The 114309-nt window shown below is 65.8% G+C and carries 99 protein-coding genes, 3 tRNA genes and 1 riboswitch (2 of these 103 only partly in view); of the genes, 27 read left to right on the top strand and 75 right to left on the bottom strand.

The window, feature by feature from the left end; genetic code table 11:
• The 3 genes in view from ACZY0Q_RS13005 to ACZY0Q_RS12995 are tightly spaced (at most 48 nt apart) and all read right to left on the bottom strand, a layout consistent with a single transcriptional unit that may run on beyond the window.
• Positions 1-1271: the 5' portion of a pyridoxal phosphate-dependent decarboxylase family protein gene (locus ACZY0Q_RS13005; protein ID WP_463917403.1), read on the bottom strand. 127 nt of this gene lie to the left of the window's left edge; the window shows 1271 of its 1398 coding nt (coding positions 1-1271); its start codon is at positions 1269-1271; its stop codon lies off the left edge, out of view.
• Positions 1272-1319: 48 nt separating this feature from the next.
• Positions 1320-2114 carry a sulfite exporter TauE/SafE family protein gene (locus tag ACZY0Q_RS13000; protein WP_463917402.1) on the bottom strand — a complete coding sequence of 265 codons (795 nt, stop codon included), beginning with the start codon at positions 2112-2114 and terminating at the stop codon, positions 1320-1322.
• A gap of 19 nt (positions 2115-2133) precedes the next feature.
• Positions 2134-3942 carry a proline--tRNA ligase gene (locus ACZY0Q_RS12995; protein WP_463917400.1) on the bottom strand — a complete coding sequence of 603 codons (1809 nt, stop codon included), beginning with the start codon at positions 3940-3942 and terminating at the stop codon, positions 2134-2136.
• 461 nt (positions 3943-4403) lie between these two features.
• Between ACZY0Q_RS12995 and ACZY0Q_RS12990 the strand changes: the two genes are divergently transcribed.
• The 3 genes from ACZY0Q_RS12990 (at position 4404) to ACZY0Q_RS12980 (ending at position 6627) form a co-directional block, all read left to right on the top strand.
• Positions 4404-5186: an ABC transporter ATP-binding protein gene (locus ACZY0Q_RS12990; protein ID WP_463917398.1), complete on the top strand. Its 783-nt coding sequence runs from the start codon at positions 4404-4406 to the stop codon at positions 5184-5186.
• An 8-nt stretch (positions 5187-5194) separates the two neighbouring features.
• Entirely contained in the window at positions 5195-5938 is a 744-nt protein-coding gene (locus tag ACZY0Q_RS12985; protein ID WP_463917576.1) for an ABC transporter permease, read from the top strand.
• Positions 5939-6075: 137 nt separating this feature from the next.
• Entirely contained in the window at positions 6076-6627 is a 552-nt protein-coding gene (locus ACZY0Q_RS12980) for a TetR/AcrR family transcriptional regulator (protein ID WP_463917574.1), read from the top strand.
• Between the two features lie 55 nt (positions 6628-6682).
• On the opposite strand, the gene ACZY0Q_RS12975 is transcribed toward ACZY0Q_RS12980, so the two are convergent.
• The 8 genes from ACZY0Q_RS12975 to ACZY0Q_RS12940 all read right to left on the bottom strand — a co-directional run bounded on the left by ACZY0Q_RS12975 (position 6683) and on the right by ACZY0Q_RS12940 (position 13815).
• Positions 6683-7573, bottom strand: a complete 891-nt coding sequence (locus tag ACZY0Q_RS12975; RefSeq protein ID WP_463917573.1) for a GNAT family N-acetyltransferase — start codon at positions 7571-7573, stop codon at positions 6683-6685.
• Positions 7536-8702 (bottom strand): flavodoxin-dependent (E)-4-hydroxy-3-methylbut-2-enyl-diphosphate synthase, encoded by a 1167-nt coding sequence (gene ispG / locus ACZY0Q_RS12970; RefSeq protein WP_463917396.1) that lies wholly within the window; start codon positions 8700-8702, stop codon positions 7536-7538. Before ispG ends, ACZY0Q_RS12975 begins: the two co-directional genes overlap by 38 nt.
• Positions 8703-8748: 46 nt before the next feature.
• Positions 8749-9042, bottom strand: a complete 294-nt coding sequence (locus ACZY0Q_RS12965) for a YciI family protein (protein WP_463917395.1) — start codon at positions 9040-9042, stop codon at positions 8749-8751.
• Positions 9043-9097: 55 nt separating this feature from the next.
• A complete protein-coding gene (locus tag ACZY0Q_RS12960) occupies positions 9098-9637 on the bottom strand; it encodes a hypothetical protein (protein ID WP_463917393.1) in 540 nt (179 codons plus the stop codon).
• Complete coding sequence (locus ACZY0Q_RS12955; RefSeq protein WP_463917392.1) at positions 9634-10299, bottom strand: MarR family transcriptional regulator; 666 nt, start codon at positions 10297-10299, stop codon at positions 9634-9636. Before ACZY0Q_RS12955 ends, ACZY0Q_RS12960 begins: the two co-directional genes overlap by 4 nt.
• Positions 10300-10490: 191 nt before the next feature.
• Complete coding sequence (locus ACZY0Q_RS12950; protein WP_463917391.1) at positions 10491-11822, bottom strand: M50 family metallopeptidase; 1332 nt, start codon at positions 11820-11822, stop codon at positions 10491-10493.
• Between the two features lie 18 nt (positions 11823-11840).
• A complete protein-coding gene (gene dxr / locus ACZY0Q_RS12945) occupies positions 11841-13022 on the bottom strand; it encodes a 1-deoxy-D-xylulose-5-phosphate reductoisomerase (protein ID WP_463917389.1) in 1182 nt (393 codons plus the stop codon).
• 46 nt (positions 13023-13068) lie between these two features.
• On the bottom strand, positions 13069-13815 hold the full coding sequence (locus tag ACZY0Q_RS12940; protein ID WP_463917387.1) for a TSUP family transporter: 747 nt from the start codon (positions 13813-13815) through the stop codon (positions 13069-13071).
• Between the two features lie 46 nt (positions 13816-13861).
• On the opposite strand from ACZY0Q_RS12940, the gene ACZY0Q_RS12935 reads away from it, so the two are divergent.
• Positions 13862-15334, top strand: a complete 1473-nt coding sequence (locus tag ACZY0Q_RS12935; protein ID WP_463917385.1) for a lipase maturation factor family protein — start codon at positions 13862-13864, stop codon at positions 15332-15334.
• Between the two features lie 31 nt (positions 15335-15365).
• Here the strand turns inward: ACZY0Q_RS12935 and ACZY0Q_RS12930 are convergent, their stop codons facing one another.
• The 7 genes from ACZY0Q_RS12930 to ACZY0Q_RS12900 all read right to left on the bottom strand — a co-directional run bounded on the left by ACZY0Q_RS12930 (position 15366) and on the right by ACZY0Q_RS12900 (position 23460).
• Entirely contained in the window at positions 15366-16205 is an 840-nt protein-coding gene (locus tag ACZY0Q_RS12930) for an HpcH/HpaI aldolase/citrate lyase family protein (protein ID WP_463917383.1), read from the bottom strand.
• Positions 16202-16807 carry a MaoC family dehydratase gene (locus ACZY0Q_RS12925; protein ID WP_463917381.1) on the bottom strand — a complete coding sequence of 202 codons (606 nt, stop codon included), beginning with the start codon at positions 16805-16807 and terminating at the stop codon, positions 16202-16204. Before ACZY0Q_RS12925 ends, ACZY0Q_RS12930 begins: the two co-directional genes overlap by 4 nt.
• The gene (locus ACZY0Q_RS12920; protein WP_463917380.1) at positions 16804-17571 is read right to left on the bottom strand and encodes a CoA transferase subunit B; all 768 of its coding nucleotides are present in this window, start codon (positions 17569-17571) and stop codon (positions 16804-16806) included. The genes ACZY0Q_RS12925 and ACZY0Q_RS12920 overlap by 4 nt, the downstream gene beginning before the upstream one ends.
• Before the next feature lie 2 nt (positions 17572-17573).
• Entirely contained in the window at positions 17574-18380 is an 807-nt protein-coding gene (locus tag ACZY0Q_RS12915; protein ID WP_463917379.1) for a CoA transferase subunit A, read from the bottom strand.
• 85 nt (positions 18381-18465) lie between these two features.
• Entirely contained in the window at positions 18466-19629 is a 1164-nt protein-coding gene (locus tag ACZY0Q_RS12910; RefSeq protein ID WP_463917377.1) for an acyl-CoA dehydrogenase family protein, read from the bottom strand.
• A gap of 2 nt (positions 19630-19631) precedes the next feature.
• Positions 19632-21845, bottom strand: coding sequence for an ATP-binding protein (locus tag ACZY0Q_RS12905; protein WP_463917375.1), 2214 nt, complete (start codon positions 21843-21845; stop codon positions 19632-19634).
• A 7-nt stretch (positions 21846-21852) separates the two neighbouring features.
• Positions 21853-23460 carry a carboxyl transferase domain-containing protein gene (locus ACZY0Q_RS12900; protein ID WP_463917373.1) on the bottom strand — a complete coding sequence of 536 codons (1608 nt, stop codon included), beginning with the start codon at positions 23458-23460 and terminating at the stop codon, positions 21853-21855.
• A gap of 209 nt (positions 23461-23669) precedes the next feature.
• Here ACZY0Q_RS12900 and ACZY0Q_RS12895 point away from each other — a divergent pair, with 209 nt between their 5' ends.
• Positions 23670-24311 (top strand): SACE_7040 family transcriptional regulator, encoded by a 642-nt coding sequence (locus tag ACZY0Q_RS12895; RefSeq protein ID WP_463917571.1) that lies wholly within the window; start codon positions 23670-23672, stop codon positions 24309-24311.
• Positions 24312-24424: 113 nt separating this feature from the next.
• On the opposite strand, the gene ACZY0Q_RS12890 is transcribed toward ACZY0Q_RS12895, so the two are convergent.
• Genes ACZY0Q_RS12890 through pdhA form a run of 3 tightly spaced genes read right to left on the bottom strand, consistent with a single transcriptional unit; the run spans position 24425 to position 27980 of the window.
• Positions 24425-25852: a dihydrolipoamide acetyltransferase family protein gene (locus ACZY0Q_RS12890; protein ID WP_463917371.1), complete on the bottom strand. Its 1428-nt coding sequence runs from the start codon at positions 25850-25852 to the stop codon at positions 24425-24427.
• Positions 25853-25860: 8 nt separating this feature from the next.
• Positions 25861-26871, bottom strand: coding sequence for an alpha-ketoacid dehydrogenase subunit beta (locus tag ACZY0Q_RS12885; RefSeq protein WP_463917370.1), 1011 nt, complete (start codon positions 26869-26871; stop codon positions 25861-25863).
• Complete coding sequence (pdhA, locus tag ACZY0Q_RS12880) at positions 26871-27980, bottom strand: pyruvate dehydrogenase (acetyl-transferring) E1 component subunit alpha (protein ID WP_463917368.1); 1110 nt, start codon at positions 27978-27980, stop codon at positions 26871-26873. The genes ACZY0Q_RS12885 and pdhA overlap by 1 nt, the downstream gene beginning before the upstream one ends.
• A 195-nt stretch (positions 27981-28175) precedes the next feature.
• Between pdhA and ACZY0Q_RS12875 the strand changes: the two genes are divergently transcribed.
• Entirely contained in the window at positions 28176-28649 is a 474-nt protein-coding gene (locus ACZY0Q_RS12875) for an Lrp/AsnC family transcriptional regulator (protein WP_111906416.1), read from the top strand.
• Positions 28650-28789: 140 nt separating this feature from the next.
• Positions 28790-29479, top strand: coding sequence for a hypothetical protein (locus ACZY0Q_RS12870; protein WP_463917365.1), 690 nt, complete (start codon positions 28790-28792; stop codon positions 29477-29479).
• A gap of 112 nt (positions 29480-29591) precedes the next feature.
• On the opposite strand, the gene ACZY0Q_RS12865 is transcribed toward ACZY0Q_RS12870, so the two are convergent.
• Together ACZY0Q_RS12865 and ACZY0Q_RS12860 are read right to left on the bottom strand one after the other, a co-directional pair.
• Positions 29592-31208, bottom strand: coding sequence for a solute symporter family protein (locus tag ACZY0Q_RS12865; RefSeq protein ID WP_463917364.1), 1617 nt, complete (start codon positions 31206-31208; stop codon positions 29592-29594).
• Positions 31205-31585, bottom strand: a complete 381-nt coding sequence (locus ACZY0Q_RS12860; RefSeq protein WP_463917363.1) for a DUF485 domain-containing protein — start codon at positions 31583-31585, stop codon at positions 31205-31207. Before ACZY0Q_RS12860 ends, ACZY0Q_RS12865 begins: the two co-directional genes overlap by 4 nt.
• Positions 31586-31763: 178 nt before the next feature.
• Here ACZY0Q_RS12860 and ACZY0Q_RS12855 point away from each other — a divergent pair, with 178 nt between their 5' ends.
• The 5 genes from ACZY0Q_RS12855 to ACZY0Q_RS12835 all read left to right on the top strand — a co-directional run bounded on the left by ACZY0Q_RS12855 (position 31764) and on the right by ACZY0Q_RS12835 (position 36325).
• Positions 31764-32954 (top strand): sensor histidine kinase, encoded by a 1191-nt coding sequence (locus tag ACZY0Q_RS12855; protein WP_463917362.1) that lies wholly within the window; start codon positions 31764-31766, stop codon positions 32952-32954.
• Positions 32955-33028: 74 nt separating this feature from the next.
• Positions 33029-33751 (top strand): LytR/AlgR family response regulator transcription factor, encoded by a 723-nt coding sequence (locus ACZY0Q_RS12850; protein WP_252564887.1) that lies wholly within the window; start codon positions 33029-33031, stop codon positions 33749-33751.
• On the top strand, positions 33748-34098 hold the full coding sequence (locus ACZY0Q_RS12845; RefSeq protein WP_463917359.1) for a DUF485 domain-containing protein: 351 nt from the start codon (positions 33748-33750) through the stop codon (positions 34096-34098). The genes ACZY0Q_RS12850 and ACZY0Q_RS12845 overlap by 4 nt, the downstream gene beginning before the upstream one ends.
• A 7-nt stretch (positions 34099-34105) precedes the next feature.
• Positions 34106-35572: a sodium/solute symporter gene (locus ACZY0Q_RS12840; protein ID WP_463917357.1), complete on the top strand. Its 1467-nt coding sequence runs from the start codon at positions 34106-34108 to the stop codon at positions 35570-35572.
• 63 nt (positions 35573-35635) lie between these two features.
• Complete coding sequence (locus ACZY0Q_RS12835) at positions 35636-36325, top strand: hypothetical protein (RefSeq protein WP_463917355.1); 690 nt, start codon at positions 35636-35638, stop codon at positions 36323-36325.
• A gap of 30 nt (positions 36326-36355) precedes the next feature.
• On the opposite strand, the gene ACZY0Q_RS12830 is transcribed toward ACZY0Q_RS12835, so the two are convergent.
• From ACZY0Q_RS12830 to rpsB, 6 genes are all read right to left on the bottom strand, one after another.
• A complete protein-coding gene (locus ACZY0Q_RS12830) occupies positions 36356-36940 on the bottom strand; it encodes a DivIVA domain-containing protein (RefSeq protein WP_463917354.1) in 585 nt (194 codons plus the stop codon).
• 94 nt (positions 36941-37034) lie between these two features.
• Positions 37035-37958 carry a phosphatidate cytidylyltransferase gene (locus tag ACZY0Q_RS12825; RefSeq protein WP_463917352.1) on the bottom strand — a complete coding sequence of 308 codons (924 nt, stop codon included), beginning with the start codon at positions 37956-37958 and terminating at the stop codon, positions 37035-37037.
• Positions 37958-38515: a ribosome recycling factor gene (gene frr / locus ACZY0Q_RS12820; protein ID WP_056348274.1), complete on the bottom strand. Its 558-nt coding sequence runs from the start codon at positions 38513-38515 to the stop codon at positions 37958-37960. The genes ACZY0Q_RS12825 and frr overlap by 1 nt, the downstream gene beginning before the upstream one ends.
• 125 nt (positions 38516-38640) lie before the next feature.
• A complete protein-coding gene (gene pyrH / locus ACZY0Q_RS12815) occupies positions 38641-39378 on the bottom strand; it encodes a UMP kinase (RefSeq protein WP_463917350.1) in 738 nt (245 codons plus the stop codon).
• 127 nt (positions 39379-39505) lie between these two features.
• A complete protein-coding gene (tsf, locus tag ACZY0Q_RS12810) occupies positions 39506-40342 on the bottom strand; it encodes a translation elongation factor Ts (RefSeq protein WP_463917348.1) in 837 nt (278 codons plus the stop codon).
• Positions 40343-40471: 129 nt separating this feature from the next.
• Complete coding sequence (rpsB, locus tag ACZY0Q_RS12805; protein ID WP_056348267.1) at positions 40472-41374, bottom strand: 30S ribosomal protein S2; 903 nt, start codon at positions 41372-41374, stop codon at positions 40472-40474.
• Positions 41375-41779: 405 nt separating this feature from the next.
• Here rpsB and ACZY0Q_RS12800 point away from each other — a divergent pair, with 405 nt between their 5' ends.
• Positions 41780-42277, top strand: coding sequence for a M23 family metallopeptidase (locus tag ACZY0Q_RS12800; protein WP_463917346.1), 498 nt, complete (start codon positions 41780-41782; stop codon positions 42275-42277).
• Positions 42278-42317: 40 nt separating this feature from the next.
• Here ACZY0Q_RS12800 and ACZY0Q_RS12795 read toward each other — a convergent pair whose 3' ends face one another.
• The 6 genes from ACZY0Q_RS12795 to ACZY0Q_RS12770 all read right to left on the bottom strand — a co-directional run bounded on the left by ACZY0Q_RS12795 (position 42318) and on the right by ACZY0Q_RS12770 (position 47666).
• Positions 42318-43508, bottom strand: coding sequence for an acyl-CoA dehydrogenase family protein (locus ACZY0Q_RS12795; RefSeq protein ID WP_463917344.1), 1191 nt, complete (start codon positions 43506-43508; stop codon positions 42318-42320).
• 190 nt (positions 43509-43698) lie between these two features.
• Positions 43699-43772, bottom strand: a tRNA-Ile gene (locus ACZY0Q_RS12790).
• A gap of 141 nt (positions 43773-43913) precedes the next feature.
• Positions 43914-45110, bottom strand: coding sequence for a glycosyltransferase (locus tag ACZY0Q_RS12785; protein ID WP_463917342.1), 1197 nt, complete (start codon positions 45108-45110; stop codon positions 43914-43916).
• Between the two features lie 130 nt (positions 45111-45240).
• Positions 45241-46149, bottom strand: a complete 909-nt coding sequence (locus tag ACZY0Q_RS12780) for a DMT family transporter (RefSeq protein ID WP_463917341.1) — start codon at positions 46147-46149, stop codon at positions 45241-45243.
• Positions 46149-46772 carry a CDP-alcohol phosphatidyltransferase family protein gene (locus ACZY0Q_RS12775; RefSeq protein WP_463917339.1) on the bottom strand — a complete coding sequence of 208 codons (624 nt, stop codon included), beginning with the start codon at positions 46770-46772 and terminating at the stop codon, positions 46149-46151. The genes ACZY0Q_RS12780 and ACZY0Q_RS12775 overlap by 1 nt, the downstream gene beginning before the upstream one ends.
• A 39-nt stretch (positions 46773-46811) precedes the next feature.
• Positions 46812-47666, bottom strand: a complete 855-nt coding sequence (locus ACZY0Q_RS12770; RefSeq protein ID WP_463917337.1) for a phage holin family protein — start codon at positions 47664-47666, stop codon at positions 46812-46814.
• Between the two features lie 188 nt (positions 47667-47854).
• Between ACZY0Q_RS12770 and ACZY0Q_RS12765 the strand changes: the two genes are divergently transcribed.
• The 3 genes from ACZY0Q_RS12765 (at position 47855) to ACZY0Q_RS12755 (ending at position 49783) form a co-directional block, all read left to right on the top strand.
• Positions 47855-49078, top strand: coding sequence for a multidrug effflux MFS transporter (locus tag ACZY0Q_RS12765; protein ID WP_463917335.1), 1224 nt, complete (start codon positions 47855-47857; stop codon positions 49076-49078).
• Positions 49079-49103: 25 nt separating this feature from the next.
• Entirely contained in the window at positions 49104-49283 is a 180-nt protein-coding gene (locus ACZY0Q_RS12760) for a hypothetical protein (RefSeq protein WP_463917333.1), read from the top strand.
• 92 nt (positions 49284-49375) lie between these two features.
• Complete coding sequence (locus ACZY0Q_RS12755; RefSeq protein WP_463917331.1) at positions 49376-49783, top strand: hypothetical protein; 408 nt, start codon at positions 49376-49378, stop codon at positions 49781-49783.
• 52 nt (positions 49784-49835) lie between these two features.
• On the opposite strand, the gene ACZY0Q_RS12750 is transcribed toward ACZY0Q_RS12755, so the two are convergent.
• The 6 genes from ACZY0Q_RS12750 to ACZY0Q_RS12725 form a co-directional block, all read right to left on the bottom strand.
• Positions 49836-49908 (bottom strand) — tRNA-Asn (locus ACZY0Q_RS12750).
• Positions 49909-50033: 125 nt separating this feature from the next.
• Positions 50034-50106 (bottom strand) — tRNA-Asn (locus ACZY0Q_RS12745).
• A gap of 77 nt (positions 50107-50183) precedes the next feature.
• Positions 50184-52130: a DNA primase gene (dnaG, locus tag ACZY0Q_RS12740; protein ID WP_463917329.1), complete on the bottom strand. Its 1947-nt coding sequence runs from the start codon at positions 52128-52130 to the stop codon at positions 50184-50186.
• 52 nt (positions 52131-52182) lie between these two features.
• Positions 52183-53481, bottom strand: a complete 1299-nt coding sequence (locus ACZY0Q_RS12735; RefSeq protein ID WP_463917327.1) for a deoxyguanosinetriphosphate triphosphohydrolase — start codon at positions 53479-53481, stop codon at positions 52183-52185.
• Entirely contained in the window at positions 53465-54643 is a 1179-nt protein-coding gene (gene dusB / locus ACZY0Q_RS12730) for a tRNA dihydrouridine synthase DusB (protein WP_463917325.1), read from the bottom strand. The genes ACZY0Q_RS12735 and dusB overlap by 17 nt, the downstream gene beginning before the upstream one ends.
• 76 nt (positions 54644-54719) lie before the next feature.
• Positions 54720-56198: a YibE/F family protein gene (locus ACZY0Q_RS12725; RefSeq protein WP_463917323.1), complete on the bottom strand. Its 1479-nt coding sequence runs from the start codon at positions 56196-56198 to the stop codon at positions 54720-54722.
• An 80-nt stretch (positions 56199-56278) separates the two neighbouring features.
• Between ACZY0Q_RS12725 and ACZY0Q_RS12720 the strand changes: the two genes are divergently transcribed.
• Positions 56279-57019, top strand: coding sequence for an alpha/beta hydrolase (locus tag ACZY0Q_RS12720; RefSeq protein ID WP_463917321.1), 741 nt, complete (start codon positions 56279-56281; stop codon positions 57017-57019).
• The gene (locus tag ACZY0Q_RS12715; protein ID WP_463917319.1) at positions 57016-57816 is read left to right on the top strand and encodes a DUF1295 domain-containing protein; all 801 of its coding nucleotides are present in this window, start codon (positions 57016-57018) and stop codon (positions 57814-57816) included. Before ACZY0Q_RS12720 ends, ACZY0Q_RS12715 begins: the two co-directional genes overlap by 4 nt.
• A gap of 79 nt (positions 57817-57895) precedes the next feature.
• Here the strand turns inward: ACZY0Q_RS12715 and ACZY0Q_RS12710 are convergent, their stop codons facing one another.
• From ACZY0Q_RS12710 to ACZY0Q_RS12700, 3 genes are all read right to left on the bottom strand, one after another.
• Positions 57896-58924: a GNAT family N-acetyltransferase gene (locus tag ACZY0Q_RS12710; RefSeq protein ID WP_463917317.1), complete on the bottom strand. Its 1029-nt coding sequence runs from the start codon at positions 58922-58924 to the stop codon at positions 57896-57898.
• A 2-nt stretch (positions 58925-58926) separates the two neighbouring features.
• Positions 58927-60312 carry a glycine--tRNA ligase gene (locus ACZY0Q_RS12705; protein WP_463917316.1) on the bottom strand — a complete coding sequence of 462 codons (1386 nt, stop codon included), beginning with the start codon at positions 60310-60312 and terminating at the stop codon, positions 58927-58929.
• 173 nt (positions 60313-60485) lie between these two features.
• On the bottom strand, positions 60486-61484 hold the full coding sequence (locus ACZY0Q_RS12700; protein ID WP_463917314.1) for a DMT family transporter: 999 nt from the start codon (positions 61482-61484) through the stop codon (positions 60486-60488).
• A 33-nt stretch (positions 61485-61517) separates the two neighbouring features.
• Between ACZY0Q_RS12700 and ACZY0Q_RS12695 the strand changes: the two genes are divergently transcribed.
• On the top strand, positions 61518-61751 hold the full coding sequence (locus ACZY0Q_RS12695) for an RNA-binding S4 domain-containing protein (RefSeq protein WP_463917313.1): 234 nt from the start codon (positions 61518-61520) through the stop codon (positions 61749-61751).
• A gap of 71 nt (positions 61752-61822) precedes the next feature.
• Here the strand turns inward: ACZY0Q_RS12695 and ACZY0Q_RS12690 are convergent, their stop codons facing one another.
• Entirely contained in the window at positions 61823-62473 is a 651-nt protein-coding gene (locus ACZY0Q_RS12690) for an alpha/beta hydrolase (RefSeq protein WP_463917312.1), read from the bottom strand.
• Between the two features lie 95 nt (positions 62474-62568).
• Between ACZY0Q_RS12690 and ACZY0Q_RS12685 the strand changes: the two genes are divergently transcribed.
• From ACZY0Q_RS12685 to ACZY0Q_RS12675, 3 genes are read left to right on the top strand one after another with little or no spacing between them, the layout of a single operon-like run.
• Positions 62569-63417 carry an SGNH/GDSL hydrolase family protein gene (locus ACZY0Q_RS12685; RefSeq protein ID WP_463917569.1) on the top strand — a complete coding sequence of 283 codons (849 nt, stop codon included), beginning with the start codon at positions 62569-62571 and terminating at the stop codon, positions 63415-63417.
• Between the two features lie 51 nt (positions 63418-63468).
• Entirely contained in the window at positions 63469-64695 is a 1227-nt protein-coding gene (locus ACZY0Q_RS12680) for a winged helix DNA-binding domain-containing protein (protein WP_463917310.1), read from the top strand.
• Between the two features lie 13 nt (positions 64696-64708).
• Positions 64709-65239, top strand: coding sequence for a hypothetical protein (locus tag ACZY0Q_RS12675; RefSeq protein ID WP_463917309.1), 531 nt, complete (start codon positions 64709-64711; stop codon positions 65237-65239).
• An 83-nt stretch (positions 65240-65322) separates the two neighbouring features.
• Here ACZY0Q_RS12675 and metX read toward each other — a convergent pair whose 3' ends face one another.
• Together metX and ACZY0Q_RS12665 are read right to left on the bottom strand one after the other, a co-directional pair.
• A complete protein-coding gene (gene metX, locus ACZY0Q_RS12670) occupies positions 65323-66438 on the bottom strand; it encodes a homoserine O-acetyltransferase MetX (RefSeq protein ID WP_463917308.1) in 1116 nt (371 codons plus the stop codon).
• A 12-nt stretch (positions 66439-66450) separates the two neighbouring features.
• Positions 66451-66565: riboswitch (SAM riboswitch) on the bottom strand.
• Positions 66566-66632: 67 nt separating this feature from the next.
• Positions 66633-67985, bottom strand: coding sequence for a bifunctional o-acetylhomoserine/o-acetylserine sulfhydrylase (locus ACZY0Q_RS12665; protein WP_463917306.1), 1353 nt, complete (start codon positions 67983-67985; stop codon positions 66633-66635).
• Between the two features lie 205 nt (positions 67986-68190).
• Here ACZY0Q_RS12665 and ACZY0Q_RS12660 point away from each other — a divergent pair, with 205 nt between their 5' ends.
• A complete protein-coding gene (locus ACZY0Q_RS12660; protein WP_463917305.1) occupies positions 68191-68829 on the top strand; it encodes a VOC family protein in 639 nt (212 codons plus the stop codon).
• A gap of 137 nt (positions 68830-68966) precedes the next feature.
• On the opposite strand, the gene ACZY0Q_RS12655 is transcribed toward ACZY0Q_RS12660, so the two are convergent.
• Positions 68967-69746 carry a CPBP family intramembrane glutamic endopeptidase gene (locus ACZY0Q_RS12655; RefSeq protein ID WP_463917304.1) on the bottom strand — a complete coding sequence of 260 codons (780 nt, stop codon included), beginning with the start codon at positions 69744-69746 and terminating at the stop codon, positions 68967-68969.
• A gap of 144 nt (positions 69747-69890) precedes the next feature.
• Here ACZY0Q_RS12655 and ACZY0Q_RS12650 point away from each other — a divergent pair, with 144 nt between their 5' ends.
• Positions 69891-70571 (top strand): histidine phosphatase family protein, encoded by a 681-nt coding sequence (locus ACZY0Q_RS12650; protein WP_463917303.1) that lies wholly within the window; start codon positions 69891-69893, stop codon positions 70569-70571.
• Positions 70572-70597: 26 nt separating this feature from the next.
• On the opposite strand, the gene ACZY0Q_RS12645 is transcribed toward ACZY0Q_RS12650, so the two are convergent.
• The 5 genes from ACZY0Q_RS12645 to tdh all read right to left on the bottom strand — a co-directional run bounded on the left by ACZY0Q_RS12645 (position 70598) and on the right by tdh (position 76223).
• Positions 70598-71386: a DeoR/GlpR family DNA-binding transcription regulator gene (locus ACZY0Q_RS12645; protein WP_463917302.1), complete on the bottom strand. Its 789-nt coding sequence runs from the start codon at positions 71384-71386 to the stop codon at positions 70598-70600.
• A gap of 112 nt (positions 71387-71498) precedes the next feature.
• A complete protein-coding gene (hutI, locus tag ACZY0Q_RS12640; protein ID WP_463917301.1) occupies positions 71499-72710 on the bottom strand; it encodes an imidazolonepropionase in 1212 nt (403 codons plus the stop codon).
• 12 nt (positions 72711-72722) lie between these two features.
• Positions 72723-73865, bottom strand: coding sequence for an NAD(P)/FAD-dependent oxidoreductase (locus ACZY0Q_RS12635; RefSeq protein WP_463917300.1), 1143 nt, complete (start codon positions 73863-73865; stop codon positions 72723-72725).
• Between the two features lie 94 nt (positions 73866-73959).
• Positions 73960-75168 carry a glycine C-acetyltransferase gene (locus ACZY0Q_RS12630; RefSeq protein WP_463917298.1) on the bottom strand — a complete coding sequence of 403 codons (1209 nt, stop codon included), beginning with the start codon at positions 75166-75168 and terminating at the stop codon, positions 73960-73962.
• A gap of 8 nt (positions 75169-75176) precedes the next feature.
• Positions 75177-76223 carry an L-threonine 3-dehydrogenase gene (tdh, locus tag ACZY0Q_RS12625; protein ID WP_463917297.1) on the bottom strand — a complete coding sequence of 349 codons (1047 nt, stop codon included), beginning with the start codon at positions 76221-76223 and terminating at the stop codon, positions 75177-75179.
• Positions 76224-76358: 135 nt separating this feature from the next.
• On the opposite strand from tdh, the gene ACZY0Q_RS12620 reads away from it, so the two are divergent.
• Positions 76359-77270, top strand: a complete 912-nt coding sequence (locus ACZY0Q_RS12620) for a LysR family transcriptional regulator (protein ID WP_463917296.1) — start codon at positions 76359-76361, stop codon at positions 77268-77270.
• A gap of 110 nt (positions 77271-77380) precedes the next feature.
• On the opposite strand, the gene ACZY0Q_RS12615 is transcribed toward ACZY0Q_RS12620, so the two are convergent.
• The 5 genes from ACZY0Q_RS12615 to ACZY0Q_RS12595 all read right to left on the bottom strand — a co-directional run bounded on the left by ACZY0Q_RS12615 (position 77381) and on the right by ACZY0Q_RS12595 (position 83209).
• Positions 77381-78001, bottom strand: coding sequence for a hypothetical protein (locus ACZY0Q_RS12615; RefSeq protein ID WP_463917295.1), 621 nt, complete (start codon positions 77999-78001; stop codon positions 77381-77383).
• A 193-nt stretch (positions 78002-78194) separates the two neighbouring features.
• Positions 78195-79703 carry an Asp-tRNA(Asn)/Glu-tRNA(Gln) amidotransferase subunit GatB gene (gene gatB, locus ACZY0Q_RS12610; protein WP_463917293.1) on the bottom strand — a complete coding sequence of 503 codons (1509 nt, stop codon included), beginning with the start codon at positions 79701-79703 and terminating at the stop codon, positions 78195-78197.
• Entirely contained in the window at positions 79703-81262 is a 1560-nt protein-coding gene (gene gatA, locus ACZY0Q_RS12605; protein ID WP_463917292.1) for an Asp-tRNA(Asn)/Glu-tRNA(Gln) amidotransferase subunit GatA, read from the bottom strand. Before gatA ends, gatB begins: the two co-directional genes overlap by 1 nt.
• Before the next feature lie 2 nt (positions 81263-81264).
• On the bottom strand, positions 81265-81561 hold the full coding sequence (gene gatC, locus ACZY0Q_RS12600) for an Asp-tRNA(Asn)/Glu-tRNA(Gln) amidotransferase subunit GatC (protein ID WP_056348187.1): 297 nt from the start codon (positions 81559-81561) through the stop codon (positions 81265-81267).
• A gap of 145 nt (positions 81562-81706) precedes the next feature.
• Positions 81707-83209: a CitMHS family transporter gene (locus tag ACZY0Q_RS12595; protein WP_463917291.1), complete on the bottom strand. Its 1503-nt coding sequence runs from the start codon at positions 83207-83209 to the stop codon at positions 81707-81709.
• Between the two features lie 164 nt (positions 83210-83373).
• On the opposite strand from ACZY0Q_RS12595, the gene ACZY0Q_RS12590 reads away from it, so the two are divergent.
• On the top strand, positions 83374-85161 hold the full coding sequence (locus ACZY0Q_RS12590) for a sensor histidine kinase (protein ID WP_463917290.1): 1788 nt from the start codon (positions 83374-83376) through the stop codon (positions 85159-85161).
• On the top strand, positions 85154-85816 hold the full coding sequence (locus ACZY0Q_RS12585) for a response regulator (RefSeq protein ID WP_463917289.1): 663 nt from the start codon (positions 85154-85156) through the stop codon (positions 85814-85816). The genes ACZY0Q_RS12590 and ACZY0Q_RS12585 overlap by 8 nt, the downstream gene beginning before the upstream one ends.
• Before the next feature lie 92 nt (positions 85817-85908).
• Here ACZY0Q_RS12585 and ACZY0Q_RS12580 read toward each other — a convergent pair whose 3' ends face one another.
• The 17 genes from ACZY0Q_RS12580 to ACZY0Q_RS12500 all read right to left on the bottom strand — a co-directional run.
• A complete protein-coding gene (locus ACZY0Q_RS12580) occupies positions 85909-86292 on the bottom strand; it encodes a RidA family protein (RefSeq protein WP_463917288.1) in 384 nt (127 codons plus the stop codon).
• A 38-nt stretch (positions 86293-86330) separates the two neighbouring features.
• Positions 86331-86843: a GNAT family N-acetyltransferase gene (locus ACZY0Q_RS12575; RefSeq protein WP_463917287.1), complete on the bottom strand. Its 513-nt coding sequence runs from the start codon at positions 86841-86843 to the stop codon at positions 86331-86333.
• A gap of 26 nt (positions 86844-86869) precedes the next feature.
• Positions 86870-87688 (bottom strand): inositol monophosphatase family protein, encoded by an 819-nt coding sequence (locus tag ACZY0Q_RS12570; RefSeq protein WP_463917286.1) that lies wholly within the window; start codon positions 87686-87688, stop codon positions 86870-86872.
• Positions 87685-89955, bottom strand: a complete 2271-nt coding sequence (gene ligA / locus ACZY0Q_RS12565) for an NAD-dependent DNA ligase LigA (RefSeq protein WP_463917284.1) — start codon at positions 89953-89955, stop codon at positions 87685-87687. The genes ACZY0Q_RS12570 and ligA overlap by 4 nt, the downstream gene beginning before the upstream one ends.
• A 130-nt stretch (positions 89956-90085) precedes the next feature.
• The gene (locus ACZY0Q_RS12560; RefSeq protein ID WP_111908407.1) at positions 90086-90349 is read right to left on the bottom strand and encodes a WXG100 family type VII secretion target; all 264 of its coding nucleotides are present in this window, start codon (positions 90347-90349) and stop codon (positions 90086-90088) included.
• A gap of 158 nt (positions 90350-90507) precedes the next feature.
• Positions 90508-91074, bottom strand: coding sequence for a hypothetical protein (locus tag ACZY0Q_RS12555; protein ID WP_463917283.1), 567 nt, complete (start codon positions 91072-91074; stop codon positions 90508-90510).
• Positions 91075-91199: 125 nt separating this feature from the next.
• Entirely contained in the window at positions 91200-95645 is a 4446-nt protein-coding gene (locus ACZY0Q_RS12550) for an FtsK/SpoIIIE domain-containing protein (RefSeq protein ID WP_463917282.1), read from the bottom strand.
• Positions 95642-96346 (bottom strand): hypothetical protein, encoded by a 705-nt coding sequence (locus tag ACZY0Q_RS12545; protein WP_104061062.1) that lies wholly within the window; start codon positions 96344-96346, stop codon positions 95642-95644. The genes ACZY0Q_RS12550 and ACZY0Q_RS12545 overlap by 4 nt, the downstream gene beginning before the upstream one ends.
• Before the next feature lie 61 nt (positions 96347-96407).
• A complete protein-coding gene (locus tag ACZY0Q_RS12540; protein ID WP_463917280.1) occupies positions 96408-98225 on the bottom strand; it encodes a serine/threonine-protein kinase in 1818 nt (605 codons plus the stop codon).
• The gene (locus ACZY0Q_RS12535; RefSeq protein WP_463917278.1) at positions 98222-100069 is read right to left on the bottom strand and encodes an FHA domain-containing protein; all 1848 of its coding nucleotides are present in this window, start codon (positions 100067-100069) and stop codon (positions 98222-98224) included. Before ACZY0Q_RS12535 ends, ACZY0Q_RS12540 begins: the two co-directional genes overlap by 4 nt.
• A 1-nt stretch (position 100070) precedes the next feature.
• The gene (locus tag ACZY0Q_RS12530; protein ID WP_463917277.1) at positions 100071-100973 is read right to left on the bottom strand and encodes a PP2C family protein-serine/threonine phosphatase; all 903 of its coding nucleotides are present in this window, start codon (positions 100971-100973) and stop codon (positions 100071-100073) included.
• A complete protein-coding gene (locus ACZY0Q_RS12525; RefSeq protein WP_463917276.1) occupies positions 100970-102553 on the bottom strand; it encodes an RDD family protein in 1584 nt (527 codons plus the stop codon). Before ACZY0Q_RS12525 ends, ACZY0Q_RS12530 begins: the two co-directional genes overlap by 4 nt.
• A complete protein-coding gene (locus ACZY0Q_RS12520) occupies positions 102550-105150 on the bottom strand; it encodes a transglutaminase-like domain-containing protein (RefSeq protein ID WP_463917274.1) in 2601 nt (866 codons plus the stop codon). The genes ACZY0Q_RS12525 and ACZY0Q_RS12520 overlap by 4 nt, the downstream gene beginning before the upstream one ends.
• On the bottom strand, positions 105147-106478 hold the full coding sequence (locus tag ACZY0Q_RS12515) for a DUF58 domain-containing protein (protein WP_463917272.1): 1332 nt from the start codon (positions 106476-106478) through the stop codon (positions 105147-105149). Before ACZY0Q_RS12515 ends, ACZY0Q_RS12520 begins: the two co-directional genes overlap by 4 nt.
• A gap of 53 nt (positions 106479-106531) precedes the next feature.
• Positions 106532-107503: an AAA family ATPase gene (locus tag ACZY0Q_RS12510; protein WP_463917271.1), complete on the bottom strand. Its 972-nt coding sequence runs from the start codon at positions 107501-107503 to the stop codon at positions 106532-106534.
• Positions 107504-107580: 77 nt separating this feature from the next.
• Positions 107581-113706: an Ig-like domain-containing protein gene (locus tag ACZY0Q_RS12505; protein WP_463917270.1), complete on the bottom strand. Its 6126-nt coding sequence runs from the start codon at positions 113704-113706 to the stop codon at positions 107581-107583.
• A gap of 157 nt (positions 113707-113863) precedes the next feature.
• Positions 113864-114309: the 3' portion of an Ig-like domain-containing protein gene (locus ACZY0Q_RS12500; RefSeq protein ID WP_463917268.1), read on the bottom strand. Its footprint extends 5755 nt past the window's final position; the window shows 446 of its 6201 coding nt (coding positions 5756-6201); its start codon lies beyond the right edge, outside the window; it ends in the stop codon at positions 113864-113866.

The raw sequence follows: 114309 nt of genomic DNA, 5'->3' as shown, positions 1-114309 counted from the left end.
CCGGACATCCAGACCTTGCCGTCCTCGATCACCCGGGCTGTCACGGCGCGCGTGGTGGCGTCGTCCCCGAAGGCGAGCGACACCTGCGTGTAATCCACCGAGTTGAGCACCTCGACACCGTCCACGTCGGCGAGGCGGCTGCCGATCTTCGACGCGGCTTCGGCGAGCCCGCGGACCTGGGCCGCCACGCCGTCCCGCCCCAGGGAGCGGAGGGCGGCCCACACAGGCACGCCGCGGCCGCGGCGGGACAGTTCCGGCGCTTTTTCGAACGGGTCGCCCGGGCCTTCGACGTCGTGGATCAGGTAGCTGGTGTGCTGCAGTCCCATGGCGCTGCGCAGCGCTGCTGAATCCTTGACGATGGCAATACCGCAGTCGTACGGGACGTTGAGGGTCTTGTGGGCGTCGGTCCCCCACGAATCGGCCAGGGCCATGCCGCGGGTGAGGTCCGCGAATTCCGGCACGGCCGCGGCCCACAGCCCGAAAGCGCCGTCCACGTGCACCCAGGCGCCGTGCCGCCGGGCAACCTCGATCGCGGCGTCGAAGGGGTCGAAGGCTCCGGAGTGGAGATTGCCGGCCTGCAGGCAGACCAGGGCGTGCCCGGACCCTTCCGACAGCAGCCGGTCCAGCTCTGTGGCGATGAGCCTGCCCTGGGCATCTGCGGGAACCGCGATGGGCCGGCCGAGCCCGAGGTACCGCAGGCCCAGGTCAATGGTCTCGTGGCGCTCCTGGCCCACAAAGCACCGGATCCGCGGGGCTCCTGCCAGGCCATCGCCGTCGAGGTCCCAGCCGGCATCAGCCAGCAACCGCCACCGGGCAGCGGCCAGTCCGGTGAAGTTGGCCATGGTGGCACCCGTGGTGAAGCCGACGTCGGCATCCTCGGGCAGGTGCAGGAGCTGCAGGAGCCAGTGCCCGGCCGACTCCTCGATCGCCGCGATGGCGGGAGTGGCGTGGCGCATGCCCGAGTTCTGGTCCCACGCGCTGACCAGCCAGTCGGCTGCCATTGCGGCTGGCAGGGTCCCGCCCATCACCCAGCCAAAGAAGCGACCGGACGGAATGGCCATCAGTCCCGGCTCCGCGTGGAGCGCCAGGTAGTCCACCACCTCGGCCGCGGGCATGCCTTTCCGGGGCAGCGGTCCGCCGAAGACGTCGCCAAGTTCCTGGACCGACGCCCGCGGACCTACGTGCCTGTCAGGCAGGCTCGCCAGCCATTCCCCTGCGTGGCGGGCTGCGGCTGATAAGGCCTCGGAGTACTGTCCAGCGCCTGCTGACATAGCAGCATGGTACGCCTCAGCGGTCCCTGCCACGAGGGCCGGAAGCTCCTAGGCGAAGTTTTCCAGCCAGACGTCGTAGCCAAGTTTGATGATCAGGGCGCCCACCACCAGCAGGAATACAACGCGGATGAAGCGGCTGCCCTGCTTCACGGCGGTCCGCGCGCCCAGGTAGCCGCCAGCCATGTTGGCCAGGCCCAGCAGCAGGCCAACACCCCACAGGATTGACCCGTGGGGCAGGAAGAACAGCAGGGCGCCGGCATTGGTGGCCATGTTCACAATTTTGGCTTTGGCGCTTGCCTCCAGGAAGGCGTAGCCCATCGCCGAAACGAGCGCGATGATGAGGAAGGAACCGGTGCCCGGACCGATCAGGCCGTCATAGAAGCCGATAACGGCCCCGATCAGGCAGGCCACCACGTAGTGCGTGCGGCCATCGTGCCGCAGCACGGTGATCTCACCGACATTGGGCTTCAGTGCCGTAAAAAGGGCGACGGCGACCAGCGCGGCCACGATGATGGGCTTGAACACGCTGGCAGGGAGGTTGGCCGCCAGCACGGCGCCGCCAAAGCTCCCGGCCAAGGCAATCACCGCCATGGGCACGGCGGTCCGAAGGTCTGGTTTCACCCGCCCGTAGTACGTCACCGCACTCGTGGTGGTGCCGAAAATAGACCCCATCTTGTTGGTGGCCAAGGCCTGGACCGGCGTGATCCCCGGTACCAGCAGCATGGCCGGCAGCTGGAGCAGACCCCCGCCGCCCACCACGGCGTCCACCCAGCCGGCAGCAAATCCAGCCACCACAATCAGGATGATCGTGGTGAGCTGGATCGACTCAAACCCGGAAATCATGACCTAGAAAGGCGCAGCATCAGCTGCGGACAGCGGTGACCACATAGTCAACAGCCTTGTCCACGGCCACGTTCTCCGCTTCGCCAGTGCGACGGTCCTTGATTTCCACAACGCCATCCACCAGGCCGCGGCCGACGGCCAGGATGGTGGGGACGCCGACGAGTTCCGCGTCGCCGAACTTTACGCCCGGGGAGACCTTGGGCCGGTCGTCGTAGATGACGTCCAGGCCTGCGGCCTCAAGTTCCAGGGCCAGCTGCTCGGCTGCGGCAAAGATTTCCTCGCCGCGGCCGACGGCCACCACGTGGACATCCGCCGGGGCGACGGCGCGCGGCCAGATCAGGCCTTTGGCATCGTGGTTGGATTCGGCCAAGGCCGCGACAGCGCGCGTGACTCCGACGCCGTAGGAGCCCATGGTCACCACGACCTGCTTGCCGTTCTGGTCCAGGACCTTCAGGTCCAGGGCCGCGGCGTACTTGCGGCCCAGCTGGAAGATGTGGCCCATTTCGATGCCGCGGGCGGTCTCGAGCGGACCCGAGCCATCCGGGGCCTCGTCGCCGGCGCGCACGTCGGTGCACTCGATGACGCCGTCCCACCCGAAGTCGCGTCCGGCGACGAGGCCGAAGACGTGCTTGCCGGCCTCGTTGGCACCGGTGACCCAGGCGGAGCCGCTGACAACGCGGGGATCCACCAGGTAGAGGAGCTTGGACGCGCCCTCAGTGCCCAGCAGCGGCGCGTCCAGGGACATGCCGGGGCCGAGATAGCCCTTCACAATCAGGGGCTGTTTCTTGAGGTCGTCGTCGTTGGCCGCTTCGAGTGTGATCTCGCCGGCAATCGGCAGGAAGGACCCGATGTTCGCTTCGACGCGCTTGAGGTCAACGCCGCGGTCGCCGGGGAGACCGATGACGACGAGCTGGCGCTCGCCGGTGGGCAGCGTCACGGCAAGGACGACGTTCTTGAGTGTGTCACCGGCAGTCCAGGCGCCGCCGTCGGCCTCTGTCCGCGGAGCGAGCTGGTTGGCAGCCTCCACGAGCGTATCGATGGTGGGGGTGTCCGGGGTGTCGCGGACCTCCGCGGCAGGGGCGTCGGTGAAGTCGATGTCCGCGGGAACCACTGTGGTGACAGCTTCAACGTTGGCTGCGTATCCTCCCGCGGAGCGCACAAAAGTGTCCTCACCGATCTCGGTGGGGTGCAGGAATTCCTCGCTCTTGGACCCGCCCATCGCACCGGCGGTGGCTGCAACGGGAACAACTTCCAGGCCCAGGCGCTCGAAAATCCTGAGGTAGGCGACGCGGTGGGCGGCGTAGCTGGCGTCCAGGCCGGCGTCGTCCACGTCGAAGGAGTAGGAGTCCTTCATGATGAATTCGCGGCCGCGGATCAAGCCTGCCCGGGGGCGTGCCTCGTCACGGTATTTGTTCTGGATCTGGTAGATGCTCAGCGGCAGGTCCTTGTAGGACGAGTACAGGTCCTTGACCAGCAGCGCGAACATTTCCTCATGCGTGGGTGCCAGCAGGTAGTCGTTGCCCTTGCGGTCCTTGAGCCTGAAGATGCCCTCGCCATATTCCGTCCAGCGGTTGGTGGCCTCGTAGGGTTCCTTGGGCAGGAGGGCCGGGAAGTGGACTTCCTGGGCGCCGATGGCCGCCATTTCCTCGCGGATGACCTGCTCCACTTTGCGCAGCACGCTGAGCCCCAGTGGCAGCCAGGTGTAGATACCCGGCGCGGCCCTGCGGATGTAGCCTGCCCGGATCAGGAGCCGGTGGCTGGCCACCTCGGCATCGGCGGGATCTTCACGCAAGGTGCGCAGGAAAAGCTGGGACATTCTTGTGACCAAGGGTGGGTATCCGTTTCTGGGACTAGCTGCTGGAAATGCAGGACAGGGCAATTCTTCTGGGTACTAATCTACCGGCAATCCACGCCCCACCCGGCGGCGGAACCTGAGACGGGCCAGAGCCAGGGGCCAGCGACAGGCGCGGAGCCGGATGCGGGGTTCTGCTGAGGTCCGGACGGGGCAGAACGCAATAGAGCCACGCCCGGCGTGCAAAGCCCCTGGCCGTAAACGGCTGGTCATTACATGCGGACGTGGCTCCATGGCCGTTGACGCCTAGGTACTGGTGAGGACTGGTGAGACCGCCCACCCACTCCAGCGCAGCTAGATTGAACCTATGTGATAGCCGACACATCCACAAGGGTTTTTTCCATTCGCAGTTGTTGACGGTCACCTGCGGCAGGTCTAGGTTGAATTCATCAACTGGTGAATTCAAACGAGAACTCCCAGGATTTCGGAGGGCACATATGTCCCATTCAGCAGCAACGGCCCCGGCCGGCCCCGGCGCTGAAGTTGCCGTCGCCGCCAGCTCCCTGCACGTCACCAGGGGAAAGCTTCCCGTTCTTCGCGGGTTGGACTTTTCCATCCAGGCGGGCCAGATCACCGGGCTGTTGGGCCCGTCCGGCAGCGGCAAGACCACCCTGATGCGGGCCATCATGGGCGTCCAGCTGCTCACCTCCGGCTCCGTCCAAGTACTGGGGCTGCCCGCCGGACACCCCGACCTGCGGCACCGGGTGGGCTACGTGACCCAGTCCCCCAGTGTGTATCCGGACCTCACCGTCGAAGCAAACGTCCGCTACTTCGGCGCCATGCACCGCAAGGGCCGCGCCGAAGCCGCGGAGGCGATCGCCGCCGTCGGGCTTGAACCGCAGGCCAGGCAGAAAACCGGCGACCTCTCGGGCGGTCAGCTGAGCCGGGTGTCGCTGGCCTGCGCCCTGGTGGCGCGTCCCAGCCTGCTGGTCCTGGACGAGCCCACCGTGGGCCTTGACCCGCTGCTCCGGGCTGACCTGTGGGACCGGTTCCGGTCCATGGCCGAGTCCGGGACCACGCTGCTGGTTTCAAGCCATGTGATGGAGGAAGCCAGCCATTGCGGATCGCTTCTCCTGCTGCGGGATGGGAAGCTCCTGGCGCAGCTGACACCGGCCGAATTGAGTCAGCGCGGGCACAGCGCCGATCTGGAGAAGGCCTTCCTGCACATCATCCAGGACGCCGCCCAAACGCAGTCCACCGAAAGGACGGTACGGTCATGAACCTGATGATGCTGTTGGCCACCACCCGCCGCGTCCTGGATCAGCTCCGGCACGACCACCGCAGCATCGCGCTCATCCTGGTGGTCCCTGCCCTGCTGCTCACCGCCGTGTACTTTCTCTATGAGAATGAAACCCTGCCGCCAGGCGTGCCCAGGACTTTCGACCGCGTTGGCCTGATGATGCTGGCAATCTTCCCGTTTGTGGTGATGTTCCTGGTTACATCCATCACGATGCTGCGCGAACGCACCTCCGGGACCCTGGAACGGCTGCTGACCACTCCCATCCACAAGGCGGACCTGCTGTTCGGCTACGGGCTCGCATTTTCCATCATGGCCGCACTGCAGTCGCTGGTAGCTACCGCCGTGGCCTACTGGATTTTCGGGCTCGACATCCAAGGCAGCCCGGGTCTGGTGGTCATGATTGCCGTGATCAATGCGGTTCTTGGCGTCGCGCTGGGGCTGCTCTGTTCGGCCTTCGCCCGGACGGAATTCCAGGCCGTGCAGTTTATGCCGGTAGTGGTGGTCCCGCAGATCCTGCTCTGTGGCCTTTTTGTGGCCCGCGAGAGGATGAACGAGGCCCTGGAGGCTGTGTCGAATGTCCTACCCCTGACCTTTTCGGTGGATGCGCTCCAGGAGATCGCCACCAACACCGATGCCACAGACCAGCTGTGGATGGACGCCGGCGTCATGGTGGCCATTGTCCTGGCGGTCCTGGTCCTCGCGTCGCTGACCCTGCGGCGGCGGACTGCGTGAACGGACAGCATGATCCTGCGGGCGCTGGTGATCCGGCAGGCGCGAATGATCCCGCTGTCGCTGGTGATCCGGCGGGCACCGCGGCCGGTCCGGGCCGCCGGGGCAGACGCGGCGGGGCAAGCGAGTCGAGGGACCAGATCCTGGACACAGCCCGGAGACTGTTCGCCGAACACGGTTTCGAGGGGACCAGCCTGCGCCAGATCGCCCGGGAGACCGGAGTGGACCCCGCGATGGTGCACCACTTCTTCAAAGGCAAGGACGAGCTCTTTGCGCTGAGCGTGGCACTCCCGGCCGACCCGGAGAACGTCCTGGCGGGCGTCAACGGCTACTCGCCGGAGGATCGGGCTGAGGCGATTGTGCGGGCCGTCCTGCGCTTGTGGGAGAGCCCGGCCCAGCACAGCCTGGTGGCCTTCCTCAGGGGAACCATCGGGTCGACGGCGAAGACCCTACTGCTGAGGGAACTCGTACAGCGGACCATCCTCAGCCGGATCATGGCAGGAGTCCCCGGACCACCCGCAGAAGTGGCCATGCGCGGAAATCTTGTGGCCACGCAAATGGTGGGCGTGATGCTGGTCAGGTATGTGATCCGGCTCGAACCTCTCGCGTCCGCCTCCGCCGACGACGTTGTGCGGCTCGTGGCGCCTAACGTCCAGCATTACCTGACGGGTGACCTGAAAGCTGACGGGTGACCTAAGGCGACGTCCTGGAGGCTAGAACAACACGGTGGCTAGAACAGCCTGGAGGCTAGAACAGCACAGTGGCGAAGGTGCCCACCTGGCGGAAGCCCACGCGCTCGTACGTGGACCGTGCCCGCAGGTTAAAGCCGTTGACGTAGAGGCTGGTGACAGGGGCAAGCGTGCGTGCCTTCTCCACTACGGCAGCCATGTAGCCTGCGCTCAGACCCTGTCCGCGGTAGCCGGGGTTCATCCATACACCCTGGATCTGCGTGACGTCCGCTGTTACAGCTCCCAGCTCGGCCTTGAACACAACATCGCCGGATTCGTTCACGTGCGCCAATGAATGGCCTTGCCGGATGAGGCCTTCCACGCGACGGCTGTAGAACTCCTTGCCCCCGAGGAACGGCGAATAGCCCACTTCCTCTTCGAACATGGCCGCGCAGGCGGGAAGGATCCGGTCAAAATCGGCCAGCCGGCCAAGCCCCAGGTCCGCGTTCGGCTCCACCAACGGCGGCCCGCACAGCGTCATGAGCGGCTGTTCATCCCGTACCTCATGGGCCGCATGCCCCAGTTCGGCCAGCTCAGCATGAAGGGCAAGGACGGCATCTGCGGGGCCAAAGGCGGAAGCGAAGCGGCGGCCGGAGGTGCTTGCTGCGGCCGCGACAACCCCGGCGAATTCGGGGTCAAGCTGGATCGGGACCAGGTTGGCGCCAGCCCAGCACGCGCCCGCCAGGATGCCGTCGTCGAAAACTCCCAGGACGCCGGCTCCGCCAGTGGTGGGCGCGGCAGAACCAGCCGCCCGAAGGTGCGCCAGGATAAAGACATTGGCCACCGGGTCCTGCGACGCGAGGCGCCGCAGGACAGCGGTGTCAGCGCCGGCGAGGGTCCTGACGGATATCCCCGCCGGCGCGGCGTCCTCTTTATGAGACGCTAACCACGGGGCTACCCTTGACAGCATCTTCGCCATCGGCCTCCCCCATCTCTTCAGCTATGCGCATGGCCTCTTCGATCAGTGTCTCAACAATCTCGCTCTCAGGCACAGTCTTGATGATTTGGCCCTTCACAAAGATCTGACCCTTGCCATTGCCCGACGCGACACCAAGATCGGCTTCGCGGGCTTCGCCCGGCCCGTTCACAACACAGCCCATCACTGCCACGCGGAGCGGAATTTCCATGCCTTCCAGCCCTGCGGTGACCTGCTCGGCCAGGGTGTAAACGTCCACCTGGGCGCGGCCGCATGAGGGGCAGGAGACGATTTCCAGTTTGCGCGGGCGCAGATTCAGTGACTGGAGGATCTGGTTGCCCACCTTGATTTCCTCCACGGGAGGCGCCGAGAGGGACACCCGGATGGTGTCGCCGATGCCCTTGGCCAGCAGCGCCCCGAAGGCCGTGGCGGACTTGATGGTGCCCTGGAAGGCGGGCCCGGCTTCGGTCACGCCCAGGTGCAGGGGCCAGTCACCCTGCTCGGCCAGCATTTCGTAGGCAGCAACCATGATGACCGGGTCGTTGTGCTTGACCGAAATCTTGAAGTCGTTGAAACCGTGCTCTTCGAACAGCGAGGCTTCCCAGACGGCCGATTCCACAAGGGCCTCGGGGGTGGCTTTGCCATACTTCTTGAGGATTCCGGGCTCCAGCGATCCGGCGTTGATGCCGATCCGGATGGAGGTCCCGTGGTCCTTCGCGGCGCGGGCGATTTCCTTGACCTGGTCATCGAACTTGCGGATATTGCCCGGGTTCACGCGCACTGCCGCACAGCCGGCCTCAATCGCCGCGAAGACGTATTTGGGCTGGAAGTGGATGTCCGCAATGACGGGGATCTGGGACTTGCGCGCGATGATGGGCAGGGCCTCCGCATCATCGGCCGACGGGCAGGCAACGCGTACGATGTCGCAGCCGGAGGCGGTGAGTTCGGCGATCTGCTGCAGGGTGGCGTTAATGTCCGTGGTGGGCGTGGTGGTCATGGACTGCACGCTGATGGGCGAGTCCGAGCCGACCCCGACGGAACCCACTTTGATCTGCCGCGTCTTGCGGCGGGGGGCGAGGACGGGCGGCGGTGCTGACGGCATTCCCAGACTGACCGAGGTCACGTGGACTCCTTGGGTAGGTGTTTCAGTAGTGAAATAGGTCCGGGAATCAGGATGCGTGTGCGGCCAGGAGGCCGATCACGGGAGTCCACTCAGTGGTCCGGATCCCGGCAATGGCGCCACCGGCGGCGAACGGGTCCTGCTTGAGGATTTCGTTCAGCTCGGTTTCATCCTGGACCTTGAAGATCAGCAGGGCACCAGCCCCGTCATCGTAGGGTCCGCTGGTCAGCAGTTGGCCCTGGTCGGCCAGACCCGCCAGCCAGGCGCGGTGCGCGGGGCGGTGCTCATCACGGACGGCGGAGGAATCGGCGGCGTACACATACTCAACGGCAAAAACAGTCATAAGGACACCCTATCCCCAGGGGTGGGCTGGCGCCGATCCGGGCAGTCAGCAAGACTCACTGCAGGAACACGACCTTGATGACTGCCGCCGTTCCCGCGGCCCACAGCATGGATGTGAGCGTTCCGATGATGAACCGCTCCGCAGCCACGGGGGTCTCCTTCAATTCTGCGAACCTGCCCAGGCCTTTGATGGCCACGATGTAGGCAATGGCCACTGGCTGTCCGGTCAGGATAGCCACGCAGACGCCCAGGCGTTCCAGGACTCCGATGATTGCCCCGCCGCGCAGGATCCGCTGGGCCGGCAGCGCGGTTGACGGCTGAGGAGCGTCCGACGCCGGCTGGCCGCCACTCGCTGTCAGCTCGCCGTCGACGGTTTGGCCGCCTTTGTGATGATCCGTACCGGCCCGTGGGGCTTCCGAAACGGTGTCCACCGTGACATCGGCTGAGGGATCCTGGACTGATGCGTCCTGGTCCGACTTGGTCGCCGCATCCGCTTTGTCGTCGATGGTCCTGGCGAGCCGGAACACCAGTGCGGTCACGGGCCATCCTGCGAATCCGGCCACCAGCAGGGCAACTGCGATCCATAGTGCGTTCACCGGTCTCCTTCACTCTGGGAATGCGCGTACTCGAGGAGCATGGCAGCAGCGGGCCTGGCGGCCCATTCTTCCTGCCAGCCGGACCTGAGCACAGCACGGCTCACCGACTGCTCCGTGATTCCCAGTTCCTGGGCTACGTGTTTCTGGCTGCCGTGCTTTCCATCGCCGCCCTGGAGCGCGCGCAACCGGTCCACCACCCGCCACTGGGCTGGTGTGCGTTGCTGCACCAACCGTCCGATCAGGCGTAGCACCGCCTGGGCATTTGCGCTGGTCATGGCTCCTTCCTTGGCATGGGGAGGCATCTCCCGTCCACGGCCAATACTGCCGGACACCACCGACAATGGCACCTGACCAGCCGCGCCCTTGGCGAGTTCCACGGCCTTTCGCGCTGCCACAAAGCCACTGCCTGAACCTTCCCGGGGACTACCGCCCGGGGCGAGGTGCACGGCACCGATCCCGACCCCGACGTACCAATGCCCGCTCCGGAGTGCGTACAAGGCGACGTCCACCACGTCCTCAGCACGTTCCACCACGCCCTGGAGTTCATCACCCACCGAGCGCTCAAAGGAGGCCGGCGTGAGGCTGCGCAGGGCGGCGATCAGGTCGGGAACGCGGTCGACGTCGGCGGTGCTGCCTCGTTGATCGATGGTCAAAACGTACATGCCTCAACCGTACGCAGATGATTACGCATAATCAATCAAAAATAGCTGATTATTAAATATCAGCCAATAAAGGCTGATTTAACAGAATCACCCGGTTCGGTCAGGTACTGCTGCAGCAGGCCGGGAGCCGCTCCAGGCGATCCATCCACCGGCGGCTGCCATCAGCAGGGCACCGGCGGTCTGGGTCGGAGTCAGCCGAACAGGTTCACCGGCTTGACGATGTCGGCATAGATCAGCAGCGCGCTCATGCCCATCAGCAACGCTGCCACCACATAGGTCACGGGGAGCAGTTTGGCGATGTCGAAAGCGCCGGGATCCGGTTTGCCGAACAGTTTGGCCACCCGTCGCCGCGCCCCCTCATACAGTGCTCCGGCCACATGGCCGCCATCGAGCGGAAGCAGTGGGATCAGGTTGAAAACCGCGAGCGCGAAGTTCAGGCCGGCGAGCAGCCCTACTAGGGCGCCAATCCTGGACTGGAGCGGCACTTCCTCCATGGCCGCCACTTCGCCGGCCACGCGCCCAACGCCCACCACGCTGATGGGGCCGTTGGGGTCGCGCTCTTCCTCGCTGAAGGCCGCCTTGGCAACGCCCACCACCCTCGCGGGCAGGTTGAAGACGACGCCGGCCACTTGTTTGATGTTTTCGCCCGCCATGGGCAGAACGGACGACGCCGGCTGGGGAACCAGTTCGGTCTGCGCGCCGATGCCTAGGAAGCCGACGTCCTGATAGAGAAGGTTGCCGGCATCGTCCTTTGCCTGGCGTCCGTCCACGCCTACGACGGGGCGGGCGGACAGCACCGGTGTCACCGTGGTGGTGACGGGCGCACCGTCGCGCTGCACGGTAATGCTGACTTCCCGGCCGGCGGAGGCACGGATCCATTCGGTCATCTGGTCCCAGCCGGTGACAGCTTTCCCGTCAAAGGAGGTGACCACGTCGTTGGGTAGGAGACCGGCAGCGGCCGCGGGCGTCAGCTGGCAGTCCGGGGAATCGGGATCAACCGTTTGGCCGGCCGCCACCTGGCATTTGGAGACGTCCGCGATGGTGGTGGTGGCCGTGGCCATGCCGAAACCCATCAGCAAGACAGCCGTCAGGACCACGCCAATCAGCAGGTTCATGGCCGGACCGCCCAGCATCACGATGATTTTCTTCCACACCGGCAGCCGGTAGAACACGCGGTTCGCGTCCTCCGGGCCCACTTCCTCGTGTGCCATGGACCGGGCTTCCGTGGCCAGGGTCTGGAACATCCCGGTGCTGGAGGGACGGACGGTTCCGTCGTCCTTGTTGGGTGGATACATGCCGATCATGGACACGTAGCCACCCAGCGGGATCGCCTTCACACCGTATTCAGTTTCGCCCTTCCGCTTGGACCACAGGGTGGGGCCGAAGCCGATCATGTACTTGGTGACGCGCACCTTGAACAGCTTGGCGGGCAACAGGTGCCCCACTTCATGCAGCGCAATGGACACGGCAATGCCGAGCGCCACAAAGACGACGCCGAGGATAAAAAGGAGGACGGGGCTCATGCGTGGATCTGCTGCTTCCTAGAGACTGCTGACTGCTAAACGTTCGTGGGCGCGCGTACGTGCCCAGGCTTCAGCATCCAGTACCGACTCCAGCGTCAGCCCGGAGGATCCTGAATGTTCGCTGAGGACAGCATCGATGGTGTCCACGATTTCGGTGAAGCGGATGCGTCCAGCGTGGAAGGCCATGACCGCTTCCTCGTTGGCCGCATTAAAGACGGCAGGAAAAGTACTCCCCTGCTTGGCGGCGTCCTTGGCCAGGTCCACCGCAGGGAAGGCTACAGTGTCCAGCGGTTCGAACGTCCAGCTGGTGGCCTTGGTCCAGACGCATGGGGAAGCCGCCTTGGGGACTCTGTTGGGCCAGCCCATCCCCAAGGCAATGGGGAGGCGCATGTCCGGCGGGGACGCCTGGGCGATGATGGACCCGTCAATGAACTGGACCATGGAATGGACCACCGACTGCGGGTGGACCACAACGTCAATCCGGTCCAGCGGCACATCGAACAGCAGATGGGCTTCGATGAGCTCCAGGCCCTTGTTGACCAGCGTGGCCGAGTTGGTGGTGACCATCAGGCCCATGTCCCAGGTGGGGTGGTCCAGGGCCTCTTTTGGCGTTACGTTGTGGAGCTGCTCCCGCGTCCGGCCGCGGAACGGCCCCCCGGACGCCGTCAGGATGAGCTTGTCGACCTCGGCCGCGGTGCCTGAGCGCAGGCACTGCGCTATCGCTGAGTGCTCGGAGTCCACCGGCACGATCTGCCCCTCACGGGCGGCCGCCTTCACGAGCGCTCCGCCCACGATGAGCGATTCCTTGTTGGCCAGTGCCAGTGTTGCACCCGACTTCAGGGCGGCGAGGGTTGGGGCGAGCCCGATGGACCCGGTAATGCCGTTAAGCACCACGTCCGCCTCTACTGCGGCGATGCGGGACGAGGCGTCCGGGCCGGCGATGATTTCGGGGCGGTAGTCCTGCCGTCCGGCGAGGCGGGCGGCCTCGGAGATCAGGTCCCGCAGCTGCCGTGGATCCCCCGTTGCGATGCCCACGGCGGCGGCACCGGTGTGGACAGCCTGCCGGGCAAGGAGCTCCAGGTTTCCTCCGCCGGCACTGAGCGCCACCACCTCAAAGAGGTGGGGAGCGCCGTCGACGACGTCGATCGCCTGGGTGCCGATGGAACCGGTGGATCCGAGGAGGACGATTCTGCGCTGCATTGGTTAAGTATCCCGCACCTGGTCCGCGGTCCGGTCAGGCATTAGGTCAGGCCGCTGCCAGCTCGATGAAACCCTTGGCCAGCGTGGACACGGCTCCGATGTAGGCGATGGCCACAACGATCCGGCGGACAGCGGCCGGTTTGACCTTGCCGGAGAGCAGATCGCCCGCGATGATTCCGGTCACCATGGCGGCCAGGATGCTGAGCCATTGCCAGCCGTCCAGGCCGGGAACATGTCCACCGGAGAGTATGTACTTGCTCACCAGCGATGAGAGTCCGGTGGTGACGAAATAGGGCTGGAGTGTGGCGCTGAAGCTCTTCTGCTCCCAGCGGGTGGCGATGGCGTAGGCAGTGATGGCCGGTCCGCCGACGCCTGCAGCCGCGTTCATCAGTCCGCTGGTGAAGCCGAGGGAGACCATGGGGACGGGGCCACTGGCACGCCATGAGCTGCGGGTCAGCCGCTGCGAAGCCAGCAGTGCGACGATGAGGAGGATGCCGATGCAGATTTCCAGCGGGGCTTCGGGCACGTTGCTGGCCAGCCAGGCGCCCGGCAGCACCCCCGCGAGGGCAGCGAGCGCCAATCCGAAGTAGCGCTTCCAGTCCACATGCCGCCAGACCCTGGAAAGGATCAGAAGGGATGAGGCTGCGCCGCACAGGTTGATGATCATGACGCCGTCGAAGGGGCCGAGCAGCACCACCAGGACGGGAGAGACGAGGAGGCCGAATCCGAGGCCGGCCAGCCGCTGGGCCAGTGCCCCTGCAACCACGACAATGAGCACCAGTGCAAACACCATCCGATCCTAGTGGGCGGACTGCGACGCCGGGCGTAACGTGGATTGCGTGGACTGGGTTTCCTGGTTCGATGCGCCGGAGTACGGATTAGCCCGGCAGGTGCTGCAGCGAGGTGTGGCGGCACTGTTCTTTGTTGCGTTCCTGTCCTCCCTGAACCAGTTCCCTGCGCTGCTGGGCGAACGCGGCCTGTTACCGGTTCCGGACTACCTGGAAGGGTTCAGCGCGCGCCGACGGCCCACCCTGTTCCGTTGGCGCTATTCGGACCGGCTGCTGCGTGGTGTCTGCGCCACCGGGCTGGTATTTTCAGCCCTGCTGGTGGCCGGCATCCCCCAACTCGGGCCACCGTGGGTTCCGCTGATCGCGTTTCTTGCCCTGTGGCTGCTGTACATGTCGATCGTCAACGTGGGGCAGACGTTCTATGGCTTCGGATGGGAAATGCTGCTGCTGGAGGCCGGGTTCACGGTGGCGTTCCTTGGCTCGGACCAGACGGAGCCTCCCCGCACCATCCTGATTCTGCTGGCGTGGCTTGTGTTCCGGCTGGAGTTCGGCGCCGGGATGATCAAGATCCGCGGTGGCCGGGAATGGCGAGACCTGACCGCCCTCTACTACCACCACGAGACCCAGCCCATGCCGGGGCCGGTGAGCCGCCAGGCGCACCTGCTGCCCAAACCCTTCCACCGGCTGGAGGTCCTGGGGAACCACTTCGCGCAGTTGGTGGTGCCGTTCTTCCTCTTCGCACCCCAACCCCTGGCAAGCGCCGCGGCCGGCATCATCATCTTCACGCAACTGTGGCTGGTGGCCAGCGGCAATTTTGCGTGGCTTAACTGGATGGCCATTGTGCTTGCCTTCGCCGCGGTCAGCGACCCCGTGGCCCAGGCCGTACTGCCGTTACTGCCGTTCCTGCCGTTGGCGGTGGTTCCCGTGGAAGACATCCCCGGCAATCCCCCGTACTGGCTCGCCATCACCCTGGTGGCCACGTTCCTGCTGCTGGTCCTCAGCTACTGGCCGGTGCGCAACCTGCTTTCCAGGGGGCAGCTGATGAACGCCAGCTTCAACCGCTGGCAACTGGTCAACACGTACGGCGCATTCGGCACGGTAACGAAGCACCGAGTCGAGATCGTGGTGGAGGGCACCCTGGACGAGGAACCTGGGGACACGGCGGACTGGCGTGAATATGGGTTTAAGGGCAAACCCGGAGACGTGCGACGGCTGCCGCGGCAGTGGGCGCCGTACCACCTGCGGCTGGATTGGCTGATGTGGTTCCTGCCGTTGCGCACGGTCCACGAGGAGTGGTTTTACGCGTTCCTCACGAAGCTCCTGGAGGCGGACCAGCAGACGCTGCGGCTTCTCCGTGCGGACCCGTTCGACGGCGGTCCGCCGCGTTGGGTGCGTGCCAACAGTTACCTGTACCGTTTCGCCACCAGGGCTGAGTTCCGGGAGACCGGCGAGCGCTGGGTCCGGACGCCGCTCTACGTGGCCGTCCCGCCACGGTCCCTGCGTGGTTCGCGCGGGCGGCGGTGATTCTGCCCCAGGTGGTCCCGGGCCGGTTGCCCTAGGAGGGGATGCCGGCCCGGCGGATGGTGGCTTCCGCGTGTTTGAGGATGGGTCCGTCGATCATTTTGCCCCCGTGCTGGAACACCCCGGATCCGGCGGCAGCTGCGACCCGCAGCAGTTCCGTGGCGGCGGCGACGTCGGCCTCGGACGGGGCGTAGGCTCCCCTGACAATGGCCGCCTGCGTGGGGTGGATGCAGGCTTTAGAGCCGAATCCTGACGCTGCGGCATCGGCTGCCTCCAGCGCCAGTCCGTCAAGGTCCGGGATGTTGACGTATACAGCGTCCACGGCTTCCTTTCCGAACGCCCGTGCGGCGAGCAGCACCGCTGACCGGGCGTGCAGGGCCACGGCGCGGTAGCCGCCGTCGTCCGTTCTGCTGGACGTGCCGCTCAGGGAAGCCAGGAGGTCCTCGGCGCCCCACATCAGGGCCACCACGTTGGGGGCTGCCGCGATGGCGGGTGCGTTGAGGACCCCGGCGGCCGTCTCGCACAGGGCGATGACACGATAATCCGCCAGGGCTTCGAGCTGGGCCGCGCTCTCCGCCTTGGCCAGCATCACCGTGCGGTACGGCGTGTGGGCCAGGCAGTGCAGGTCCTTCTCGAATTCGTCGGTTCCGGCCGGGTTGATCCTGATGATGGTGCGGCTGGGATCAAGTTCGGGCCCTTCCCCGGCAGCGCCCAACTGGGCCAGGATCGCGCCGCGCGCCCGCTGCTTGTCCGCGGGTGCCACGGCGTCCTCGAGGTCCACGATGACAGCGTCGGCTCGTTGGGCGGCCTTGGGGAAGCGCTCCGGACGGTCGGCAGGGCAGAAGAGCAGGGCGGGACCCATCACAAATGTCATAGGGACATTGTCCCCTTTTCGGCGCCCTGACGGCTCCCCTTTTCGGCTCCTGCAGGCCGCACCTGTTGTCCCGCCGACTGCGCCACATGGGCGTCCCGGGTCCACATCAGGCAGCTCCGCGTGGCCAGCGCCACCACGGTGCCGTCCTGGTTCCGGCCCGTGTGCTGCATGGTCACGATCCCCTGCCCGGGACGCGATCCCGAGAGCCGTTTCGCGGTGATCACCGTCTCGGTGTAGAGCGTGTCCCCGTGGTACAGCGGGTGCGGGAAAGAGACGTCCGTGAGCCCCAGCTGGGCGATGATGGTGCCCTGGGTGAGCTGCGATACGGACTGCCCCACCAGGGTGGACAGCGTGAACATGGAGTTGACCAGCCGCTGGCCGAACGGCTGCCCTGCGCTCCAGGCGGCGTCCAGGTGCAGGGCCTGGGTGTTCATGGTGAGGGTGGTGAACAGGACGTTGTCCGCCTCGGTCACGGTGCGGCCGGGCCGGTGCGCGTAGACGACACCTTCTTCGAGTTCGTCAAAGTACAGGCCACGCTGTTCTATGACCCTGGGGGCGTTGGCGGTTGGGCCAGGGGCATCGGGGATTGGAACCCCGCTCATACGGTGAGCTCCTGGTCTTCTTCGAACAGTTCGGCCCCGGTGGCCGCCGCCACGTCCTCCACGGAGACGTTGGGGGCCAGTTCGCGGAGCACCAGCCGGGACCGCCCGCCTTCGGTGACGACGTCGATCACGGCGAGGTCGGTGATGATCCGGTCCACGCAGGCCTTGCCGGTCAGCGGCAGCGAGCAGTCCTCCACGATTTTGGGGTTGCCGTTGCGGTCCACGTGCTCCATCATCACGATCACCTTCTTGGCGCCGAAGACCAGGTCCATGGCCCCGCCCATGCCTTTGACCATCTTGCCCGGGATCATCCAGTTGGCCAGGTCGCCGTTCTGTGCCACTTCCATGGCGCCGAGCACGGCCACATCCACATGCCCACCGCGGATCATGCCGAACGACGAGGCGGAGTCGAAGAATGCGGCCCCCTTGTTAACCGTGACGGTTTCCTTGCCTGCGTTGATGAGGTCAGGATCCACTGCATCCTCGCTGGGGTATGGTCCCACGCCCAGGATTCCGTTCTCCGAGTGCAGCACCACCTCTATGCCCGCCGGGATGTAGTTGGGAATGAGCGTGGGCATGCCGATGCCGAGGTTGACGTACTGCCCGTTGCTGAGTTCCCGGGCCACGCGGGCGGCCAGTTCGTTGCGGGTCCAACCCTTGGCTTCCGGGTTGGTGCCTTCGGGATGGCCGACGGCGGCACGCCGGTATTCCGGCCGTACGGCTTCGGGGCGGGGAGGCGCTCCCTGCGTGCTGCTGGACTCCATGGCTACGCTCCTGCCTGTTCGGTGGCGCTTTCGGTTCCGGCGGCCTGGGTTGCGGCCTTTGCAAGGGCAACTGTCCGCTTTTCGATCCGCTTCTCCCCGGCGGGCACAACCACCACCCGCTGGACAAAAATGCCGGGCGTATGGACGTGCTCCGGGTCGAGTTCCCCCGGCTCCACGAGTTCCTCCACCTCGGCGATGGTGATTTTTCCCGCCATGGCGCAGAGCGGGTTGAAGTTCATGGCGGTGGCGTGGAAAACCAGGTTGCCGTGGCGGTCGCCTTTCCAGGCGTGGACCAGCCCGAAGTCGGGTGTCAGGGATTCCTCCAGGACGTAGTCCACATCGTTGAACGTCCGCACTTCCTTCGGGGCAGATGCGATGGCGATGCCGCCGTCGGCGTCGTACTTCTGCGGCAGGCCGCCGTCGGATACCTGTGTGCCGACCCCCGCCTTGGTGTAGAAGGCGGGGATCCCGGCGCCGCCGGCCCGCAGCTTCTCCGCAAGCGTTCCCTGCGGGGTCAGCACCACCTCAAGTTCACCGGACAGGTACTGGCGCGCGAATTCCTTGTTCTCGCCGACGTAGGAACTGACGGTCCGCCGGATCCTGCCATCGCGGAGCAGGACGCCCAGCCCCCAGTCGTCCACGCCGCAGTTGTTGCTCACGGTTTCCAGGTCCTTGGTACCGTGCCGATGCAGGGCATCGATCAGGGCTACCGGGATTCCGCAGAGGCCGAAGCCTCCCACGGCCAGCGACGCGCCGTCGGGAATGTCCGCAATGGCTTCCTCGGCGCTGGCAACAACCTTGTTGATCATCGTTGGTCCTTTCAAGGGTCTCGACAGGCTCGACCACCGCGCAGCAGACTCGACCACTGCGTGGCATTCCCGACCAGCGGGCTTGTTAGAGTCCGAGTTCGCGGGCGATCAGCATCAGCTGGACCTCCGTGGTGCCCTCCCCCACTTCTAGGATCTTGGAGTCGCGGTAGTGGCGTGCCACGGTGAATTCGTTGATGAAGCCATAGCCGCCGAATACCTGGGTGGCATCCCGCGCGTTGTCCATGGCCGCCTCGCCTGCGACCATCTTAGCGATGGCAGCCTGCGTCTTGAACGGCTTGCCGGCCAGCATCCTTGACGCGGCGTCGTAGTACGCCAAGCGGGCCGTGTGGGCCCGCGCCTGCATCCGGGCGATCTTGAACGAGATGGCCTGGTACTTGCCAATATGGTGGCCAAACGCGCTGCGTTCCTTGGCGTACTTCACCGACAAATCAACACAGCCCTGTGCCGCCCCCGTCGCCAGAGCCGCGATGGCAATACGGCCTTCATCCAGGATGGAAAGGAAATTCGCGTAACCCCGGCCCTCTTCGCCGAGCAGGTTCGCCTCCGGCACTCGGACGTCCTTGAGCGTCAGCGGGTGCGTGTCCGAGGCGTTCCAGCCCACCTTGTTGTACGCCTTTTCTGCCCTGAAACCCGGAGTGGTGGTGGGCACCAGGATGGTGGAGATCTCCTTCTTGAGGGTCCCGTCCTTGCGTTCCTTCTGACCCGTCACCGCGGTGACGGTGACCAGGCGGGTGATGTCCGTGCCGGAGTTGGTGATGAATTCCTTGTTTCCGTTGATCACCCACTCGCCGTTCTCACGATGGGCGTGGGTTTTGGTCCCGCCAGCGTCCGAGCCTGCTTCCGGTTCGGTGAGCCCAAAGCCTGCGAGCGCCTCGCCCGAGGCGAGCACCGGCAACCACTCCTGCTTCTGGGCTCCGGTGCCGAACCGGTACACCGGCATTGCGCCGAGGGAGACGCCGGCTTCCAGCGTGATGGCCACGGACTGGTCTACCCTGCCTAGTTGTTCGAGGGCGAGCGCGAGGGCAAAGTAGTCACCGCCCATCCCGCCGTATTCCTCCGGGAACGGCAACCCAAAGAGACCCATGTCTGCCATCTGCTTCACGATTTCGTAGGGGAAGCTGTGTTCCTCATCGTGCTTGGCGGACACCGGGGCCACCACGTTGTCCGCGAAGTCGCGGACGGTGTCGCTGAGGTCCTGGTATTCCTCGCTGAGTTCAAAATCCGTCATGGCTAGGCTCCCTTGCCTGTGGTGTTGGAATCGGTGTTGGAATCCCTGCTGGAATCCTGGAGTGAATCCGCGTCTGAGTCAGTGGTTGAAGGGTGGATGGTGGCCAGCACCTGGTCCGCTTTGACCGGCTGACCGGCCTTGATGCTGATGTGGACCGTGCCTGCCACCTCTGCCACCAGCTGGTGTTCCATCTTCATGGCTTCCACGGAGAGGAGGACCTGGCCTGCTTCCACGGTGTCGCCGTTGCTGACGGCTACGGACACCACCGTGCCCGGCATGGGCGAGCGCACCTCCGGGTCCGCGGTGCCTTCCTCACGCTCGACGGCGGCGAGCACCCGGACGAGCCGCGACTCCCGTGTCAGCACCTCCAGCCGGCAGGACCAGCCTCCGTTGCCGAGGAACAGCTCCGCGGGAACTGCGGGAGCCGGGTTGCCCGGGGCAAAGCTGACCGGGCCCGGGTCCGCCGGCGCCAGCGAGTAGTCAGTGGTTTCGCCGTCCAGGGTAAGGACCAGGCTGCCGCGGCCCGGCAGCCGGAGGGAGGCCGTACGCCAGGGCCCTTCGCCGACGCGGACCTGGACGGGACCGGCGGCCACGCGGCCGGTAACACTCACTGTTGCGATGCCGCCGTCGGGCGTTCCCAGGCTGATCCGCCGGGGCGCCGGCGCTCCGATCCGCCAGCCGTTGCTTGCCTGCCACGGACCGGAGGGTGTCACCGCGCTGCCCTGTTCCCCGCTCACGACGGCGGACAGGGCTGCCGCGACCAGTTCGGCGTCGTCGATCCGCCGGAACTCTAAGTCCGGCATCCTGCGCTCGATCAGGCCGGTGTCGAGGTGCCCGGCACGGACGTCGGGGTCGTTGATCAGCAGCCGCAGGTACTCAACATTTGTGTCGATGCCAAGTGCGGTATACCCAGCGAGCGCCGCGTCCAGGGTATCCAGGGCAACAGTGCGGTCCGGGCCCCACGCGATGACCTTGGAAATCATGGGATCGTAGCTGGACGAGATCTCCAGACCCTCCAGCAGGGCCGAGTCCACGCGGATCCGGGTCCTTGACTCCCGGGCTGGCGTTTCGTCGAGCAGGAGCACGGTCCCGGTGGACGGCATGAAGTTCCGCTCCGGGATTTCCGCGTAGACGCGGGCTTCGACGGCGTGCCCGTTAAGTTCGACGTCGGGCTGCCGGACGGTCAGTTCCTCACCGGCGGCGATGCGGACCTGCCATTCGACCAGGTCCACGCCAGTAACCATTTCGGTGACCGGGTGCTCCACCTGGAGGCGGGTGTTCATCTCCATAAAGAAGAACTCGTCCGGGGCCTCGTCGGAGACCAGGAACTCCACAGTTCCGGCGCCGCTGTAGTGGACGCTGCGGGCCGCCTGGCAGGCGGCCTCGCCGATCCGCGCCCGGGTGGCGCCGCCGTCGTTCAATGACTCAAGCAACGGCGACGGCGCTTCCTCGATGACTTTCTGGTGGCGGCGCTGCAGTGAGCACTCGCGCTCCCCCAGGTGGATCACGTTGCCGTGGTTGTCGGCCAGGACCTGGACCTCGATGTGCCGGGGCATGCGGACCAGCCGCTCCAGGAACAGCGTGTCATCGCCGAAGGCGCTCGCGGCGACGCGGCGGGCGGTTTCCAAAGTGGCGGGCAGGTCTGCGGCCCGTTCCACGATGTGCATGCCCTTGCCGCCGCCGCCTGCCGAAGGTTTGATGAGCAGTGGGAATCCGACGGCGTCCGCGGCCTGGATGAGCTGCGCGTCAGTCATGCCCGCTTCGGCGATGCCCGGAACCACCGGAACCCCGTAGCCGGAGACGTGGTTCTTGGACCGGATCTTGTCACCCATAACGTTCAGGGACTCGACGCCGGGGCCGATGAAGGTGATCCCGGCCGCTTCGAGGGCGCGGGCGAAGTCGACGTTCTCGCTGAGGAAGCCGTAGCCGGGGTGGACGGCCTCGGCGCCGGTGTCGCGGCAGGCCTGGATGATGGCCTCGATTTTGAGGTAGCTCTCTGCGGCAGCGGCAGGGCCGATCCGCACGGCAGTGTCAGCCTCGCGCACGTGCCGGGCCCCGGCGTCGGCGTCGCTGTAGACGGCAACCGAACGGATGCCCAAGGCACGCAGGGTGCGGATGACGCGGCAGGCGATCTCGCCGCGGTTGGCGACCAGCACGGTGTTAAACAGCGGTTTCGGCCGGGTTGCGGAATGTACATCGGGCAAGGAAGCGGTCATGGCTGGCTCACATCCGGAAGAGGCCGAAGGAGGTCTCCGGCAGCGGGGTACGGGAGACGACGTCGAGCGCCAGTCCCAGGACGGTGCGGGTGTCAGCGGGGTCGATCACGCCGTCGTCCCAAAGGCGGGCGGTGGAATAGTACGGGCTGCCCTGATCCTCATACTGCTGTTTGATCGGGGCCTTGAAAGCTTCCTCATCCTCGGCGGACCATTCCTGGCCGGCCGCTTCGTACTGGTCACGCTTGACGGTGGCCAGGACGCCGGAGGCCTGGTTCCCGCCCATGACGGAGATGCGGGACGCCGGCCACATCCAGAGGAAGCGCGGCGAGTAGGCCCGCCCGCACATGGAGTAGTTGCCCGCGCCGAAGGACCCGCCGATAACGACGGTCAGCTTGGGCACCCGGGCGGTGGCCACCGCGGTGACCATCTTGGCGCCGTTCTTGGCGATGCCGCCCTGTTCCGAGTCCTTGCCCACCATGAACCCGGAAATGTTCTGCAGGAAAATAAGCGGAATACCGCGCTGGTCGCAGAGTTCGATGAAGTGCGCGCCCTTGAGCGAGGACTCGCTGAAGAGCACTCCGTTGTTGGCCACGATCCCCACCGGGTGCCCGTGCAGCGTGGCGAACCCGGTCACCAGAGTGGTGCCGTACTCCTTCTTGAACTCGTGGAACCGGCTGCCGTCCACCAGCCTGGCAATGACTTCGTGCACGTCGTACTGCGCGTTGACGTCTGTGGGCACCGCCCCATACAGCTCGGCCGGGTCCGCAACAGGTTCGACGGCGGTGTCCACATCCCACGCGGGGGCAGCCGGCCTCGGCAGGGTGGCCACGATGTCGCGGACGATCTGCAGGGCGTGTTCGTCGTTCTCGGCGAGATGGTCCGTGACCCCCGAGATCCTCGAGTGCACGTCACCGCCGCCGAGCTCCTCCGCGGTCACGATTTCACCGATGGCCGCTTTCACCAGCGGCGGACCACCCAGGAAGATGGTGCCCTGGTTCCGAACGATGACCGTTTCGTCGCTCATGGCCGGCACATAAGCCCCACCTGCAGTGCAGGAACCCATGACGGAGGCAATCTGGGGGATCTTCGCGGCAGACATCTTCGCCTGGTTGAAAAAGATCCGGCCGAAGTGCTCCTTGTCCGGGAACACCTCGTCCTGCTTCGGAAGGAAGGCCCCGCCCGAATCCACCAGGTAGATGCACGGCAGCCTGTTCTCCAGGGCGATCTCCTGGGCGCGGAGGTGCTTTTTCACCGTCATCGGGTAGTAGGTGCCGCCCTTGACGGTGGCGTCATTGGAGATCACCAGCACCTGGCGGCCATGGACCATGCCGATTCCGGCAATGACCCCAGCGCCCGGCGACTCGTTGTTGTACATCCCGTTTGCCGCCAGCGGCGCGATCTCCAGGAACGGGCTGCCATCATCCAGCAGCCGGTCGATGCGCTCACGCGGCAGCAACTTGCCGCGGCCCACATGGCGCTCCCGCGACTTCTCCGGCCCGCCCAACGCGGCGCCAGCCAGCCTGGCCCTGAGCTCGGTGGCCAGCGCGAGCTGCGCAGCATTGTTTGCAGCAAACACTTCACTTGCGGCATCAAGCCGGCTGGCGAGGGTCTCCATCGACTGCGTCCGTTCATCATCTTCATGAAAGCCACCAAGGCTCCGGCGAGAGCTTCAAAAAGCCGGGCTCGGTTAATGCTTTATAACTGGAAATCAGGTTAGTCTTTATTAACTGTGATGTCCAACACAACAGGACGTTGCTAGAATTTGCTGGTCCTAGGAGGAAAAGCGTGCCCACCACCCGACCGGTCAAGCCGTCCACACCGGCCATGGCAGCCCAGCCGGATTCGGCAACGCTGCCCGTTCCCGGTACCCCCCGGAGCCAGGCGAAGGAGATCCGACGCCAAGCGTTGCTGGCTGCCGCGGCTTCGCTCTTCGCCGTCAACGGATTCAACAAGGTGTCACTGGAAGACCTGGGCGCCGCAGCAGGCGTCAGCGGCCCGGCCGTCTATCGCCACTTCCAGGGCAAGCAGGCGGTATTGGGGGACCTACTGCTCACCGTCAGCCGTGATCTGCTTGACGGCGGCCGCCGCGTTATTGCCGAGACCACCGACCCACTCGCAGCGCTCCGCAGGCTCGTGGGGTTCCAGGTGGAGTTCGCGCTGGGCAAGCCGGACGTGATCCGCGTGCAGGACCGGGACTTCAGCAACCTCAGCCAGAAGGACCAGTCCGAGGTGCGTGCGCTGCAGCGGAACTACGTGGAGATTTGGGTGGAGGTCCTGGCCCTGCTGCATCCGGGCACCGACGCCGCCGAACTGCGGATGCGGGCCCACGCCACATTCGGCCTGATCAACTCCACGCCGCACTCGGTACGGAACCACGGACGCAAGATCGCGCACAAAACGGCCCGGCCGCTTCTCGAGAGCATGGCGCTGGCGGCACTCACGGTGGACGTTCCCCAGACCTCCTGACATCGCGGTGCCACGGCGGCAACGCGGGGTCACTTCCCGCCCGATAAAGTCGAATTATCGGGCGGGAAGTGACCCCGCGTTGTTCTGGTATGACGGGCTTTGGCGACTGCTGCCTAGACCATCGTGAGCACCATGCCGGGTTCAGCCAGGATGGCACCAATATCGGCAAGGAACCGGGAGCCCTGTTCCCCGTCCACCAGGCGGTGGTCAAAGGACAGGCTCAGCGTCATGACCTGGCGTAGCGCCACCTCATCCTGGAATTCCCAGGGCATCTTCCGCACGGCCCCCATGGCCAGGATGGCGGCCTCACCGGGGTTGAGGATGGGGGTGCCAGCGTCGATGCCGAAGACCCCGATGTTCGTGATGGAGATGGTGCCACCGGAGAGGTCGGCCGGGGCAGTCTTACCCGCCCGCGCCGTCTCGGTCAGCCCGGTCAGGGCTTCCGAGAGTTCCAGCAGCGACAGGGTATCCGCGTCCTTGATGTTCGGCACGGTGAGCCCGCGCGGAGTCGCCGCGGCGATGCCCAGGTTCACGTAGTTGAACTGCACGATCTCCTGGCTTGCCTCCTCCCACCGCGAGTTCAGCGACGGGTTCCGCCGCAGCGCGATCAGCACCGCCTTTGCCACCAACGTCAATGGCGTGAGCTTGTAGCCGGAAAAGGCCCGGCTTGCCTTCAGCTTCGCCAGCAGGTCCATGGTGGGCGTGACGTCCACCGTGAGGAATTCCGTCGCATGGGGTGCCGTGAACGCACTCGCCACCATCGCGGCCGCCGTAAACTTGCGGACGCCCTTGATGGGAGTGCGGACTTCCCGGCCGCCCGGCGCCGCCACTCCGGCGCGGGACGGCGTATCCGATACTGCGGACAGGTGGCGCACCGGCGCCGACAGCCCGCCGCCAACAAAATTCTGGACATCCTCCCGCGTGATCAGTCCGCCGGCACCGGTGCCCGCCACCGCGGTCAGTTCGACGCCGAGGTCCTTGGCCAGTTTCCGGACCGGCGGCGTGGACCGTGGCCGCTCGGAGGTTTCGGCAGTCAGGGTCTCGGCAGGCAGGGTTTCGATGGGCTCAACCACCGGGGTTTCCGTCTTAACAGGCTCAACCACCGGGGTTTCCGTCCTGCCAGGCTCAGCCACCGGGGTTGTGAAGGTGCGGGCCCGGCGGGCGGGCCGGCCTGAACTTTCGACGACGGCGCCGTACCCCACCAGGTTCGGCTCGCGTTTCGCGGCACCCGCCACGGCAGTGGCCGCCCCCGCGGGCGCAACCCCAGCGGGCGCAACCCCTGAAGGTGAGGCGCCGCCGTCGTCCGCTACCTCAAAGGAGACGATGGGCTTGCCGACCTCCACGATGGTTCCGGGTTCTTCATGGAGCGCAGCGATCACGCCCGCGAAAGGTGAGGGCAACTCCACTACGGCTTTTGCGGTTTCCACCTCGGCGATGACCTGGTTCAGGGTCACAGTGTCCCCGACGGCCACTTTCCAGCTGAGGATTTCGGATTCCGTGAGGCCTTCGCCGAGGTCCGGGAGCCTGAATTCCTTGATCATGGTGGCGCTCATCCTTCCAGCCCGCTGAGGGAGTTCGGGCGTCCGAGTGCGCGGTCCACGCCGTCGAGGATCCGGTCCAGGCCGGGCAGGTGGTGCATTTCGAGTTTGGAGTACGGGTAGGGAATATCGAACCCGGTGATCCGGACGGGGGCGGCTTCGAGGTGGTAGAAGCACCGCTCCGTAATGCTGGCCGCCACTTCGGCGCCCAGGCCACCGGACTGGCCGGCTTCATGGGTGACTACCAACCTGCCCGTCTTCCGGACGGACGCTTCCACGGTGGCGTAGTCCACGGGTGCCAGCGAGCGCAGGTCGATGACCTCGATGGAGATGCCTTCGTCGGCGGCGGCGGTTGCTGCGTCTTTGGCCGTCTTCACCAACGGGCCGTAGGCCACAAGCGTCACGTCCGTGCCCTCGGTGACAACGCGGGCGGAGTCCATGGGCAGTGCGGTGCGGGGATCAGTGCCCTCGTCCACTTCACCCTTGTCGTGGTAGCGGCGCTTGGGTTCGAAGTACAGCACCGGGTCATCGGACAGGATGGCCTGCTGGATCACCGTGTAGGCATCCTGCGGGTTGGAGACACTGACCACACGAAGCCCCGACGTATGTGTGAAATACGCCTCGGGCGATTCGGAGTGATGCTCGGGCGAGCCGATGCCGCCCCCGAACGGGACTCTGATGGTGATGGGCATCTTCACGGCCCCCTGCGTGCGGTAGTGCAGCTTTGCCACCTGGCTCACGATCTGATCGAAGGCAGGATAGATGAAGCCGTCGAACTGGATCTCCACCACCGGGCGGTAGCCGCGGTACGCGAGGCCGACGGCGGTGCCCATGATGGCCGACTCGGCCAGCGGCGTGTCCACCACACGGTGGGTGCCGAAATCCTTCTGGAGGCCGTCGGTCACCCGGAAAACACCGCCGAGGGTGCCGATGTCCTCGCCCATGAGGATGACTTTGGGATCATTTTCGAGGGATTTGCGCAGGCCGGAATTGATGGCACGGGCAAAGGTCATCTGGGTCATCAGCGCGCACCTTCTTCTGAGGTGGCTCCCGCGGGATCGCCGAAGGAAGCCAGGTAACGGGCGTAGTGGTCCTGCTGCCGGTCCAGCCACGAGTTGGGCTCGCTGTAGACATGCTTGAAGATGTCCATCGGCTCCGGATCCGGCATGCCGATGCAGCCCGCACGGATGTCGCGGGCCACGGCCTCTGCCTTGTTGTGAACGTGCTGCTGGACCTGATCCGTGAGCAGGCCCTTGCGTTCCAGCAGGGCCTTGACGCGCAGGATGGGGTCCTTCGCGGCCCAGTCCTCCAGCTCGTTGGCGTCACGGTAGCGGGTGGGATCGTCCGCAGTGGTGTGCGGTCCCATCCGGTAGGTCACGGCTTCGATGAACGTGGGCCCGCCGCCATGCCGGGCCCGGTCCAATGCCACGCGGGTGGCTGCCATAACGGCCAGCACGTCATTGCCGTCCACCCGGAGGCTCGGAATGCCGAAACCAATGGCCCGGTCCGCGATCTGGATGTGGGACTGCAAGCGCACAGGCTCCGAAATGGCCCAGTGGTTATTCGAGCAGAAGAAGACCACGGGCGCCTGGAAGCTGGCGGCAAAGACCATGGCCTCGTTGACGTCGCCTTCGCTGGTGGCGCCGTCGCCGAAGTACGTCACCGCCACCGAGTCCGCGCCGTCGTTCTGGATGCCCATGGCGTAACCGGTGGCATGCAGCGTCTGCGCGCCGATAATGATCTGCGGGGTGGCCATATTCACGGTGTACGGATCCCAGCCGGATGAGGCTGTGCCACGCCATACCCGGGTGATGTCCGTCAGGTCCACGCCGCGGCAGTAGGCCACACCGTTTTCCCGGTAGCTGGAGAACACAAAGTCGTCCTCTCGCAGGGCCCTGCCGGAACCGACCTGCGACGCCTCCTGCCCCAACAGCGGGGGCCAAAGACCGAGCTCGCCCTGACGCTGGAGGGCGGTGGCCTCAACATCGATCCGCCGGATCACTGTGAGGTCCTCGTAGAGGGAGCACAACTGCTCATCTCCGATGTCCTTCACCCAGGGATCGAACTCCGGGTGGCTGATCCGCTCCCCTGCCGGGGTAATCAGCTGGATCAGGTTCCTGTCTGTAGACACGATGGCACGCAACCTTCTCACGTCGTTTGACCGGAGCCTGGGGACTTGTGGTCCCGCCCGCCGCCGGCCGCCCGGGCGCCGTTGCCCCGGATATTTGTGACCCTACTCACAATGCTCAATGGGTACAACCACCGCGCCGGATACTGCGCATAATGCCCTGTTTGGACAGCCCAGATGGTGCTAACGTTGCGCAGTATGCAAGCTTTGGATGGCACAGACACGCGGCTGCTCTCGGCCCTCGCCCGCGACCCCCGGCGGACGGTGGTGGCGTTGGCCCAGAAGCTGGGGCTGTCCCGGAACACCGTGCAGGCGCGCATGGCACAGCTGGAGAAGAAGCATGTCTTCCTGTCCTTTGAACGGCGGATCAACCCGGCGTCCCTCGGCTATCCGCTGATGGCGTTCATTTCCGTCCATGTCCAGCAGCAGAAACTGGGGCAGCTGGCCCACGACCTCGCCGGCATACCGGAAATCCTCGAAGGCTACGGCCTCACCGGCTCCGCTGACCTCCTGCTCCGCGTGGTGGCACTGGACGCCGAGGACCTCTTCCGGATCAACGGGAAAATCCTGGCGTGCGATGGAGTGGACCGGACGGACACCGCACTGGCCATGGGCGAACTCATCCCCTTCCGCATCCAGCCGTTGCTTGAGCGGGGATCCGGAGACGCCTAGAGGGCCGCAGCCCTTATTATTACTCCGATACCCAGCCCCGGCGGGGTGGGTTATAGGCTGTTCCAAGGTGAATCCATGGGTGCCGTTCAGCGGGTCCCAACAATAAGGCAGTGCCAGTGCGTTGCCGGAAAGGCTCCATCGTGAGCAATCCTCAGGAACCGTACCAGCCGGTCCAGCCGGCGGCCTGGCCCGCACAACCCTCGGGACAGCCCGGCAACCCCGGTCAGCATGGCGCCCCACCACTGCCCGGTAACCCGCCACATGGTGCGCCGGGGCAGAATGGTGCGCCGGGGCAATACGGTCCTCCGTCGCAGTTCGGACCGCCCGCACAGTACGGGACACCTGGCCAGTACTCGTCAGAGGGACCCTTCGGCCTGCCCGGACAAGAACCCCCGGCGCGAAACCGCCGGAGGTTGTGGACCATCCTCGGCATTGTGGGCGGCGTCCTCCTGCTGGCGGTCGTCGGCGTGCTCATCCTGGTCAACGTTGTCAACGGAGCCACCAACCATGCACGGGGCCTGGCTGACGGCTTCACGAAGCTGGTGATTGCTGGCGACAGCTCCAAGGCCTACGACGACTATCTTGACCCCGCCCTCCACGAACAGCTGACCAAGGAGGAATTCATCGCCGGCATCAAGACGCTGAAAATGGATAACACCTGCAAGCCGGCCTACAACGAGGTAAAGGCCAGCACCGAGAACGGCACGAAGGCGGCCGACGTGGCCGGCCTCATCACTTGTGACGGCGACAAGAAGATCGACCTCGTCTACCGCTTCGAAGGCGCCGACGAGCTGAAAATGATCAACATCAAACTCAAGCCCCAGACCTAGGACCGGGAAGCCGGCAAAGAAGAGAGTCCCCGTGCTGTGAACTGGCACGGGGACTCTCTTCTTTGCCTGACGATCAGCTGCGACGATCGACAGCAGGATCGGCCTCAGCGCGTCAGTGGTCCACAGCCTTCTCCGCACCCACGCCGGTCAGGGACCGTACTTCCATTTCCGCCTGCTTGGCGGTGTCTTCACGCTTCTTGTCCAGGACCGTGCCGAGCCAGCCCAGCAGGAACGCCAGCGGGATGGACACAATACCCGGATTGCTCAGCGGGAAAAACGCGAAGTTGGCGTCCTTGATCATGGAAGTTGCTCCGCCGGAAACAACCGGCGAGAAGATGATCAGGATGATGGCCGAGCCCAGGCCGCCGTACATGCTCCAGACCGCGCCCTGGGTGGTGAACCGCCGCCAGAACAGCGAGTAGACAATGGTGGGCAGGTTGGCTGACGCCGCCACGGCGAAGGCCAGGGCCACCAGGAAGGCCACGTTCTGGCCGTTGGCGAAGATGCCGCCCAGGATTGCCATGACGCCGATGACCACAACCGTCCGCCGCGCCACCTTGACCTCGGTGTCAGCGTCGGCCTTGCCCTTGGAGATGACGCTGGCGTAGATGTCGTGGGCGAAGGACGCTGCGGCTGTAATGGTCAGCCCGGCCACCACAGCAAGGATGGTGGCGAATGCGACTGCGGAGATGAAGCCCAGCAGCAGCGGCCCGCCGAGGTGGAAGGCGAGCAGCGGGGCCGCGGAATTAACGCCACCCGGAGCCGACTTGATGGTTTCGGCACCCACGAGGGCTGCGGCGCCGTAACCCAGTACCAGGGTGAACAGGTAGAACAGGCCGATCAGCCAGATGGACCACACCACGGACTTGCGGGCTTCCTTGGCGGTGGGCACGGTGTAGAAGCGCATCAGGACGTGCGGGAGGGCAGCGGTACCCAGGACCAGTGCCAGCCCAAGGGACATGAAGTCCAGTTTGGAGGTCCCGGTCTTGCCGTATTGCAGGCCGGGGTTCAGAACCGCCGGGTTGCCGGAAGTCTCCACCGCTGCACCGAGCAGGCTGGAGAGGTTGAAGCCGTAAATTGCCAGGACCCAGAAAGTCATCACGGCCGCGCCGGCGATCAGCAGAATTGCCTTGATGATCTGGACCCACGTGGTGCCCTTCATGCCGCCGATCAGGACATAAGTGATCATCAGGACGCCGACGACGATGATCACCAGTGCCTGTCCGCCCCAGTCGCTGATGCCCAGCAGCAACGAAATGAGGCTGCCAGCTCCAGCCATCTGTGCCAGGAGGTAGAAGAAGCAGACAGCCAGCGTGGAAATGGCCGCAGCGATGCGGACGGGGCCCTGCTTGAGCCGGAAGGAAAGGACGTCGGCCATGGTGAACTTTCCGGTATTCCGGAGCAGCTCAGCCACCAGCAGCAGGGCAACCAGCCAGGCCACGAGGAAGCCAATGGAGTACATAAAGCCGTCGTAGCCGTTGATGGCGATGGCGCCGGTGATGCCCAGGAACGATGCGGCGGACAGGTAATCCCCGGCGATGGCCGTTCCGTTCTGGGAACCGGTGAACGAGCGGCCGGCCGCGTAGTAGTCAGCAGCGGTTTTGTTGTTCCGGCTGGCCCGCAGCACAATCACCATGGTGACGGCGACAAACAGGCCGAAGATGCCCATGTTGAGCAGCGTGGTTTCTTTCAGGTCCGCAACGTCTACGGCCGTGGCAATCCCAATCATTTGGTCACTCCAGTCACGGGCTTGCCGTCCTTATCAAACTCATGGCCTTCGATTTCGTGGCGGATCTCGGCCGCGATGGGGTCCAGCTTCCGGTTGGAGTAGCTGACGTACCAGCCGGTGATGGCGAATGTGGAGACGAACTGCAGCAGGCCCAGGATCAGGCCGATGTTGATGTTGCCCCACACTTTGGTGGACATAAACTCGACGGCGTAGTCAGCCAGCAGGACATACGCGAAGTACCACAGCAGGAATACCACGGCCATGGGGAACACAAAGCTGCGGTGACGTTTTCGCAGTTCCTGGAACCGCGCTGTCGACTGGACCTGTTCGAAGTCCACGGACGCCGCTGCGTCCGGACTGTGGGCATCGTTACCCATCGTTCCTCCTCATTGAGAGTTGATGGCCACACCGGCCGGGTCCTGCAGGCAGGGTACGGACACTGTGACTGCAATCACTCTGCGCTGCGGTAGACGTCCATTCCAGAGCCATGGCCGGAACGGTCGCTCAACGGTTACGATGCTGCGACTAACGGCACCCGGCGCTACGCTGGGCACCATGCCGGACTCCCCCCTCCTGACCGCCGCCGCGGTTGCGGTAATCGCCCTGGCGATCGCCGTCGTCGTCGGCGTTGGCATCAAGCTGCTCCGGTCCTTCCGTGAGTTGGGCACCGACGCCGAGCGGGCCACGTACAAAACCCTCCACGCGGCATCGAGTGCCGGGCAGCACCTGCGTACGGGCCTCAATCCGGCAGGCGCGGCCAAAGCGAGCCGGCAGCTGAGGACCTTGCTGGGCTGCGATGCGCTGGCCATCACCGATACGGCCGGCGTGCTCGCCTGGGACGGTGCCGCCGAGGAACTGAAGCCCCGGTTAATGAACCTGGCCGCCGACGTCCTGCTCGGCGGCCGAACCGCGGTGCTCCAGGCGCGGGACCTGGGTGCGGGCCTTGCCTCCGGAAACCTCGGGGCCGTCATCGCTCCGGTCCGGGCAGGGTCACGGGTGGTGGGCGTCGTGGCGGCGTTTGCCCCGTCGGCGGGCGCAGGCCTTGTCCGGGCCACCAGCGAAGTGGCGGACTGGGTGGCCGTCCAGGTGGAGCTCGCTGAGCTGGACGCGTCCCGGACGCTGCTGATGGAAGCCGAAGTGCGGGCTCTGCGTGCCCAGATCAGCCCGCATTTCATCTACAACTCACTGAACGCCATCGCCTCGTTCATCAACACGGATCCGGAGCGGGCGCGCGAACTCGTGGTTGAGTTCGCCGATTTCACGAGGTACTCGTTCCGACGCCACGGAGACTTCACCACACTGGCGGAGGAACTGCGCTGCATCGACCGGTACCTGCTGCTGGAGCGTGCCCGATTCGGTGAGCGCGTCCAGGTCAGCCTTCGGATTGCGCCCGAAGTCCTGAGCACCGTCATCCCGTTCCTGAGCCTGCAGCCGCTCGTGGAGAACGCCGTCAGGCACGGCCTGGAGGCCAAAGAAGGGGCGGGCCACATCACCATCACCGCCAACGATTCGGGCGCCTACGCGGAAGTGACCATTGAGGATGACGGCGTGGGGATGGACCCTGCCGAGCTCCAGTCGATGCTGGCCGGGCACCACGACGGCGACCACGTGGGGCTGCGCAACGTGGACGCCCGGCTCCGGCAGGTCTACGGGGACCAGCACGGCCTGGTGATCGAGACGGCGCCGGGTGAGGGCACGTTGATTACCATGCGCGTGCCCAAGTCCCAGCCCGGCCATGACGCCTGAACGGCGCAGTGTGATCCCCTCCGCCTGATCCCGACCGCCTCATCCCATCCGCCTGCGGCGGCTAATGTAGGACCATGATTAATGTCCTCGTCGCCGACGACGAGCTACCCGCCGTGGAGGAACTGGCCTACCTGCTGGGCAAGGACGACCGGATCGGGGTCATCCACCGGGCTACCTCCGGCGCCGAAGCATTGCGGGCCCTGAACACCGAAACGATTGACGCCGTCTTCCTCGATATTCACATGCCCGCCGTGTCCGGCCTTGATGTGGCACGCGCCATCACACGCAGCAGCAAACCTCCGGCGGTGGTGTTTGTGACCGCGGACGAGGACTGTGCCCTGGAAGCCTTCGAACTCGCCGCCGTGGACTACCTGCTCAAGCCTGTCCGGGCGGAGCGGCTCTCCCGGTCGGTGGGCCGGATCAGCGAGTTGCTGCGCGACGGGGGCGGCGCCGCGCCTGAGATGATCACCGTTGACCAGGGCGGCACCACCAGGATGATCAGGCGCGACGACGTCACGTACGTCCAGGCGCAGGGCGACTACGCCCGGCTGCACACCGCGGATGCCAGCTACCTCATCCGCGTGCCACTGGCAGACCTTGAGCAGCAGTGGGCGGAAGCCGGGTTTATCCGGACGCACCGGTCCTACCTCGTGGCACTGAAGCATGTGCAGTCCATGAAGCTGGCCGCGGACAAGCCCAGCGTCTCGGTGGCCGGCGCCGGCCTGCCCATCAGCCGCCGCCACCTCCCCCTGGTCAGGGAAAAGCTGGAAGCCACCCGTATCCGGCCGCAGGCATGACCCGGGTCCGCGTCACCGCCCCGCGCTCTGCACCCCGGCCCGCCGGGGAGTCCCGCGAGGCGGCCGAGGATTCAGACGTGGGACAGGTTTTCGTTCGCTCCCTGATCCGTTCCCAGTTACGGCTGGCCCTGGTGGTGGCCATCGGGTTCCTGCTGATCCTGTCTGCGTTCCCGTTGCTGCTGGCTGCCATCCCGGGCCTTGCCGAGACCCGGATTGCCGGTGTCCCGTTCGACTGGATCCTGCTGGGTGCCGGCATCTATCCCGTCATCGGCGTCAGCGCCTGGCTTTTCATCCGGTCTGCAGCCCGGAACGAGGCCCGCTACCGCGACCTGGCCGGGGACAAGTGATGGCCTGATGAATCCCGCCGTGGGTGTGATCGCACTTGTTGTTGTTTCGCTGGCAACAGCCGCCATCGGGTTCTACGGGCTGCGGATTTCCCGGACCACCGGAGATTTCTATGTGGCCTCCCGGACGGTCAGGCCATGGTGGAACGCCTCGGCCATCGGCGGGGAGTACCTCTCTGCGGCGAGTTTCCTCGGCGTGGCCGGGCTGATCCTGCTATCCGGTACCGACGCACTGTGGTTTCCGGTGGGCTACACCGCCGGCTACCTGATGCTGTTGCTCTTCGTGGCCGCCCCGCTGCGCCGGTCCGGTGCCTACACGATCCCGGACTTCACCGAGGCCAGGCTGGATTCGCGCGCAGTCCGCCGTGTGACCAGCGTGGTGGTGGTTGTGGTGGGCTGGCTGTACATCGTGCCGCAGCTCCATGGTGCGGCCCTGACCATCCGGATCACCACGGGGCTGCCGGCCTGGGTGGGTTCCGCGGCCGTGGTGGTTGTGGTGTGCCTGACCGTTGTGGCCGGCGGCATGCGCTCCATTACCTTTGTGCAGGCCTTCCAGTTCTGGCTGAAGCTCACCGCCCTTGCCGTGCCCGTCCTGTTCATCGTGTTTACGCTCGCCGGTGACGGGACAGCCGCCGTGGCCCCCGCCGTCGTGAATCCCACAGGGCTGGCCCCGGCCGGGCCCTACCAGAACATCTCGCTGCTGGTGGCGCTGCTGTTCGGCACGCTGGGGCTCCCCCACGTCCTGGTCCGCTTCTACACGAACCCGGACGGCCATTCGGCCCGCCGGACCACCCTGATCGTGCTCGGGCTGCTCTCGGTGTTTTATCTGTTTCCCACCGCCTACGGGCTGGTGGGGCGGATGTTCGCGCCCGAACTCGCCCGGTCAGGGCAGCCGGACGCCGTGGTTCTCCTGCTGCCGGGGCAGCTGATCGGTGGAACCGCCGGCGACCTGCTCTCCGCGTTGGTGGTGGCCGGAGCGTTTGCCGCGTTCCTGTCCACCACCTCCGGCCTGGTGGTCTCCCTGGCGGGTGTGATCAGCCAGGACGTGCTGGGCGGCGGCGTGCGGGGATTCCGGCTCGCCGCCGTCGTCTCCGCCGTGGTCCCGCTGGGATTTGCCGTGATGACTGATTCCCTGGCGCTGGCCGGCAGTGTGGGCCTGGTGTTCGCGTTTACTGCCTCCACGGTATGCCCGGTGCTCCTTCTGGGCATCTGGTGGCGCGGGCTCACCGATTCCGGCGCCATCGCCGGCATGATGACCGGCGGCATCCTCTGCGGCGGCGCCATGGTGTGGGGAACGGTCCTGGGCGCCGCCGGCACGCCGTTCTGGCTGGCCCAGCCGGCGGCGTGGACGGTCCCCACCGCCTTCGCAGTGACAGTGCTTGTCTCCCGGGCGACAAAACATCGGATTCCGCGGACCATGGCGCGGGTCATGACCCGGCTGCACACGCCGGAGCGGCCGTTGGCCACCGAACGCTGATCGTACCCGCACGTGTGGTCCGGGGCTCTCGCGCCCGGCGGCTGGAGGGAGGACAATGACGGCATGTCCATGCAGGAGGGAAGCATCCCCAACGGGGCGGGAGAGGTCCCGTCGTCGGTCCGGGCGCAGTTGCTTGCCACCGAGCACTGGAGCCTGCTTGCATCCCGTAGCACCACACAAGGGGAAGTGCTGACCCGTATCAGCATGTTCCTGATGTTCACTTCCGCCAGCCTGGTGAGCCTTGCACTGGTGGGCCAGGCCACCAGGTTCTCGGACATGTTCCTGGTCCTGGCCGGAGTGGTGCTCTTTGTGGACGTGGTCATCGGCTGCCTCACGCAGGTCCGGGTTTTCAACGTTGCGTACGAGGACCTGATGTATGTGCTCGCGATGAACCGACTGCGGGCAGCCTACGTTGACCTTGACCCAGGCATCGCCCGGTACTTCATGGCCTCCGTGCACGACGACCTGCCAGGTTCGCTCCAGACGTACGACTTCCTGGGGAACCGCAGCCCACGGAGCCATGTAGCAGGAAGCAGCATGACGTTCATCAGCGCAGCGAACTCGGCGCTCATCGCCATCTTGGCGGGGCTGCTGACATCCTTATTCGGGACCGGCCTCGCTGCTACGGCCGCCGTAGGGGCAGTGTTCGGACTGGCTTTTTTCACCGGTTCGTCCGTCTACGGCTACAGGACGTATATGGCAGTTTGGAGCCAATTCACGCCAGTGTGTCCCACACCCCGGGAAAGTCCCTAGAACCTGGTACGTGGGCTGTGCCGGAGCCTGTCAGTCGATGGCCGCCATGAGTTCAACCACGCGGTCCAGGAAGGCATCAACCTGGGTCTCTTCGTAACCGTCCTTTCCGACGGCGGGACGGAAGACCACCCTGCGGACATTGTCCACGCTGAGCGGCTTGTCCTCTTCGAGGTAGCCGATCAGGTCGTAGCAAAGGTTGTCCACGTCGAGGATGTTGTAGCTGCGCGCCTTCTTTTTTAACGGGCGCCGGAAACGCTCGCCGTCAGGCCGGTGGAGGCGGCCGCGGAGGATTCCGCTGAGGCTGCCGATCTCCCGCAGCCAGGCATCCTCGCCCTTGGCAGCGATCAGTTCGTCGCGTTCGCGGCGCGCGAAGGCGTCTTCGAGCCGGTCCAGGGCTGCGTCAACTACCGCGGCAGCGTAGCCGCCCTTAACCGGATCAAAGGAGACGCCCCGAACATCGGCGCTGGTGACGGCGTGGATGGCGGCCTTCGGTGTTTCGAGTGCCACCCTGGCCCGCTGGAGGAACTGGTCCACCTGTTTGGCGTTGTACCCGAATTCGTTGCCCCGCACGCGCTCAAACGACGCGGGAATTTTCCGTTGAAAGTCCAATGCCACTGTTGTTCCTTTGTTGCAGTTCAGCTGGGTCAGGTTACGCACCAGTCTATTGGCGCTGCCGGCGCTCCGGCGGAAGTGGGCCGTAAGGGTCGAGTCAGACGCCCGCAACCAGTGCGAACAGCACAAATGCGACCGGACACGCGAAGACGATGGAATCCAACCGGTCCATGACGCCCCCATGTCCGGGCAGGATGCTGCTCATATCTTTGATCCCGAGTTCACGCTTGACCATTGACTCGGCCAGGTCTCCCGCGGTGGACGCTGCAACGACGCCCACGGCGAGGATCACACCCACCCACCAGGGTTTGTCCAGCAGGAAAATGCTCGCAAGGATTCCGATCAGCATGGCACCGGCAATGGACCCGGCGAAGCCTTCCCATGATTTTTTGGGGCTGATCTTCGGGGCCATGGGGTGTTTGCCCAGCGACGCGCCCACGAGATAGCCGAACGTGTCGTTCGAAACCACCAGCAGGAGCATTACCACCACCTGCCAGGCCCCGGGCGGCACGGTCCCGCCAGGCCAAAGACCCACGGGGGTGGCCACTCCGACAGCGTGTAGCGGCAAGGCTGCGAAACTGATGAAGAACGGCACCCAACCAAGCGTGAAAACACCGGCAAAGATGCTGTTCGCCGATCCGGCAGGGCTCTCCACTGAACGCCAGACGAGAACCGCCACACAGCTCACGAGCATGGCGAAAAGCAGGCTCTCCAGGCCGCCGAAATAGGCGGCGAACGGCATGCCGACTGTACCCACCATGACCGGGACGATGGGCATCCTGGTTCCGTTAGCCTCCAGGGCGCGGAAGATCTCCCAGACTCCGAAGATCGCGAACCCGGTGGTGACCGCCACAAACCCAAGCGGCAGGAACACGAGGCCGCCCAGCACGCCGATCAGCATGGCCAGGCCCACCACAATGGCTGCCGGAAGATTCCGGCCGGCCTTGGGTGTCGGATTACTCCGCAACTGTTTCCCCCTGGTGCGCGCCCTTTGGGTGGGGGCCTGCTCTGCCTGGCTCATCAGACTTCGAGCAGCTCTGCTTCCTTGCGCTTGAGCAGCTCGTCAATGCCGTCCACATGCGATTTGGTCAGGCCATCCAGCTCCTTTTCGGCGCGGCTGCCTTCGTCCTCGCCGGCTTCGCCGTCCTTGACCAGCTTGTCCAGCGTCTCTTTGGCCTTGCGCCGGATGTTGCGGATGGAGATCTTCGCGTCCTCGCCCTTGGTCTTGACGATCTTGACGTATTCCTTGCGGCGTTCCTGAGTCAGGTCCGGGATGGTGATCCTGATGACGTTGCCGTCGTTGGAGGGGTTGGCACCCACCTCGGAATCACTCAGGGCCCGCTCGATGTCACGCAGCGCGGTCTTATCGAACGGCGTGATGAGGATGGTGCGCGCGTCCGGAATGGCGAAGGAAGCGAGCTGCTGCAGCGGGGTAGGCGAACCGTAGTAGTCCACCAGGACTTTGTTGTACAGGCCCGGGTTTGCCCGCCCGGTGCGGATCGAGGCGAAGTCTTCCTTGGCTACCTCTACTGCCTTATCCATCTTCTCTTCGGCTTCGAGCAAGGTTTCTTCGATCACGGTCTCTCCTCAGAAATCAGTGCAGTCCGGATACCGGTTCCCTGCACAATCTTGGTTCAGTGTTCCTGGTTCCATTGATGCCCGGCCGCGGGCATGGAACCGTGCTCAGATCATCCTAGCTGCAGCTACGGGGTCACCAGGGTACCGAGCTTTTCGCCCAGGATGGCGCGGGTGACGTTACCTTCGCCTTCCATCCCGAAAACCACCATGGACAGGTTGTTGTCCTTGCACATGGTCATCGCCGTCTGGTCCATGACCCTGATGTCGCGGCGCAGGGCGTCGTCGTAGCTCAGAGTGTCCAGCTTCTCGGCACTGGGGTCCTTCTTTGGATCCGCAGTGTAGACGGCGTCCACGCCGCTCTTGGCCATCAGGACAACGTCCGCGTGGACTTCCAGGGCGCGCTGGGCAGCCACGGTGTCCGTGGAGAAGTACGGCAAGCCGGCACCGGCGCCGAAGATGACCACGCGGCCCTTTTCCATGTGGCGGATGGCCCGGCGCGGAATGTACGCCTCGGCGACCTGGCCCATGGTGATGGCGCTCTGCACGCGGGTTTCCACGCCGGCCTGCTCCAGGAAGTCCTGCAGCGCCAGGCAGTTCATGACGGTTCCGAGCATGCCCATGTAGTCCGCGCGCGAGCGGTCCATGCCGCTCTGGGACAGTTCCGCGCCACGGAAGAAGTTACCGCCGCCGACGACGATTGCGACCTCGACGTCGGGGACCGCCGCGGCGATCTGCTTGGCGACATCGCGGACGGTGTCGGGATCAACGCCCAGCTTGCCGCCGCCGAAGACCTCGCCGGACAACTTCAGGAGGACGCGGCGCCTGCTTTTCTCTGGCTGGCTTGAAGAATTGACGGCTTCCATGGGTGCCTTCCCGTTGGTGAACTCTGAAAAAGGTTATCGTGCCGGGTGGCCAAAGGTCTCATCGGACGTTTAGCCGGTGCATGCAAAAGGGGCGGCCACCGAAGTGGCCACCCCTTTGCGGATTCGACTAGGAGCCGACGCGGAAACGTGCGAAGGACGTACCCTTGACGCTGGCCTCTTCGAGGACCTGCGCCACAGACTTCTTGGCGTCCTTGGCGAAAGCCTGGTCAACCAGGACTTCACCCTTGTAGAAGCCCGTTACGCGGCCTTCAACAATCTTGGTCATTGCAGCCTCGGGCTTGCCTTCAGCCTTGGCGGTCTCTTCGGCAATGCGACGCTCGGACTCGACCAGGTCGGACGGAACGTCGTCACGGGTCAGGTAGTTCGGGGACATCGCTGCGATGTGCACTGCAATGTCGTGTGCGGCGGTGGCAGCGGCTTCGCCTTCACCGTCAACAGCGAACAGGACGCCGACCTGGGCCGGGAGATCCTTGGACGTCTTGTGCAGGTAAGCGTCAACAGTGCCGCCTTCAATGCGGGACAGCTTGCGGACAACAACCTTCTCGCCGAGGATTGCGCCTTCTTCAACGACAACCTCGGACAGCGGCTTGCCGTCAACTTCGATGGCCAGGAGGGTGTCGAGATCGGCAGCGCCGGACTCAACAGCCACGGCCAGGACCTTGTCAGCCAGCTGGATGAACTTGTCAGCCTTGGCAACGAAGTCGGTCTCGCAGTTGACCTCGATCATAACGCCGACGCCGTTGCTGACCTTGGCGGCCACCAGGCCTTCAGCGGTGGAGCGGCCTTCGCGCTTCGTAGCGCCCTTGAGGCCCTTGATGCGGATGATCTCGATGGCCTTTTCGGCGTCACCGTTGGCTTCGTCAAGAGCCTTCTTGACATCCATCATGCCGGCGCCGGTGCGCTCGCGCAGAGCCTTGATATCGGCGGCAGTGTAGTTCGCCATGGGAACCCCTCTGTCTAGAAAATGTATGTGGTGTACGGACCGACAGGACAGCGGCTCACCTGGTGAGCCGCCATCCTGTCAGGTACTACGGCGCTGCGGGCAGCGCCGGAGAATCCGGATTTACTTGTTTTACTTGTCAGCGTCGGCGGCGGGAGCCTCGGCGGCTGCCGGAGCTTCCTCGGCAACCGGGGCCGCTTCTTCGGCTGCCGGAGCGGCAGCTTCTTCAGCAGCCGGAGCAGCCTCAGCGGCGGGAGCTTCTTCAGTCTTGCTGCCTTCGAGGAGTTCGCGCTCCCACTCAGCCAGCGGCTCTTCCGGAGCTTCCGTGGTGCCCGTGGCGCGGTTGTGGCGAGCGATGAGGCCCTCCGCAACGGCGTCGGCGACAACGCGGGTCAACAGGTTGACGGAGCGGATGGCGTCGTCGTTGCCCGGGATCGGGAAGTCGACTTCGTCAGGATCGCAGTTAGTGTCCAGGATGGCCACAACCGGGATGTTCAGCTTCTTGGCTTCGTCAACGGCCAGGTGTTCCTTCTTGGTGTCCACGATCCAGAGCACGGACGGCGCCTTGGTCAGGTTGCGGATACCGCCGAGGTTGGTTTCCAGCTTGGTCAGTTCACGGCGAAGGAGCAGCAGTTCCTTCTTGGTGTACGCGGAACCGGCGACGTCATCGAAGTCGATCTCTTCCAGTTCCTTCATGCGCTGGATGCGCTTGGAAACGGTCTGGAAGTTGGTCAGCATACCGCCGAGCCAGCGCTGGTTCACGTAGGGCTGGCCAACGCGGGTAGCCTGCTCAGCGATGGATTCCTGGGCCTGCTTCTTGGTGCCGACGAAGAGTACGGTGCCGCCGTGTGCAACGGTGGCCTTGACGAACTCGTAGGCGCGGTCGATGTAGGACAGCGACTGCTGAAGGTCAATGATGTAGATGCCGTTGCGCTCCGTGAAGATGAATCGCTTCATCTTCGGGTTCCAACGGCGGGTCTGGTGTCCAAAGTGGACGCCGCTGTCAAGCAGCTGGCGCATAGTTACGACGGGCATGCCGGCGCTCCTTCCGGCAGGTCATTCATGAGAGAGCCTTTTCAGGCTCTCTTACCCTGCCAATAGTTGACGGTTATTTAGCGTGGCCCAAGGCGGGCCGTGCTCCTGGCATCCATTGCGACTCCTACCAGGACCGCGAGGACCTGACCGCAAGAGACACAATCCTCCTCATACAAAGCCGGGGCTTCAGATTTGGAGGGCTGGATACGCGTAGTCAGTTGCTGCTCCCCCGCATTCCTGAATGAGGCGTGCCGACGCAAGCGTTGAGGGCACAGCAAACTGCTCCACCAAGTGTACTACAGGAGCCAATAACCTCTGGACTACCAGGGGGCCTTCGGCGGACGTTTTCCACATGGCCAAAGCGGGGACTCCCCATCAGGGATCCTGCACGTAAAGCTGGCTTCTATGAAAGCATCACTTGTCCTGGCCGCCGCGCTTCTGCTCCCGGCCACGGCGGCCCCAGCGGACACGGCCCCGCGCGCCTCCTGGGAGTGGCCGCTCTCCCCCAGGCCCGCGGTGCTGCGCGCCTTTGACCCTCCGGACAAGCCATGGATGAGCGGGCATCGGGGCGTGGACCTGGAGGCAACGCACGACGGCGTCCCGGTCACCTCGCCGGAGTCCGGCACCGTCAGTTTTGTGGGAGTGGTAGTGGACCGCCCCGTAATCACCATCGACCACGGGGGCGGCCTCCGCAGCAGCTTTGAGCCGGTGGAAAGCCCGCTCACGGCCGGAACCGTGGTGGCGAAGGGCGAAACCGTGGGGATGCTGCAACCCGGGCACTGCGCCGCCCTTGCCTGCGTCCATTGGGGCGTCCGGCGCGGGGACGCTTACGTCAATCCGCTGGAATTCGTCACAGACCTCCGCCCGTCCATCCTGTTGCCCCTGGGGCCGGACCCGGACTGACGGCTGACGGCTGACGGCTGACGGCTGACGGCTGACGGCTTTAGACGATGGCCGAGATCCCGGTGATGGCGCGGCCGGTTACGAGGGTATTAATCTCGTGGGTTCCCTCGTACGAGTAGATGGCTTCAGCGTCTGCAAATATCTTGGCCATCTCGAAGTCCGTCACGATGCCGTTGCCGCCCAGGAGGCTGCGGCCGATTGCAACGCTCTCGCGCATCCGGGCAGTGGTGAAGGCCTTGGCCAGGGCGGACTGCTCATCCTTGGCCTCGCCGGCATCCTCCAGCTGGGAAAGCCGGACCATCATGCCCATCGAGCTGACGGCATTCCCGAGGATCTGCACCAGCTGGCTTTGGACGAGTTGGAACGACGCCAGCGGACGGCCGAACTGGTGCCGTTCCACGGCGTAGCGGCGGGCCACGTCAAAGGCCGCCAGCTGCTGGCCAACAGCCTGCCAGCCGACGGACAGCCGCGTGACCTTCAGGACCTTGTTGGTGTCGCGGAAGCTGTTGGCGCCTGCCAGCTTGAAGAAGTCCGGAACCACGACGCTCTCCAGGGTGATGTCTGCGTTCTGGACGGTCCGGAGGGAGATCTTGTTTTCGATCTTGGTGGCGCTGAAACCGGGCAGCGCCGTATCCACGAGGAAACCCTTGACCTGGTTGTCGGCGAGGTCCCGGGCGTAGATGACCACCCAATCCGAGAAGGTGGCGTTGCCGATCCAACGCTTGGCGCCGTTGAGGATCCAGGTGTCGCCGTCGCGCTGAGCCGTGGTGCGTGTGCCGCCGGCGACGTCGGAACCGCCCAGGGGTTCGGTGAGCCCGAACGCGCCGATCTTCTTCAGCGAATAGATGTCCGGGAGCCAGGCGTCCTGCTGTTCCTGCGAGGCAAGGGCTTCGATGGAGCCGGTGAACAGTCCGTCGTGCACGCCCATGAAGGTGGCGATGGAGGTGTCGGCGCGCGTGGCCTCGGCGTGAACCAGGCCCGCGAACAGGTTTGAGTAGCCCTGGCGCCGGACCGGGCTCACCAGATCGATTTCGGCCAGCTTGGGAATGAGTTCCATGGGGAACTCGCCGCGGTTCCAGCAATCCACGGCAATCGGCCGGACTTCGCGGGCCAGGAAGCCCCGGATCTCGGCCAGCCGGTCCTGCTCCTTGGCGGTGAGAAGCTGCTCGAAGGCGAAGAAGTCACCGTCGGCGTACGGAAGGTTGTTGATGTCAACAGAGGCTTTGGACATTGGTTCCCTCACAAAGATCAGCAGCGCCGGCTGGCCCGCCATGGCAGGACAGGCCGGGACTCAGCGGCAGCGGTAAGTTACTGGTGAGTAACATACCGCAGATTGCAGGAAAACGAAAGAAACCGCGGCCGACGATCTCTCGTCGGCCGCGGTTCCACGATGGTTTGATTCCTGCAGTGTCGTGCTTGGGTAGGGCTACTCGGACTTGAACCGAGGACCTTAGGATTATGAGTCCCGCGCTCTAACCAGCTGAGCTATAGCCCCCCGCCCTTGCCAGCGTGGTCCGAGGAGGACTTCAGCTTCAGCAGGGCAAAAACACTCTAGCAAACAGTGGCGGGCATCAAGACCACGCAGCCAGGACGCAGGGCCCCGGCCAAGCTGGAGCGGGCTGCTGCCAGATCGCTGTCAGACGGCCTTGTCGTCGTAGGTTGCACCCCGATAGAGGTCCTCGAAGGTCTGCAGCGTTCCCTCGATGCTGTGCGGTTCAACCATCCGCCGGCTGGCCTGGCCCATCGCCGCCCGTTCGTCGGCCGGCAACTGGAGGATCCTCGTGATCTTGGCTGCGAGGTCGTCGCTGTCGTTGGGTGTGAACAGGTAGCCGTTCTCGCCGTCACGCACCAGGTGCGGCAGTGCCATGGCATCCGCAAGCAGGACGGGGGTGGAGGCGGACATGGCTTCGAGTGTCACCAGGGACTGAAGCTCAGCGGTCCCCGGCATGCAGAACAGGTCCGCCCTGATGTAGGCCTCACGGAGGTCTTCATCGCTGGCCAGGCCCAGGAATTTCACCCGCTCCCCGAGTCCGAGCCGTTCCGCCTGCGCTTCAAGAGCCGAGCGGACTTCGCCGCCACCCACAATTTCCAGGTGGACGTTGAGCTCCGCGGGCGTCTTGGACACGGCGTTGATCAGCACATCCACGTGCTTTTCCTCGGCCAGGCGCCCCGCGAAGACCACTGTTGGATGGGCGTGCGGTTCGATAACTTCGCCGGGCTGCACCTCGTAGGCTGCGGAGTCGATGCCGTTGGAGAGGGGCAGTACCTTGTGCAGGAAAGCGTGCTGGTGCATGGCCTTGGCAGCCAGGGGTGTTGGTGTGGTGACCACGTCCGCCTGGCCCATGACCTTGCCCATGTCCTTCCAGGAGATCTTGCCGATGATGTCCTTGAACCACTGCGGGAACGGCAGGAACGGGTTGAGATTCTCCGGCATGAAGTGGTTGGTGGCCACAATTCTGATGCCCCGCTTCGCTGCTTCGTAGAGGACGTGCTCGCCGATCATGTAGTGGCTCTGGATGTGCACTACGTCAGGCTTGATCCGATCGAAAAGGAGGCCGATCTCCTTCTTGATTTCCCAGGGAAAGCAGATGCGGAAGTATTCGTGGGTGAAGACCCCGTGCGAGCGGAGCCGGTGCACGGTCGCCTCGGAGCGGAACTCGGTGAAGCTCGCGCCGTTGTCCGCGCGGCAGGCCAGCACATGCACATTGTGGCCCCGGCCTGTCATACCCTTCGCGAGCCGGTAGCTGAACTGGGCGGCCCCGTTGATGTGGGGCGGATAGGTATCCGCGGCAATCAGTACGGTCAAGGGTCGCTGGTCAGAGGGCGTTGTCACGTGGAGAGCTCCTGAAGGTCACGGTGCGGACAGCTGGCGCTGGCTTCACCGGTGGGCCGCCGGCGCGGTAGCGCGGGGCCTCTTAGTGAAAATCGGCTGGTCAAAAAGATGGTCTAGTCGGGAAAACAGGCTAGTGGGACGCCCTGCCCGCTGCCTTCCGCGCATCTTTCCTGCGCTTGGTGACCTCGGGATGGTGCCTGGAAAGGGCGATCACCCCCACGATAGCAAGCGAAGCAGCCGTAGCCATGGCAATCGCCATCACGGCGTGGACGTCCGGGCGCAACTCGCCCAGGATCACGATGCCGATGGCGATGCCCACGATCGGGTCGATGACGGTCAGCCCGGCGATGACAAGGTCCGGCGGGCCGCCCGAGTAGGCGCTCTGCACAAACCAGGAACCCAGGCCACCGGCCGCCGCGATGGCCACCACCGAATACCACTGGACATTGAGCAGGGCCAGTCCGTTCGGGTCCAGCAGGTGCTTACCGATGATGCGTGTCAGGACCGCGACGAAACCAAACAGCACCCCGGCGCCGAGGATGTAGACAAACGCGCTCATCCGGTGCCGGAACATGACCGCCAGGGTGCCGAACAATCCGACGGACAGTGCCAGCAGCAGCACAATGGTGAGTTCGTCCTCCTGGTTCACGTGGTGGTTCTCCTGAGTCACGTTGACGGCGAGGAGGACAAAGAGTGCGGAGCCTGCCACGCAGGCCGCGATGGACACCATGGTGGCCCGGTTGATGGTGATGTCCTGGTCCCGGGCGTTCACCACTGTGGTAACGACCAGGGCAATAGCGCCGATCGGCTGCACCACCGTCAGCGGCGCGGAGACCAATGCCACCGCGTTCATTCCCATTCCGACGCACAGCAGGAAAAGTCCCAGCACCCACCTCGGATTGCGAAGCAGACGGAGGAAGCCGTTTGAACTCAGTGCCAGCCCGCCGGTATCGGCTTTGACGGCACTCCCCTGCTTCTGCGCTCCGAAGGCAAGGCAGAACGCCCCAAGCACCGCCAGCAGAACGGCCACCCACACCATCAGGCGGTGCCGCCGTCGTGATGGGACTGCTGACGGCCCTTGCGCAGAATGGCCCAGAAATAGTTGTAGGCGGCAATCCAGTGGCCGGCGAGCCCGAGTCCCAGCACGATCCAGGCGGCAATGTACAGCGGCCCGGCAAACGGGGTGTCCAAACGCGAAAGGACCAGCAGTGGTGTGCCCAGAAGCAGGAGTCCGGTGCGGACCTTGCCCACACGGCTCACCGGCAGGTCCGGATGGCCGCCGAAGTAGGTGAGGGTCAGCACCAGGAGCACGGCGTCCGGCACCAGGAGTGCGGCCAGGTACAGCCAATGGACGACGCCGGCAATCACCAGGGTGATCGCCACCGCGATCAGGGCAAGCCGGTCAGCCAGCGGGTCCATGACCCGGCCCAGCTTGGACGCCTGGTCGAAGCGGCGGGCCACATAGCCGTCAATCCAATCGGTTCCCGCCATAACCACCAGAACCACAACGGCGGTCCCATATTCCTTCTGGGCCAGGACCAGCCAGACAAAAAGCGGTACGCCCATAAAGCGCAGCACCGTCAGGGCATTGGGAAGTGTGAAGACGCGGTCGTGATCAACCTGGGGGCGGCCGGGCCGCGCGCCAGCGCCGATGAACCTCAATCCGTCCCCCCTTCCATAGCGCCAGTGTGATGTGTGTTGTTAGGGGTTCCGCAGCAGCCTGCGCAGGAGCACCACAAAGATCGTCGCGGAGGCCGCAAGGGCGGCAATCGGCTTCCAGCGCGCGCCCGCGCCGTCCGGGGAGCCGGAGAAGGCAGCGAACTTCTGGCCGGCCGCGGCCGCACCGTGTTCAACGGCGGCCTTGCCTTCCTCCAGTTTTTCCTTGGCAGCGCCCAGCAGGAACATGGCCTGCGGCTTGATGTCGAGTTCTGTGTCCAGTTCGTCGCGGACCTGGGCCAGATGGCGACGGCGCTGGTCCAGGCGGCGGTGAAGCTCGGGCTCGGACGCATGCGGGAATTCCTGCTTGTGCGCCGCGGCCTTGGCTTCCTTCTCGGCCTTGGCCTTCGCGGCAGCTTCGTCCTTGGCAGCCTTGGCGGCCTTGGCCTCCGGGCTGGCCGGATCGAGCAGTGCGTCGTTGAAGTCAGAGCCTTCCTTGGCGATGCCGAGATCGTGTTTGATCCCGCGGATGGTCTCTGCAGGCAGCAGGGGCATGGCCCGCTTGAATTTGCGGAGGCCGATCAGGGCACCGATGAGGGCGATGACCAGGAAGAGGGCGCAGACCAGCAGCGCGGCCAGCCACGCCGGCATGATGGTGGCCAGACCCATAACGGCGGCCACGATCAGGCCGACCCCCAAAAATGCCACAAAAATAAGCGCGACGCCGAAGAATGCGGCGGCGACGCCTACCTGGACGCCCTTGCGCTTGAGCTCGATCTTGGCGAAGGCGATTTCGTCGTTGAGTTGGCGGGGGGCCAGGCGAAAAAGCAGTTTCAGCGTCCTGGGCAGCGCGGTGATCCGCAATCCCTGGCTGGTGCGCCCGGTGTGACGTCCGCTCATCGGTTCCCGCCTAACTTGTTGCGTAGTCTGCTGCCTGGTCGATTCGGTATTCGTGTGCTGCGGGAGCCCGCGGCAGCACGGTCCCGCCCCCAAAACTATCATTCAGGGTCCGGGCAAAGTTCCGGGTTGGCTGCACGGCGCGCCCGCAACCCGGGAAGTTGGTACCTCCGGGCCTAGGATTGGTCTCCGTGACCACTCACTCGAATCCGGGCGATGCGCTGACCCGCCGCCGGAAACTGCTGTACATCCTCCTCCTCGGTGCGCTCACCGCATTGGGCCCGTTCACGATCGACCTGTACCTGCCCGCGTTCCCGGCCCTGGAAGCGAGCCTCGGGGTCACCGAGGCCCAGGTCCAGCTGACCCTGGCCGGCACCACCGTGGGCTTTGCCCTCGGCCAGCTGGTGGTGGGGCCGTTCAGCGACAAGTTCGGCCGCCGGCTCCCGTTGATCCTGGCGACGGCCCTGCACATCGCCTCCTCCGTGGGAGCAGCCCTGTCCACAGACATCTCCACACTGGGCCTCTTCCGTGTCCTCATGGGCGTGGGCGCTGCCGGCGGCGGTGTGGTGGCCATGGCAATGGTGCGGGACTTGTTCTCCGGCTATGCCATGGTCCGGATGTTCTCGCGTATGGCCCTGGTGAACGGACTGGCGCCTATCCTTGCCCCCGTGATCGGCTCGCAGCTGCTCCTGGTGATGCCGTGGCCGGGAATCTTCGTGTTCCTGGCCGGCTACGGCACCCTGGTGATCATCGCCGCGCTCGTCCTGGTCCGCGAAACGCTCCCACCGGAGAAGCGCGGCCTGACCGGCATGACCGCCGGCCAGCGCTACAAGGTTCTGTTCACGGACCGGATCTTCGTGGGCCTGCTGGTGGTGGGCGGCATGAACTTCGCCGGCCTCTTCACGTACCTGTCCGCGTCACCGTTCCTGTTCCAGGACATCTTCGGGTTCTCGCCGCAGGAATACGGCCTGTTGTTCGGCATCAATTCCCTGGGCATCGTGGCCGGCGTCCAGATCAGCTCCAGGCTCATCCGCACTGTCCCGCCCCAGTGGATCCTTGCCTGTTCCACTGCTTGGATGTTCCTCATGGCCCTGCTGATTGTGGTCTTTGACCAGGCCGGCCTGGGTCTTTGGGGCGTGATGGTCCCGCTCTGGTTCTACATCATGGGCGCAGGCTTCACGTTCCCCTGCGTCCAGGTGCTGGCTTTGAGCAGCCACGGCGCCCAGGCCGGGACAGCTGCGTCCCTCCTGGGTGCCGCGACCTTCCTGATGGCCGGCCTGGTGTCACCGGTGGTGGGGTGGCTGGGCATCACCAGCTCCACCCCCATGGGCGCCGTGCAGGCCGCATGCATTCTGGTGGCGATTGCGGGGCTTTGGCTGGTGGTCAGGCCGCGCACCGTGCCCTCGATCCACTGAACCCCTTCGGTCACTGATGAAACGCATGCAACGCAAGCCGCACCGCAACCCCCGGGGACTGTTCCTCGGGGCGGTGCTGGGTGGCGTCGCCGGTTACTTCCTTGGGCGCGTGTTCGGCAACGGTGCCATCGGCATCATCCTCGGTGCGCTGGCGGGTGCTGCCCTGCTGTACCGGGTCAACCCGGGCCCGTGGAACCGCCCCTAGCTGCTGGCTCTGAGACCCGGCGCCAAAATCCCGAGCCACAGGGAGGGGCACTCCCCTCCCGCCCGGGAGCTTTTCCACGATAAAATAGATCCGTGCCTAGCTGGCAGTTCTCCTCGCCGCCCCCGGCCACATGGCAACGTTGCGACTCAGGCATTTTGCCCCTGTGGTGGGACCGGCTGTGCGCCCAAACCGGTCAGCAGTCTGCGGCCCTCTACGCTGCAGGACTCTTCACTGAAGACCGACGGCGGCCCATCGCACAGTGGTTCAACGCCGCCTTCAACGCTGCCCTGCTGGTGGCCCCGGAGACCTCGTCAGAATGGCCCGTGCAGCGCTTCGGCATCTTCTACGCGCCGCCGGCCTCCGGCTTCGTCCGCGTGCACTCAGCACCCCATGAGTGGCATCCGCGGGAACCACGCAAGTTCCCTACCGAACAGGACGCCTTCCGCGCGGCCATTGCCGAGGCTGAGTGCTTCCTCCAAGTGGAAATGGACTTTGTCTGAGTGCAAAAGATCCCCGCCCTCACAGAGAGGACGGGGATCTTTTGTTTGTTTGCTCCTCCTGCTGGACTTGAACCAGCAACCCTTCGATTAACAGTCGAATGCTCTGCCAATTGAGCTAAGGAGGAATGAAGCAGGTATGACCTTAGCAAAGGTTTCCCGGGAATGGGAAATCGGCGGCAGCACAGTCTCAAATACCCTCCCCGGGTATAAAAAAATCCCCGTTCCGGAGACCCGGAACGGGGATTGTGCGCTCCTCCTGCTGGACTTGAACCAGCAACCCTTCGATTAACAGTCGAATGCTCTGCCAATTGAGCTAAGGAGGAATGAAGCGGGTACCAGCCTAGCAAAGTCCCCGCAGGGAGTGAAATCGGAAACGAAATCGGAGTGAAAACTGCGCGTTTCAGGCGTCCGAGCGCAATGCCCGGCGCTCCATTTCGAGCATCATCAGTTCACGCTGCAGCTGCTGGATCCGTTCGTGTTCGGAGCCTGGGTCAAGGCGCTGAAGCTGGCTCATCTTGTCCGCCTTCACGCGCGTGATCTGGAGTTCAAACAACGCCGTGAGAATGCCTTTGCCGTACTTCTGGACTCCCTCGGCGGTGCTCGCGGGCAACGGCACCACGGACAGTTCGGACACCAGCGGCCGCAGGGGTTCCGGGACTTCCTCCATCACCTGGCTCACCCAGCGAGCGGGATCGCCGATCAGCTCGGGCCCGGAGGCGCGCATCGCATCGTGTATGGCCAGGAAGGCGGGCGTGATGAACCGGGCCCCGGAGAAGCGCTCCCAGATGCCGCCGCCCAGGAGGGCGGGCTCCTGCAGCGCCACTTCCAGTGCCTGCCGCTCCATAGAGGCCACCGGGTCCCGGGGGTCGGGCCGCTGGTAGGAAGGTACAGCCCCCGACGTCGGGCCGGCAGCCACGCCGGGACCGCCCGCCTGCGCGGACCCCGGCTGGGAGGACCCCAGCTGAGCCGCCGTACCGGCTCCCGAGGGCGTCCCAGGTGCAGCCGGCCCGCCCGCGGCGGCACGCTTCATGGCGACGCCAACGGCCCGGCTGACGTCTTCAACCGAGATGCCCAGCCAGCCGGCCAGTTCCCGGGCATATTCGGGCCTGATGGCTGCGTCGCGGATCTGGGCCACCACCGGAGCCGATTCCCGCAGCGCGGCCACCCTGCCCTCCACGGTGTCCAGGTTGTGGCGCCTGAGCGTGGCCTTGATGGCAAACTCGAACAGCGGCCGGCGCGTGGCGATCAGGTCCCGCACGGCGGCGTCGCCCCTGCTTTGGCGAAGGTCGCAGGGGTCGACCCCGGTGGGCTCCACTGCCACGTACGTCTGCGCGGTGAAGCGCTGGTCCTCCTCGAAGGCCCGCAGGGCCGCCTTCTGGCCGGCGGCGTCCCCGTCAAAGGTGAAGATGACCTCTCCCCCACTGCCGTCGTCGGAGAGCAGGCGCCGGGCGATCTTAATATGCTCGGTGCCGAACGCCGTCCCGCAGGTGGCCACCGCCGTCGGGATTCCCGCCAGGTGGCAGGCCATCACGTCCGTGTACCCCTCCACCACCACAAGTTGGCGGTCTTTGGCGATACTGCGCTTGGCGAGGTCGATCCCGTAAAGCACCTGGGACTTCTTGTAGAGCGTGGTTTCGGGCGTGTTGAGGTACTTGGGGCCTTGGTCGTCCTCATAGAGCTTGCGGGCGCCGAAGCCGATGGTGTCGCCGGCGATGTCGCGGATGGGCCAGATCAGGCGGCCGCGGAACCGGTCATAGATGCCCCGGTTTCCTTCCGAAAACATCCCCGTCAGTTTCAGCTCCTGGTCCGTGAAGCCACGGCCGCGCAGGTGCTTCAGCAGCGCGTCCCAGCCCTGCGGCGCGTAACCGACGCCGAACTGCTCCGAGGCGGCGCGGTCAAAGCCGCGGCCGAACAGGAAGTTCCGGCCTTCGGCGGCGCCGGGCGTCAGCAGCTGGGCGCGGAAAAATTCATCGGCGATTTTATGGGCGTCCAGGAGGCGCTGGCGCTTGCCGACTTCCTCGCGATTGGGTCCGGTGCCGCCATCTTCATAGCGCAGCTCGTAGCCGATGCGGGCAGCCAGCTTTTCCACGGCCTCATGAAATGAGGTGTGGTCCTGTTTCTGCACAAAGGCAATGACGTCGCCGTCTTCGCCGCACCCGAAGCAGTGGTACCTGCCCACCTGGGGGCGCACGGTGAACGACGGCGACCGCTCATCGTGGAAGGGGCACAGGCCCTTGTAGGTTCCCAGCCCGGCACCCTTGAGGGTGACGTAGCCGTCAACCACTTCCTTGATGTCCGTGCGCTGGCGTACTTCGTCTATGTCTTCACGTTTGATCAGGCCAGCCACAGAGCCATCCTAGTCCCGGGGCATGACACTGAACGCCGCCGTATGGCGTCCGTCACCACAGCGACGGCAGGCTCCCCACGAGACGCTCGTACATTGCCAGCGCCGACCCGTCTGTCAGCGACGCCACCTGGTCGATGACCACCCTGAGCCGTGCGCCGTCGTCGGGCGCGTCCCGCCAGTCAGCCGCGAACATCGGCTCCAGATGACGGTCCCCCGTGGCGCTCAGGGCCGTGACCAGCGCGTGCAGTACCTCGCGCTGGCGCTCGTAGATGGGCTGGCGGTGCTCAGTGGTCATCACAAACGTGGTGGCCAGGCCCTTCATCACCGCGATCTCCATGACCGTCTCGTCCGGGACCATCAGCTCGGCGCTGTACCGGGTGAGGTCTTCCGGGCCGTAGACGGAGCGGGTGGCCTCCAGGGCGCTCTGGCAGAACCGGCCGATCAGCTGGCTGGTCATGTTCTTCAGGGCCGCCATGGATTTGCGGCTGCCGTCGGCCTCGCGGACCCACACATCGGTGGCTTCCAAACGGGCCAGGGCGGCGTCGATCGCGGCGGGGTCGTTGTGCGGGAGGTACCACTGCTTGGCGTAGCCCACCACACGGGCCCGGTGGTCCGGGTTATCCATCCAGCGCAGCTGGAAGTGCCCGGCCACGATCGCGTCCTCGACATCGTGAACGGAATAGGAAATGTCGTCGGCCAGGTCCATGACCTGCGCTTCCAGGCAGGAGCGGCGTTCCGGCGCACCCTCCCTGATCCAGTTGAAGATGGGCAGATCGTCCTCGTAGGCGCCGAATTTACTGGTGCGCTGCCCGTGGATTACCGGCGCGTTCAACGCGGACCAGGGGTATTTAGCCGCCGCGTCCAGGCTGGCCCTGGTGAGGTTCAGTCCGGCCGGGCGCCCGTCGGCGGCCAGGACCTTGGGCTCCAGCCGGGTAAGGAGCCGGAGGGTCTGGGCATTGCCTTCGAAGCCGCCGATGGCATGGGCCACCTCGTTCAGGGCGGACTCGCCGTTGTGGCCGAACGGCGGGTGCCCCAGGTCATGGCTCAGGCAGGCGGTGTCCACCACATCCGGATCACAGCCCAGGGCGCGGCCCAGTTCCCGGCCCACCTGGGCAACTTCGAGGCTGTGGGTCAGGCGGGTGCGGACGAAGTCATCCGTATCCGGGGCCACCACCTGCGTTTTCGCGCCGAGCCGGCGCAGTGCCGAGGAGTGCAGCACGCGGGCGCGGTCCCGCTCAAAGTCGGAGCGGTAGTTGTTTTTGGGCGGTTCCTCCACCCAGCGGGCGGAATCGTGGGCCTCGTAGCCGGGCAGGGCCTGTGCCGTGGTGCGCGTCTCAGCCACCGGAAACATCCAGTTCCGCGGCGGAAATGTCCTGGGACTGCGCGGCGTTCAACGCACGGGATTCCAGCCAGTCCTTGGGCAGTGCCGGCTTCTTGGGCGATCCTGCCCTGCCGCGGGGGCCTTCGGCATCCACGCCGGGGTACGGCGAATCCAGGTCCAGCTGGTCCAGGGTCCCCCGCAGCACCTCCAGGCTGGTCACCATGGCCAGTTTGGTCCGCAGTTCGCTGCCCACCGCATAACCCTTGAAGTACCAGGCCATGTGTTTGCGGATCTCGCGCAGGGCCTTGAACTCATCACCGAAGGTTTCCACCATCAGTTCAGCGTGCCTGTAGACGCTCTCGGCCACTTTGTGGAGGTCCGGTTTGTGGCGGACGTCGCTTCCTTCGAAGGCCGCCATGAGGTCACCAAACAGCCACGGGCGTCCCTGGCAGCCGCGGCCCACCACCACGCCGTCCACGCCGGTCTCCCTGACCATACGGACGGCGTCCTCCGCGGACCAGATGTCGCCGTTGCCCAGGACAGGGATGTCCGGCAGGGCTTCGCGCAGGCGGGCGATCGCAGACCAGTCGGCCTGGCCGGAGTAGAACTGCGCCGCGGTGCGGCCGTGAAGCGCGACGGCGGCCACCCCGGCATCGCGGGCGATCCGGCCGGCGTCGAGGTACGTCAGGTGGTCATCGTCGATGCCCTTGCGCATCTTGATGGTCAGCGGGACATTGCCCTTGGACGCTTCCCTGACCGCGGTCTGGACGATCGAGGTGAAGAGATCGGTCTTCCACGGCAGGGCGGACCCGCCGCCGCGCCGGGTCACCTTGGGGACCGGGCAGCCGAAGTTCAGGTCGATGTGGTCGGCACGGTCTTCCTCCACCAGCATCCGGACGGCGGCGCCCACGGTCACCGGGTCAACGCCGTACAGCTGGACTGAGCGGACTTTTTCGTCGTCGTCGTGCGAGATGATGCGCAGCGATTCGGGGGTGCGCTCAACGAGCGCTCGCGAGGTAACCATCTCCGCCACATACAGGCCGCCGCCGTATTCACGGCACAAACGGCGAAAAGCGGAGTTGGTGATGCCCGCCATAGGAGCCAGGATCACGGGGGTGTCCACCGTGATGGGGCCCAGCTTCAGGGGCGGCAGTTCCAGCTTGGGGGCGGGAGGCGTTGCGGTAACAGTCACCTGTCCATTGTCGCAAAGGCGGGCAAATCGGCGGGCCACCCGGTTCTTGGGTCCCCTGGCTTCTGCCAACTGCGGTTCAGCCGCGGTCTGCCCGGCGTCCCCTCCGGGTGGTGGCGGGATCGGCGGAATCTTCCGTGGACTGCCGTGACCGCCTCTCGAAGGCGGCCGCTGCCAGCGCACCGGTATCTCCGACGTCGTCCGTGTTGATGGCGTCCGCGTTGATGGCGGCGGGGCCCTGGGTGCCGTCGGGGCGGCGGTCTTCGTCAGGGACGCCCATAGCGGGCTGTCCGGCTGTCCGGACGCCGGTGGCCTTGACCACCAGCACGGCGATCAGGGTGGTCACGGGGATGGCGAGGACCAGGCCGATGGAGCCGACGAGCGTGCGGATGACTTCTTCGGACAGCTCGGCGCTGGTCAGGGTGTCCCCCAGCGGCCGGTTATACAGCATCACAATGATGAGGATGGGCAGGGCTGCGCCGGCGTAGGCGAACGCGATGGTGTAGACCGTGGAGGCAATGTGGTCCCGGCCGATCCGCATGGCGGAGGTGAAGAGCTTGCGGGCGCTGGTGCCTGGGGCCAGCTCGTAGAGTTCCCAGACGGCGGACGATTGCGTGATGGTGACGTCGTTCAGGACCCCGAGCCCGGAGATGATGAGGCCGCACAGGATGACCCCGGAAATGGAGATGTTGGCCGAGGTATTGATCAGGGTGGTGGCGTCGTGGCTGCCCACGCCAGCCAGGTTCGCGGCGTCGGTGGCCCAGGCCGCGAGCAGCGCCGTGATGCCCAGGCCGAACATGGTCCCCAGCAGCGCCGTTGATGTCCTGGCGGAGAAGCCGTGGGCAAAATACAGGACCCCGATCATGATCACCGTTGATCCCACCAGGGCCAGCAGCAGCGGAGGCTTGCCCTCCACCAGCCCGGGCAGCATAAAGCCGGCAAGCACGAAATACGCACCTACCAGCCCCAGCAGTGCCCGGAGTCCGCGCCAGCGCGCCACCGCGATGACCACCAGGGCGTAGAGGAGCGCCAGGAACACGATGGGCAGGGTGCGGACGAAGTCAACAAAGATGTACGCCGGGGACCCCTGCGACGCCGCGGCGCCCTGGGCGTTGGAAAGGTTCAGGTACCTGATCTGGTCACCCGGTTTCACGCCATGTGATTGTGCCACGTCCGGATTGATCACCACTTTGACGGGGCTGCCGCCCTGGTCCGGCTCCGTGAAGGCAAACATGCACTCGGAGCCGGCGGGGGCGGGCTGGCCGCTGGTGTCCGGGGACTGGCCTGGAGCGGTGGAGCCCTGCGTGCAGCTTTCCTCCACGACGCTCTGGATCTTGCCGGTATCGAACGTGACGCCGGGCGCCGCCGAATAGGGGCTGGCGAGGGAGATCCCGTCCTTGGACCCGGACGGCCACAGCAAGGCCATGCCAACCAGGGTCAGAAGCGTCAGCGGCACCAGCACGGCTGCCAGGATGCGGTTCGCTTTCCGCCGGGCAGCAATCGCCTCGGCCGTCGGCTCCGAATGATCTGTTGAAACGTGGGTGTGACCGGAGCCCATCAGCAGTTGAACCTCATACGTTGAACTCTACGTCCGGCGCCTTAGGGTTAGTAAATGGCAGGAACCGGGAGGAACCACGCGTGACGGACCGCAGCACTGAATTCCACACCAACGAACCTGCTGCGAGGCGGGAGGCGGCGCTCACTGTGCTGCCGGCCGCCGGGCCAACGCGGGGCGTGGCACTGGTCCTGCACGGGGGCAAGGCACATAGCTATGAACCGGTGGAGGCCCACCATCTGAGCCCGCTGCGCATGGTCACGTTCGCCCGGCACATGCACCGTGCCGGCAAGGACCATGGGCTGGCGGTGTGGTCCCTGCGTAACAGCGTGCGTGGCTGGAACGGGCCGGACAGGTCCGCGCTGCAGGATGCCCGCTGGGCGCTCCAGCAGATCAGTGCGCAGCACCCTGGGGTTCCGGTGTATATGGTGGGGCACTCCATGGGCGGCCTCACCGCCGTGACTGCCGCCGCCGATCCTCAGGTGGACGCCGTGGTGGCGCTGGCCCCGTGGCTCAGCCCGGAGACACCCGCCACCCCGCTCGCCGGACGCAAGGTCCTGATTGTCCACGGCACCGGAGACCACATGACCAGCCCGTCCCAGTCCTTGGCGTTCGCGCGCCGCGCCGCGGGTGCGGCAGCGTCCATGCAGTATGTTTCGCTGCACGGCGCCGGACATTTTATGGTCCGCCGCGGCGGGCTGTGGCACGCGTTGGCCACCGGTTTCGTGATGAAGGCTTTCGCGGAGCGCGCCGGATTCACAGAATCGGCCTCGGGCACGCTGGCTGAACTGGTGCCCCGGTCCGCCGCTGAGGTGGCCCTGTGAGCACTTTTCCCTGGCCGGACTTCGCCGCGTCGCTGCCCTGGACGGTGCTGGCGGTCCTGGCGGTCCTGGCGGTGACGTTTGGTGTGGCCGTGCGGCAGGGCCGGCATTCGGTGATGGACGTCGCTTGGGGCCCAGGCTTCGTCGCCGTGGCCGTGGTGTCCTGGTTCCTGTCCGCCGGATCTGGCGATGACACCCGCAGGTTCCTGTTGCTTCTCCTGACGGCCGTCTGGGGGTTGCGGCTCGGTGGCCACATTGGGTGGCGGGCGCGCGACGGACACGAAGACCCGCGGTACAAGGCCATGCTGGATCCTGCGCCCGGATCCAGGAACGCCTATGCGCTCCGCCGTGTCTACCTGCCCCAGGGTGTGGTCATGTTCTTTGTGTCCCTGACGCTGCAGGTGGGTATGTTTTCCACCGGCGCTGTGGGGTGGGTGGCCGGGCTCGGCATCCTGCTGTGGGTGACGGGGTTTATGTTCGAAACCGTGGGTGACTGGCAGCTGTCCCGGTTCAAGAAGGACCCGTCCCGCCGCGGAACGGTGCTGGATACAGGTTTGTGGAGGTACACCCGGCATCCCAATTATTTCGGTGATGCAGCGATCTGGGCGGGGCTGTTCCTCGTCGCCGCAGACTCCTGGCCGGGCATCCTGACCGTCCTGTCACCGGCGCTGATGGTGTGGACGCTGGCGGGGAAGACCGGGAAGCCCCTGACGGAAAAGGCGATGTCCGGCCGGCCCGGTTACCGGGAATATGTCGAAGCGACCAGCGGCTTCATCCCGTGGCCGCCAAAACGCCGGTAACCGCCCCCAACTGGGTAGCGCTAACTGTCGTTGTGAGGCCTCAAAACGACAGTTAGCGTTACCCAGTTGGGTGGTGGGGTCAGTCCGAGACGACCAGCGTGTCAGCGCCGGCCTGGCGCGCTTTGCCGGATTCCAGCAGGGGCTCGACGGCGGCGCGCAGCGCTGCCATCGAATCGTCCAGTTCCAGCATGACCGGGTGCTGGTACGCGAGGAGCGAGAGCAGGTCACGGACCGCGGCTGCGGCGTCGTCCGCTTCCAGCGCAGGTTCGTGGCCCACAAAAACATCCGTGGCCTTCGCGCCCTGGGCCGACGCGTCCGCCGTCGGGTCCTGTGCCGCCTCCGCATAGCTGACTGCAAACGCGCGGATCCGGCCCTTCCTGCTGGGGGAAACCCCGGCGCCAAAGGCTGATCCCGGCTCGGCGCGCAGCACAAGCGCACCGTGGGCGCCGGTGAGATCATCCAGGAACAGCTTCTGCACCTGCCCCACCGACAGCACGCCTGGCGAATCCCAACCGTGGATGGACGTGTAGTACCGCCCGACAACGTCGGTCAGCTCGACTGAACCGGTAGCGAGGTCCATCACGACGTCTGAACCGGCGTTTTCGTCGTTGGCCAGCCCACCGCCGTCGTTCTTTGCAGGGAACACCGGCAGCTTCAGGGCGCCCGGCTCCACCACCACGAGACGGGAACGCTGGATGGGCGCAAGCCCGAACGCCTCGGCGAACGCGGCCCCGGGAGTGCCCGGCTGCACCTTCGCGCGCAGCCTGGTAACGCCCGACGGCGCCTGCTCGGCTTCGCGGCGCAGCATGGTCAGGAGCGTCGCACCGATGCCGGCGCGGCGGTGATCGCGCGCCACCTCGATGTAGGTCCACAGCCGCTCCGGGTGCAGCGAGGCTTCGTAGACGACGCCCGCCGCCACCGGAATGCCGATGCCGTCAATGACGTCCTCGGCCACGATGCAGCGACGCCACGGCGTGCCGTCCGTACCATCCGAGGAGACGGCCAGGGCGCCGCGGAACTGCCGGGCCTGTTCGGTCTCCGGGCCGCCCCAGACTTCCAGCAGCGTCAGGTCATCGCCCTCAAGCCATTCGCGGTATTCGATGGCCATGCTCAGGCGCCGATCAGGCGGGCGGCCAGGTAGCCTTCCACCTTGTCCAGCGAGACGCGTTCCTGGCTCATGGTGTCGCGTTCGCGGATGGTCACGGCCTGGTCCTCGAGGGTGTCGAAGTCCACAGTGATGCAGAACGGGGTGCCGATCTCATCCTGGCGGCGGTAGCGGCGGCCGATCGCGCCGGCGTCGTCGAAGTCGATGTTCCAGTTCTTACGCAGCTGCGCGCCCAGGTCCTTGGCCTTCGGCGAGAGGTCCTCGTTGCGGCTCAGCGGCAGCACCGCAGCCTTGACGGGAGCCAGGCGCGGGTCAAGGCGCAGGACGGTACGGACGTCGACGCCGCCCTTGGCGTTGGGTGCCTCGTCTTCGGTGTACGCATCCACCAGGAACGCCATGAAGGAACGGGTCAGGCCGGCGGCCGGCTCGATCACGTACGGGGTGTAGCGCTCGTTGGTGGCCTGGTTGAAGTAGCTCAGGTCCTGGCCGGAAGCCTTGGAGTGCGTGGAGAGGTCAAAGTCCGTGCGGTTGGCGATGCCTTCGAGCTCGCCCCATTCGGAGCCCTGGAAGCCGAAGCGGTATTCGATGTCCGTGGTGCCCTTGGAGTAGTGGCTCAGCTTTTCCAGCGGGTGTTCGAAGAAGCGCAGGTTCTCTTCCCGGATGCCCAGGCTGGTGTACCAGGACATGCGCTCTTTCATCCAGTACTGGTGCCAGTCTTCGTCCGTGCCGGGCTCGACGAAGAATTCCATTTCCATCTGCTCGAACTCACGGGTGCGGAAAATGAAGTTGCCGGGCGTGATCTCGTTGCGGAAGGACTTGCCGATCTGGCCGATGCCGAACGGCGGCTTCTTGCGGGATGTGGTGAGTACGTTGCTGAAGTTCACAAAAATTCCCTGGGCCGTTTCCGGGCGCAGGTAGTGCATGCCCTCCTCGTTGGCCACCGGGCCGAGGAAGGTTTTGAGCAGGCCGGAGAATTCCTGGGGTTCGGTCCATTCGCCTCGGGTGCCGCAGTTGACGCAGGCAATGTCCTTGAGGCCGTTCTCGGCGGGGCGGCCCTTCTTTTCCTCGTACTCTTCCTCGAGGTGGTCAGCACGGTAGCGCTTGTGGCAGGAAAGGCACTCAACGAGCGGGTCCGAGAAGACGTCAACGTGGCCGGAAGCCTCCCATACCTGGCGGGGCAGGATGACGGAGGAATCCAGGCCCACCACGTCCTCGCGGCCGCGGACCATGGACTGCCACCACTGGCGCTTGATGTTTTCCTTCAGCTCAGCGCCGAGGGGTCCGTAGTCCCAGGCAGAGCGAGAGCCTCCGTAGATCTCACCGGCCTGGAACACAAAACCCCTTCGTTTGGAAAGGGAAATGACCTGGTCGAGTACGGATTTTGCTGCCATGGTGGACTCCAATTTCTACAGGGCCGCTGGGTGCGGTCCGCGGGTATCTGGCCCCGCTGCACGTGCGTGCATCACCGCTGGGTGCGGGCGGGGCGGGCGAAGGAACAAGATGCAGAGAACTGCGTGTCCTAGCCTACCGGCCGCTGCCTCCGGAAGGCGCCCGGCGAAGGCACTCACCCCCGGAAGGCACCCCGCGGCCACGGCAGTGTGGCCAGGATGATGGCCGCCAGGGTCAGCATTGTGCCCAGGACGGTGGCCGGGGCCACGATGCTCCCGGGGGCCGGCACCAAGAGGTCCAGCCCCAGCGATCCCAAAAGCTGTCCGGCGATCATGCCGAGCCCTGTCACCAGCACTCCCAGGCTGCGTACCAGCAGCGCACCCAGGCCGATGAACACGCAGCCCATGGGCCCGCCCAGGTAGTACCACCACTCGGCCGGCAACGGATTGCCCGGCCCAAACACAGCCACCTTGATGGCCAAGGCAATCCACAGGAACACCGCGCCGGCCACGAAGTTCACCAGTGTGGCGGCGATGGGCGAACCGTAGTGGACTGTCGCCGTCCCGTTCATGGCCTGCTGGAAACTCATCAGGAACCCGGCCAGGAGAGGCAGGATCAACGGCAAGATCAAGGTCTCCACCCCGCCTCCGCCCTCAGCAGAAGCGCCTGGGGCGCCCGGCGAACCGGCCAGCCGCGGCGAAACCGCCCAGGCGACGGCGGCAACCGTCAGCACGCACCCGATGACCCGCATGGGAGTCACGGCCCTCTTGCCGGCAGGTCCGATGCCCAGCCGGTCCACCAACAGCCCGCTCAGCGTTTGCCCGGTCACGGCGGCGACGGTAAACAGTGCAACGCCCAGGATGCCCACTGTGAAGGACTGCGCGAAGACAAAAAGGGCACCGATTCCGCCTGCCAGCACATACGCGGGCGGGAATGCCCGGGTCCGGACCGCCGGCAGGATCCTGGCCAGGCCGGCACGGCCGCTGGGCAGGATCAGGGAGATCAGGATCATCACTACCAGGCCGGTACTGAACCCCACCGCTGCCGCGGCGATGCCGTCGTTGAGCCGGACGCCGAGGGCGCCGTTGATCCGGGCCTGGACGGGAATGGCCAGCCCCGCCCCGACGGCCAGCGGGAGCCCCGCGAACCGCGGCAGCCGTGGGGTGTGGGTCATTGGATTCACCTTCCGTCAGGCATTATTACTTGTATGAGCAACCAGGACATTCAAGAGATCCCCATCCGCGACAGCATGATCCGGCTTGGCCAGCTCCTGAAGCTCGCCAGCCTGGTGGAGGACGGCGTGGAGGCCGCCGAGCTGATCAAGAACGGACTCGTCAAGGTCAACGGCGAGATCGAGGACCGCCGCGGACGCCAGCTGCACAACGGCGATACCGTCACCACCAACGGGCAGACCGTCAAGGTCGTGGCCCCCGAAGCCTGATTCTCGGGCATGACTCGGCCAGGACAACGTCAGCGGCCGGCGGCACTGTGCCGCCGGCCGCCGTCGTACGTTTATTTGTTCAGCACCTCGTGCGTCAGGAACTCGGAGACGTGCCCGATTTCCTGCTGGTTGATGCCATGCCACATGCCCGCGTAGAGCACCTTGGTGAGCTTGACGTGCCCACGCACCCAGCCCATGGTGTACTCGATTTTGTCCGGGGTGATCACGGGGTCCTGCTGGTCCCGGCCCCAGAAGAGCGGCACTGTGCCGTCCAGTTCGACATCTTTGAAGGTGGGGTCGCCGTCCGCGTTGACCACAAAACCTGAGAGCCCGACGACGGCGGCATAGTCAGCGGGGCGCTGCCGGAGCAGCGTGGTGGCCATGGCCATTCCCATGGAAAAGCCGAGCAGCGTCACCGTCGGGTGGTCGGCTTTGACGGTGTCAATCCAGTCCTGCACGTACACGGCTGCGGCTTTGACGGCATCGAGCGTGTATTCGATGGAGGCCGTCAGGGGGAACCACATAAATCCGGGGCCGGTAACAAGGGGCGCCCGGAGTGAGGCAACAACAAAATCCTCGGGAAGCATATCCGCCAGGCTCAGCAAGTCCTGCTCGTTGGCGCCGTAGCCGTGCAGCAGCACCAGCAGCGGCTTTCCGGAGCGCTGGTCCTCCGGCCGGGACCACAGGACAACAGGGGCGGGAAATACTTCGGCGTCAGTCATGGTTTCCATTCTTACAGCTACCCGGTGGTAACTACCTACGGTGGCGTAGCTTGAGAGGGAAGAGGCAGGATAGGACCGTGAATGACGCGAAAGCCATGCAGAGTCCGCCCACGGCCACGGAAGCCCACCCGTGGAGCCGCTACGTAGCGATGGGAGATTCGTTCACGGAGGGCATCGGCGACCCGGACCCAACCAGCCCCGGCGGTTTCCGTGGCTGGGCAGACCGTGTGGCCGAGGAACTGGGCCGGGGCCAGACGGACTTCGCCTACGCCAACCTGGCCGTCCGCGGCCGGCTCCTGCAGCAGATCGTGGACCAGCAGCTCGCCCCGTGCCTGTCCCTTAAACCGGACCTGGTGACCCTATCCGCCGGCGGCAACGACCTCATCAGGCCCGGCGGCGACCCCGACGCCCTCGCCGAAAAACTTGATTCAGTGGTCCAGATCCTGGCCATGGGCGGCGCCACGGTGGTGCTGTTCAACGGTCCGGATACCGGTTCCTCGGTGCTGGGACGGATCCGCAGCAAGGTGGCGATCTACAACGAGAACCTGCGCACCGTGGCGGCCCGCCATGATGCCATCATCGCCGACATGTGGTCGCTCAAGCAGCTGAACGATCCGCAGATGTGGGGCGAGGACCGCCTGCATTTTTCGCCGTTGGGGCACCACACCATCGCCGCCATGGTGCTGGAATCGCTTAACGTGAACCACACCCTCGAGCCGCTCCGGCCCAAGCCGGTGCCGGTCCGCACCTGGCGGGCAGCCCGCTCCGAGGACCTGGTGTGGGCCCGTGAGTATTTTGTTCCGTGGGTGGTGCGGAGGTTGCGCAAGCGTTCCTCCGGCGACGGAATCACCGCAAAACGTCCGACGCCGGGCCCTGTGTTCGGCCCGGGCGTTCCGTTGGGTTCCGGCGAGGGGCCGCTGGGCACCACCGACGCCCGGCGCTAGGGGCGGCCCGGGTGGGTGTGGCACGGCAGCACGGCAGCACGGCAGCACGGCATGATGTGGCACGGCAGCACGGTGACGCAGGCGGCCATGGATCCGGATGAGGTGGTGCGGCGGCGGCTTTATGCCCAGCGGCTGCGCGGGCCCGGCCTGGGCTCCCCGGCGGACGCCGTCCGGCGCCTCCTGGCTGTCCAGGCGCAGGAGTTCCCTTACGCCCGCTGGAGCGTGGTTCAACGGACCGGTCTTGGTTCTGCTTCCGGGGCCTCCGCTGAACGTGGCGCTGGCGCTGCTCACGTGCCCACTGCCATGGACGTGGAGCAGGCGGTGTCCGACGGACGCGTCCTGCGCACCCATATCCTGCGGCCTACCTGGCATTTTGTGCATCGGGAGGACCTTCGCTGGCTCACGGCATTGTCCGCCCCGCGGCTTCACCAGGGTAACGCCGGCATGTACCGGCGGACCGGGATTGAGGCCGACGCCGCTGACCGGAGCGGGCAGGTCCTGGCCGACGCCGTCCGGGGAGGGCGGCACCTGACCCGGGAACAGCTGGCCGTGCGGCTTCAGGACGAAGGGTTCGCGGCCACCGGCTTCGGGCTGGCCTACCTGATCATGCACGCCGAGATCAGCGGCCTCCTGGCCAGCGGGACGCCGGTACGCAGTCGGGGTGGTGCCCTGAAGCAGACCTACGCCCTCTTTGACGAGCGCGTGCCTGCCGGCCCGGCCATGCCGCCCACCCGGGCCGAAGCGCTCGGCGAGTTGGTCCACCGCTACTTCACGAGCCGCGGGCCGGCCACGGTCAAGGACTGCGCCGACTGGTCCGGACTCACCATGGCCGACGTGCGGCTCGGCCTTCAACAGTCCCTGGCGGCGGCTCCCGAGACGCTGGCAACGGTGGTGATCGACGGCGTCGTGCATTATTTCGACGACGGGGCGGACGGCGGCGATGCCACGTCAGCGGCAGGACCGCGGATCGACCTGATCCAGTGCTACGACGAATACGTGATGGGCTATTCAGCCACGCGGCATTATCTGGGAGGCACCGCCCCGGCGTTTCCGGTGGCCGGGGCGCCGATTCATGTGGTGCTGCTCGACGGGCGGATGGCCGGCTGCTGGCGCCACACTTTGTTCGCCGGCCGCTGTGAGCTGGATATCCGTCTGTTCGCTGGCGCGGACCCGGCTCTGGACGCGGCCGTGCAGGACGCCGTGGACCGGTATGGGGCCTTCCTGGGGATCCCGGCCGTCCGTGTGGGCGCCGGGGTTAAGCTGGAAGGACACATATGAGAGGCGCTACACCGTGAACAGCTTGTTTTTCTGGATCATCATTCTGTCCTTCGTGGTACCGATGGCGATGCGGATGTACCGGAAATCCGTGAACAAACGGAACCAGGACCAGAGCTTTTCCGGGCGCTACCCCGAGCAGTTTCCCGGCGGCGGGCAGTACCCGGGCAGCGAACAGTACCCGGGGCCGCAGAGCAAGCAGCCCCGTGACGGCTACACGCAGCAGGACTACATGAGCGGCGGCTACCGCCAGATCATGAGCCCGCAGCCCCTGCCGCCGAGCCAGCCGCTGCCGCCCATGCAGCCGATGCCTTCCGCGGACCAGCAGTTTCCGCCGTACGGCCAGCCGCAACCTGACCCCCAGCCGGCGCCGGAGCAGCGCGCGGAAGCACCGCAGCAGCCTGCCGCCCCCGGCATTCCCCTGCCGCCGTCGGGCCCGCAGGGGTACCGCGCCCGGAAACTGGCCGAACTCGACCAGCAGTACAGCAACGGCGAGCTGGCCATGGAGGACTACATGAAGCGCCGCTCCGACATCATGAACGGCTAACCACTTAACAGCGCGAACGTACAGTTGAGGCCCCGATCCGGGGTCACAACTGTCCGTTCGCGCCTAAGGGCAGGGGCCAGCGCTTAGACCAGGAAGGTGTTCCGGAGCTGGACGCCGAGCTGGCCGATCTCGGTCAGGAAGCCGTCGTGGCCGATCGGAGCCTCAATAACGTGCACATCCACGTCACCCGGGAGCGCAACAGCCAGTTCACGGGATTGGGACGGAAAGTACAGCCGGTCACTGTCCACGGCGGCCACGAAGAACCTGGCGGTGGCCCGGCCCAAGGCTTCATCCAGGGTACCCCGCCCGCGGCAGACGTCGTGGCTCATCAGTGCGTCGGTGATGGCGATGTAGCTGTTGGCATCAAAGCGGCGAACCAGCTTTTTGCCCTGGTGGTCCAGGTAGCTTTCCACCTGGTAGCGGCCCCGCTCCCCCAACGCAGCCGCCTGGAACGGTGATTCCGGGTGCTGGGCCGACCGTCCGAAGCGGCCATCGAATTCCTCGGCGGAGCGGTAGGTGATGTGCGCAATGCGCCGCGCCAGCGCCAGCCCGTCCTCCGGCAGCGGACCGCCATAGTAGTCGCCGTCGTTAAAATTGCTGTCCTGGCGGATGGCGAGCGTCTGGGCCTGGGCGAACGCGATCTGTTCGGCCGTGCTAGCGGCACCGATCGAGATAACGGCGCACCGCTGGACCCGTTCCGGGTAGGTGACTGCCCACTCCAGCGCCCGTGCGCCGCCCATGGAGCCGCCCAGCACGGCGTACCAGCTAAGGATGCCCAGCTGGTCAGCCAGCCTGGCCTCAGCTGCCGTGGTGTCCCGCAGTGTTACCAGTGGGAACCGTGACCCCCACGGCTTGCCGTCCGGGGCAACCGAGGACGGCCCGGTGGAGCCGTAACAGCCACCCACAATGTTGATGGAGACCACAAAGAACCGGTCCGTGTCCACCGGCGCGCCGGGTCCGGCCAGCTGTTCCCACCAGCCGGGCTCGTCACTGTCGCCGCGTGTCACGTGCGTGCTGCCGGTCAGGGCGTGCTCAATCAGGACCGCGTTGGAGCCGTCCGCGTTGAGGGTGCCCCACGTTTCATAGCCGAGGGTGACGTCCGGGAGGTAACCGCCGGCTTCGAGCTCAAGTCCGCCGATGCTGGCGTAGCGGACCACGCCGTTTCCGGGTGCTGCAGTACGGGAAATGGTGATCGTCATGGAAGGACCTTTTCTATGCGCTTGCCCACCGTCAATTGACCGGCAGGCCAGGTCCTCACCCGGGGCACCCCGCCGCAAAAGAGGGTTGCCGGCCAGCAAGCCGGGGCTGTCGCTGGCACTCATGACCTGCTTCGAGTGTACGAACAGCCCCGGCCTATGGCTAAGCGTGTGACTGGTTGTGACTTTACGGAGCCCTACTGCTGCTGGCTTCCCGCGTCTTTGTCAGGGTCCGCCGCACCCTTGGCCGCCCGGAACCCGGCCTCAAGGTCGGCGAGGATGTCATCGATGTGTTCGATGCCCACAGACAAACGCACGAGTCCCGGGGTGACCCCGGCGATAGCCTGCTGCTCGGGCGAGAGCTGGCTGTGCGTGGTTGATGCCGGGTGGATCACCAGTGAACGGACGTCCCCGATGTTGGCCACGTGGGAGTGCAGCTCCAGGGCGTCCACGAAGCGCTTCCCTGCCTCTGCGCCCCCGGCCAGGTTGAACGCCACCACCGCACCAGTGCCCTTGGGCCCATATTTGCGGCCGCGCTCGTACCAGGGGCTGGAGGGCAGCCCCGCATAGGCGACGGATTCGACGTCGTCCCTCGCCTCTAGCCACTGGGCGACGTCGACGGCGTTAGCCACGTGCCGCTCCACCCGCAGGCTCAGTGTCTCCAGGCCCTGGGCGATAAGGAAGGCGTTGAAGGGTGACACCGCCGAGCCGAGGTCACGGAGCAGCTGGACGCGCGCCTTCAGGATGTAGGACAGATTGGCGCCGAGTGCTCCGTCTGCCCCGAGGTCACGGGCGTAGACCAGCCCGTTGTACGTGGGGTCCGGGGTGTTGAAGCCCGGGAAACGTTCCGGGTCCGCGCCGAAGTCGAAATTGCCGGAGTCCACAATCACGCCGGCAATGGCCGAGCCGTGCCCGCCGAGGTACTTGGTGGCGGAGTGGACCACAATGTCCGCGCCCCATTCGAGCGGGCGGATGAGGTAGGGCGTGGAGAGGGTGTTGTCCACCACGAGAGGCACGCCGGCGTTGTGGGCGGTCCGGGACACACCCTCGATGTCCAGCACGTCCTGGCGGGGGTTGGAGACCACTTCGGCGAAGAAGAGCTTGGTATTGGGCTGGACGGCGTCGCGCCAATGGTCCAGGTTGTCAGGGTCGGCCACAAACGTGACGGAAATGCCGAACTTCTTGAGGGTGTGCGCCAGGAGGTTATACGTCCCGCCGTAGAGGCTGGGGCTGGCCACGACGTGGTCGCCGGCTTCGGCGATGTTCAGGATGGCAAACGTTTCAGCGGCCTGCCCCGAGCTCAGCAGCAATGCCGCGAGTCCGCCCTCAAGGCTGGCAATCCGCTGTTCCACAGCATCCTGTGTGGGGTTGCCGATGCGGGTGTAGATTGGTGCGAGCTCCGCGAGGGCAAACCGGTTGGCGGCGCTTTCGGCACTCGGGAAGACGAACGACGTCGTCTGGTAAATCGGGAGCGCCCGCGCGCCGGTGGCGCTGTCCGGTTCCTGGCCTGCGTGGATCTGGCGGGTTTCGAAAGACCATCCGTTCGACATTCAATACTCCTTGACGTGGCGTGGCACTGCTCGGTTGCGTTCAGTGTAGGAAGACTTTCCCTCACGGGAACAGGATTGTGACGAACGTGGTCAGCCGGCCGCTTCTTCTCCCTGCTTTCCTGCGGAATGTCCACTCGTGACGCGACAGATTCCGGTAAGGCTACCCTTAGCTGAGAGCCGGATCACAAAGTGCCAAGATGATGGCATGCGCATGGATCACGTCTCTTACGCCTGTGAACAAGATGGCCTCGTTGCCACCACCGAACGTATTTCGTCCGCCCTCGGCGTTGAAGCCGTGAAGGGTGGCGTGCACCCCCGGTTTGGAACCCGGAACATGATTATTCCCCTAGCCGGCCACAAGTATCTGGAAGTGGTGGAGGTTCTCAACCACCCGGCGTCGGACAAGGCTCCCTTCGGGCAGGCTGTCCGGGCGCGGTCCGAAGCCGGCGGCGGCTGGATGGGCTGGTGCGTCGAAGTGGACGACCTCGCTCCGTTCGAAGACCGCCTTGGCCGTGCCGCCGTCAACGGCAACCGCAAGTTCCCGGACGGCCGCGAGCTGGTCTGGAAGCAGATCGGCATCCTGGGCCTGATCGCGGACCCCCAGGTCCCGTACATGCTCAAGTGGGAGGGTGACCCTGCCCTCCACCCGTCCAACGCCTATGAGAGCCACGTCAAGATGAGCTGCCTGACCATAGCCGGTTCCGCCGAACGTGTGACGGAATGGCTGGGTGAGCCCGTCGAGAAGCCGTTGGAGGACGTAGCTGTTGACTGGGTGGCTCCGCATGGAACCCCGGGCATCCTGTCAGTGACCTTCGAAACCGCTACCGGAGCAGTCACCATCTGATTGCACCTTCCATAGCTTCGGCCGCCATCAGCGGGTGCCAATGATGCCACCCACCGATGGCGGCCGAATTCTTTTAGGCCAGACCTATCGCTAGACCCTATTGAAGACACCTGTGCCGCACGGGAACCATAGCCGTCTTACCCCAGGCCCACCGCCCGGCCGAAGAGGCTGAAGCCGACGAAGGCAACAATGTCCAGCAGGGCATGCGCGATGACCAGCGGCATCACCCGCTTGGTCTTTGTATAGAGCCAGGCAAACACCACCCCCATCACGGCGTTGCCGATGAACGGCCCGAAGCCCTGGTACAGGTGGTAGCTGCCGCGGAGCATCGAGCTGGCGAAGATGGCCAGCGGCATGCTCCAGCCGAACTTGCCGAAGCGGTCCAGGAGGTAGCCCACCACGATGACTTCTTCCACGACGGCGTGCCGCAGCGCGGACAGGATCAGGACGGGGACGGTCCACCAGTACGAGTCGAGTGCGCTGGGGATGATGGCAGTGGTGATCCCGAGGGCACGTCCCGCGGCATAAAGGCCCAGCGAAGGAATTCCGATCAGGGCTGCGAGGCCAAGACCTTGCAGCAGGTCACGGCCCGGCCTGGCGAAGTTGAACCCCAGCTTCCGGAAGGCCGAACTTCCGTGAGCACATGCGCCGGTACTGGATTGCCGCTGGTCCGTGAGGAAGTAGATGACCAGCAGCACTGGCACCAGGGCGAAAATAATATCGAGCAGCTGATAGGTGAGGTCGAAGTATTCGCGCGGGCTCTGTGACCGGTTCAGGGTTGACGTGCCTTCGGCCAGCGGTGCACGCGTCATCTTGTCCAGCAGCTGCACCACCGAGTAGACGGCGGACTGCCCCAGGGAAAGACCCAGCACAATCCAGACTTCAATCCGCAGCCGACGGCGGGAGGGAACCAACATGGTTCCATCTTGCCTGTAGTTTCTGGTTCTTCGCTGATTAGGGTGGCCAGCTCGCCCGAACTCACCAAAAGTGCGAGAGCGTCCGCCAAAAACGCGCCAAAAGTGAGAGAGCGTCCGGGGTGGGGGCACCTATGCTTGGGGCTTATGAGCGCGCCAGGGAAAATCTTCATGATCCGGCACGGCCAGTCCGCGGCCAACGTCGATACGTCCATCTACAACCGGGTCCCGGACTACCGGATTCCGCTGACGCCCCAGGGCCTGGCCCAGGCCAGGGCGGCCGGGGAACGGATCCGCCGTGAGCTGGACGGGCGCCAGGTCTGCGTCTACGTTTCCCCCTACCTTCGGGCGCACCAGACACTGGAGGCGCTCAACCTGGGCAATCTCACCGAACGGGTCATCGAAGAACCGCGCCTCCGTGAGCAGGACTGGGCCAATTTCCAGATCACCGGCGACATCGAGGACCAGAAGGAACTCCGCAACGCCTACGGCCATTTCTTCTACCGGTTCCGGGAGGGCGAATCCGGCTCCGACGTTTACGACCGGATCTCCTCGTTTATGGAGACGCTCTACCGTCATTGGTCCAAGCCGGACTACGCCCCCAACACCCTGCTGGTGACCCACGGGCTCACCATGCGGCTGTTCTGCATGCGCTGGTTCCACTGGTCCGTGGAGTACTTCGAATCACTCAACAACCCGGACAACGCCGCCGTGCGGACCCTTCTGCAAACGGACCTGGGCAAGTACGAACTCGACGTTCCGTTCAGCCAGTGGGTGGACCGCCGGGTGGACGAGACCGTCCTGGATGCGCCGCCGATGATCTTCTAGGGTTTGTTGCCGGCGCCTAGTTGCGCTTAGTGCGGGGCCACGATCACTTCGGTGCCATTGGCTTCGAACGCGGCTTTGTCCTCGGCGGAGATACCGGAGTCGGTGATCAGGCGGTTGAACGCGTAGCCGTCCATGGTGGCGAACGCACGGACACCCACCTTGGAGGAGTCGGCCAGCACATAGGAGATCCGGGCCCGGCTGGCCAGCAGGGCATTGACTGATGCCTCGCCCTCCCCCGTGTTCGTCGGACCGACCTCGGGGTCGATGCCGTTCACGCCGATAAAGGCAATGTCCATAACCACCTTCTGCATGATGATGTCGGTGTACGGTCCCACCAGTTCGTACGAGCGGGGATTCAGGATGCCGCCGGTGACCATGACTTTGATGTTGGGGCGGACAGCCAACTGCGCAGCGATGTTGATGGCATTGGTGACCACCGTCAGGGTGGACTGGTGGGCGGGAGCATTGAGGTCCTCGCGCGTGGCGAGGATCTGCGCCAACGCCGTGCTGGTGGTGCCGCCGCACAGCCCGATCACCGCGCCCGGGAAAATAAGTGCCGAGGCAGCTTGGGCGATCTGTTCCTTGGCGTCGGCGTGGTCATCACGGTTGTACCGCCCGGGGAGGTCGTAGGCCAAGGCCCCGGTGGTGGCCCCGCCCCTGGTCCGGGTCAGGAGCCGCCGCTTGGCCAGGCTGTCCAGGTCCCGCCGCGCCGTGGCCGGCGAGACCCCAAGCTGCGTCACAATCTCCTCCACCTCCACCTGACCAGTCTTCGCGAGGATGTCCAGGATGGCCGTCAGGCGGTCAGTGCGGGTCATGGGGGCCTCTCAGCATCGATCAGTCAAAGCGTTAAACAGTCACCCAAATATGACGTTATCTGATCATAGCAGCCACAAATGATCACTTTGCGATCACCGAGCGCGTTCCCTGCTAGCGTGCCCGCGCGCCGGCCCGCCACACGGCGTACGTGAGGGGCATGCCCGGGCGGTAGGCGAGATGCGTCGCTGAGGGGGCGTTGAGCATGTGCAGGTCGGCACGGTGCCCGACGGCGAGCGAACCCACCGCCCGTGCGCCGTCGGCGTCGTGCCCTGCCTCCCGGTGCAGCGCCAGCGCGCCGCCATACGTCGCGGCGCGTACCGCTTCGTGGACGCTGAGCCGCATCTGCAGCACGGCCGTCGCCACGTTGAACGCCATGGAGCTGGTGTACGAGGTACCCGGGTTGCAGTTGGACGCCAGCGCCACCTGAGCCCCGGCATCCAACAGTTCACGCCCCGGGGCCAGCGGCTGCCGGGTGGAGAGATCGCAGGCCGGGAGGCAGGTTGCCACGGTGCCGCGGGTCCCTGTGCCGGTTCCCGGGTTCCAGCCGGACCAGCTGTCCGCCAGGGCCGCCACGTCACGGGCCGACAGGTAGTTCACGTGGTCCACGCTGGCTGCCCCGAATTCCACCGCGAGCTGCACACCGGGACCTTCGCCGAGCTGGTTGCCGTGGACGCGGATCCCCAGTCCAGCGGCCCGGCACGCCGCCAGCACACGGCGGGACTGCTCGGCAGTGAAGGCACCTTCCTCGCAGAACACGTCCGCCCACCGGACGTACGGCCTGACGGCGTCAAGCATGGGCCCGCAGACGAGATCGGTGTAGGACTCCGCGTCCGTCCCCGCGGGGACAAGGTGGGCGCCCAGGTAGGTGACTTCGTCTGCGACCGTGGAGGCGATCCGGGCGCTCCGGGCCTCATGCTCAATATCCAGCCCATACCCGGTCTTGGTTTCGAGGTAGGTGGTGCCCTGCGACACCGCTTCGGACACGCGCGCTATCGCCAGCCGGGTGAGGTCGAAATCGGACGCGCGCCGGGTGGCGTCCATGGTGACGGCGATACCACCAGCCGAATACGATTCCCCGGCCATCCGCGCCTCAAACTCCGCAGTGCGGTCCCCGGCGAAGACCAGATGCGTGTGCGAATCCACCCAGCCCGGCAAAACGGCCCGGCCGCCGGCGTCCACGGCGTCATCGGCCGCCGGCGCATCCGCGGCGGAACCGAGCCAGGCAATCCGTTCGCCCTCGATCACCACCGCGGCCTTCTTCAGGACGCGGTGGTCCAGGTCCTGGGTCATCAGCTCGGCGATGTTGGTAATCAGGGTGCTCATGGGTTCCATTGTTCAGCGCCGGATGGACCAGCGCGTGGCCGCCAGCGCCTCCACTGTCCGGGATGCCGGACGGTGGGCCGGAGCGGGACCGTGTCCCGCGCTGTGCCCGGCTCTGTTCCCGGCGTCCTGTCCGGCCAGGATCTGCGCGACGGCCAGCTCCGCCATGGCCGATGACGTCTGGAAGCCATACCCGCCCTGACCGGCAAGCCAGTAGAACCCCGGGGCTTCGGCGTCGAACCCGGCTACCGGGACGCCGTCAGCCGCCTCGGTCCGGAGCCCCGTCCACGCACTCCGGACTCCGCGGATTCCCAACGTGGTCAGCCCGTTCAGCTTCACGATCAGCCGCTCGACATCGCCGGGCCGCGGCCGGGCGTCCTCGGGCCCGCTGGGCACCGATTCCGACGGCGAGATCAGCACCTCGGTGCCTTCCCGGCGGAAATAGAACGTATTGTCCGCTGCAGCCACCATGGGGCTTTGCTCGGGAAGGGGATGTTCGACGTCGACAATCGCCGCGGTGCGCCGGTACGGCTGCAGCCCGAGCTTCTCCACGCCGCTGATCACGGCGAGTTCGTCGGCCCAGGCGCCGGCGGCGTTGACCAGCACACCGGCTCCGAAGGCTTCCTGCCCGGCGCCGATCTCCCAGCCGGAGCCGAGCCGCTGGGCGGAATATACGCGGGCGCCGGTGATGATGTCGACGCCGGCGCCCGCAGCCTGCTGCCGGTGGTCGGCAAGCAGCAGCGGGGCGTTGCAGCCGAAGGATCCGGTGTCCAGGCCTGCTGCGGAGAAAGCCCCCGGGACCAGGGCGGGGCACAACTCCATCGCCCGTTCGAGCGGGATGGCATTCATGTGGCCGCTGGCTTCGGCGCGGACAGACTCTTCCGTGCCGATGAGCATAAAGCTCCGCGGTGTCAGGACAGGTTCGGGCAGTTCCGCGTCCCGGGCCGCCATCAGTTCCAGGGTCCGGACTGTGAGCTCCTGGACCACCTCAGGGCCGTAGCTCGGAATCAGCTGGCGGGCGGAGCGGGAGGACGTGTGATACGCCAGCTCCTGCTCCGCCTCCACCAGCGCCACGCTGCAGCTGCCCGCGAGCGCGGACGCCAGGGACAGGCCGGCGATGCCGCCGCCCACAATCAGGACGTCGTAGTGTGCTGCCATGGCTCCATCCTTGCAGAGTTGACCTGCGGCCGCGCCGCGCACCCGCCGGGCGTTTAGCCGCGCTGGGTTAACCCGGCTGGGCTAACCGGTGGGGTTAGCCTGCTACTGCGGCACGGCTGGCGACGAACGCACCCACGCACGCTTCGACGTCGTCCGCTGAGTGCGACGCCGAAAGCTGCACGCGGATCCGGGCGGCGCCGCGCGGGACCACCGGGAAGCTGAACGCGGTGACGAAAACGCCGTGCTGGAGCATCTGGTCCGCCACCTTGGCGGCCATCACGGCATCCCCGAACATCACGGGAACAATCGCGTGTTCGCCGACCAGGAGTTCGAAGCCCTCCTCCGTCATCCGGCGGCGGAACAGGCGGGCGTTCTCGAACAGCCGGGTGCGCAGGTCGCCGGAATTCTCCACCAGGTCAAGGGCCTTGATGGTGGCGGCGACGATCGCGGGGGCCAGGGAGTTGGAGAACAGGTACGGGCGGGCCTTCTGGCGGAGCATGGCCACCACTTCGCTGCGGCCGGACACATAGCCGCCGGACGCTCCGCCCAGGGCTTTGCCGAACGTTCCGGTGTAGATGTCCACGCGCGCGGACACGCCGGCGTGCTCGGGGGTTCCGGCGCCGGTGGCGCCCATAAAGCCGACGGCGTGGGAATCGTCCACCATCACCAGGGCGTCGTGCTTCTCGGCGAGGTCGCAGATAGCTTCCAGCGGTGCCAGGTAGCCGTCCATGGAGAACACGCCGTCGGTGACGATGATCTTGCGCCGGGCGGGCTTGTCCTGTGTCGATGCCTCTACGAGCTTGGCCTCGAGGTCCGCCATGTCCTGGTTGGCGTAGCGGAACCGCTGGGCCTTGCAGAGCCGGATACCGTCGATGATGGAGGCGTGATTGAGGGCATCGGAGATGATGGCGTCCTCGGGGCCGAAGAGGGATTCGAAGACGCCGCCGTTGGCATCAAAGCAGCTGGAGAACAGGATGGTGTCCTCGGTGCCGAGGAACCTGGAGACCCTGGCTTCCAGTTCCAGGTGCAGGTCCTGGGTGCCGCAAATGAAGCGGACGCTGGCCATGCCGAAGCCACGTGAGTCCATGGCCTCCTTGGCCGCGGCGATGATGTCCGGGTGGTCCGCGAGGCCCAGGTAGTTGTTGGCGCAGAAGTTCAGGACAGTGGCGCCCGGTTCCCCGATCTGCCCGGCCGTGATGTGGCTGGACTGCGGGGAGTTGATGCTGCGTTCGGTTTTGAAGAGACCGGCGGTGCGGATGTCGTCCAGCTCAGCCTGCAGCTGGTCCTTGATGGAGGTGTACATGGTGCTCCTTAGAGTTCGGTCCAGTCGAGGACAACTTTTCCGCCGACGCCGGCGCGGGCGGTGGCGAAGCCTTTTTCCCATTCTGCGGCCGGAAGCTTGTCCGTCACCACTGCTGAGATGCCCGCGTGCAGCACGGGGTTGGAGGAGAGCATCGCGCTCATGGCGTACCAGGTCTCATACATTTCCCGGCCGTAGATGCCCTTAAGCGTCAGCATGTGCGTGACCACTTTGCCCCAGTCGATGGTGATGTCCTGGCTGGGCAGGCCGAGCATGGCGATGCGGCCACCGTGGTTCATGTTGTTGATCATCTCCGGCAGGGCGGTGGGGTGGCCGGACATTTCCATCCCGATGTCGAAGCCCTCCCGCATGCCGAGTTCACGCTGGGCATCCTTGACGCGCGTGGTGGAGACGTCGATGGCCAGGTCCACGCCGAGCTGGCGTGCCAGGTCGAGCCGGGGCTTGGAGACATCGGTGATGGCGATCTTGCGTGCGCCGGCGTGGCGGGCCACCGCGATGGCCATCAGGCCAATGGGTCCCGCCCCGGTGATCAGCACGTCCTCGCCCACCAGGGGGAAACTGAGGGCGGTGTGGACAGCGTTGCCGAACGGATCGAAAATCGCGCCGAGCTCCGGGGTGATGGAGGGATCGTGGTGGACCCAGACGTTGGTCTCGGGAATGACCACGTACTCGGCGAAGGCGCCGTCCCGCTGCACGCCGACGCTGACGGTGTGGATGCACATCTGGCGGCGCCCCGCGCGGCAGTTCCGGCAGATCCCGCAGACCACGTGGCCTTCGCCCGATACCCGGTCCCCTACCTTGACGTCGCGGACGCCGTCGCCGATTTCCACTACTTCACCGTAGAACTCGTGGCCGGCGATGAGCGGCGCCTCGATCATGCTTTGTGCCCAGGCGTCCCAGGACTGGATGTGCAGGTCCGTGCCGCAGATCCCTGTGGTCATGACCCGGATCTTGACATCGCTGGGGCCGGCCTCGGGCTCGGGGCGGTCAACCAGCTCGAACCCGGCGTGTGCACCGGACTTGTAGAGTGCCTTCATTGGCTTCCTGACTGTTGGCAGCGACCCGCGGCCTGCGGGTGTGGTCTCCCTTTATTAGAGCCACTTAGAAGCATTAGCACAAGCACAATTCTCTCAATCGACGATGAAGCATTCTCTTATGCATAGACTGGGTGGATGGAAATTCATCAGCTGGAAATCCTCCGCGAACTTGGCGCCCTGGGCAGTGTGAAGGCGGTGGCGGAGACGCTGATGGTCACGCCGTCCGCGGTGTCCCAGCAACTGGCCCTGCTGCAGCGCAACATTGACGTTCCGCTGACCCGGAAAGAGGGCCGCAACCTGGTGCTGACGGAGGCCGGCCAGGTGCTCGCCGACGCAGGTGCCGCCGTCGTCAGTGCCATGGCCGACGCCCGGACCGCGATCGGCGCCTATCACGGCTCGCCCGTTGGCCCCGTGACCATCAGCGGATTCCACAGTGCCGGCCAGGCGCTGTTCGCGCCGCTTGCGCGCATGCTGGACGCTCCCGGCCAGCCGCGGATCCAGCTTTCCGACGAGGACGTGGCGCAGCAGGATTTCCCGGCGCTGACGGCGCGCTACGACCTGGTGCTGGCACACCGGATGGACCACAGCCCGCGCTGGCCCGCGGAGCGTGTTGCGGTGATTCCGCTGGCGCATGAACCGCTGGACGTTGCATTGCCGGCCGGGCATCCCCTGGCGGACCGGGACACCGTTACGGCGGCCGACGTCGTGGGCGAACCATGGGTGACCAGCCACACTGGCTACTCCCCCGCGGACGTCCTCTCCGCCGTGGCGGCCGTCTCCAGCAGGGAACTGAACATCATCCACCGGATCAACGACTACTCCACCGTGGCAGCGCTGGTGGCGGCGGGCGGGGTGGTGGGCCTGCTGCCGCGGCATACGGCGCGGCCCGTGCTCAACCCGGGCATTGTGCTGCGGCCGCTCGAGGGCATCAGCACCCGGCGGCGGATCGACATCCTGGCCCGCCCGGAGAACCTGAAGCGCCGCTCGGTGATGATTGTGTGCGAGGCGCTGCAGGCGATCATGACCGGGCTGGTGGAGGACAGCTGACCCTGCGCGCGGCTGGCCCAACTGAGTAGCACTAAGTGTCGTTTTGGAGGCTCAAAACGACACATCGCGCTACTTACTTGGGGCACAAACGGCTCGGGTTAGGGGTCAGGTCATCGGTCCTTGAGCTTACCCATCCCGTGGCCGCGTCCGTGAACGTTACCCAGGCCCAGGCCTTTGCCCATTCCCATCCCCTTACCTGGACCGGTTGGGGCGCCTTCCACGATCTGACGCGCCGTAGCGTTGTCGCCGCTCTTGACACCGGAGACCCTGACGGCCTCGCCTGCGGCAATTTCCGCGATGGTGACCTCTGAGCGCTTCAGCCGTTTGCCGTCGTCGCCCGTTGCCGGCGAACCGTCCGCGGCCGGGGCAGGGAACTTGATGATCTTGGTGTCCGCATTGACGGCGTAGGTCTGGGTGAAGCCGTCCTCACTCTTGACGGTGACCGAAGTTGAGCTGACAGCGTCCACGGTGCCCTGCTGGGTCAACTCGGTTTCGAACGTCCCGTCTGCCTTCTTCACCACACTCTCACTATGCAGGTGCTGCGGGCGCTGGGCCTTGTCCGGTTTATGCTGCCCCGGGGCCTTGTCCGACTTCCCCGGCGCAGATTCGGACGGAGACGGCGATGGCGTGTCCGCGGACCAGGCGATGGCGACGCCGGTGCCGGTCAGGGCCAGCGCCACCACACCGGCCAGCAGGACTTTGCGGAATCTCAACGGTTCTTGGACCGACATGGCCATTCCTCCCACAGCACCGGCAGGGCTCGGGCGCCCTGGATCTTCAGTCTAAATCCGGCAGGCCCCGCTGAACACGCGTACTTTTCGGCGGAAAGTGAGTACTTAAAGTCCAACTGGGTCGCAGCCGATGCGACCCAGTTGGGTTAAAACAAGTAGCTTGGCCGGCGCCTGAGCGCCCGATTAGGCCGGACTAGCCCTCGACGCCGAGCTTCGCGAGGATCAGCTCCTTGACGCGGCCGGCGTCGGCCTGCCCGCGGGTGGCCTTCATAACGCCGCCCACGATCGCGCCGATCGCCTGGAGTTTGCCGGCGCGGATCTTGTCCGCGACGTCCGGCTGGGCGACAAGTGCGGCATCGATGGCCTCGAGCAGGGGGCCGTCGTCGGAAACAACGGCCAGGCCGCGCTTCACCACGATCTCCGCCGGGGTGCCCTCGCCGGCGAGCACGCCGTCCAGGACCTCGGTGGCCATCTTGTTGTTGATCTTGCCGTCCTCCACCAGCTGGTTCAGCTCCACGATGGTGGCGGGCCGCACGCCCAGCTGGCCGGGATCGACGTCGGCGTTCTTGGCACGGCCAACGATCTCGCCCATCCACCACTTGCGGGCGACAGAGGCCGAGGCTCCTGCGGCGATGGTTTCCTCGATCTCATCCATCACGCCGGCGTTGACCACGTCGCGGAATTCCAAGTCCGAGTAGCCCCAGTCGGCCTGCAGGCGCTTGCGGCGCTCGGCCGGCGGCTCGGGCAGGGTGGCGCGGAGTTCCTCCACCCATTCGCGGGACGCCACGATCGGAACCAGGTCCGGCTCCGGGAAGTAGCGGTAGTCATCGGCGTCGGACTTGGGACGGCCCGACGTGGTGGTGCGGGTGTCCTCGTGCCAGTGGCGCGTTTCCTGAATGATCGGGTTGCCGGCGTCCAGGACGGCTGCGTGCCGCTGGATCTCGTAGCGGACGGCGTGTTCGACGGCGCGCAGCGAGTTGACGTTCTTCGTTTCGGAGCGGATGCCGAAGCGTTCGCGGCCGTGCGGGCGCAGCGACACGTTCGCGTCGCAACGGACGTTGCCGCGTTCCATCTTCGCGTCCGAGACGCCCAGGTTCTTGACGATCTCCCGGACGGCCGCCACATAGGCCTTGGCCAGTTCCGGGGCACGGGACCCGGCACCCTCGATGGGCTTGGTGACAATCTCCACCAGCGGAACGCCGGAGCGGTTGTAGTCCACCAGCGAGAAGTCGGCACCCTGGATACGGCCGGCGGCCCCACCCATGTGGGTCAGCTTTCCGGCGTCCTCTTCCATATGGGCGCGCTCGATCTCGACGCGGAAGATGGTCCCGTCCGAGAGTTCGATGTCCAGGTAACCGTCGTACGCGATCGGGTCCTCGTACTGTGACGTCTGGAAGTTCTTGGGAGTGTCCGGGTAGAAGTACTGCTTCCGCGCGAACGTGCAGGACTCAGCGATTTTGCAGTTCAGGGCAAGGCCGATCTTGATCGAGGACTCGATCGCGATCCTGTTGACCACCGGCAGCACGCCGGGCATGCCCAGGTCCACCTCGTTGACGTTGGTGTTCGGCGCGTCGCCGAAGACGTTGGGCGCGGAGGAGAACATCTTAGTCTTGGTGTTGAGCTCCACGTGGACCTCGAACCCCAGGACGGGATCGTACTTCTCCATGGCCTCTTCGAAGCTCAGGGTTGCGTCAGTGCTCATTATTTTGCCTCCTTGGCTTCAACAAGGGTCTCAACCAACACCGGTGCACGGTCCAGGAGCGGGCCGCCCCACTGTGCCTCGAGCAGGGATTCCAGGACAGCACCCACGCGGTAGAGCCGGGCGTCCTCGCGGGCCGGAGCCAGCAGTTGGATGCCGACCGGAAGGCCGTCCTCGTCAGCCAGGCCGCCGGGCAGGGTCAGCCCGGGCACGCCTGCCAGGTTGGCGGGGATGGTGGCTACGTCGTTGAGGTACATCGCCAGCGGGTCATTCAGTTTCTCGCCGAGCTTGAACGCCGTGGTGGGCGCCGTGGGCGAGATCAGGACGTCGGCCTGCGCGAACGCGGCTTCGAAGTCACGCTGGACCAGGGTGCGCACCTTCTGGGCAGAGCCGTAGTACGCGTCGTAGTAGCCGGCGCTCAGGGCGTAGGTGCCAAGGATGATGCGGCGCTTGACCTCGGCGCCGAAACCGGCGGCGCGGGTGGCACCCATAACGCGTTCGATCGTCATGGGTCCGTCCTCGGGCAGGACGCGCAGGCCGTACCTGACGCCGTCGAACTTTGCCAGGTTGGAGGAGGCCTCGGACGGCATGATCAGGTAGTAGGCACCGAGGGCGTACTGGAAGTTGGGGCAGGACACCTCAACGATTTCCGCACCGGCCTGCTTCAGTAGCTCCAGGGATTCGTTGAAGCGGTTTTCGACGCCGGCCTGGTAGCCCTCGCCGTGGAGTTCTTTGATGATGCCGATCCGCATGCCTTCGACGTTGCCCACGCGGGCAGCGGCGACGAGGTCTGCCAGGGGGTCGGGCAGGGATGTGGAGTCGAAGGGATCGTGCCCGCCGATGACCTGGTGCAGCAGCGCCGAGTCTAGGACAGTCCGGGAAACCGGTCCGATCTGGTCCAGCGAGGAAGCCATGGCGATGGCACCGTAGCGGGAGACACCGCCGTAGGTGGGCTTGACTCCCACGGTGCCGGTGACGGCGCCGGGCTGGCGGATGGATCCGCCGGTGTCCGTGCCGAGGGCCAGCGGGGCCTCGAAAGCGGCAACGGCTGCAGCAGAACCGCCGCCGGACCCGCCCGGAATCCGGTCCAGGTCCCACGGGTTGCGGGTGGGGCCGTACGCAGAGTGCTCGGTGGAGGAACCCATGGCGAATTCGTCCAGGTTGGTCTTGCCCAGGATGGGCATTTTGGCGGCACGGAGGCGTTTGACCACCGTGGCGTCGTAGGGGCTGTGCCAGCCCTCGAGGATCTTGGAGCCGGCCGTGGTGGGCTGGCCGATGGTGACGATGAGGTCCTTGACCGCGATGGGCACGCCGGCGAGGACGTGGAGTTCCTCGGCGGCGGCACCGCCGGCGGCACGGATGGCGTCCACCTCGGCGGCGACGGCGAGCGCTTCTTCGGTGTTGACGTGCAGGAACGCGTTCACGCCGCGTTCCCCGCCGTCCACGGCCGCAATGCGGTCCAGATAGGCCTGGGTGACCTCGACAGAGGTGACCTCGCGGGCGGCCAGCTTGGCGGCCAGCTGCGCGGCCGAGAGGCGGATGAGTTCGTTGGTGTCAGTCATGGTTATGCCTCATCCAGGATTGCCGGGACCTTGAAGCGGTTCTCATCGGAATCCGGAGCTCCCGAGAGTGCCTGCTCTGCGGTGAAGGTGTGGCCCACAACGTCCTCGCGGAACACGTTGGTCAGCGGGATCGGGTGGGAGGTTGCCGGGACGTCGTCACCGGCGGCTTCACTCACGGACTTCACTGAATCAACGATGACGGCGAGTTCGCCGGCCATCCTGTCCAGCTCTTCAGCACTCATCTCGATGTGAGCGAGCTGCGCGAGGTGCGCAACATCGTCACGGTTGATCGCAGCCATGGATCTCCCCTGCAGGTTCGGATTGTTTTCCGAACCAGTCTAGTGGGGAAACGTCAGTGCCCGTCTGACGACCCCCAGCGGGCGTCAGACGGGCACATCGGTGCCGTGGTCCCGGCCACAAGGGCCAACCACAGGCAGCCTCAGACTAGCCGATCCCGATGGCTCCCGTCAGCATTCCTACACCCAGCATGACGAGGCAAACGACGGCGGCCCGCCACAGGACCTTTTTGTGGTGATCGCCCAGGTCAACCTTGGCCAGGGAGACAAGGAGCAGGATGGCGGGCACCAGCGGGCTCTGCATGTGGAAGGGCTGTCCGGTAATGGAGGCACGGGCCATCTCTGCGGCACTGATGCCGTAGTGCGCGGCCGTCTCGCTCAGGACGGGAAGGACACCGAAGTAGAAGGCGTCATTGCTCATAAAGAATGTCATCGGGATGCTGAGCACGCCGGTGATGACGGCCATGAGCGGACCCATGTTGGACGGGATGATCTGCACCAGCCACGCGGACATGGCCTCAACCATGCCTGTGCCGGTCAGGACGCCGGTCAGGACTGCGGCAGCCATGACCATGCTGACCACTGCGACGATCGACGGTGCGTGGGCCACGATCTGCGAGGCCTGGTCCTTGACATGGGGAAAGTTCACCAGCAGGGCGATAGCGGAACCCACCATAAACACGTAGGGCAGGGGAACGAGATCGGCGATGAGCATCGCCATGACGGCCACGGTAAGGCCCAAGTTGAACCACTGCAGCTTGGGACGAAGCGTCTTGCGGTTAGGGTCCAGGGCGGTGTCTGCCATGGCAGTGTCGTTGTCGTCCACGAGGTCTTCAGTGCGCTCCAGTACGGCAACTCCGGAACCTTCCGGGGAGAAGCTGCCGACGGCGGGGCCTCCCGTTGCGGGAACGGGTGCGGAACCGCGGCCTGAACCATTGCCGGAGCCGCCGTTGCCACCTGCCGGAGTGCCGCCGTCGAACGCTTCAGCGGTAAAGGGTTCTGCCGAGGACGGCACTCCCCAGATTTCCGGCGCCGTGGCGCGGAGGCGGTTGCGCTCCTGCAGGCCGAGCAGCCAAGCAAAGACCAGGACGACCGCCAGGCCTGCGATGAGGGACGGGATCATGGGGACAAAGACGTCATTGACGTCGATTTTCAGGGCGCTGGCGGCGCGGGCGGTGGGGCCGCCCCACGGAACGATGTTCATGGTGCCGTTGGCCAGGCCGGCCACGCAGGTGAGGACAACAGGGCTCATCTTCAGGCGGAGGTAGATCGGCAGCATGGCTGCGGTGGTGAGGATGAACGTGGTGGAGCCGTCACCGTCCAGGGACACCGCGGCTGCCAGGATGGCGGTGCCAAGAACCACCTTGGCGGGGTCGTTGCCCAGCTTGCGGAGGATGAACTTCACCAGCGGGTCGAACAGCCCGACGTCGATCATCAGGCCGAAGTAGATGATGGCGAACATCAGCAGCGCCGCGGTGGACGTCATGGCCTTCATCGAGTCCAGGACCATGTCCCCGATGCCCAGTCCCGCGCCGGCAAAGAGGCCAAAAACGGTGGGGACGATGATCAGCGCCAGTACTGGCGTCAACTTCTTCGTCATGATCAGCACCATGAATACCGCGATCATTGCGAATCCAAGTAATACCAGCACGGCCGGCTCCTTCATGTGAACAACGCCACCGCAGTGTGACGCGTGCTACAGACATTAGGGTGGCGGACGTCACGGCAGTGCCTTTGGCTCAATTGATTGGCATACTGCTTATTCGGAGCATTTTGCGCATTGTGCTCATACTCAGGCCCGAGGAAGGGAGGACCATGCCGCGTTCGTCACGCACACGCGCATTGCGGTTCTCCACACAGACGCTCCTCCTCCAGCTGGGCGTAGTCCTGCTGGTGGTGCTGCTCAGCGCCGCTGTCCACGCCTGGCTGACGTACGACCGCGTGGGCCGAGAGGCGGAAAACCAGGCACTGACGCTGGCCCGCGCCGTCGCCGCGGACCCTTCGGTTCAGGCCAACGTCCTCGCCATCAGCGAGGGCGCGGGCACTCCCCCGCCCGCAGTGCTCCGCGCCGGACCGCTGATGGCGGCCGCCGAGTCGATCCGGACCCGGACCGGGGCACTGTTTGTGGTCATCACCGACGAGACCGGCCTGCGCCTGGCGCACCCAGACCCGGACCGGCTGGGCGAGAAGGTCAGCACCGATCCGTCCGAGGCCCTGGCCGGCCAGGAGGTCACCACCAGGAACACCGGGACGCTGGGGCCGTCGGCCGGCGCCAAGGTTCCTGTTTACGCGCCGGGAAATGGTGCGGGCACGGGCACCGTCGTGGGCGAGGTCAGCGTGGGCTACTCGATGGAGAGCGTTGGCCAAAGCGTCGCGCGTGACGTCGGACCCGTGGGATTGACCGCCGCAGGTGCGCTGCTGGCTGGCGTGCTGGCCTCGTTCCTGCTGCGGCGGCGGCTCCAGCGGTTGACCCTGGGGCTGGAGCCCGAGGAAATCAGCACGCTGGTACACGACCAGGTGGCCGTTTTGCAGGGCGTGGACGACGGCGTCATCGGCGTTTCGGCAGACGGCAGGATCAGCGTGTTCAATGCAGCCGCGCAGCGCCTTTTGGAGCAGCCGGACCTTTCGGGGACAACGTGGGCCGACGCTCCGGTACCTGGGCAGCTCAAAGCCCTGACCCGGCCGGACGCCGCTGAGGCTGACGCCATTGAGCTGGTGGCCGGCGGCAGTGTCCTGGTGGCCAGCGCGCGCAAGGCCCTGCATCGAAGCGAGGACCTGGGCTGGGTGGTGATGCTTCGGGACCGCACCGAACTCCAGCAGCTCACCCGGCAGCTCGACGCCGTCGGCACCATGTCCACGGCCCTGCGCGCCCAGCGCCACGAATTCGCCAACCAGCTGCACACCATCGCCGGCCTGATGAGCATCGGGCAGCACCAGCAGGCCCGCGATTACCTGGCCGGACTGGCCGCCACGGGGCCGCTGAAGTTCCCGGTGGACCAGGCCGAACTGTTGCAGGACCCCTACCTGCAGGCCTTTGTGGGTGCCAAGGGGGTGGAGGCCGATGAGCGCGGCGTCACGCTGCGGATCGGGCCCGAAACCCTGGTCCGCGGCCAGGTCACCGAGCCGCAGGACGTGACCACCGTGCTGGGCAACCTGATCGACAATGCGGTCAACGCCGCCGTCGCCGGCTCCTCGCCGGACCGCTGGGTGGAGCTGGAGGTGCTGGATGAACCGCACGACGACGGCGGGACGCTGCACATCGTCGTCGCCGACTCGGGTGACGGGCTCGCGGCCGGGACGGATCCGGAAGGGGTCTTTGCAGAAGGATTTACGACCGCAGCTGGCCCTGGACTGGCGGCTCCGGCTGCTGTCGGGCCCGGGGCCGGGGCCGGTGCACGGACCACCGGCGGGCAGGGGCTGGGCCTGGCCCTAGCCCGGACGCTGGCCCGGCGCCGCGGCGGGGACGTCCGATTGCTGGAGCCAGGAACACCGGGCGGACCCGGGGCCGTGTTTATGGCTTCCCTGCCACGCACAACTGCGGGGACCACGGCCGGGACTCCTGCGGAGACCACGGATTTGGCTGGAAAGGACAAAGATGCCTGAAGATTTCAGGGTGCTGATTGTGGATGACGATTTCCACGTGGCGAAGCTGCACGCCGCCTATGTGGATTCGGTGGCGGGATTCCTGGCGCTGGCGCCGGTGGGGTCGGCTTCCCTGGCCCTGCAGGCGATCCACAGCCTCCGCCCGGACCTGGTGCTGCTGGATGTCTACCTGCCGGACGCGTCCGGGCTCGACCTGCTGCAGCAGCTCGACGTGGACACCATGATCCTCAGTGCCGCGTCGGACGCCGAGTCGCTGCGGAAAGCATTCCGCCGCGGTGCCCTTGGCTACCTGTTGAAGCCCTTTACAGCCGAGTCGCTGTCGCAGCAGCTGCGTTCGTACGCCCGTTACCGCAGGCTGCTGGGCCAGCCCGGGGCCCTGGACCAGGGCGCCGTGGAACGGGCCAAGCGGGCACTGATCCCCGGGGACGTGGCGCAGTCGGCCAAGCCCCGCTCCGCCACCGAAGCCGCAGTGCTGGAATCGCTGGTGGCCGGCGAGCAGTATTCGGCGGTGGACGTAGCCACCCGGGTGGGGGTTTCCCGGGCGACGGCGCAAAGGTACCTGTCCGCGCTGGCCGACGACGGCGCCGTCGACATCCAACTGCGCTACGGAACCACCGGACGCCCCGAGCACCGTTACAGCCTCCCGGCCCAGTAGCCCCACCCCTTGAGCGCGAACGTACACTTGAGGCCCTAAATCCACCGATTTTAGGGCCTCAAGTGTACGTTCGCGCAGAGGCGGGGTGGAGGCTAGTTGGCGCTCTTCTGCGCCACGAGCTCGATTTCGACGAGCATCTTCGGGTCAAGGAACGGCAGGACGTGCACCAGGGCAAGGGTGGGGCGGATCTCGCCGAAGACTTCGCCATGGGCGCGGCCGGCGTCTTCCCACTTGCTGATGTCCGTCAGGTACAGCTTGGACTGGACCACGTCTTCGAAGCTGAAACCGGCCTCGGCCAGGACCACGCCGAGCTTCTGCAGGATGTACTGGGTCTGCGTGTAGAAGTCCTCGCCCACAATGCCGTCCTCGCCGCTGGCGGCCGTGGCGGAAATGTACAGCGTGTTGTCCACCTGGACGGCGCGGGAGTAGCCGAGGGTCTGCTCCCAGACGGAGCCGGTGCCGAATGTTTTTCGCATGGTGGGCCTTTCAGTGCCGAAAATGAGTCGGCACCACTTTAGGTTGGCTGGACGTCAAGCCGGAAAACCAGCAGCTTTATGTCGGTGCCCGGAATCAGCCAGTCGCGCTCGGGGACACGTTTGAAGCCGGTCTTCCGGTAGAGGCCATGGGCACTCTCCCAGGTCCCGCCGGTGGTGAGGGCCACCCCGGTGATTCCCTCCAACGACTTGGCATGCTCAATGATGGCTTCAACCATGGCCTTGCCGGCGCCGCTGCGCTGCACCGCAGGATCCACCACCAGCATCCGGAACTCCAGCTCATCCGGAAGGGCAATATCGGCGAACGGTTCACCGGCGAGGGCCAGCGTCACGGAACCCACCACCTGCCGGTCACGCTCCGCAACCCAGATGGTGGCCTTTGCCGCCCGGGCGGCAACATCCTGGATCTGCTGCATATAGGGATGGTCCGCGCTGCCGAAATACCCTGCTGCCAGGTACGAGTCCACGGTGATCCTGGCTATGGCCTGGAAGTCTGCCTCAACGGCCGGTCGGATGGTTATTTGCGATTGCACCTGACAATGCTAGTGGCGCAACGGAGTTACAGCGGAAATTTGCCGGACAGCGCCAAAGTCCCAGCGCAGGTCCAGGCGGCGAGCCTGTCCTCGTCGGCGGGTCCACCGTCCAGCGGACTGGCCAGCCGGGGACGCCGGACCCAGCAACCGGCTTCCTCTGCAATCAGCGCACCGGCGGAGAAGTCATGTTCGTTAAGCCCGCGTTCTCCGTAGGCGTCGTGAGTCCCGTCGGCCACCATGCAGAGGTCCAGCGCTGCGGAGCCCAGCCGCCGGACGTCTGCGAATCCGTCCATCAGGCTGTCCAGCAGTGCAGCCTGTTCGGAGCGTATGGCGGGGTCATAACTGAAGCCGGTGGCGAGGATCTGTCCGGCACGATCCGGCGCCGGGCCCTCGAGCTGGGTCACCCGGCCGCCTTCTTCCAGCCAGGCACCCTGGCCGCGGGCAGCGTAGTAGACGCGGCCCAGCGCCGGGGCGTTGACGACGCCGGCCAGCCAGACGCCGTAGGAATCCGCCACGGCCACGGAGGTGGCGTAGTAGACGATGTTCCGGATGAAGTTGGTGGTACCGTCCAGCGGGTCGATGGACCAGCGATAACCGGTGGGGGCAGCGGGGCGGGTGGTCCCATGCTCCTCGCCCGTGATGGTGTCCTGTGGACGGGCGGCCATGATGGCATCCCGAACCGCGTTCTCCGCGGCGACATCAAAGGCCGTAACCCAGTCGCCGGCGTCGCCTTTGTTGCTGACGTCCAGCGTTTCGGCATTGCGGGACGCCAGCACGGCGGCGCCGGCGGCGGCTGCTTGCCGGGCCACAGCAAGCAGCTCGGTGTTGAGATCCGGATAGCTCATTCGGCTGCCTCTTCTGATTCCGTGGACGTAGGTATGGGCGTGGCTTCGGCAGCGGGCGCCGGGCCGTTGGCAAGCAGCTCGCGGAACCCGTCCTCGTCCAGGACGGGAATTCCGAGCTGTTCGGCTTTGTCCAGTTTGGTGCCTGCGCCTTCGCCGGCGATGACGTAGCTGGTGTTTTTGGAGACTGATCCTGCCGCTTTTCCGCCCCTGATGAGGATGGCTTCCTTGGCCTCGTCCCGGCTGAAGTTCGGCAGGGAGCCGGTAACCACAAGGGTCAGCCCTTCCAGGGTCCGCGGCGTGGAGTGGTCGCGCTCGTCCTCCATACGGACTCCGGCGGCGGCCCAGCGGTCAACGATTTCGACGTGCCAGTCCTCGGCGAACCACTCCTTCAGTGCGGCCGCGATGGTTGGGCCGACACCGTCCACGTGGGCCAGGTCTTCCTCGGAGGCATTCCGGATGCCGTCCATGGTGCCGAACGCTGTGGCCAGGGCCCTTGAGGCGCGGGGACCAACGTGCCGGATGGACAGGGCAACCAGCACCCGCCACAGCGGCTGTGCCTTTGCCTTCTCCAGCTCCACTAAGAGCTTCGTGGTGGTCGCCGTAGGCTTGGACGGCGTCTTGGCGGTTGCCTTTGTCCAGAAGTACGGGACCAGCTCGAAGACGCCGGTGCCCACGCCCTTGGAACGTTTCTCGCGCAGGATCCGCACGTGTTCCAAGTCCGCCGCGGTCAGGGAGAAGAGCTCAGATTCACTCACCAGCGGGCCGGGCTTAGGCTCGGCCGGATCCGTAAGTGCAACGGCAGCTTCCCCGCCGAGGGCCTCGATGTCGAAGGCACCGCGGCCGGCCAGGTGCGCGACGCGCTCCGTCAGCTGGATGGGGCAGGATCTGGAATTGGGACAGCGGATGTCGATGTCGCCCTCCTTGGAGGGGGCAAGCTCCGTGCCGCAAGACGGACATACAGCGGGCATCACGAAGTCGCGCAGTTCATCCTCGCGGCCTATACGCAGCGCCATCACGGGGCCGACGATCTCCGGGATGACGTCCCCAGCCTTGCGCAGCACCACGACGTCGCCGATCAGCACGCCTTTGGCCTTGACCACGTCCTGGTTGTGCAGCGTGGCACGGGCAACGGTAGACCCTGCAACCTTCACCGGCTCCAGCACCCCGAACGGGGTTACACGGCCGGTACGGCCCACCTGGACCTGGATGTCCAGCAGTTTCGTGTGGACTTCCTCCGGCGGGTACTTGTAGGCGACGGCCCAGCGGGGAACGCGTGAGGTGTAGCCGAGGGCACGCTGCGTGGCGAAGGCGTCAACCTTGACCACAATGCCGTCGATTTCGTGCATCAGGCTGTGCCGTTGCTCGCCATAGCGCTTGATGAAGGCGAGGATCTCCGGCAGGCCGCCGAGAACCTCGAAGTACGGGCTGACGGGAAGGCCCCACTGTTCCAGCAGGGCATAGGTCTGGGACTGGCTCAGGGTTTCCAGCCCTTCGCGCGCACCGATTCCGTGGACAAACATCCGCAACGGACGCTTGGCGGTTTCCGCTGGATCCTTCTGCCTGATCGAACCGGCGGCGGCATTCCTGGGGTTGGCCAGCGGCGCCTTGCCGGCTTCGATCAGTGCCTCATTAAATTCCGCGAAGGCCTTGGACGGGATAAAGACCTCGCCCCGGATTTCCACCTCGGAGGGAAATCCGGTGCCCGTCAGTTCCGTCGGGATTTCCTTGATCGTCAGGACGTTGTGGGTGATGTCTTCACCGGTGGTTCCGTCACCCCTGGTGGCGGCCCTGACCAGGTTCCCGTTGCGGTACAACAGGTTGACCGCGAGGCCGTCAATCTTCAGTTCCGTGAGCCACGCCGGCTGGGCGGTGTCCCCCAGCTTGCTGACGCCGGCCTCGGCCTTGGTGATCCAGGCTTCCAGTTCCTCCAGGGAAAAGACGTCCTCGAGGCTGTACATCCGCTGCAGATGTTCGACGGCGGCGAACGCGGCGGAGACTTCCCCGCCAACCTCCTGCGTGGGCGAGTCATTGGCTACCAGCTCCGGATGCAGTGCCTCGATCTCCTCCAGGCGCCGGAACAATTCGTCGAATTCAGCGTCGGAGACCAGGGGTTCGTCCTCCTGGTAATACGCAAATCGGTACTTCCTGACCAGGTCGGTCAGGTTTTCGTATTCTTCGCGCACTGACCCGGCGGGGACGGCGTCCGGCTCGGTAAGTTCCTCAGTGCTGTTTGCTGTTTCCTCTGCGGGGACCGGTGCTGTGCTCACAGACCTATCTTGCCCTACCGCCCCGACAATGCGCCCACACGCCCATTGCGCCGCCGCGCCCCGGCTGTTAACGGCCGCGGGGGCCCGGACACTGTGATGTGTCCGGGCCCCCGCGTCAGAGCTTCTGCGGTTAGCGTGAAGCCTGGTCCTGCTCGTTGGCGTTCTTGGTGGCCTTCTGGCCGGCATCCTTCAGCGCCTGGATGACCTGGTTCAGTGCCGCGGTGTGCGTGCCTGACCATTCGCCACGGAAGTGGGTGGCGTCCGGGCCTTCCCAGTTGGTGCTGTCCAGCACGCGGGAGAGGTTGGATCGCTGCTGCTCAATCTCGCCGGCACCGGCCTGCAGCTTGCTGCCAAGAGTCCTGAGCTGCTCTACATCTGCGCCCCAAATAGCCATCAGTTTTCTCCTCGTTGTCTTGGATCCGATCCAGATCGGCATCCCCAGTGGCCTCCGGCTGATCCGGAAGATCCATTACCTAGAACCTATCCCGGCCCCAAAATACTGTCGATGGGCACCGCTGCCCATGCACCACTCCCTATGGGTGCGGGAGTTGGTCAGTGTGAGGCGAGGCGGTTCCGGCTCCACCATGCGGAGGCCAGGCCGGCCACGCCCACCAGCAGCACGCCTCCCATGATCGCCAGCAGTCCGGGCCCGCCGAAGAGGCCCGAGCCGTCGTTCCGGGAAACGGCGGCGGCCTGCGTGGCCTTGGCGGACTTGGTGATGGGCTTGTTCCAGTTCGATTCCCTGGACGGGGCTGCGGACGACGACGGCGGGCTGGGGATGGTGGTGCTCGGCGCGGCAGACGTCGATTCCTCAGTCGGCGAAACGCTCGGTTCCGGGGCGAGGGTGGGAACCGGTTCCGGGGCGGGCACTACGGGCGCGGGCGGAGGTGCCGGCGGCTCAATCACCGGGGGCGGCAGTGAGGGCGTCTCAGTCGGTTTGCCCGGACGGGACGGCGTCGGGTCGTCGTCCGGGCCGCACAGCACCACACAGGGCATTTTGCTGCTTTGATCGTCGTCGGCCTGCGCCGGAGCCGCCGCCGAAAAGCCAACCAGGAGCGCCAGCACCGCAGCGGCCGCAGCAGCGGACACGTTGCGGAGCACGGATGAAGATCGGATCATGGTTACCTTTTCGACAGCGCGCGGCACCCCCCCCTGCCACAGCGAACAGTGTTTCCGGTAGTCTCCTACAACGCGCCACGGGCCCGCAAATCCACTGGATTTACGGGCCCGTGGGAAGCAGCGGCTCAGCCCCTGTTTTCCGGTGGCAGGGCAATCTGCAGTTTGCGTGCCTTGCCGCGGCCCACAATGTAGCCTCGGCCCGGTATGAACTCAGGACTTACGCGGCCCAGCGACGTGTTGAGCAGGCTGTCGCCTTCGATGTCGCCCGGATTGATGAGCAGGCCCCGGCGTCCGGATTTGAAGGGCTGAGCGAGAGACCAGGCCGAGGACCAGGTTGACGTTTCCGATTCGCCGACGACCCACTGGTCGGCCTTAATGGACGCCGTCACGAGCTGCGAAACGCCAGATTCCGCAATGGTATCCGTGAACTCGGTCAGGCCTTCGATGAAGATCGCCAGTTTCCCGGGGTTCCCCGAGGAGTGCTCCGTGAGGTCCTCGATGATCTCGGCCAGGTCATCTGCACCCACCACCGAGCGGTTCCAGAGCGGCAGCGAAGCTACTGCAGAGCGGCGCGAGCCGATGTACACCAGCTCCGTGTCCGGATTGGACCGGCGCAAGGCGTAGGCCAGGGTCACCAGTGCCACTGTCCTGCCCGCCCCTGGGGGGCCTGCCAGCAGCAGCGGCCCCTGGGCCATGATCTCGGCCGGCTGCAGGGTTTCGTCGTCGACGCCGATAACGGGAAGGTCCGGGCTGCCCGCAGGCAGCACGTCGAGGTCCACCTGCTCGGGAAGCCGCTGGATTTTTGGTGCCGATTCCAGCCCCTGGCGCAGCATCGCCTGGCTGAGCTTGTGGACCTCGCGGGCCTGCAGCGCCAGGTTGGAGTTCCCGCCCAGGACGGCCAACTGGACCTCGTAGCCGCCCAGCATGCCGCGCCCCGGCGGTGAGGAGCTGGTGAGGACATCTTTGGCGACGTCCATGGACATGTAGTCGTCCTCGGACGTCAGCCGCAGCACCAACCGGCGCTGGATGGAAGCCAGCAACGTCGCCGGCACGGCGTTGGGCCGGTCACCGGTGACGACGAGGTGGATCCCCAGCGGACGGCCGTCGGTGGCCAGCTGCAGGAAGATGTCCCAGAGCGCGGACAGACGGCTGAATTCGTACGTCTCGCGGAACGCCGACACGCCGTCCAGCAGCACGAAGATCCGCTTCTCGTCGGGGCGGTTGGCCAGGGTCCGGTATTCGACGATGGTGGAGGCCCTGACTTCGGCGAACCGGGCGGACCTCTCGTCGGCGATGTCCCGGAGCAGGCGGAGCAGCCTGCCGACGCGTTCAACGTCGTCGCCGTTGATGATCTCGCCGACGTGCGGCAGCTCTTCGAGCATCTTCAGTCCGGAGGAGCCGCAATCTATCCCGTAGATGTGCACGGGTCCGCCCCGGGGCGTGACGGCGGCGGCAATCGCAATGCCGCGCAGGGCAGCGGACTTGCCGGAGCCGCCCGTGCCGTAAATGGCCATGTTGCCGTCCTGGTCCGGCTCGTAGAACACCGTGGGCTGTTCCTGGCGGGCAGGATCATCCGCCACGCCCAGCAGCAGCCGTTCGTCCGTCCGGGGGTTCGGGAGCTTGGAGAAGTCGTACGTCTTGGCCAGCTCGTCCAGCCACGGTTTGCGCGGCGGCCGGATGGCCAGCGACTCCGCTGCCCTGACGATGTTGGTGGTCATCCTGGCGATGTCGTTGGGTCCGGCCGGGGCTTCCTTGACGGGTTTTTCCGGGGCCGGGGCCTCCCAGCTGGGTCCTGACCCGAAGGCCATTTCCACGATGTCGATCTGCGGACGCTGGGGCTTCTCCGTGGTCCAGCCGCCGGCATAGCCGGTCTGGAACCCCTGGATGCGCCCGGGCCCGGTCTTGGCAGCGCCACGGCCCGGGATGGACGGGTCGAAGTATGCCGCATCAGGCACGCCGAGGATGTCGGTGGCGTCATCCTCGTCCGCCATGCGCAGGGCAACCCGGAGGTTGGTGTTGGCGCGCAGGCTGTCCTTGATGACGCCGGCTGGGCGCTGCGTGGCAAGGATCAGGTGCAGGCCCAGGGAGCGGCCACGCGCCGCAACATCGACTACGCCGTCCACAAATTCGGGGACTTCGGTGGCCAGCGCCGCGAATTCGTCCACAACGATGATGAGGTACGGCGGTGCTTCCGGGTCGGCTTCGCGCTGGAGCCCAAGCAGGTCTTTGGCTTTCTTGCGGTTCAGCAGGTGCTCGCGGTAATGCAGCTCGGCACGGAGGGAGGTCAGGGCGCGGCGGACCAGGTGCTGGGAGAGGTCGGTCACCAGGCCCACCGTGTGGGGCAGGCTCAGGCAATCGGCGAACGCCGCCCCGCCCTTGTAGTCCACAAACAGGAAGCTCACGCGGTCCGGGCTGTACGCGGCAGCCATGCCCATGACCCAGGACTGCAGGAACTCTGATTTACCGGCGCCGGTGGTCCCGCCGACCAGCGCGTGCGGGCCTTCGTTCTTCAGGTCCAGGTAGAGCGGTTCGATGCCCTTGGAACCCACCAGCGCCCGGAGGGTGCCGTTGTCCTTCCGGTTGGGAACCGCGGAGGCATGGACTGAATTGTTCTCGACCCACCGCTCCGCCACGGCCTGCGGGTTGTCCAGGAAGTCCTTGCCGATCAGGGTGGCGTAGGACACGGCACGGGGCAGGTCGGAGTCGTCGCTGACAGGCTTGCCAACGTCCACCACGGGCGCCAGCATCCGGGCCAACTGGGCGGCCAGTTCGGCGTCGAGGCTTTCGCAGCTCACGGGGTAGGTGTGCCGTCCCAGCCGCACCTGCCCGGTGGTGGTGCCGTTTTCGCCGTCCACCACCATAAAGTCCCGGCAGGCGGCAGGGAGTGCCTGGATGTCGGTGGCCACCCACATCACGTGGACGCCGGAATCCGGCCCTCGCTCGGCGAGGCGGGTCAGCCTGCCCCGGTCCACCGGAGCGTCGTCCTCGACGATGACCAGGACCGCCGGCAGCACCGGCGCCGGGACTTCGTCCTTGGCCGGGTCCACGGATCCCCGGTGTTCGGGAGTGGAGCGTTTGGCCATGGCTTCCCGTGCGTCGAGCAGGTCCTCGAGCCTGGCCACCAGGGAGGAGCCGCTGGCTGAACCGGCGGCGAGGTGGTCGCCGTTGAGGGGACTGTGGCCCGAGCCCACGTGGGGCAGCCACTGCAGCCAGTCCCAGCGCTGCCGGGACTGCGCCGACGTAATGGCTGTCACCACGGCCTCCGCGGGCGAATGCAGCCCCACAAACTGCAGGACCATGCCGCGGGCAACGTCGTCCACCAGGCCCCGGGCCCCGGCCACGCCGAAGGACCCGGCGGTGCGCAGCTGGGAGACCACCGGGACACCCTCGATGTCCCTGAACTGCTTCAGGCAGTCCTGGATCTCGCGCATGAATTCAGCTTCGGTATCGTTGCTGTTGGGTTCCTCGAACAGGATGCGTGACGTTCCGGTGCCGAGCCCGAACCGCAGGCCCAGGAAACCGGTGTGCTCAGGGCGGTGGGTCCATAGCAGCGGACCGAGTTTGTAGATGGAATCCACGGTGTCACTGACCGACGGCGCTTCCTGCAGGCGGACCGCGCGTTCCACGTGCTGCAGTTCGGTGATGTCCTGCCGGAACGCGGCCATGGACTCCCGGAACTGTTTGAGCTGTTCCTTCTGCTGGCGCCTGGTCTGCATCTTGTGGTCCACATAGTGCCCCACAATGAACAGCGGCATCATCATCATGAACACCACCGACAGGATGTTCCGCGTGACCGCGAACATGATGCCGCCCATCAGCAGCGGCGCCATCAGCATGATGTACGGGAACGGCTGGTGGTCCGGCCGCTTGGGTCCGGCCGGCGGCACGCGCTTGGGCGCGTCAAAGCGGGGAACCACCCGGGGGGAGCGGTTGAAATCGACAAGGGGCGACGTCGGTGCTGCCGCCTGGTTGCGGCCCAGCGGCACCACGGTGACAGTGGTCTCCCCCAGTGTCACCGTGTCGGAGGAGTTCAGGGTGGCCCGGGTGACCGGCAGGCCGTCCATCAGGAGGCCGTTGGCGGAGTTGGTGTCCACGATCTCCACGCTCTCGCCCACGGTGATGCGGGCGTGGCGCTTGGAGGTCAGGGGGTCCGTGAGCCGGATGTCAACGTCCCGGTCCCGGCCGATGTAGCTGGTGCCGGAAGGCAGCGAAAATTCCTGGCCGACGTCGGGCCCGGAAAGGATCCGCAGGGTGGCTGCGGCGGGTCCGCGGTTGGCGCCGGGGGCGTCGAAAAGTTCGCTGACTTCGGTCAGTGACACCACGGAACCGGGGCGCAGGCCCGATTCCAGGAGGTTGTCCGCGCGGGTCAGTACGCTGCCGCGGAGGCCGCCGCCCACAAATGCCTCGTCGATGCGGAGCGAAAGGTTTTCCGGTGCCGGCGATCCCTTGCGGTCGGGGTCCGCGACCCAGAGCTGGGTGGCGATATCCGCCACAGTGGCCAGGCCGTCGACGGTCACGGCCAGGTCCTTGGTTTCCGCCGGGTCCCGGCGGAGTGTCAGCCGGATCCTCATCCTTCGTCCACGCCCCTCATCTTTTCCAGTAAGTACAAATCGTCGGGCGTGACCAGGTGGGACGTGACGGCGTGTTCGACCAGCCTCGCGCGGCGGTTGGTGGCCAGTTTCCCGCCGCCGCCGCGGAGGCCCACCACGCCCACACGGTCAAGTTTGTCGCAGACGTTATCCAGCTTCCGGTTGAACCGGGTGAGTGCCCAGCCCAGGGTCTTGGCCGCTGCAGCGGAGGACGGGATGGCGCTGAACCCGGTCCCTTCGCGCCGGAGCATGGGTTCGGCCAGAGCCACGATGAGGGCCCGCTGGGAGTCGGTGAAGACCACGGGCCCGATGGTGGTGTCGCCGTTGCTGTCGTCTTCGCGTGATTCCTGGCGGAAGGACGGCGTCTTAAGGTGCACGGCGAACTCATACGTGGTGGGCCCGGCGGTGAAGATGACGTTTGTGTGGCTGAACACCAGCGGGATACGCGCTCCCGGCGACAGCCAGGCCTGCATCCCGCCGGAACCGTCGGCGACGGTGGCGGACAGCATCCCGCCCACGTTGCTTAGCCACCAGATCCCGTCGTAGCGGGCCACCTGCAGGAACTGGCGGTGAAGGTATGGGTTGTCGTCCACTTCGAGGTCGCCTTCGCGGCCGATGTTGAAGATTTCCTCATCGGACGGTTCGTACCACTCACCACAGAAATCTATTGCTAGATCCCCCATTTTCCGTGCCTCCTCGTCGGGCGGTGCCCGCGTTCTCTAACGATTCCGGTCTGCTCTGCCGTCACTTGCGGATGCAGGCGATCGAGTCTTCTTCCAAAGGTGAGAACGCGCCGTCGCTCCTGACGATCATCACCTGGATACAGGTGGGTTCCGTCGGATTCAACGCCACCTGGGCGGTTGGCTCGGCCGTGGACTGGTACTCGCCGTTGCTGCCCAACGCGTAAACCCGCCACTTATAGGCGTCACCCGATTTCGGCTGCGGATTGGTCCACGTGAAGGTTGCTTTACCGGAGGCGTCCACCGTCCCCGCCAGGTCCGCGACGTCGGGAACTGTCCCGTTGTCCAGTGCATCCACCGCGGGTTTGCTGACTTGGCCGGTCTCTACGACCTTGGGTGCTGGAGCCGAGGACGCCAGTACTATCCCGACAATGATGGCGAGGACCAGCAGCGTTCCGCCCGCGGCGGCGAGCCACACGTTGCGCTTGCCGTGATCGGGCGCCACTTCAGGGGCGGTGTCCGTGAGCGGGGCGGGACGGCTGATCGTCGCGTCGATCTCGGGCTCGGCCCCCGCCGCCTGCTTGCCTTGCGCGCCGGGCCGGCCGGCCGGCTGGCCGGACTGTGCAGGAAGGAGCCCTGGGCGCTGGACCGTTGCGTCCGGCGCTGACCCGTACTCCGCCGCCGGTGCACTGCCGCGGAGCATCGTGGCATGGGCCCACTCCCCCGTGGGGCTGTTGCCGTCCTGGCTGCCGCCGACCCGCTGGCCGGCCTGCTGGCCGGCAAAGAGGTTGCCCGGAACCTGGGGCCGGAGTCCTTCCGAGGCGGCAGTGGACGGGGAAAACCCGGCAGCCGGAATGCCCGACGGCGGCGCACCGGTTCCGGGCCGTTGCGGCCGGGTGCGTGCCGGGAAAGTAGGGGCGCTGCCGGTCCGCTCCGGATCGATGGCCGCGATACTCCGGACGCGGGTTTCCTCAAAGCCGTCATCGGGGTGGTTTTCTTCCAGTTGCTGCTCTTCGAGTACCTCGAAGGGCGTGACCGAAAGGTTTAGTTCGGCCTGGATCCGCTGCAGGGCGAGGGCAAACGCGTGGGCTGAGGAGTACCGGGACGCCGCGGACTTGGCCATCGCCGTGGAGAGTGCCCGCTCCAGTGACTCCGGAACGTCGGCCCTGCCCAGGCGCGGCAGCGCCGCGCTGGTGATCCGCGAGATCAGTTCGCGCTGGGAGTTATCAGTACCTGGCATCACAAACGGCGACCTGCCGGCCAGCAGGGTGTACAGCGTGGCACCCAGTGCCCAGACATCCACCATCACGCCGTCCACGGGGCCGTCCGCGAACTGTTCCGGCGGGGACCACGGAATGGACATCCCGGCGTCGTCGTCTGCGTCGCCGCCCAGGGTGCCCGAGATCCCGAAGTCCGTCAGGGCCGGCCGGTTGTAGTCGGTCACGAGGATGTTTGCGGGCTTGATGTCCCGGTGGGCGATGCCGGCCCGGTGTGCGGTCTCGACGGCGGAGGCCACCTGGATGCCGACGGCCAGGACCTCATCAACGCTGAAGCGCTGACGGCGGTACCGGACGTCCAGGCTGGGCCTGGAGCAGTACTCCATGGCCAGGTAGGAGTGGCCGGCCTCGGTCACCTCGGCCTCGAAGATGGTCACGATGTAAGGGTGGGAGGAGAGCTGGGCCATCAGGTTGGCCTCGGACTCGAACCTGCGCCGGGCACCCTCGGTCTTCAGGTCCGACAGAAGGACCTTGACCGCCACTTTCCGGCGCGGCCGGTCCTGTTCGTAGAGGTAGACATCGGAGAACCCGCCGGAGCCGAGCAGGCTGATGTACGAAAACCCCGGGATGGGGGGCGGCGGCGCAACAGGCCGTTTGGAACTCAAAGAATCTCCTCAAAACGCAATGAGATGTCGTCACCCAATTCGGCGATGTCGCCGTCGAGCAGGATGGCCATCTCGTTCTGGGCCAGGCGGCGGGGCGGCTGGCCCTCACGGACCAGGACGGTGCCGTTGGTGGCCTTCAGATCGCAGAGCATCACGTGCCAGCCTTCGAGCCGCACTTCCACGTGGGAGCGCGAGATGTCGCCGCTGGGGCTTGCCACCTGGACCAACCTCGGCATACCACCACCGTGGACCCGGGAAACAGACGGCTGCCGCCCGATGACCAGCGACTGGTCCAGGTCAACCAGTTCGCCCGTCGAGACCCGCATCCGGCCCAGCCGTGGCCGGGCCACCTGGACAGCATCGGCGGGCAGCGGCGAGCCGCAGGCAGCGCACTGTGCGTGGGTGGGCGGGTTGGCGTGTCCCTGGTCGCAGACCCGGGCCAGCACCAGTGGGCCGGCTGCGGAATCCGGCTCGGGATCGGGGGCCGGATGCGCGGCCATTCCGGCGAGGTCGCTCTTCATGATCGTGTGGCCGTCGTGGTCCCCATCCACGGCGTCCGGGTCTGCTGCATTTGCTTCTGCCGGCACGGCCGCCGGGGGCGGATTCGAAGGGGGCAGATTCGACGGCGGCAGGTTCAACTCCGGCAGCTTCAGTTCCGGCAGCTTGGCCGACGGCGCCGCCTGGGCCGCAGGTGTGCTCGCGCCGGTCCGCCACGGGACCGAGTCGATGAGTCCGCCGATGGTCCGGGCGGCCGCCGCGGCTGCAAGCGTTGGGGCGGGTGCACCTGCCAATTCGGGGGCAGGTGAAGCCGGGGCCAGGCCGGCCGCTGGGTCCGGCTTCCCGTCAGCGTCCGCATCTGCCGCACCGACCGGCGCCTGAGCAGTGTCGGTTGGTGCCGCAGGGGCGCCGTGATCTTCCTCGGGTTCGTCCCTGACCGCCGCGTCCTCGATGCGGCGGACGACGGTCCTTTCCCAGAGGTGGTCATAGCTGCCGGTCATTTCGTGGGCCGGGACCTGGTCAGGATGGGCGGTGGGCTCCGGCTCGGGTTCGGGTTCAAGGTCCGTGTGGGGCTCCGGCGCTTCGGCGGCAAAGTTGGAGTCATCGTCCATAACCCCCATCACCGTTTCGTCCGAGACCTCCCGGCTCGGTGTCGGCTCCGCCTCAGGTTCAGGTTCAGGTTCAGGTTCAGGCGCAGGTTCAGGTTCAGGTTCAGGCGCAGGCGCATCTTCCGGCGCCGGTTCGGGTTCACGTTCCGCTTCAAGGGCCGGTTCAGCCCCCGCCGCCAGGACGGCTCCGACAGGCGTTGGTTCAGTGTCCGCCACGAGGACGACGGCGGCGGCAGGGGTGGGTGCCTCGTTGACAACGGGCAGGCCGGACGGGGCCACAACCTCGTCCACCGGACTGGCGGTGAGCGATACTGTCAGGGACTCCAGCAGGACCACACCTTCGCTGAGCGGCAGCACGTCTCCGGGGTGGCCGTTCCCGGCCGCCGTGAGGCGGTACCACTCGGGGGTGTCAAGGCGTCGCTCCGTCCAGGTGGTGACGTCCCGCCCGTTCAGGTCCAGGGGGCCGCCGGGAAGCTGCACGGTCAGGTCCAGGTCGCCGCGGAGGAAGACCCGGAGCGCGTCACCGGAATCAACTATCCCGAACGACGGTATCTGGGCCAGCGAAACGCCGAAACTGCTGGTGACGGCGTGGAGTACTTCGTGGACTTCCGGGGCATGCTCCAGCAGTTCCCACAGGGACTGGACCAGGGCGGGCGGGGTTCCGGGCCCCAGGAGGACTACAGTGTTGGCCCGGACAACACCGAGCCAGGTGCCCGCGGCGTACGTTGCGTTGACCATGTCAGCGTTCCCCGCTTCCGTCGTCCTGGCCGGCCGGCCGGCTGGCGTCAACTATCTGTCCCCTGGGCAGTGTCACTTCCTCCGCCGCGTCAGCGGCGGGGCGGGGCGCAGTAACGGCGATGCCGCCGTCGTTCATGACGTTCCTGGCGTCCACCACAATGACAGTGACGTTGTCCCGTCCGCCGTTGCGGAGCGCAGCCTGGATCAGGGCATCCACGGCGTCCTGCGGGTGTCCTACGGTGCTTAGGATCCGGGAGATGTGCTCGTCCGTAAGTTCGCCATTGAGTCCGTCGGAACAGACCATGATCCGGTCGCCCTCTTCAACGGGCAGGAGCCAGTAATCAGCTTCGATCTCGTCCCCGGTGCCCAGCGCCCTCGTCACCACGTGGCGGCGGGGATGGACGGCGGCTTGCTCCGGAGTGATTTCACCGGCGTCCACGAGTTCCTGGACCTCCGAATGGTCCACGCTGACCTGTTCAAAGCGCCCTTGGCTCAGCCGGTACGTGCGGGAATCCCCGATGTTCATGACCAGCCAGTAAGGCATGCCCATCTGTTCCACCACAACGGCACCGGTGAGTGTGGTCCCGGCGCGGGCACCGGTCACCTCTCGGATGGAACTGTCGGCGCGGAGCAGGTATTGCTGGAGCACTGCCGCCGTGACACTCCGCTCCCCGGTGGCGAGCTGTGGCATGGCAGCGAGGGCGCGCACGCACATGCCGCTGGCGATCTCGCCGGCTTCGTGTCCGCCCATGCCGTCCGCCACGGCGAAGACGGGGTCGGAGGCGATGAAGGAATCCTCGTTCAATTCGCGGCGCAGCCCACGGTCCGTGCCGTAGCCGTAACTCAGGCTGAGGCCGGTTCCGTGGTCTGCGTCAGCTGAGTCGCTGGCGGGCTGGGAGTTCATGCCTGTCCTAGGTGGAAGGAACGGTCACCAAAGTGGACAGTGGATCCCGGGCTGACGAAAGCGGGCACGCCCGGCTGCAGCGGTGTGCGCAGGCCATCCGGCGTGGTGACGGCGCTGCCGTTGGTGGAGTTCCGGTCGGTCACCCAGATGCCTGCACCATCGGTCAGCACGTGGAGGTGGGTCTTGGAGATCGAGCGGCCGGGATCACTGATCGCCAGCAGCTGGGCCTGCTGCTCCCCCGTCTGGCCCAGGGGGTTCCGGCCCACCAGGACGTTGCGGTCTAGCTGGAAGTCCCGGCCGTCGTCGAGCTTTATCCGCAGCACGGCGACGGGCGCCGCATACGCTGCGCCGCCACGCATCTGTGTGCGGTCGAGGTCGTCGTCGGGATGGGACGGGGCGGCCGGCTGGGGAACCGCCGGGGCTGCAGTCTGCGGGTGCGGCGCCTGAAAAGGAACGGACGACGGCGGCGCGTACGGCTGCGGTGCAAACGACGTAGGTGCGGATGCAGGCTGTGCGGACGACGCCGGCGCGTACGGCTGCGGAGCGTATGGCTGCGGCGCGTACGGCTGCACGGGCTGTTGGGCTGGCGGCTGTTGCACTGCTGGCTGTTGGGCCGGCAACTGTTGGGCTGGCGGCTGCCACTGCTGCGCCGGTGGCTGGGCCACAGGCGCCTGCGCGTTCACAAGCTGCGGCGGCTTCGCGGCCCCCGCCACCGGCGAGGCGACCTTCCGGACAGGCGGGAGGTCCAGGGGCGCGAAACTGTACGGCCCCTGGATGCCGCCGGAGGTGATGGGGTTGCGGCCGTCCTTGACGTCGAACACCAGTGTTTTCGCCGCGGTGTCATGCCAGCCGCGGAGCCTTCCATTTCGGTCCCAGGTGTTGGAGACCACCACCAGCACGGCCCACACGGCGCCGATCAGCAGCAGCGGGCCGAGGATGAAGACGGCCACATCGAACCATTTGAAGATGACGACGCCCACTGCGGCCAGGAGCGCCAGGATGATGCCGGCGCCCGTGATGAGGCCGCGCAGGAACACTCCTCCGCCGCCGGGGGCGTAACCATCCTTGTCAGCGCTGCGGATGCCCATGACATGGTTGCCGAGGGTCTTCCCGGAGCGGCCTTCCATGCCCATCAGCACCACCAGATACACCAGCGTCAGCCCCAGGCCGATGCTGCCGAACAGGACCAGCGAACCGGTGTCATAGATGATGAAGCCGCCGCTTTGCGTGCGGGTGATGCCCGCGAACCCGACGGCGAAAGTGACCACCAGGACCGCGACAGGGGCAAGCCAGTCGAGCACTGCTGCGCCGAGCCGTTTCCCCGCCGTGGCCGGAACAAGCTCAAGATTGGCTGCCATTCCCGTTCCTCCCCCTGGAGCCGTTTGTACTACCGGGATAGTACCGGGATTCTGGCTGGCGTGCGCCGCTGCCCGGTCCATCACAGCCCGCTGCGCGTGGTCCACGTTGAGTCCGCTGCGTGCTGCCCTGTTGGGCAGCGGAGCACCGCATGCCGTACAGAACGTGGCGCCGCCCCGGATCAGTTGCTGGCACCGCTGGCAGCGCTCGGCTTCGTTCGTCATGATTCAGTGGGGTTCTTCCTGCCAGGGTTCCGCAGAACGGTGGACTCATCAGGCTCTGACGCCGCCGTCCCGGTTCCGCTTTCCTGAGTTGCCGGGTTCGGGGTCTCGGCAGCGTCCGGGCCGGTCTCCACCCTACCGGGGGCCGACCGCCATCCGGTGGAACCCTGGCCCGACGGACGCACCAGCGGACCCAGCCCGAGCCGGGCGCCACGCAGCTTAAGGGCGTTCCGGCCATCGGCCAGCAGCGACCGGGGCGAGAAGCGGGCCTGCTGGCGCCGCCAGAACCCTACAGTTCCGGTCATCTCCTTCAGCGAGCGGTCCACGATGGTCCAGTACTCCCGGACCTCCTCCTCGCTGGGCTGGCCGGCGCCGAAGATGGAGGCATCCGCGCGGTGCGCGAGCATGGTGGTGGTCTGACCGGTTGCGGGGAACGAGTCAGCGAGCACCACTGCGCTTTCGCGACGGGTTGCACGCGTGTCAATGCCGGCACCCATGTCCGTAGCGAGGCTCACCACTTCGTTCCAGCCGCCTCCCACACGTTGTGCGGGGTGCCCCTCCGTGAGGCGGGCCTTCCGGCGTCGTGATTTCAGGAGCGCGATCAGCAGCAGCGGCAGCGCCAGGATGGACAGCGGGATCAGGGCAATGCCCAGGGCACCGAGGAGGGCACCCCAGAAGAGCCACGGATTATTTTTCTTGTCGTCGGCGTCCAGGGCGTCCGGCGAGGAATCCGGCGGAAGATCGGCCGGTTCCTGCGGCGGGGGCGGCGGCTGCAGCACCTGCGGCTTGGGTTTGGACTTGTTCTCAGGGTCCGGCGGGATGGGGACGTTGTCCTTGGGCGGCGTAGGGTCGAAGCTGACCCAGCCCACCCTGTCGAACGCCACCTCAACCCAGGCGTGGACGTCTTTGCCCAAGATCTTTACCTCGCCTGCGCCGTTCTCCGGGCTGGTCGGATCGGGGTAGAAGCCCATGACCACGCGTGACGGGATCCCCAGGTGGCGGAGCATCAGCGACATGGACACGGCATACTGCTCGTCATCACCGAGCATCTGCTTGGCGGTCAAGAGGTTCCTGATCCGCGACGAGCTGTGGCCGGACACGCTGGGCAACTGACCGTCGGCGACCAGGCCGTTGCTGAAGGCACCCGTCTTTTGGAAATGCGCCTCAATCTGGCGGACCCGGTCAATCGCGGTGGGTGCATCGGCTGAGAGGTCGTTGGCCTGTGACCCCACCACCGGAGGGACCTCGACAGCGTCCGGCAGCGTAATTTTCGCGAAGTCGTACTGGGTCAGCTGGCCGTGTTCCAGCTTCACGGGATCGGACACCTGGACGCTGTAGGAATCGCCCTTGTAAAGGCCCTGTGTGGTCACTGCGGTATCGGTGCCCGCGTTGAAGTACAGGCCCGACGCCGCCGCGGAAGCACTCTGGTCAAAGCTCAGGCCGGTGGTCTTCCGGCCGCCCGGGACAAAGTAGCCCTGGTAGTCCTCGATGGTGATGTCAATGGAATAGTCATTTGAGGGGACGATGCCCGAGGTGTCGGCCAGGGTGTTGATGGATTCGGTGTCCCCCACTTTGCTGAAGCTACCTGAGCCGTTGGGGTCCATGTTGTAGTTGGTGCCGTTGAAAGCATCCAGGGCCCCCAGCCGGACACGGCCGTCCCGGGGCAGTCCTTTGACCACAAACAGGGTGTCGTCCTTCTTGTCCTTGACGAACGTCCGGAAGCTTGCCAGGGGCGTGACGTAGTCCTTGGGATCGAACGGCGGAACCACCACGTTGCGCAGGACCTTGCGGTCACCGCCGGCGGTTACCAGGGGCGCCGCCACCGCGGTGATGGCAACGCTGGCGGCGATCACCGCGGCGGCGGTGCCCAGCCGGCGGAGCTTGGCCCGCTGGGCTGTGGCCGCATCTGTCTGCGGACGGTTGACTGACACTTTGCGCGTGTCGCTGCGCCGCAGCGCGTCGCGGCGGAAGGTGGCCCAAGCTACCGCTATGACGGTGAGCCCGATGCCGCGCTCCACCGTGAGGAAGGCAGCATTGGTGCTGAAGGCGATGCCCGTGACGAACAGCACCAGCACCGGAAGCAGCGGCCAGTACGGGGTTTTCAGCCGCCAGGTGAGGATACCGCCAACCAAAGCGGTGAGCAGCGAACTCAGGAAGGGGACGATCAGGACGCCGCCGGCAGACCCCACCGGAACGCCCACCGTCAGCATGTCTTTCCAGGCGAACACCACGCCCAGGAGCAGGGTCCGCAAGGAGTCAAGGCTGGGCACAAAACCGGCAATCGCCGCGTCCGGGACTGCGAGGAGCGTGCCGAGCACCAGGTAGGCCCCCAGTGCGAGGGCTGTGGTGATCAGCAGGCCCAGCCGAAGGTGCGCGTTGGCGGCGGCGATGCCGAGGCCCAGAAGGATACCGCCGAAGCCCGAGACCAGGTAGTAGGGGTCGCCGCCGAAGCTGAGGCTGAAGCCGAGCAGGCCCAACCCCAGCAGGACGGTGAGTGCGCCGGCGTCGAGCACAAAATGCCAGACGGGCTGGCCGTCGGCGAACGAGGATTCATGCTGCCGCTGCTGCGGGCGGGGCCGGAGGCCCGGTGCGGAGCTCATGCGGCCGCCTTTCTGAGGACGATGGCGAGGTCTGCGAGGTCGCCGAGGGTCAGCACGGTCAGGTCCGCGATGTTGGCGCGGCCCGGCGCGGCACCGATCTGGAGGCGTACTGCCAGGCTCCTGACGCCCAGCGGCACGGAGGCCGCGGCCGAACGGAGCTGGGCGGGTGTCACGTTGCTGCCCACCACAAAAAAGACAACCGACGCGTTGGGGACCGTGTCAGCCAAGGTGCGGGCGAGGTCGACGGCGGTCCGGCGCATGGGTGCCCCGGCGATCCGTGTCATGTCGTCCAGCATGTTCCGCCCGGTTTCGCAGCGCAGCGGCCCCTTTTGGGTCAGGACGTCCAGCTCGCGCTGCTCGCGGATGGCCTGCCGGCCGATCGATGCGGCCGCTGAAATGGCCATTTCGAATTCCTGCTCTGAGGCGTACTCGTCCGTGTTGATGGACAGCGAGATGGCCAGGTGGGCGCGCCGGGTCTCCTCGAACTGGCGCACCATCAGCTTGTTGGTCCGCGCGGTGGTCTTCCAGTGGATGTGCCGCCGGTCATCGCCCGGTACGTAGTCACGCAAGGCATGGAAGGACACGTCCGCGCTGGACAGGTCAGTGGTGGGCATGCCCTCAAGGTCGCGAATGAATCCGGCGGCGGAACCGGCCAGGGCCACTGTCTTCGGGTGCACAAACAGGTCCTCCGGTTCCGTCCACAGCACTTGGCGGCGGAGGAGGTGCAGGGGGTCGGCCCGGACGGAGCGGACAGGGCCCACCACGATGACGGCGCGACGGGCGGTTGGAATAGTGAAAAGGTCTTCGTGCACCTGCGCGGGCTTCATCCTCGGCAGGTGGAACACGGCGGTGGCGTTTCCCACCGGCAGCTCCAGGGCCGCCGGCAACAAGGGCCGGGCCGACGTGTTGGAGACGGCGATGCTTCCTACCGCGCTGTCCCCCACCGCAACCCGGGTCCGGGCAAGGTCCAGGACCACACCGTAGGAGGACCGGCCCAGGATGAACCCGATGGCGATCAGGAAAAGGACCAAGGCCGCGATGGCTGCGGCTTTGGCCTCTTGCCAACCGAAGGCCTGGCCGGCGGTCCACAGCAGGATGGAGGCGGCCAGAACCGACCAGCCCAGGACACTGACCACCGACAGGACGGGCCACACGAAGCGCAGCCACAGGCCGCGGACATTCTCCCACGCGGGTGTGAGGGCGAGGGCGGCGGTGCTCGTGGCCTCGGCCCACACGGACGAAGGATGCAGCCTGGTAGGTCTGCCGTTCCGGTGGAAGGGTTGCCGGAGACGTTCAGCAAGCCGGGTCAACGGAGTGCTGCTGGACATAAAAGTGCCTTTGTTCGTGCTGGTCAGTGGTGGTCTGGAACTCCGTCGGAGCCTCAGACGGCGGCGCGCTGCTGCGGTGCCGCGATGTCGGACAGGACCCGGGTCAGGACAGCCTCGGGGGTGGCGCCGGAGAACTCAGCCTCCGGGTCCATCACAAACCGGTGTGTCCACACCACGGCGGCCAGTTCCTTGATGTCGTCCGGCAGGACGAAGTTCCGTCCCTGCCCCGCGGCCCAGACCTTGGCGGCGCGGACCATGGCGATGGCGCCACGCACGGAAACGCCCAGCCGGGTTTCAGGCGCGCTGCGGGTCTCTTCGCAGAGCCGGGAGATGTATTCGAGGACCGCCGTGTCCACGTGCACGGTGGCAGCGAGGTCGGCCATGTCCGCCACGGCCTGGGTGGTGATCACTGCGGAGATCTCTTTCGAGCGGTCCTTCAGGTTCGAGCCGCCCAGCAGCTGGACCGTGGACGCGTGGTCCGGATAGCCGATGGAGGTCTTGATCAGGAAGCGGTCCAATTGCGCCTCCGGCAGCCGGTAAGTACCGGCCTGCTCGATCGGGTTCTGGGTGGCCATCACCATAAACGGCCGGCCGGCCTCGTAGGTGACGCCATCCACGGTGACCCGGGATTCCTCCATGACCTCCAGCAGTGCCGACTGGGTCTTCGGCGATGCACGGTTGATCTCATCGGCCAGGACGATGTTGTTGAAGATCGGTCCCTTGTGGAATTCGAACTTCTGCGTTTTCTGGTCGTAGATGGTCACGCCTGTGACGTCCGAGGGCAGGAGGTCTGGGGTGAACTGAATGCGGTTATTGGAGCCCTGGACGGTGGCGGCCATTGCGCGTGCCAGCATGGTTTTACCGGTGCCGGGAGCATCCTCGAACAGCACATGGCCCTCGGCCAGCATCGCGGTGAAGGTGAGCCGGATGACGTGGTCCTTGCCTAGGACAGCCTGCCCCACGTTGGCAACGAGCTTGTCGAAAGTGCCTGCAAACCATTCGGCCTGCTCGGTGGTCATGGTCATGAAGTTAAGTCCTTTTCTTGTGGTGCTGATTGGTCGGGCCGGGTGCCCCGGCGCAGAGTAGTGCGGGCGGTATGGCGCTAACGGTTGGGCATTCCGTTCGGCGGGTTGCAACCCTGGTTAGACGTGTCGCAGCGGATCCAGTTGCCAGCCGCCATGCCGGATGTCAGGTGGTACCAGATGCCGGAGGGGTTGTTGGACGTCTTGTACCAGACCTGGTAGCGGTCCGATTGTGAACCGGCGCCGGCATCAAGCCACTTGCCTTCACCGTTGCACTGCGACGGGTTACCGGCGACGAAGCTGTCGGTACCCTTCCGCGGTTCGGTGCAGCTGCGGACCGGTGAAGCCGTGATGGACCACGACGTCGGTACCGGGGGTGGCGGCTCCGCCCCGCTGCGCGAAGTATCGCTGCCGATCCGGCCCGGCTGGTTGGCGCTGATGGCGCGGACACGCAAGGTGACCGTCTCGCTGTAGCCAACGGACTTCGAGAACGACCGTTGGCCGGTATCCTGCCAACCTCCGCCGTCGACGCTGTACTGGTAGCCCGTCACGGGACGTCCGTTGCCATTGGGCTCATTCCAACTCCACGAAACTGTCTTGTCTCCCACCCCGCTGCTTTTGCTGCCCGTAACGGTGGGGGCGAAAGCCAGCCCGTACGGATTGACGCTGTTCGATGCGGGACTTGCGTCGCCGGCGGTGCTACTGCGTGAAGAAACAGCCCAGACCACAACCGAGGTGGCGGTCCCGTTAGCCGCCGGGACGATCCCGCCACCCGCGGCAATGGTTCCGCTTCCGCCACCCGAAGTCAGCTGGTACCTGTAGGAGATCTCGCTGTCCGTTGAGCCGTTGCGCTGGGCAGGAGTCAGCACGGCGAACCGCACGTCGATCTTCCCGCCATTGCCACCTGTGTCCACCAGGGCCGCCGTGGGCGCGCCCAACATACCCGGCTTGCCGACTGCCCGCACGGCCGCGGACTGAGCGCTGGTGCCGGATGTGCCTGCCTTGTTCGTGGCCGACACCGTGAAGGTGTAACCGGACTCGGAATTGTCCACCGTCACGTTTTGCGACGTTCCGGAGACCTGCTGGGTCGCCACCACTGCCCCACCCCGCAGGGTGGTCAGCGTGTACACCGAAACGGCGTCGCCGTTGTTATTCGGCGCCGTCCAGGTCACCCTGAGCTGGCTCTGGCTACCCACGGAAGGAGCCGCATCCGCACTCGGGGCGGCCGGGGTGGCCGGCGCACCGGCAGGTACCTCAGCTGCGGAGTATGCGCTCCATTCGGACGGTTCCTTCGCGTCATTCCTGGCCAGGACACGTACCTTGTAGGACACCCCGTTCTGGAGTCCCTTCCAGACGTAGCTGACCGCGGTCAGGTTCTGGATCTGCGCATTCTGCCCGGCGGGCGGGGGCGAAATTTCCAGGTCGTAGGACTTGACCGGCGATCCCTTGCTGGCCGGTGCCACCCAGTTCACGGACAGCTGCTTGTCACCGAATTTCAGCGTCGGCGCTAGGGGTGTGTCCGGTTTGACGTCGGGGCGGACTTCCGCGGAGACGGGCGACCTCTCGGACTCGTCTATTGCGTTGGTAGCCGTGACCTGGAAGTGGTACTTCGTGTTGTTCACCAGCCCGTTCAGTGTGCAGGTGTTGGCGGGGCAGTCCTGCCTGAAGCCGGATTCGCCGTAGACCGTGTACTTGGTGATGGGTGATCCGCGGTCTGCCGGTGCGGCCCAGGTCAGCAGGGCTGTCCGGTCCCCGATGCTCTGCGCCTGGGGGGTGGTGGGTGCCATGGGCTTGTCCTTGACGGTGAGCCGGATCCGGGCCGTGGCCTGCCTCGATGCCTCCTTTGTTTTGTCCTCCACCGTGTAGGACACCACCATGCTCCCGCTGAAGCCCGGGGCGGGCGTCATCACTACGGAGTCCCCGGAAACTTCCACGTTGCCGCTGCCGGTTTCGGTTCCGGCAGCAATGATTTTCAACGCTGTTTCGGGGAACGGGTTCGCGTCGTTGGCCAGGACCTTCACGGTGACCGGTTTCCCTGCAGCGGCGTTGAGCTCCACGTCGTCGTTCGCCACCGGTTTGGGCCGGTTGGAGGCTATGACCGCCATCTGGTACGTGGCTGTTGCCTCAAGCCCGCGCGAGTCCTTGGCCTTCACCTGGACCGCACCGGACGTGCCGGTGGCAGTGGAGCCGTCCACGGATGTCTTGAGGACCTTGCCGTCAATCCGGGCATTGAAGCCGGCCGGGCTGCCGCCCACAAGTTCGTACTTCATGTTGTCCACATCGTCCCGGTCGGGGTCCGAGGTCAGCCGGCTCAGGTCCAGCTCCACTGACTCGCCTTTCGGCACGTCAACGTTGGCGCCTAGGAGTTCCGGCGGGTTGTTGCGGTTGGGGTCAGGCAGCACCTTGGTGCGGATGCTCAGCGTGGATTTCAGCCCGGCAGGATCGTCGACGGCGCTGCCGTCGGTAACCTCAAAGCTCAGGGAGCCCGGCCCAACGTAGTCAATGCCGGCCGTGTATTTCAGCGCCGTTCCGTCACCGGAAACGGGGTTGCTGCCATCTGAACCGATGAGCTTGATCCGGTCCGTCTGTGTCAATCGAGGCGAGCGGTCTTCCCGGACCTTGACCCATTCCTTGAGGTCAACGTTGACGGATTGTCCGGCGATGACCTCAATGACCTCGTCTTTGGCGAGGGTGGGAACCTGCTGTCCCAGCCCCGGCGCCCAGATGATGGCTGTGGACTTCTGTCCGTCCACGTCCTCCACGGTGTACGGGATCAGCTGCGGCTTCTCGGTCAGGTCTACAAGCATGGTGCCGTCAGGCCCCGGGCGTGCGGTGAGGGACTCGGTGCTGAGCTTAAGGTTCTCGCCGACGCCGTCGGGGTCTTCATCGTTTTTGAGGACAGGCACGTCCACGGCAGTCTTGCCCATCGCCTGGGCTGAGGTCACCCGGTCATCACGGGCAATGGGTGCCTTCAGCGGAACTTCGTTGTCCACCACCACCCGGATGGTGGCTTGTGCGGTGGCGTCGCGGTCGTCGGCGATGGTGTAGCGGACATTGACCGTTCCGGCAGCGCCGGGAGCCGTCAGGATGATGCGGCCGCTGGTCTTGCTCACGGTGGCCTGGAGGGTGTCGTCGGCCTCGATACCGTCCGTGAGGATGCGGATGATATCGCCGTCGGGATCAGTGTCGTTGCCGGTGGCGTCGACGGCGATCTGCCGTCCCGGCCGGACCTTGACCTCGTCATCGACCGGGGTGGGGTTCTGGTTCGTCTCACCCCGCGGGGCAATGCCCACAGTCACGGTTCCGGTGTTGACGGCGCCCTGGCGGTCCACCACCTTGTAACGGAACGAATCCGTTCCTGCGCCGTCGCCGGCGGCGGTGAAGTCGATGAAGTTGCTGCCCACGGTGGCGGTTCCCATGGCCGGGGTGCTGTCGATACCGGTCAGCTGCACGGAGTCGCCGTCGGGATCGATGCCGTCCAGCGGAACCGGGATACGAACTGACCCCGCGGCCACCACCCGCGCCGTGAGGTTCGGAGGCTGCGGCCGGGAGTTCTCGGCGCCTTCCAGGGGAAGGATGTGAATGGTGACGGCGGCGGCGCTCTTCTGGCCCTGGGGGTCCACCGCGTTGTAGATGGCGCGAACGGTCTTGGGCTGGGGCCCTGCGATGAAGCGCAAGGTGTTTTCGGAGACGAAGCTCTTGCCGTCCAGTACATCCACTCCCTGCGGCAGGACCGGATCCACAGTCAATTGCTGGCCTTGTGGGTGCGTGTCGTTGTCCAGCACGGGGATGGTGACGACGTCGTTGACCCGGACGTTCACTTCATCCGGCTTGGGTTGGGGTGCTTCGACGACGGCGGGCGCCGGGACGGGGACCACGGAGACGCTGCCGGTGGCTGACTTCTTGCCGTTGGACATGGTGTATTCAAAAAGGAACGGGTCCTTGGTGCCCAGGACGTCGGTGATGCGCAGAACGCTGTGGTCGATCACGCTGACCGAGGCCGTGGTGTTGTCCGGAAGTTTCACGGACTGAAGCACCAGCACGCCGCCCGAAGGATCCGAGTCGTTGGCCAGCGGATCCAACAGAACGCTGCCACCGGTGGGCATCAGTGCCACATCGTGCACAGCCACGGGATCACCGGCGTCCTTGCCGGACTCCACGTCAACGCGGATCAGGCCCTGGCTGCTCTGCGGGCCGTTGCTGGCAATGTAGGTCAGGTAGACGGGACCGGGAGTGGTGCTGCGGAACGTGAACGTACCGCCGTCGGTAACGGGACCCAGCTCGGCAGGACCGTTGGCCTCCACCTGCGCCAGGCGGAGGGCGCCGCCGTTGGGATCGACGTCGTTCTTCAGGGGCGCGATCACCAGGTCCTGGCCTACCACGGCAGTGACGTGATCGGCGTTGACCACCGGGGCGAGTGCACCCGGCGGCTGGACGTTCACCACAACTTTGCCGGTGACCGTTGCCCGGCCATCCCAGATGGTGACTTCCACGTTTTTCTTGCCGGCGGTGGCTCCGGAGTCCTGGAAGGTCAGGAGGCCGTCGCGGCGGACTTTGACCTGGTCCTGGTCGTTGTCTGCCTTGGCTTCGAGCAGGACGAGGTCATCGCCGTCGGGATCAACCCAGTCGGTGAGGATGTTCTGGCTGACGGTTTTGCCCTGTTCCACCAGCATGGTGGTGGAGTCTCCGCCGCGCTTGAACGCAGGGGGCTTGTTTTCGTCGGCCGCCACCACGTTGAGGGTGACCTGTCCGCCGGCTGAAAGTCCACGGCCATCCGCGGCGTTGTAGCTGAACGTCTCGGCACCCGGTTTAGCGTCCGCCGGGACGGAGATCTGGAATGCCGTGCCGCCGTAGATGTTCTCCAGCGTTCCGGCTTTGGGCCCTGAATTGCCGACGGCGGCGGTCAGGACGTCGCCGTCGGGATCTGAATCGTTGTCCAAGACGCTGAGGATGGTGGTGCGTCCGGGGCGAACGCCCAGGGTGTCCGGTTTGGTTTCCGGCGGCCGGTTGGGCTTGGTGCGGTCCGGCAGCACGTTGATGGTGTTGTTGTCCGCCGATTCCTGGTCCTGTTCATCGGATTCGTTCTTGGGGGGAACAACGTCGTCCCAGTTGTTCACCAGCTGCATGTTCTGGTTCACCAGCCACACATTCCCCGAGTTCACATCGTTCAGGACCACCAGATCCCGGTTCACCCGGAAAACGTACGACGGCGACGCGCTCGCCTTGGGCACGTCAACGTTTTTATCATCGGCATCGTTTGTGCAGTCCCGGACGTACTTGTTCGCCCCGGACCACGCCGCATGCACACACCCGGCGAGCTGCACCGGAGCCGCCGGCACACCCTCACCATCGAACGTGACGGTCTTCGCCGTCGAACCATCCAACGGCTGCTTCAGCAACGCCTTCTGCGTCGAAACCGCCACAAAATCACTGGCAGGCCCGCCCTGCTGAAGCTTCGCATCCCGCGCATTATCCAACTGCAACCGCTTACCGCCCGGCAGGAACAACTTCCCCGCAGCAGCATCCAACACCACCGGCTTATCCCCCACCACCGTGATCTGCAGATCACCGGCGCCCTTGAGCTCACCCCAGGTACTGGAATCGCTGGACACAACTTCGCCGTTCGCGTCCACCGTCGTAACAGTCACCGCGCCGGATTTGGGGTCGGCGCTATAGATCCGGTCGTCGGTTCCCACTGCGGAGACCAGGCCTTCGGCACCCACCATCACAGGTTCGGATGATTCCTGGTCAAAACCATTAACGGTGGACGGCGACACGGCCCACACCTTGCCGGATGCTGCGTCCGTCACTGAGATGACGCTGGCGCCGAAGCTCACTTCCGCTGAGCCCGGAAGCTGTTTGTCGCCGCCCAGGCGCATGTTCGCGGGTGAAACCTGGTTCAGCGTTGAACCCGTCTCATCATCCACAAACACATCCCCGGCGTTCTGGAGAATATCGAAAGTGGTGCTCGCAGGCGTGACCGCACCGTCGAGCACGCGCGACGGATAATTCAGCCGGCCCACGGCGTTCTTGGACTTGGAGACTACCCACACACCGCCGTCGTTCAACTCCACCTCAGTGGTCTTGAACCCCGGATAAATGATCGCACCGGCGACCAACACGGCGCCGGCCGCGGCAAAGGCCGAACCCGTAACGATTTTGTTGTGCCGCTTCTTGAGACCGAACTTCCCCAGCAGTGATGTCACAGCGTTACTTTTCCCTCATTTGTGTGGCTGCCCCCGTGGCGACCCCTCCAAAGACCCGATATCGGGCTCTCTGTTCCCCGCGCCAGCCTACCCAACCCGAGCGGGCACCGCGATGGGGAGCGCTCCCCTGCGGCCTGACCTGCGATGACGCCCGTCGTCAGCACTGTGGGATTCCATGGGCGTACGGTTGGCCTAGCTGCGCGTGGCCCGCCACCAGGTAGTACCCGACGTTCCGGTTGGATCCGGGTTCAATGCGGTAGAACGGCTGATCCGGCCTGTCGGTCCAGTGGTCGTTCATCATCACGTAGCAGCGGACCACGATATGCTCGCCGCTGTTGACGTAGTACCACGGCGGGGTATCGCCGTTGTTGATGCCTTGGCAGTCAAAGTAGGGCGCCGGCCGGTAGCTGGCCTTGCCATACTCAAACGTGCAGGTGCGAACGAGGTCCGTGCCCTTCACAACCGTGGTGATCCACTCGCCTTGCGCTCCCGAGGAAGCGGACGCCGAAACGACCCCGCTCTCGGTCCCCAGAGAGTTGACCGTTTTGACGTCGATGCGATGGGTCTCGCTGAATCCGCCGGTGTTGATGAGCCTGCTGCCGG

The sequence above is a fragment of the Pseudarthrobacter lactosi genome, from assembly GCF_055412785.1.
Note: the sequence above shows the minus strand (reverse complement) of the source record. Positions and strands in the feature narration are given on the sequence as shown.

Bases quoted from the DNA above. Each gene is read 5' to 3' on its own strand.
- ACZY0Q_RS13000 (WP_463917402.1), bottom strand. From the start codon at position 2,114: ATGATTTCCGGGTTTGAGTCGATCCAGCTCACCACGATCATCCTGATT.
- ACZY0Q_RS12990 (WP_463917398.1), top strand. From the start codon at position 4,404: ATGTCCCATTCAGCAGCAACGGCCCCGGCCGGCCCCGGCGCTGAAGTT.
- ACZY0Q_RS12985 (WP_463917576.1), top strand. From the start codon at position 5,195: ATGCTGTTGGCCACCACCCGCCGCGTCCTGGATCAGCTCCGGCACGAC.
- ACZY0Q_RS12975 (WP_463917573.1), bottom strand. From the start codon at position 7,573: ATGCTGTCAAGGGTAGCCCCGTGGTTAGCGTCTCATAAAGAGGACGCC.
- ACZY0Q_RS12965 (WP_463917395.1), bottom strand. From the start codon at position 9,042: ATGACTGTTTTTGCCGTTGAGTATGTGTACGCCGCCGATTCCTCCGCC.
- ACZY0Q_RS12955 (WP_463917392.1), bottom strand. From the start codon at position 10,299: ATGTACGTTTTGACCATCGATCAACGAGGCAGCACCGCCGACGTCGAC.
- ACZY0Q_RS12950 (WP_463917391.1), bottom strand. From the start codon at position 11,822: ATGAGCCCCGTCCTCCTTTTTATCCTCGGCGTCGTCTTTGTGGCGCTC.
- dxr (WP_463917389.1), bottom strand. From the start codon at position 13,022: ATGCAGCGCAGAATCGTCCTCCTCGGATCCACCGGTTCCATCGGCACC.
- ACZY0Q_RS12940 (WP_463917387.1), bottom strand. From the start codon at position 13,815: ATGGTGTTTGCACTGGTGCTCATTGTCGTGGTTGCAGGGGCACTGGCC.
- ACZY0Q_RS12930 (WP_463917383.1), bottom strand. From the start codon at position 16,205: ATGACATTTGTGATGGGTCCCGCCCTGCTCTTCTGCCCTGCCGACCGT.
- ACZY0Q_RS12925 (WP_463917381.1), bottom strand. From the start codon at position 16,807: ATGAGCGGGGTTCCAATCCCCGATGCCCCTGGCCCAACCGCCAACGCC.
- ACZY0Q_RS12920 (WP_463917380.1), bottom strand. From the start codon at position 17,571: ATGGAGTCCAGCAGCACGCAGGGAGCGCCTCCCCGCCCCGAAGCCGTA.
- ACZY0Q_RS12915 (WP_463917379.1), bottom strand. From the start codon at position 18,380: ATGATCAACAAGGTTGTTGCCAGCGCCGAGGAAGCCATTGCGGACATT.
- ACZY0Q_RS12910 (WP_463917377.1), bottom strand. From the start codon at position 19,629: ATGACGGATTTTGAACTCAGCGAGGAATACCAGGACCTCAGCGACACC.
- ACZY0Q_RS12905 (WP_463917375.1), bottom strand. From the start codon at position 21,845: ATGACCGCTTCCTTGCCCGATGTACATTCCGCAACCCGGCCGAAACCG.
- ACZY0Q_RS12900 (WP_463917373.1), bottom strand. From the start codon at position 23,460: ATGGAGACCCTCGCCAGCCGGCTTGATGCCGCAAGTGAAGTGTTTGCT.
- ACZY0Q_RS12895 (WP_463917571.1), top strand. From the start codon at position 23,670: ATGGCAGCCCAGCCGGATTCGGCAACGCTGCCCGTTCCCGGTACCCCC.
- ACZY0Q_RS12890 (WP_463917371.1), bottom strand. From the start codon at position 25,852: ATGATCAAGGAATTCAGGCTCCCGGACCTCGGCGAAGGCCTCACGGAA.
- ACZY0Q_RS12885 (WP_463917370.1), bottom strand. From the start codon at position 26,871: ATGACCCAGATGACCTTTGCCCGTGCCATCAATTCCGGCCTGCGCAAA.
- ACZY0Q_RS12875 (WP_111906416.1), top strand. From the start codon at position 28,176: ATGCAAGCTTTGGATGGCACAGACACGCGGCTGCTCTCGGCCCTCGCC.
- ACZY0Q_RS12865 (WP_463917364.1), bottom strand. From the start codon at position 31,208: ATGATTGGGATTGCCACGGCCGTAGACGTTGCGGACCTGAAAGAAACC.
- ACZY0Q_RS12860 (WP_463917363.1), bottom strand. From the start codon at position 31,585: ATGGGTAACGATGCCCACAGTCCGGACGCAGCGGCGTCCGTGGACTTC.
- ACZY0Q_RS12855 (WP_463917362.1), top strand. From the start codon at position 31,764: ATGCCGGACTCCCCCCTCCTGACCGCCGCCGCGGTTGCGGTAATCGCC.
- ACZY0Q_RS12850 (WP_252564887.1), top strand. From the start codon at position 33,029: ATGATTAATGTCCTCGTCGCCGACGACGAGCTACCCGCCGTGGAGGAA.
- ACZY0Q_RS12845 (WP_463917359.1), top strand. From the start codon at position 33,748: ATGACCCGGGTCCGCGTCACCGCCCCGCGCTCTGCACCCCGGCCCGCC.
- ACZY0Q_RS12840 (WP_463917357.1), top strand. From the start codon at position 34,106: ATGAATCCCGCCGTGGGTGTGATCGCACTTGTTGTTGTTTCGCTGGCA.
- ACZY0Q_RS12835 (WP_463917355.1), top strand. From the start codon at position 35,636: ATGTCCATGCAGGAGGGAAGCATCCCCAACGGGGCGGGAGAGGTCCCG.
- ACZY0Q_RS12825 (WP_463917352.1), bottom strand. From the start codon at position 37,958: ATGAGCCAGGCAGAGCAGGCCCCCACCCAAAGGGCGCGCACCAGGGGG.
- pyrH (WP_463917350.1), bottom strand. From the start codon at position 39,378: ATGGAAGCCGTCAATTCTTCAAGCCAGCCAGAGAAAAGCAGGCGCCGC.
- tsf (WP_463917348.1), bottom strand. From the start codon at position 40,342: ATGGCGAACTACACTGCCGCCGATATCAAGGCTCTGCGCGAGCGCACC.
- rpsB (WP_056348267.1), bottom strand. From the start codon at position 41,374: ATGCCCGTCGTAACTATGCGCCAGCTGCTTGACAGCGGCGTCCACTTT.
- ACZY0Q_RS12800 (WP_463917346.1), top strand. From the start codon at position 41,780: ATGAAAGCATCACTTGTCCTGGCCGCCGCGCTTCTGCTCCCGGCCACG.
- ACZY0Q_RS12795 (WP_463917344.1), bottom strand. From the start codon at position 43,508: ATGTCCAAAGCCTCTGTTGACATCAACAACCTTCCGTACGCCGACGGT.
- ACZY0Q_RS12780 (WP_463917341.1), bottom strand. From the start codon at position 46,149: ATGGTGTGGGTGGCCGTTCTGCTGGCGGTGCTTGGGGCGTTCTGCCTT.
- ACZY0Q_RS12770 (WP_463917337.1), bottom strand. From the start codon at position 47,666: ATGAGCGGACGTCACACCGGGCGCACCAGCCAGGGATTGCGGATCACC.
- ACZY0Q_RS12760 (WP_463917333.1), top strand. From the start codon at position 49,104: ATGCAACGCAAGCCGCACCGCAACCCCCGGGGACTGTTCCTCGGGGCG.
- ACZY0Q_RS12735 (WP_463917327.1), bottom strand. From the start codon at position 53,481: ATGTTTCCGGTGGCTGAGACGCGCACCACGGCACAGGCCCTGCCCGGC.
- ACZY0Q_RS12725 (WP_463917323.1), bottom strand. From the start codon at position 56,198: ATGGGCTCCGGTCACACCCACGTTTCAACAGATCATTCGGAGCCGACG.
- ACZY0Q_RS12710 (WP_463917317.1), bottom strand. From the start codon at position 58,924: ATGGCCATCGAATACCGCGAATGGCTTGAGGGCGATGACCTGACGCTG.
- ACZY0Q_RS12705 (WP_463917316.1), bottom strand. From the start codon at position 60,312: ATGGCAGCAAAATCCGTACTCGACCAGGTCATTTCCCTTTCCAAACGA.
- ACZY0Q_RS12700 (WP_463917314.1), bottom strand. From the start codon at position 61,484: ATGACCCACACCCCACGGCTGCCGCGGTTCGCGGGGCTCCCGCTGGCC.
- ACZY0Q_RS12695 (WP_463917313.1), top strand. From the start codon at position 61,518: ATGAGCAACCAGGACATTCAAGAGATCCCCATCCGCGACAGCATGATC.
- ACZY0Q_RS12690 (WP_463917312.1), bottom strand. From the start codon at position 62,473: ATGACTGACGCCGAAGTATTTCCCGCCCCTGTTGTCCTGTGGTCCCGG.
- ACZY0Q_RS12685 (WP_463917569.1), top strand. From the start codon at position 62,569: ATGCAGAGTCCGCCCACGGCCACGGAAGCCCACCCGTGGAGCCGCTAC.
- ACZY0Q_RS12680 (WP_463917310.1), top strand. From the start codon at position 63,469: ATGATGTGGCACGGCAGCACGGTGACGCAGGCGGCCATGGATCCGGAT.
- metX (WP_463917308.1), bottom strand. From the start codon at position 66,438: ATGACGATCACCATTTCCCGTACTGCAGCACCCGGAAACGGCGTGGTC.
- ACZY0Q_RS12665 (WP_463917306.1), bottom strand. From the start codon at position 67,985: ATGTCGAACGGATGGTCTTTCGAAACCCGCCAGATCCACGCAGGCCAG.
- ACZY0Q_RS12660 (WP_463917305.1), top strand. From the start codon at position 68,191: ATGCGCATGGATCACGTCTCTTACGCCTGTGAACAAGATGGCCTCGTT.
- ACZY0Q_RS12655 (WP_463917304.1), bottom strand. From the start codon at position 69,746: ATGTTGGTTCCCTCCCGCCGTCGGCTGCGGATTGAAGTCTGGATTGTG.
- ACZY0Q_RS12650 (WP_463917303.1), top strand. From the start codon at position 69,891: ATGAGCGCGCCAGGGAAAATCTTCATGATCCGGCACGGCCAGTCCGCG.
- ACZY0Q_RS12645 (WP_463917302.1), bottom strand. From the start codon at position 71,386: ATGACCCGCACTGACCGCCTGACGGCCATCCTGGACATCCTCGCGAAG.
- hutI (WP_463917301.1), bottom strand. From the start codon at position 72,710: ATGAGCACCCTGATTACCAACATCGCCGAGCTGATGACCCAGGACCTG.
- ACZY0Q_RS12635 (WP_463917300.1), bottom strand. From the start codon at position 73,865: ATGGCAGCACACTACGACGTCCTGATTGTGGGCGGCGGCATCGCCGGC.
- ACZY0Q_RS12630 (WP_463917298.1), bottom strand. From the start codon at position 75,168: ATGTACACCTCCATCAAGGACCAGCTGCAGGCTGAGCTGGACGACATC.
- tdh (WP_463917297.1), bottom strand. From the start codon at position 76,223: ATGAAGGCACTCTACAAGTCCGGTGCACACGCCGGGTTCGAGCTGGTT.
- ACZY0Q_RS12620 (WP_463917296.1), top strand. From the start codon at position 76,359: ATGGAAATTCATCAGCTGGAAATCCTCCGCGAACTTGGCGCCCTGGGC.
- ACZY0Q_RS12615 (WP_463917295.1), bottom strand. From the start codon at position 78,001: ATGTCGGTCCAAGAACCGTTGAGATTCCGCAAAGTCCTGCTGGCCGGT.
- gatB (WP_463917293.1), bottom strand. From the start codon at position 79,703: ATGAGCACTGACGCAACCCTGAGCTTCGAAGAGGCCATGGAGAAGTAC.
- gatA (WP_463917292.1), bottom strand. From the start codon at position 81,262: ATGACTGACACCAACGAACTCATCCGCCTCTCGGCCGCGCAGCTGGCC.
- gatC (WP_056348187.1), bottom strand. From the start codon at position 81,561: ATGGCTGCGATCAACCGTGACGATGTTGCGCACCTCGCGCAGCTCGCT.
- ACZY0Q_RS12590 (WP_463917290.1), top strand. From the start codon at position 83,374: ATGCCGCGTTCGTCACGCACACGCGCATTGCGGTTCTCCACACAGACG.
- ACZY0Q_RS12585 (WP_463917289.1), top strand. From the start codon at position 85,154: ATGCCTGAAGATTTCAGGGTGCTGATTGTGGATGACGATTTCCACGTG.
- ACZY0Q_RS12580 (WP_463917288.1), bottom strand. From the start codon at position 86,292: ATGCGAAAAACATTCGGCACCGGCTCCGTCTGGGAGCAGACCCTCGGC.
- ACZY0Q_RS12570 (WP_463917286.1), bottom strand. From the start codon at position 87,688: ATGAGCTATCCGGATCTCAACACCGAGCTGCTTGCTGTGGCCCGGCAA.
- ACZY0Q_RS12560 (WP_111908407.1), bottom strand. From the start codon at position 90,349: ATGGCTATTTGGGGCGCAGATGTAGAGCAGCTCAGGACTCTTGGCAGC.
- ACZY0Q_RS12555 (WP_463917283.1), bottom strand. From the start codon at position 91,074: ATGATCCGATCTTCATCCGTGCTCCGCAACGTGTCCGCTGCTGCGGCC.
- ACZY0Q_RS12550 (WP_463917282.1), bottom strand. From the start codon at position 95,645: ATGAGGATCCGGCTGACACTCCGCCGGGACCCGGCGGAAACCAAGGAC.
- ACZY0Q_RS12545 (WP_104061062.1), bottom strand. From the start codon at position 96,346: ATGGGGGATCTAGCAATAGATTTCTGTGGTGAGTGGTACGAACCGTCC.
- ACZY0Q_RS12535 (WP_463917278.1), bottom strand. From the start codon at position 100,069: ATGGTCAACGCAACGTACGCCGCGGGCACCTGGCTCGGTGTTGTCCGG.
- ACZY0Q_RS12530 (WP_463917277.1), bottom strand. From the start codon at position 100,973: ATGAACTCCCAGCCCGCCAGCGACTCAGCTGACGCAGACCACGGAACC.
- ACZY0Q_RS12525 (WP_463917276.1), bottom strand. From the start codon at position 102,553: ATGACGAACGAAGCCGAGCGCTGCCAGCGGTGCCAGCAACTGATCCGG.
- ACZY0Q_RS12520 (WP_463917274.1), bottom strand. From the start codon at position 105,150: ATGAGCTCCGCACCGGGCCTCCGGCCCCGCCCGCAGCAGCGGCAGCAT.
- ACZY0Q_RS12515 (WP_463917272.1), bottom strand. From the start codon at position 106,478: ATGTCCAGCAGCACTCCGTTGACCCGGCTTGCTGAACGTCTCCGGCAA.
- ACZY0Q_RS12510 (WP_463917271.1), bottom strand. From the start codon at position 107,503: ATGACCATGACCACCGAGCAGGCCGAATGGTTTGCAGGCACTTTCGAC.